The 112,982-nt window shown below is 55.1% G+C and carries 110 protein-coding genes and 1 pseudogene (1 of these 111 running past the window's edge); 56 read left to right on the top strand and 55 right to left on the bottom strand.

Features of this window, described 5'->3' with window-relative positions; all coding sequences use genetic code 11:
- From C8N36_RS13370 to C8N36_RS13355, 4 genes are all read left to right on the top strand, one after another.
- Nucleotides 1-366, top strand: partial view of a Hint domain-containing protein gene (locus tag C8N36_RS13370; protein ID WP_097805137.1) — the 3' portion only. Its footprint begins 111 nt before the window's first position; the window shows 366 of its 477 coding nt (coding positions 112-477); its start codon lies off the left edge, out of view; the stop codon is at nt 364-366.
- Nucleotides 367-440: 74 nt separating this feature from the next.
- Nucleotides 441-1,286 (top strand): methylated-DNA--[protein]-cysteine S-methyltransferase, encoded by an 846-nt coding sequence (locus C8N36_RS13365; RefSeq protein WP_245910812.1) that lies wholly within the window; start codon nt 441-443, stop codon nt 1,284-1,286.
- Between the two features lie 123 nt (nt 1,287-1,409).
- Nucleotides 1,410-2,081 carry a YiaD family glycine zipper/OmpA-like lipoprotein gene (locus tag C8N36_RS13360; protein ID WP_097805138.1) on the top strand — a complete coding sequence of 224 codons (672 nt, stop codon included), beginning with the start codon at nt 1,410-1,412 and terminating at the stop codon, nt 2,079-2,081.
- A gap of 113 nt (nt 2,082-2,194) precedes the next feature.
- On the top strand, nt 2,195-2,749 hold the full coding sequence (locus C8N36_RS13355; RefSeq protein WP_097805139.1) for an NADPH-dependent FMN reductase: 555 nt from the start codon (nt 2,195-2,197) through the stop codon (nt 2,747-2,749).
- Here C8N36_RS13355 and C8N36_RS13350 read toward each other — a convergent pair.
- Both C8N36_RS13350 and C8N36_RS13345 read right to left on the bottom strand, forming a co-directional pair.
- Nucleotides 2,746-3,144 carry a VOC family protein gene (locus tag C8N36_RS13350; RefSeq protein WP_097805243.1) on the bottom strand — a complete coding sequence of 133 codons (399 nt, stop codon included), beginning with the start codon at nt 3,142-3,144 and terminating at the stop codon, nt 2,746-2,748. The genes C8N36_RS13355 and C8N36_RS13350 overlap by 4 nt on opposite strands.
- Before the next feature lie 116 nt (nt 3,145-3,260).
- Entirely contained in the window at nt 3,261-3,950 is a 690-nt protein-coding gene (locus C8N36_RS13345) for a sugar transferase (protein WP_097805140.1), read from the bottom strand.
- Between the two features lie 955 nt (nt 3,951-4,905).
- On the opposite strand from C8N36_RS13345, the gene C8N36_RS13340 reads away from it, so the two are divergent.
- The 6 genes from C8N36_RS13340 (at nt 4,906) to ptsN (ending at nt 8,733) form a co-directional block, all read left to right on the top strand.
- Complete coding sequence (locus C8N36_RS13340; RefSeq protein WP_097805141.1) at nt 4,906-5,520, top strand: ribonuclease D; 615 nt, start codon at nt 4,906-4,908, stop codon at nt 5,518-5,520.
- Nucleotides 5,521-5,554: 34 nt separating this feature from the next.
- A complete protein-coding gene (lptC, locus tag C8N36_RS13335) occupies nt 5,555-6,160 on the top strand; it encodes an LPS export ABC transporter periplasmic protein LptC (protein ID WP_097805142.1) in 606 nt (201 codons plus the stop codon).
- A gap of 9 nt (nt 6,161-6,169) precedes the next feature.
- Nucleotides 6,170-6,655, top strand: coding sequence for a lipopolysaccharide transport periplasmic protein LptA (gene lptA, locus C8N36_RS13330; protein ID WP_097805143.1), 486 nt, complete (start codon nt 6,170-6,172; stop codon nt 6,653-6,655).
- Nucleotides 6,655-7,413, top strand: a complete 759-nt coding sequence (lptB, locus tag C8N36_RS13325; RefSeq protein WP_097805144.1) for an LPS export ABC transporter ATP-binding protein — start codon at nt 6,655-6,657, stop codon at nt 7,411-7,413. Before lptA ends, lptB begins: the two co-directional genes overlap by 1 nt.
- Nucleotides 7,414-7,664: 251 nt before the next feature.
- On the top strand, nt 7,665-8,228 hold the full coding sequence (gene hpf, locus C8N36_RS13320) for a ribosome hibernation-promoting factor, HPF/YfiA family (RefSeq protein ID WP_097805145.1): 564 nt from the start codon (nt 7,665-7,667) through the stop codon (nt 8,226-8,228).
- Nucleotides 8,229-8,268: 40 nt separating this feature from the next.
- Nucleotides 8,269-8,733, top strand: coding sequence for a PTS IIA-like nitrogen regulatory protein PtsN (gene ptsN, locus C8N36_RS13315; protein WP_097805146.1), 465 nt, complete (start codon nt 8,269-8,271; stop codon nt 8,731-8,733).
- 89 nt (nt 8,734-8,822) lie between these two features.
- Here the strand turns inward: ptsN and C8N36_RS13310 are convergent, their stop codons facing one another.
- The 8 genes from C8N36_RS13310 to cysQ form a co-directional block, all read right to left on the bottom strand.
- The gene (locus tag C8N36_RS13310) at nt 8,823-10,253 is read right to left on the bottom strand and encodes a sulfotransferase family 2 domain-containing protein (protein ID WP_097805147.1); all 1,431 of its coding nucleotides are present in this window, start codon (nt 10,251-10,253) and stop codon (nt 8,823-8,825) included.
- A gap of 9 nt (nt 10,254-10,262) precedes the next feature.
- The gene (locus C8N36_RS13305; protein ID WP_097805148.1) at nt 10,263-11,963 is read right to left on the bottom strand and encodes a DUF5927 domain-containing protein; all 1,701 of its coding nucleotides are present in this window, start codon (nt 11,961-11,963) and stop codon (nt 10,263-10,265) included.
- Nucleotides 11,960-12,970, bottom strand: coding sequence for a glycosyltransferase family 2 protein (locus tag C8N36_RS13300; RefSeq protein WP_097805149.1), 1,011 nt, complete (start codon nt 12,968-12,970; stop codon nt 11,960-11,962). The genes C8N36_RS13305 and C8N36_RS13300 overlap by 4 nt, the downstream gene beginning before the upstream one ends.
- Before the next feature lie 53 nt (nt 12,971-13,023).
- Nucleotides 13,024-14,133: a glycosyltransferase family 4 protein gene (locus C8N36_RS13295; protein WP_245910811.1), complete on the bottom strand. Its 1,110-nt coding sequence runs from the start codon at nt 14,131-14,133 to the stop codon at nt 13,024-13,026.
- A 55-nt stretch (nt 14,134-14,188) separates the two neighbouring features.
- The gene (gene galE, locus C8N36_RS13290; protein ID WP_097805151.1) at nt 14,189-15,172 is read right to left on the bottom strand and encodes a UDP-glucose 4-epimerase GalE; all 984 of its coding nucleotides are present in this window, start codon (nt 15,170-15,172) and stop codon (nt 14,189-14,191) included.
- A gap of 4 nt (nt 15,173-15,176) precedes the next feature.
- Nucleotides 15,177-16,070 carry a UTP--glucose-1-phosphate uridylyltransferase GalU gene (galU, locus tag C8N36_RS13285; RefSeq protein ID WP_097805152.1) on the bottom strand — a complete coding sequence of 298 codons (894 nt, stop codon included), beginning with the start codon at nt 16,068-16,070 and terminating at the stop codon, nt 15,177-15,179.
- A gap of 144 nt (nt 16,071-16,214) precedes the next feature.
- A complete protein-coding gene (locus C8N36_RS13280; protein ID WP_097805153.1) occupies nt 16,215-17,447 on the bottom strand; it encodes a glycosyltransferase family 2 protein in 1,233 nt (410 codons plus the stop codon).
- 3 nt (nt 17,448-17,450) lie between these two features.
- Nucleotides 17,451-18,248, bottom strand: a complete 798-nt coding sequence (gene cysQ / locus C8N36_RS13275) for a 3'(2'),5'-bisphosphate nucleotidase CysQ (RefSeq protein WP_097805154.1) — start codon at nt 18,246-18,248, stop codon at nt 17,451-17,453.
- 127 nt (nt 18,249-18,375) lie between these two features.
- Between cysQ and C8N36_RS13270 the strand changes: the two genes are divergently transcribed.
- The 3 genes from C8N36_RS13270 to C8N36_RS13260 all read left to right on the top strand — a co-directional run bounded on the left by C8N36_RS13270 (nt 18,376) and on the right by C8N36_RS13260 (nt 20,513).
- Nucleotides 18,376-19,206: an ABC transporter permease gene (locus C8N36_RS13270; RefSeq protein WP_097805155.1), complete on the top strand. Its 831-nt coding sequence runs from the start codon at nt 18,376-18,378 to the stop codon at nt 19,204-19,206.
- A gap of 80 nt (nt 19,207-19,286) precedes the next feature.
- Nucleotides 19,287-19,886, top strand: coding sequence for a COG3650 family protein (locus C8N36_RS13265; protein ID WP_097805156.1), 600 nt, complete (start codon nt 19,287-19,289; stop codon nt 19,884-19,886).
- 12 nt (nt 19,887-19,898) lie between these two features.
- Complete coding sequence (locus tag C8N36_RS13260; RefSeq protein ID WP_170125873.1) at nt 19,899-20,513, top strand: SH3 domain-containing protein; 615 nt, start codon at nt 19,899-19,901, stop codon at nt 20,511-20,513.
- Nucleotides 20,514-20,516: 3 nt separating this feature from the next.
- Here C8N36_RS13260 and C8N36_RS13255 read toward each other — a convergent pair whose 3' ends face one another.
- Nucleotides 20,517-21,146, bottom strand: a complete 630-nt coding sequence (locus C8N36_RS13255; RefSeq protein ID WP_097805158.1) for an alpha-ketoglutarate-dependent dioxygenase AlkB family protein — start codon at nt 21,144-21,146, stop codon at nt 20,517-20,519.
- A gap of 206 nt (nt 21,147-21,352) precedes the next feature.
- Here C8N36_RS13255 and dnaK point away from each other — a divergent pair, with 206 nt between their 5' ends.
- The 3 genes from dnaK (at nt 21,353) to radC (ending at nt 25,428) form a co-directional block, all read left to right on the top strand.
- Nucleotides 21,353-23,278, top strand: a complete 1,926-nt coding sequence (dnaK, locus tag C8N36_RS13250) for a molecular chaperone DnaK (RefSeq protein WP_097805159.1) — start codon at nt 21,353-21,355, stop codon at nt 23,276-23,278.
- Nucleotides 23,279-23,369: 91 nt separating this feature from the next.
- Nucleotides 23,370-24,524 carry a molecular chaperone DnaJ gene (gene dnaJ, locus C8N36_RS13245; protein WP_097805160.1) on the top strand — a complete coding sequence of 385 codons (1,155 nt, stop codon included), beginning with the start codon at nt 23,370-23,372 and terminating at the stop codon, nt 24,522-24,524.
- Nucleotides 24,525-24,663: 139 nt separating this feature from the next.
- Nucleotides 24,664-25,428 (top strand): RadC family protein, encoded by a 765-nt coding sequence (gene radC, locus C8N36_RS13240; RefSeq protein WP_097805244.1) that lies wholly within the window; start codon nt 24,664-24,666, stop codon nt 25,426-25,428.
- A 28-nt stretch (nt 25,429-25,456) separates the two neighbouring features.
- Here the strand turns inward: radC and C8N36_RS13235 are convergent, their stop codons facing one another.
- The 4 genes and pseudogenes from C8N36_RS13235 to secA form a co-directional block, all read right to left on the bottom strand.
- Complete coding sequence (locus C8N36_RS13235) at nt 25,457-27,016, bottom strand: phosphate ABC transporter substrate-binding/OmpA family protein (RefSeq protein ID WP_097805161.1); 1,560 nt, start codon at nt 27,014-27,016, stop codon at nt 25,457-25,459.
- Nucleotides 27,017-27,050: 34 nt separating this feature from the next.
- Nucleotides 27,051-28,022, bottom strand: a complete 972-nt coding sequence (locus tag C8N36_RS13230; protein ID WP_097805162.1) for a translocase — start codon at nt 28,020-28,022, stop codon at nt 27,051-27,053.
- 290 nt (nt 28,023-28,312) lie between these two features.
- A complete protein-coding gene (locus tag C8N36_RS24885; RefSeq protein ID WP_425451780.1) occupies nt 28,313-28,489 on the bottom strand; it encodes an SEC-C metal-binding domain-containing protein in 177 nt (58 codons plus the stop codon).
- A 50-nt stretch (nt 28,490-28,539) separates the two neighbouring features.
- Nucleotides 28,540-31,024: pseudogene (secA, locus tag C8N36_RS13220) on the bottom strand (preprotein translocase subunit SecA); the annotation flags it as partial.
- Between the two features lie 173 nt (nt 31,025-31,197).
- Between secA and C8N36_RS13215 the strand changes: the two are divergent.
- From C8N36_RS13215 to mutT, 3 genes are all read left to right on the top strand, one after another.
- Nucleotides 31,198-32,046 (top strand): peptidylprolyl isomerase, encoded by an 849-nt coding sequence (locus C8N36_RS13215; RefSeq protein WP_097805165.1) that lies wholly within the window; start codon nt 31,198-31,200, stop codon nt 32,044-32,046.
- A complete protein-coding gene (gene argJ / locus C8N36_RS13210) occupies nt 32,047-33,267 on the top strand; it encodes a bifunctional glutamate N-acetyltransferase/amino-acid acetyltransferase ArgJ (protein ID WP_097805166.1) in 1,221 nt (406 codons plus the stop codon).
- An 88-nt stretch (nt 33,268-33,355) separates the two neighbouring features.
- A complete protein-coding gene (gene mutT, locus C8N36_RS13205; protein ID WP_097805167.1) occupies nt 33,356-33,754 on the top strand; it encodes an 8-oxo-dGTP diphosphatase MutT in 399 nt (132 codons plus the stop codon).
- Between the two features lie 341 nt (nt 33,755-34,095).
- Here the strand turns inward: mutT and infB are convergent, their stop codons facing one another.
- The 5 genes from infB to C8N36_RS13180 all read right to left on the bottom strand — a co-directional run bounded on the left by infB (nt 34,096) and on the right by C8N36_RS13180 (nt 40,369).
- On the bottom strand, nt 34,096-36,585 hold the full coding sequence (infB, locus tag C8N36_RS13200; protein ID WP_097805169.1) for a translation initiation factor IF-2: 2,490 nt from the start codon (nt 36,583-36,585) through the stop codon (nt 34,096-34,098).
- A gap of 8 nt (nt 36,586-36,593) precedes the next feature.
- Nucleotides 36,594-37,244, bottom strand: coding sequence for an RNA-binding protein (locus C8N36_RS13195; protein WP_097805170.1), 651 nt, complete (start codon nt 37,242-37,244; stop codon nt 36,594-36,596).
- Nucleotides 37,245-37,249: 5 nt separating this feature from the next.
- Entirely contained in the window at nt 37,250-38,863 is a 1,614-nt protein-coding gene (gene nusA, locus C8N36_RS13190) for a transcription termination factor NusA (protein ID WP_097805171.1), read from the bottom strand.
- Between the two features lie 5 nt (nt 38,864-38,868).
- Complete coding sequence (gene rimP / locus C8N36_RS13185) at nt 38,869-39,450, bottom strand: ribosome maturation factor RimP (RefSeq protein ID WP_097805245.1); 582 nt, start codon at nt 39,448-39,450, stop codon at nt 38,869-38,871.
- A gap of 214 nt (nt 39,451-39,664) precedes the next feature.
- Complete coding sequence (locus C8N36_RS13180) at nt 39,665-40,369, bottom strand: hypothetical protein (protein ID WP_097805172.1); 705 nt, start codon at nt 40,367-40,369, stop codon at nt 39,665-39,667.
- Between the two features lie 145 nt (nt 40,370-40,514).
- Between C8N36_RS13180 and C8N36_RS24360 the strand changes: the two genes are divergently transcribed.
- From C8N36_RS24360 to C8N36_RS13145, 6 genes are all read left to right on the top strand, one after another.
- Entirely contained in the window at nt 40,515-41,270 is a 756-nt protein-coding gene (locus tag C8N36_RS24360) for a hypothetical protein (RefSeq protein WP_211318242.1), read from the top strand.
- Nucleotides 41,271-41,486: 216 nt separating this feature from the next.
- Nucleotides 41,487-41,669 (top strand): hypothetical protein, encoded by a 183-nt coding sequence (locus C8N36_RS13165; RefSeq protein WP_097805175.1) that lies wholly within the window; start codon nt 41,487-41,489, stop codon nt 41,667-41,669.
- 189 nt (nt 41,670-41,858) lie between these two features.
- A complete protein-coding gene (gene smpB / locus C8N36_RS13160; RefSeq protein ID WP_097805176.1) occupies nt 41,859-42,332 on the top strand; it encodes an SsrA-binding protein SmpB in 474 nt (157 codons plus the stop codon).
- Between the two features lie 100 nt (nt 42,333-42,432).
- Nucleotides 42,433-42,723, top strand: a complete 291-nt coding sequence (locus C8N36_RS13155; RefSeq protein ID WP_097805246.1) for a hypothetical protein — start codon at nt 42,433-42,435, stop codon at nt 42,721-42,723.
- A gap of 92 nt (nt 42,724-42,815) precedes the next feature.
- The gene (gene sseA / locus C8N36_RS13150; RefSeq protein WP_097805177.1) at nt 42,816-43,673 is read left to right on the top strand and encodes a 3-mercaptopyruvate sulfurtransferase; all 858 of its coding nucleotides are present in this window, start codon (nt 42,816-42,818) and stop codon (nt 43,671-43,673) included.
- On the top strand, nt 43,673-44,857 hold the full coding sequence (locus tag C8N36_RS13145) for an amino acid aminotransferase (protein ID WP_097805178.1): 1,185 nt from the start codon (nt 43,673-43,675) through the stop codon (nt 44,855-44,857). Before sseA ends, C8N36_RS13145 begins: the two co-directional genes overlap by 1 nt.
- A 195-nt stretch (nt 44,858-45,052) precedes the next feature.
- Here the strand turns inward: C8N36_RS13145 and C8N36_RS13140 are convergent, their stop codons facing one another.
- The 5 genes from C8N36_RS13140 to C8N36_RS13120 form a co-directional block, all read right to left on the bottom strand.
- Nucleotides 45,053-48,013 (bottom strand): error-prone DNA polymerase, encoded by a 2,961-nt coding sequence (locus C8N36_RS13140; protein ID WP_097805247.1) that lies wholly within the window; start codon nt 48,011-48,013, stop codon nt 45,053-45,055.
- Nucleotides 48,014-48,078: 65 nt separating this feature from the next.
- Nucleotides 48,079-48,984, bottom strand: coding sequence for a metal ABC transporter permease (locus tag C8N36_RS13135; protein ID WP_097805179.1), 906 nt, complete (start codon nt 48,982-48,984; stop codon nt 48,079-48,081).
- On the bottom strand, nt 48,984-50,180 hold the full coding sequence (locus C8N36_RS13130) for a metal ABC transporter permease (RefSeq protein WP_097805180.1): 1,197 nt from the start codon (nt 50,178-50,180) through the stop codon (nt 48,984-48,986). The genes C8N36_RS13135 and C8N36_RS13130 overlap by 1 nt, the downstream gene beginning before the upstream one ends.
- 5 nt (nt 50,181-50,185) lie before the next feature.
- On the bottom strand, nt 50,186-50,980 hold the full coding sequence (gene aztA / locus C8N36_RS13125; protein WP_097805181.1) for a zinc ABC transporter ATP-binding protein AztA: 795 nt from the start codon (nt 50,978-50,980) through the stop codon (nt 50,186-50,188).
- Between the two features lie 3 nt (nt 50,981-50,983).
- The gene (locus C8N36_RS13120) at nt 50,984-51,940 is read right to left on the bottom strand and encodes a metal ABC transporter solute-binding protein, Zn/Mn family (protein ID WP_097805248.1); all 957 of its coding nucleotides are present in this window, start codon (nt 51,938-51,940) and stop codon (nt 50,984-50,986) included.
- Nucleotides 51,941-52,103: 163 nt separating this feature from the next.
- On the opposite strand from C8N36_RS13120, the gene deoC reads away from it, so the two are divergent.
- From deoC to rlmH, 4 genes are all read left to right on the top strand, one after another.
- Nucleotides 52,104-53,108 (top strand): deoxyribose-phosphate aldolase, encoded by a 1,005-nt coding sequence (gene deoC, locus C8N36_RS13115; RefSeq protein WP_097805182.1) that lies wholly within the window; start codon nt 52,104-52,106, stop codon nt 53,106-53,108.
- A 21-nt stretch (nt 53,109-53,129) separates the two neighbouring features.
- The gene (locus tag C8N36_RS13110; RefSeq protein ID WP_097805183.1) at nt 53,130-55,472 is read left to right on the top strand and encodes an aldehyde dehydrogenase family protein; all 2,343 of its coding nucleotides are present in this window, start codon (nt 53,130-53,132) and stop codon (nt 55,470-55,472) included.
- A gap of 791 nt (nt 55,473-56,263) precedes the next feature.
- Nucleotides 56,264-56,638, top strand: a complete 375-nt coding sequence (gene rsfS, locus C8N36_RS13105) for a ribosome silencing factor (RefSeq protein WP_097805184.1) — start codon at nt 56,264-56,266, stop codon at nt 56,636-56,638.
- A 1-nt stretch (nt 56,639) separates the two neighbouring features.
- Nucleotides 56,640-57,110, top strand: a complete 471-nt coding sequence (rlmH, locus tag C8N36_RS13100; RefSeq protein WP_097805185.1) for a 23S rRNA (pseudouridine(1915)-N(3))-methyltransferase RlmH — start codon at nt 56,640-56,642, stop codon at nt 57,108-57,110.
- 38 nt (nt 57,111-57,148) lie between these two features.
- On the opposite strand, the gene C8N36_RS13095 is transcribed toward rlmH, so the two are convergent.
- On the bottom strand, nt 57,149-57,952 hold the full coding sequence (locus C8N36_RS13095) for an undecaprenyl-diphosphate phosphatase (protein WP_097805249.1): 804 nt from the start codon (nt 57,950-57,952) through the stop codon (nt 57,149-57,151).
- Between the two features lie 224 nt (nt 57,953-58,176).
- On the opposite strand from C8N36_RS13095, the gene C8N36_RS13090 reads away from it, so the two are divergent.
- The 10 genes from C8N36_RS13090 to C8N36_RS13045 all read left to right on the top strand — a co-directional run bounded on the left by C8N36_RS13090 (nt 58,177) and on the right by C8N36_RS13045 (nt 69,942).
- The gene (locus C8N36_RS13090; protein ID WP_097805186.1) at nt 58,177-59,613 is read left to right on the top strand and encodes an NAD(P)-dependent oxidoreductase; all 1,437 of its coding nucleotides are present in this window, start codon (nt 58,177-58,179) and stop codon (nt 59,611-59,613) included.
- Nucleotides 59,614-59,694: 81 nt separating this feature from the next.
- Nucleotides 59,695-60,135 (top strand): GFA family protein, encoded by a 441-nt coding sequence (locus C8N36_RS13085; protein WP_245910810.1) that lies wholly within the window; start codon nt 59,695-59,697, stop codon nt 60,133-60,135.
- 4 nt (nt 60,136-60,139) lie between these two features.
- A complete protein-coding gene (locus tag C8N36_RS13080; protein ID WP_170125872.1) occupies nt 60,140-60,583 on the top strand; it encodes a GFA family protein in 444 nt (147 codons plus the stop codon).
- Complete coding sequence (gene gltB, locus C8N36_RS13075) at nt 60,580-65,115, top strand: glutamate synthase large subunit (RefSeq protein ID WP_097805188.1); 4,536 nt, start codon at nt 60,580-60,582, stop codon at nt 65,113-65,115. Before C8N36_RS13080 ends, gltB begins: the two co-directional genes overlap by 4 nt.
- A 331-nt stretch (nt 65,116-65,446) precedes the next feature.
- Nucleotides 65,447-66,184 (top strand): monofunctional biosynthetic peptidoglycan transglycosylase, encoded by a 738-nt coding sequence (gene mtgA, locus C8N36_RS13070; protein ID WP_097805189.1) that lies wholly within the window; start codon nt 65,447-65,449, stop codon nt 66,182-66,184.
- Nucleotides 66,185-66,284: 100 nt separating this feature from the next.
- The gene (gene fzlA / locus C8N36_RS13065) at nt 66,285-66,950 is read left to right on the top strand and encodes an FtsZ-binding protein FzlA (protein WP_097805190.1); all 666 of its coding nucleotides are present in this window, start codon (nt 66,285-66,287) and stop codon (nt 66,948-66,950) included.
- 81 nt (nt 66,951-67,031) lie between these two features.
- Entirely contained in the window at nt 67,032-68,087 is a 1,056-nt protein-coding gene (queG, locus tag C8N36_RS13060) for a tRNA epoxyqueuosine(34) reductase QueG (RefSeq protein WP_176527098.1), read from the top strand.
- A 185-nt stretch (nt 68,088-68,272) separates the two neighbouring features.
- On the top strand, nt 68,273-68,722 hold the full coding sequence (gene msrB / locus C8N36_RS13055) for a peptide-methionine (R)-S-oxide reductase MsrB (RefSeq protein ID WP_097805191.1): 450 nt from the start codon (nt 68,273-68,275) through the stop codon (nt 68,720-68,722).
- Nucleotides 68,719-69,213 carry a peptide-methionine (S)-S-oxide reductase MsrA gene (gene msrA, locus C8N36_RS13050; protein WP_097805192.1) on the top strand — a complete coding sequence of 165 codons (495 nt, stop codon included), beginning with the start codon at nt 68,719-68,721 and terminating at the stop codon, nt 69,211-69,213. Before msrB ends, msrA begins: the two co-directional genes overlap by 4 nt.
- Nucleotides 69,214-69,321: 108 nt before the next feature.
- Nucleotides 69,322-69,942 carry a class I SAM-dependent methyltransferase gene (locus C8N36_RS13045; protein WP_097805193.1) on the top strand — a complete coding sequence of 207 codons (621 nt, stop codon included), beginning with the start codon at nt 69,322-69,324 and terminating at the stop codon, nt 69,940-69,942.
- A gap of 15 nt (nt 69,943-69,957) precedes the next feature.
- Here the strand turns inward: C8N36_RS13045 and C8N36_RS13040 are convergent, their stop codons facing one another.
- A complete protein-coding gene (locus tag C8N36_RS13040; RefSeq protein WP_097805194.1) occupies nt 69,958-70,374 on the bottom strand; it encodes a globin family protein in 417 nt (138 codons plus the stop codon).
- Nucleotides 70,375-70,587: 213 nt separating this feature from the next.
- On the opposite strand from C8N36_RS13040, the gene C8N36_RS13035 reads away from it, so the two are divergent.
- Entirely contained in the window at nt 70,588-72,621 is a 2,034-nt protein-coding gene (locus tag C8N36_RS13035; protein ID WP_097805195.1) for an NADPH-dependent 2,4-dienoyl-CoA reductase, read from the top strand.
- A 102-nt stretch (nt 72,622-72,723) separates the two neighbouring features.
- On the top strand, nt 72,724-74,169 hold the full coding sequence (gene creD / locus C8N36_RS13030) for a cell envelope integrity protein CreD (protein WP_097805196.1): 1,446 nt from the start codon (nt 72,724-72,726) through the stop codon (nt 74,167-74,169).
- A gap of 67 nt (nt 74,170-74,236) precedes the next feature.
- On the opposite strand, the gene C8N36_RS13025 is transcribed toward creD, so the two are convergent.
- On the bottom strand, nt 74,237-74,686 hold the full coding sequence (locus C8N36_RS13025; RefSeq protein WP_097805197.1) for a DUF4399 domain-containing protein: 450 nt from the start codon (nt 74,684-74,686) through the stop codon (nt 74,237-74,239).
- A 141-nt stretch (nt 74,687-74,827) separates the two neighbouring features.
- Here C8N36_RS13025 and C8N36_RS13020 point away from each other — a divergent pair, with 141 nt between their 5' ends.
- Together C8N36_RS13020 and C8N36_RS13015 are read left to right on the top strand one after the other, a co-directional pair.
- On the top strand, nt 74,828-75,739 hold the full coding sequence (locus C8N36_RS13020; RefSeq protein ID WP_097805252.1) for an AEC family transporter: 912 nt from the start codon (nt 74,828-74,830) through the stop codon (nt 75,737-75,739).
- Nucleotides 75,740-75,861: 122 nt separating this feature from the next.
- On the top strand, nt 75,862-76,767 hold the full coding sequence (locus tag C8N36_RS13015) for a LysR family transcriptional regulator (RefSeq protein WP_097805198.1): 906 nt from the start codon (nt 75,862-75,864) through the stop codon (nt 76,765-76,767).
- Between the two features lie 82 nt (nt 76,768-76,849).
- Here C8N36_RS13015 and C8N36_RS13010 read toward each other — a convergent pair whose 3' ends face one another.
- From C8N36_RS13010 to C8N36_RS12995, 4 genes are all read right to left on the bottom strand, one after another.
- Nucleotides 76,850-77,779, bottom strand: a complete 930-nt coding sequence (locus C8N36_RS13010) for an OmpA family protein (RefSeq protein ID WP_097805199.1) — start codon at nt 77,777-77,779, stop codon at nt 76,850-76,852.
- Nucleotides 77,751-78,320: a peroxidase-related enzyme gene (locus C8N36_RS13005; RefSeq protein WP_097805200.1), complete on the bottom strand. Its 570-nt coding sequence runs from the start codon at nt 78,318-78,320 to the stop codon at nt 77,751-77,753. The genes C8N36_RS13010 and C8N36_RS13005 overlap by 29 nt, the downstream gene beginning before the upstream one ends.
- Nucleotides 78,317-79,078, bottom strand: coding sequence for a GNAT family N-acetyltransferase (locus C8N36_RS13000; RefSeq protein ID WP_245910809.1), 762 nt, complete (start codon nt 79,076-79,078; stop codon nt 78,317-78,319). Before C8N36_RS13000 ends, C8N36_RS13005 begins: the two co-directional genes overlap by 4 nt.
- Nucleotides 79,079-79,159: 81 nt before the next feature.
- Entirely contained in the window at nt 79,160-79,882 is a 723-nt protein-coding gene (locus C8N36_RS12995; protein ID WP_097805201.1) for a competence/damage-inducible protein A, read from the bottom strand.
- Nucleotides 79,883-79,995: 113 nt separating this feature from the next.
- Between C8N36_RS12995 and sfsA the strand changes: the two genes are divergently transcribed.
- The gene (sfsA, locus tag C8N36_RS12990; RefSeq protein WP_097805254.1) at nt 79,996-80,706 is read left to right on the top strand and encodes a DNA/RNA nuclease SfsA; all 711 of its coding nucleotides are present in this window, start codon (nt 79,996-79,998) and stop codon (nt 80,704-80,706) included.
- 49 nt (nt 80,707-80,755) lie between these two features.
- Here sfsA and C8N36_RS12985 read toward each other — a convergent pair whose 3' ends face one another.
- The 3 genes from C8N36_RS12985 to C8N36_RS12975 all read right to left on the bottom strand — a co-directional run bounded on the left by C8N36_RS12985 (nt 80,756) and on the right by C8N36_RS12975 (nt 84,002).
- Nucleotides 80,756-81,676 (bottom strand): manganese-dependent inorganic pyrophosphatase, encoded by a 921-nt coding sequence (locus tag C8N36_RS12985; protein ID WP_097805255.1) that lies wholly within the window; start codon nt 81,674-81,676, stop codon nt 80,756-80,758.
- A 128-nt stretch (nt 81,677-81,804) separates the two neighbouring features.
- Entirely contained in the window at nt 81,805-82,938 is a 1,134-nt protein-coding gene (locus C8N36_RS12980) for an alkane 1-monooxygenase (protein ID WP_097805202.1), read from the bottom strand.
- A gap of 77 nt (nt 82,939-83,015) precedes the next feature.
- On the bottom strand, nt 83,016-84,002 hold the full coding sequence (locus C8N36_RS12975) for an A/G-specific adenine glycosylase (protein WP_245910808.1): 987 nt from the start codon (nt 84,000-84,002) through the stop codon (nt 83,016-83,018).
- 146 nt (nt 84,003-84,148) lie between these two features.
- Between C8N36_RS12975 and C8N36_RS12970 the strand changes: the two genes are divergently transcribed.
- The 3 genes from C8N36_RS12970 to C8N36_RS12960 are packed head-to-tail and all read left to right on the top strand — an operon-like array spanning nt 84,149 to nt 86,493.
- Nucleotides 84,149-84,661 carry a DUF721 domain-containing protein gene (locus C8N36_RS12970; RefSeq protein ID WP_097805204.1) on the top strand — a complete coding sequence of 171 codons (513 nt, stop codon included), beginning with the start codon at nt 84,149-84,151 and terminating at the stop codon, nt 84,659-84,661.
- Nucleotides 84,662-84,697: 36 nt separating this feature from the next.
- Nucleotides 84,698-85,363, top strand: a complete 666-nt coding sequence (locus C8N36_RS12965; RefSeq protein ID WP_097805205.1) for a DsbA family protein — start codon at nt 84,698-84,700, stop codon at nt 85,361-85,363.
- Nucleotides 85,360-86,493, top strand: coding sequence for a CaiB/BaiF CoA transferase family protein (locus C8N36_RS12960; RefSeq protein ID WP_097805206.1), 1,134 nt, complete (start codon nt 85,360-85,362; stop codon nt 86,491-86,493). Before C8N36_RS12965 ends, C8N36_RS12960 begins: the two co-directional genes overlap by 4 nt.
- Nucleotides 86,494-86,583: 90 nt before the next feature.
- Here C8N36_RS12960 and C8N36_RS12955 read toward each other — a convergent pair whose 3' ends face one another.
- From C8N36_RS12955 to C8N36_RS12945, 3 genes are all read right to left on the bottom strand, one after another.
- Entirely contained in the window at nt 86,584-87,711 is a 1,128-nt protein-coding gene (locus tag C8N36_RS12955; protein WP_097805207.1) for a saccharopine dehydrogenase family protein, read from the bottom strand.
- 3 nt (nt 87,712-87,714) lie between these two features.
- Nucleotides 87,715-88,770, bottom strand: coding sequence for a saccharopine dehydrogenase (locus tag C8N36_RS12950; protein ID WP_097805208.1), 1,056 nt, complete (start codon nt 88,768-88,770; stop codon nt 87,715-87,717).
- A 107-nt stretch (nt 88,771-88,877) separates the two neighbouring features.
- Complete coding sequence (locus tag C8N36_RS12945) at nt 88,878-89,537, bottom strand: histidine phosphatase family protein (RefSeq protein ID WP_097805209.1); 660 nt, start codon at nt 89,535-89,537, stop codon at nt 88,878-88,880.
- 117 nt (nt 89,538-89,654) lie between these two features.
- On the opposite strand from C8N36_RS12945, the gene map reads away from it, so the two are divergent.
- A complete protein-coding gene (gene map / locus C8N36_RS12940; RefSeq protein ID WP_370739158.1) occupies nt 89,655-90,470 on the top strand; it encodes a type I methionyl aminopeptidase in 816 nt (271 codons plus the stop codon).
- 66 nt (nt 90,471-90,536) lie between these two features.
- On the opposite strand, the gene C8N36_RS12935 is transcribed toward map, so the two are convergent.
- Entirely contained in the window at nt 90,537-91,502 is a 966-nt protein-coding gene (locus C8N36_RS12935; protein WP_097805256.1) for an MBL fold metallo-hydrolase, read from the bottom strand.
- Nucleotides 91,503-91,765: 263 nt separating this feature from the next.
- Between C8N36_RS12935 and C8N36_RS12930 the strand changes: the two genes are divergently transcribed.
- Complete coding sequence (locus tag C8N36_RS12930; protein ID WP_097805211.1) at nt 91,766-92,797, top strand: TRAP transporter substrate-binding protein; 1,032 nt, start codon at nt 91,766-91,768, stop codon at nt 92,795-92,797.
- A gap of 79 nt (nt 92,798-92,876) precedes the next feature.
- Here C8N36_RS12930 and rsmD read toward each other — a convergent pair whose 3' ends face one another.
- Together rsmD and C8N36_RS12920 are read right to left on the bottom strand one after the other, a co-directional pair.
- On the bottom strand, nt 92,877-93,434 hold the full coding sequence (rsmD, locus tag C8N36_RS12925; RefSeq protein WP_097805212.1) for a 16S rRNA (guanine(966)-N(2))-methyltransferase RsmD: 558 nt from the start codon (nt 93,432-93,434) through the stop codon (nt 92,877-92,879).
- A complete protein-coding gene (locus C8N36_RS12920; protein ID WP_097805213.1) occupies nt 93,431-94,639 on the bottom strand; it encodes an NAD(P)/FAD-dependent oxidoreductase in 1,209 nt (402 codons plus the stop codon). The genes rsmD and C8N36_RS12920 overlap by 4 nt, the downstream gene beginning before the upstream one ends.
- Before the next feature lie 78 nt (nt 94,640-94,717).
- On the opposite strand from C8N36_RS12920, the gene C8N36_RS12915 reads away from it, so the two are divergent.
- Nucleotides 94,718-95,206, top strand: a complete 489-nt coding sequence (locus C8N36_RS12915; protein WP_097805214.1) for a peroxiredoxin — start codon at nt 94,718-94,720, stop codon at nt 95,204-95,206.
- Between the two features lie 43 nt (nt 95,207-95,249).
- On the opposite strand, the gene C8N36_RS12910 is transcribed toward C8N36_RS12915, so the two are convergent.
- From C8N36_RS12910 to C8N36_RS12885, 6 genes are all read right to left on the bottom strand, one after another.
- Nucleotides 95,250-95,561, bottom strand: coding sequence for a 4a-hydroxytetrahydrobiopterin dehydratase (locus tag C8N36_RS12910; protein WP_097805215.1), 312 nt, complete (start codon nt 95,559-95,561; stop codon nt 95,250-95,252).
- Complete coding sequence (locus tag C8N36_RS12905) at nt 95,558-96,745, bottom strand: GNAT family N-acetyltransferase (RefSeq protein ID WP_097805257.1); 1,188 nt, start codon at nt 96,743-96,745, stop codon at nt 95,558-95,560. The genes C8N36_RS12910 and C8N36_RS12905 overlap by 4 nt, the downstream gene beginning before the upstream one ends.
- Before the next feature lie 31 nt (nt 96,746-96,776).
- Nucleotides 96,777-97,529: a glycerophosphodiester phosphodiesterase family protein gene (locus C8N36_RS12900; protein WP_097805216.1), complete on the bottom strand. Its 753-nt coding sequence runs from the start codon at nt 97,527-97,529 to the stop codon at nt 96,777-96,779.
- Entirely contained in the window at nt 97,526-97,990 is a 465-nt protein-coding gene (locus C8N36_RS12895) for a RidA family protein (protein WP_097805217.1), read from the bottom strand. Before C8N36_RS12895 ends, C8N36_RS12900 begins: the two co-directional genes overlap by 4 nt.
- A gap of 323 nt (nt 97,991-98,313) precedes the next feature.
- Entirely contained in the window at nt 98,314-99,612 is a 1,299-nt protein-coding gene (locus C8N36_RS12890; RefSeq protein WP_097805218.1) for an HlyD family type I secretion periplasmic adaptor subunit, read from the bottom strand.
- Entirely contained in the window at nt 99,609-101,342 is a 1,734-nt protein-coding gene (locus C8N36_RS12885; protein WP_097805219.1) for a type I secretion system permease/ATPase, read from the bottom strand. The genes C8N36_RS12890 and C8N36_RS12885 overlap by 4 nt, the downstream gene beginning before the upstream one ends.
- 209 nt (nt 101,343-101,551) lie before the next feature.
- On the opposite strand from C8N36_RS12885, the gene C8N36_RS12880 reads away from it, so the two are divergent.
- Entirely contained in the window at nt 101,552-102,292 is a 741-nt protein-coding gene (locus tag C8N36_RS12880; protein WP_245910807.1) for an MlaA family lipoprotein, read from the top strand.
- 1 nt (nt 102,293) lies between these two features.
- On the top strand, nt 102,294-102,887 hold the full coding sequence (locus tag C8N36_RS12875; RefSeq protein ID WP_176527099.1) for an MlaC/ttg2D family ABC transporter substrate-binding protein: 594 nt from the start codon (nt 102,294-102,296) through the stop codon (nt 102,885-102,887).
- A 69-nt stretch (nt 102,888-102,956) separates the two neighbouring features.
- On the opposite strand, the gene C8N36_RS12870 is transcribed toward C8N36_RS12875, so the two are convergent.
- Nucleotides 102,957-105,128, bottom strand: a complete 2,172-nt coding sequence (locus C8N36_RS12870) for a transglycosylase domain-containing protein (RefSeq protein ID WP_097805222.1) — start codon at nt 105,126-105,128, stop codon at nt 102,957-102,959.
- Nucleotides 105,129-105,410: 282 nt separating this feature from the next.
- On the opposite strand from C8N36_RS12870, the gene C8N36_RS12865 reads away from it, so the two are divergent.
- From C8N36_RS12865 to C8N36_RS12855, 3 genes are all read left to right on the top strand, one after another.
- Nucleotides 105,411-105,749: a P-II family nitrogen regulator gene (locus C8N36_RS12865; protein WP_097805223.1), complete on the top strand. Its 339-nt coding sequence runs from the start codon at nt 105,411-105,413 to the stop codon at nt 105,747-105,749.
- A gap of 44 nt (nt 105,750-105,793) precedes the next feature.
- A complete protein-coding gene (amt, locus tag C8N36_RS12860) occupies nt 105,794-107,116 on the top strand; it encodes an ammonium transporter (RefSeq protein ID WP_097805224.1) in 1,323 nt (440 codons plus the stop codon).
- A 304-nt stretch (nt 107,117-107,420) separates the two neighbouring features.
- Nucleotides 107,421-107,627: a cold-shock protein gene (locus C8N36_RS12855; protein ID WP_097805225.1), complete on the top strand. Its 207-nt coding sequence runs from the start codon at nt 107,421-107,423 to the stop codon at nt 107,625-107,627.
- A gap of 157 nt (nt 107,628-107,784) precedes the next feature.
- Here the strand turns inward: C8N36_RS12855 and C8N36_RS12850 are convergent, their stop codons facing one another.
- From C8N36_RS12850 to pgsA, 4 genes are all read right to left on the bottom strand, one after another.
- Nucleotides 107,785-108,552 carry a FadR/GntR family transcriptional regulator gene (locus C8N36_RS12850; protein WP_097805226.1) on the bottom strand — a complete coding sequence of 256 codons (768 nt, stop codon included), beginning with the start codon at nt 108,550-108,552 and terminating at the stop codon, nt 107,785-107,787.
- Nucleotides 108,553-108,614: 62 nt separating this feature from the next.
- Nucleotides 108,615-109,055: a molybdenum cofactor biosynthesis protein MoaE gene (locus C8N36_RS12845; protein WP_097805227.1), complete on the bottom strand. Its 441-nt coding sequence runs from the start codon at nt 109,053-109,055 to the stop codon at nt 108,615-108,617.
- Nucleotide 109,056: 1 nt separating this feature from the next.
- Entirely contained in the window at nt 109,057-109,302 is a 246-nt protein-coding gene (gene moaD / locus C8N36_RS12840) for a molybdopterin converting factor subunit 1 (RefSeq protein WP_097805228.1), read from the bottom strand.
- A 1-nt stretch (nt 109,303) separates the two neighbouring features.
- Entirely contained in the window at nt 109,304-109,969 is a 666-nt protein-coding gene (gene pgsA / locus C8N36_RS12835) for a CDP-diacylglycerol--glycerol-3-phosphate 3-phosphatidyltransferase (RefSeq protein WP_097805229.1), read from the bottom strand.
- Between the two features lie 103 nt (nt 109,970-110,072).
- Here pgsA and C8N36_RS12830 point away from each other — a divergent pair, with 103 nt between their 5' ends.
- Nucleotides 110,073-110,483 (top strand): META domain-containing protein, encoded by a 411-nt coding sequence (locus tag C8N36_RS12830; protein WP_097805230.1) that lies wholly within the window; start codon nt 110,073-110,075, stop codon nt 110,481-110,483.
- Here C8N36_RS12830 and recO read toward each other — a convergent pair.
- The 3 genes from recO to era form a co-directional block, all read right to left on the bottom strand.
- Nucleotides 110,449-111,180, bottom strand: a complete 732-nt coding sequence (recO, locus tag C8N36_RS12825; RefSeq protein WP_097805231.1) for a DNA repair protein RecO — start codon at nt 111,178-111,180, stop codon at nt 110,449-110,451. The genes C8N36_RS12830 and recO overlap by 35 nt on opposite strands.
- 103 nt (nt 111,181-111,283) lie before the next feature.
- Nucleotides 111,284-111,613 (bottom strand): DUF1491 family protein, encoded by a 330-nt coding sequence (locus C8N36_RS12820; RefSeq protein ID WP_097805232.1) that lies wholly within the window; start codon nt 111,611-111,613, stop codon nt 111,284-111,286.
- Nucleotides 111,613-112,521, bottom strand: a complete 909-nt coding sequence (gene era, locus C8N36_RS12815; RefSeq protein WP_097805258.1) for a GTPase Era — start codon at nt 112,519-112,521, stop codon at nt 111,613-111,615. Before era ends, C8N36_RS12820 begins: the two co-directional genes overlap by 1 nt.
- Nucleotides 112,522-112,982 lie beyond the last annotated feature (461 nt).

The following is a 112,982-nucleotide window of genomic DNA, read 5'->3' as shown; positions in this document are numbered from 1 at the left end:
GTATCGCCAGATTCCGGACTGCTGGTGCACGGCGCGGATGTGAAGAGGCTATTTGAAGAAGACGAGGTTCTTGTTCCGGCGAAATTTCTTGCGGATCAAAATCGGCCAGAGCTTCTTGATCGTAGTTGCACCATGCATCATCTCTTGTTTGCGTATCATCAGGTGGTGATGGTCAATGGCCTTTGGTCGGAAAGCTTGTTGGAGCCTCCGTCTGATCCTGGGTGGATTACGGACTTGGGTGTATTCCCACCGCGCGGTGTCTTTCACACTTGCGGGGCGCGCAGTTATCTATCGCAAGATCAAGCAGAATTGCTGCAAAGACAACGCGCGATACAGATGCAACCCGCCAACTGTATGCTTGCTTGACGATTTCGCATATTCCGGATCGCAGAAACACACCAGCGAAGTTAGGGTAAAGCCACTTTAAGAAGGAGGCCAGCATGCCCAATGATATGAGCGAAGACGGGTACCATTTTCACGTCATGCGCCGTGCGATCGAATTGATTGATGGTATGGGCGAGCAGGCGACCTTGGAGCAATTGGCCAATGCTATGGGGATGAGTCCAGCGCATTTTCAGCGTGTCTTCTCGCGGTGGGCTGGGGTGTCGCCAAAGCGCTATCAGCAATACCTGACACTTGGTCATGCAAAGGCACTTTTGACAGAGCGTTTTACGACTTTGGAGACAGCCCATGCCACGGGGCTGTCGGGCGGTGGCCGTTTGCATGATCTATTTTTGCGCTGGGAATCCATGAGTCCGGGCGATTACGCCAAGGGAGGCGCAGGGCTGACAATCTATTGGGGCTGGTTCGAAAGCCCCTTTGGTCCGGCTTTGGTGATGGGGACGCAAAAAGGATTGTGCGGGATCGCCTTTGCCTCTGAAAGCGGAACCGAAGCGGCGTTTGAAGACTTATTCGCCCGCTGGCCAAAGGCAGATTATGTTGAGGACCCGATGTTTTTGCGCCCATGGGTTTTAACGGCTTTCGGGGTGCAGCAAGAAGGCGAAGTCCCGCTGTATCTGATCGGATCGCCGCTACAGATCAAAGTCTGGGAGGCGTTGATGCGCATTCCATCCGGGCATGTCACGACTTATTCGGAACTGGCCGGTGTGGTGGGCAAACCCAAGGCTGTCCGTGCCGTGGGAACGGCAGTCGGCCGTAACCCCATTAGCTATCTCATTCCGTGCCATCGGGCCTTGCGAAAATCAGGCGGTTTGGGGGGGTATCATTGGGGGCTACCGGTTAAACGCGCTATTTTGGCTTGGGAAGCCGCGCGAGTGGAAGCTTGAACCGGAAAATTGGGCGGCAAATCGCCGATTTCCCCGTGACTGGCCTGCCCAAGACACCCATGTTATTGTATATCAGCAGCGAATGACCCCATTCAAAGGGGCGATAACATGATGAGGCATATTATGATCCGGGCAACTTCCCCGATTTTCCTGGCCGCAGTGGCTTCTTTGGGCCTAAGCGCCTGCACGACCGGTCCTATGATCAATGAGAATGATCCCAATCGGCAAACTAAAACCGGTGCGCTGGTAGGGGCCGGTCTTGGTGCAGTGGTTGGCGGACTTGCCGGTCAGGGTTCCAGCGTTAAAGACCGCAACAAAGCGATTGTTCTGGGTACCTTGGCGGGCGCTGCCGCTGGTGGTTTGATCGGCAACCAGCTGGACAAGCAAGAAGCTGAATTGCGCCAGCAGCTGGGCAACGACGTTGGTATCCGAAATACGGGCGACCGCCTGATTGTGACGATGCCGCAAGACATTTTGTTTGCGACCGATAGCGCCGAATTGCGCCCCGGTCTGGTAGGTGATCTGCGCAATGTGGCCCAAAGCCTATTGGCTTATCCTGACACCACCGCACAAGTTATCGGACACACCGATAGCGATGGCGATGCCGGGTATAACCTGAACTTGTCTCAGCGCCGTGCGCAGTCTGTTCTGAATGTGCTCAGCTCCTCGGGCGTACCCACAAGCCGCCTGCAGGCGATTGGTGCAGGTGAAGACCAGCCGATCGCGTCGAACCTGACACCTGAAGGCAAAGCGCAGAATCGCCGTGTTGAGATCGTGATCCTTCCGAACTCTTGATGCGATAATTCGCACCTTCGTGCGTATATGCACGTTACCTATGAAAACGCCGCGAATAGACGCGGCGTTTTTTTGTGCCTAGATCAATGCCAACAGAAGAACGGAGACAGAGCATGTCAAACCTCACCCTAGTTGGCCTAAGCGGCGCACTGCGTAGTGCATCGACCAACACCAAACTTATGAACCAAGCGGCTGCACGTTTTGATCCGGCGCAGTTCATTGTAGGTAACCTTCGGCTGCCCTTATATGATGGTGACCTTGAGGCCGAACAAGGCATTCCCGAAGAAGTGCAATTACTTGCCGATCAGATACAAGCCGCTGATGCTGTGATCGTTGTGACGCCGGAATACAACAAAGCCCTGTCTGGCGTGCTCAAGAACGCCCTCGATTGGGTCAGCCGCGTTGACGGAAACCCTTGGGCTGGCAAACCCGTAGCGGTGATGTCCGCCGCAGCTGGCCGTACCGGTGGCGAGCGGGCGCAAAGCACGCTCCGAGAAGCGCTGCAACCGTTTCAACCCCGTTTTGTGCTGGGGCCTGACGTGGCGTTGGCGCAGTCTTTTTCCCAGTTTGACGAACAAGGCGCGCTTACCAACGAACGAACAGCCGAAAGTCTCGACAGTTTGATGGTGAAATTGCGGGCCGAAGCCGAACGACTTAAGTCAGCCTAGATCTGGTTTGAGATTTCGATCAGGTTTTTATCCGGATCACGAATGTAGAGAGACAAGATAGGCCCTGTTGCACCGGTTCGTTGCACGGGGCCTTCTTCTATTGCGATGCCTTGGGCTGCGAAATGATCCTGCCAGTCGGTCATTGTCTGTTCGGATAGAAAACATAAGTCCGCGCTGCCCGGTGTCGGGCGGTTTGCCTTGGGGGCATATTCCTTTCCAGCCGGATGCAAGTTGATCTTTTGCGCGCCAAAACACAATGCCCAGCGGGTTGATCCATCTGCGGGGGTGAATTGCGTCGGCACCATTCCCAGTGCGTTTTGGTAGAACTGGCAGGTGGCCTCTATATCGGCGACCGTCAAAACAAGATGATCAAGAAATTGAACTCTGGGTTGCATAAGATGCCCTTTTTGGAGAAGCCGCCAAGATGGAGAGCGTGGCCATCCGGGGCAAGACCAAAGAAAAGCCCCGCCAAAAGCGGGGCCAAATGCTGCCAGCATTGCTGTTGCGTAGTTTAACTGCCTGTGCCGCGTAACACGACCTTAAAGGTCCGCAAGATGGTCTTTACATCAGTCGTAAAGGACAGCTTACGAAGATAGGCAGTGTCAAAACCTGCGCGCTCGGAAAAGCTGGATTCGTTGCGAACTGATGTTTGCCAGAGCCCGGTGATGCCGGGGCGTAAGGCATAGTAAGCGGTGCCAGGGTAGATCCCTTGTTGGCAGGGCATCATTGGGCGCGGGCCAACCAATGACATATCACCGCGAAGAACATTCCACAGTTGCGGCAGCTCATCAATCGAGGTCTTGCGGATCAAACGGCCGATCTTGGTGATGCGAGGGTCGTGAGACAGCTTTTGAAAGCGGTCCCATTCAACCCGTGCTGCGGGATCAGTTTCAAGATGATCGGCTAGCGCTTTGTCTGCGTTTAAGACCATGCTGCGCAGTTTCCACATCCGAAACACCCGGCCATTCCGACCAATACGTTTTTGCATGTAAAAGGGTGACTTTCCATCCAGCGCCACTAGCATGGCAAAGACCAAAGTAATGGTGAGAGCTGGTACGGCACCAATCAAAACCAGCGCAACATCCATAATACGCTTGAACGTATTGCGATAAGTTGCGGCAGTCGACTTTGCGAACAAAGCTTCGTCGATCAGGGCATCAATTTTCACCGTTGGCAGCGGCTGGCGAATATGCAGTGTCAAGTTGACCTCCTAAAGTCACTCGTGACGAAAGATGATAGGAAGGCAGCAAAACTGGCCAGATTTTCGACAAACGTATCGGCTGCCCCAAGCAACTGGGACATTGAAAGATTTCAGCGAAATCGCCTCAAGTTTTATCTAATTAGGCGCAGCAAGTGTGCTAGCAGACGACCCATTCTCTCCCGTGTAAAAGCACTAACCCCCAAGTGCCGGTGAATGCGAATGTGACGCTAGTTGGACACATCCGCTCGACTTCTTTGTTATGACAATGGGGTCTGTCGGCGTCAATACAAGGATCGCGCTGCACGTCTTGGTTGAAATACGCTGCGTCATTAAGGGGTTGGCGGATCTGTATTTCATATATCGGCAAGATTGAGCCGGTTTGAATATTTTTCCCCGTAGTTGAAATTTTGACGCTAATTGGCGTCACTCTGTCTAAGGCGGTAGCCAAAACCAGTCGAAATATCTGGGAAACAATAATCCCTCGAATAGGCCGTTATTGTTTACCTTACGTGAACAACGGGGAAATTTTTCGTTTCGCCCATCTTCAAAGCAGGCGGAATTGAGGCGGAGTTTTCCAATTTGATGGGCGTATCGGAAACAATAGTCGGCCACTGAAAGGTTAGTAGAGTCTTAATGAGGCATATTTGGACAAATGTGTTTCGCAAATATACCTATAGAGCGGTGTGCCTTGGTCGAAAAAGCTGGACGTTAGTTTGACAATCAGGAGGTGACTATAGAGCCTCACGGATTGTTACAATTTTCGAAAAACCGTGAAGAACCCGTCCTTCCATGGGTCTATTTGTGCCGCATTTGAGTTCATTTTTGCCCGAATCTGGTCGAATTTGGAAAGCGAGTCGGCGAAATGTGGCGCAGCGGCCCAGATTGCCAGAGTTGAAAGCCTTGGCCGTGGTGGGTATGTCCAACCTAGGTTGTAGCCACTGGGAAGGGGCCAGTTTTGACCAATTATCTGCATCAAGGTGATTTGCCTGACAATTTGGAATTGGGCCCTGCTGTGGCAATTGATTGCGAAACGATGGGCCTGAACCCACATCGGGATCGGCTCTGTGTTGTTCAGCTTTCTGCGGGAGATGGCGACGCACATCTGGTCCAAATCTCCAAGGGCCAAACGGCCGCACCAAATCTCGTGAAAATTTTGGTTGATCCTGATATTCTCAAGCTGTTTCACTATGGCCGCTTTGACATTGCCGCCATGTATAATGCCTTTGGCGGGTTGGCTGCCCCAGTGTATTGCACCAAAATTGCCAGCCGCATGGTTCGTACATATACAGACAGGCACGGGTTGAAGAACCTGACGCATGAGCTGATCGGTGTGGACATCTCGAAACAACAACAGTCTAGCGATTGGGGCGCAGCGATCCTGACCCAAGCGCAAATCGACTATGCGGCTTCGGATGTCTTGTACCTGCACAAACTGCGCAAGGTTTTGAATGCCCGGCTAGAGCGTGAGGGGCGCCGTGAGATTGCGCAAGCGTGCTTTGATTTTCTGCCCACGCGGGCCTTGCTGGATTTAGAGGGCTGGCCCGAAACGGATATTTTTGCGCATGCATAACCCAACCCGAACCGAGAACAGGCGTTACCTTTAGATGGCGCGCGCTCAGGGACTCTATTCGCATGTTGTTGCCTGGCTCAAAATCCTGTTGCCTTTGTTGGCTTTGGGGTTGTTGTCCACGATCTTCCTTTTGTCGCGCAGCAATGATCCGGTCAGCAAAGTTCCGTTCGCGAGTGCTTTGCAGCGCGCTGGTGATGCCGCGACAGAAATGGTCAGCTCGCCCCATTATGCGGGAAGCACGGCGCGGGGCGATCTCGTGACGATCACGGCCCAGTCCGCACGCCCCGGCTTTGAGGGTATTATAGAGGCCGAAGAGCTGGACGCCCGTATACAGATGAAAGACGGGTCAGAGCTCTTTTTGCATTCGGCTGCGGCGACAATGCGTGAAGATGAACAGAGAATCAATTTTCGGGGTGGTGTCGTCATTACCAGTTCAACCGGATATGTAGTGACCACTCAAAGCATGGTCTCAAGTATCGAATACATTGATGTCGAAAGCTTGGCACCGGTGAAGGGGGAGGGACCTCTCGGTACGCTTGAGGCTTCAAAAATGCAGATCAAAGCCATAGATGAGGGGGACGATGTGCAAATGCTGTTCACTGGCGGCGTAAAAATGGTATATCTGCCGCAAAATAAGTGAGTTCTTCGCATGCCACGACTGATTGCCTATGCCTTTGTCCTTTTGACCTTGCCATTCTCGGCTCTTGCACAGGGGGCTCAGGTGTCTTTTGGTGGAAACCAGGACACCACTGCTCCGGTTGAGGTGACAGCCGATGCCTTATCCGTAAATCAAAAAGACGGAACCGCCCTTTACACTGGCGACGTGCTGGTTGCGCAGGGTGAAATGCGTTTGGCTGCGCCGCGGGTTTTGGTGGTCTATTCTGAGACCGCGCAGAAAATTCAGCGCATGGAGGCGACCGGCGGCGTGACAATGGTCAGCGGCGATGAAGCTGCAGAAGCACAGCGCGCCGATTACACTTTGGACACTGGCGTTATTGTCATGACAGGAAACGTGCTGCTAACCCAAGGGGCCAGTGCGCTGACGTCAGAAAAAATGACAGTCAACCTCGAGACAGGTACGGCACAGATGACCGGGCGGGTCCGGACTGTTTTGAACCAAGAAGATAGCCAGTAATGTCAGGGGCAAAGCTAACAGTGACAGATGGTCAAGCCGGGCTTGTCATTGAGCATTTGCGCAAAAGCTATGCCAAACGCGTTGTGATCCGCGATGTTTCGTTGCGTTTGAATCGCGGCGAAGCAGTTGCTCTGTTGGGGCCGAACGGGTCAGGTAAGACAACATCGTTTTATGCGATTGCCGGATTGGTCAATCCTGAGGGCGGTCAGGTGATGATCGACGGTCATGATGCAACCTATTTGCCGATGTATCGCCGTGCCCGCCTTGGGATCGGATATTTGCCGCAGGAAATGTCTATTTTTCGGGGGCTTTCGGTCGAAGACAATATCGGCGCTGTCTTGGACATCGCTGAAAAGGACCGGCATCGCCGCCGCGAGCGGTTGGAAGAACTGCTTGGCGAATTTTCAATCGAGCATTTGCGCCGTGCGCCCGCGCTTGCTTTGTCTGGTGGGGAGCGACGGCGGGTGGAAATTGCCCGTTGTCTGGCGGCCGATCCGAAGTATCTATTGCTCGATGAACCCTTTGCCGGGGTTGATCCGATCAGTGTCGGAGACATCCGTCATTTGGTTGCGGATTTGAAAACCCGCGGGCTTGGCGTGCTGATCACAGACCACAACGTCCGCGAAACTCTTGAGATCGTAGATCGCGCTTACATCTTGCATGACGGCCAAGTTTTGATGTCCGGCACACCCGAAGAAGTGGTGCGCAATGAAAATGTACGTCGCGTCTATTTGGGCGATAACTTTCGCATTGGTTGATTGAAACCGAGGACCGATTTCTTAGGAGATCAGTCATTTTATTTTCTGGTTTCGATTGACTTCCCCCTCAATTCCGCCGTCAAATGAGACATGGCATTTTGGATTGCTGCACTTTTGTTCGAACCTTCCCCGCTTGCGGGGCCGTGTTCTGACAAGCCGCAACAAAGTGCCTTTCCTAAACTGCAGTCTGCTGCACCACGGGCCTTGGCCCGAGGTATGGTATTGATTGTCAAAAACAAAAAGGATGTATTATGCGCTATCAGATCACGGGAATGCACATCGACATTGGTGACGCACTGCAAACCCATGTGAAGGACGAGCTTGGGGCCGCTCTGCAGAAGTATTCGCAAAGGCCCACAGACGCCAATGTTGTATTCTCCAAAAGCGCGCATGAATTTGTTTGCGAAACCACTGTTCATCTATCAACGGGCCTGACGGCAGCAGCCAAAGCGCACGCGACTGAAATTTACGGCGCTTTTGATGCTTGTGCGGAAAAACTGGACAAACAGCTGCGTCGATACAAGCGTCGGTTGAAAGATCATCACCGTGACCGTGCGGTGCCCGTTGAACTTTCCGGGGCTTCCTCGTATATCCTCGCCAGTGATCTGGATTCGGGGGACGCCGAACCGGAAACGTTGCAGCCGATTATCGTGGCTGAGATGGAGACAAAGATTCCATCTCTGACTGTGGGGGAAGCTGTGATGCAAATGGAGCTGGCTGGAGCGCCGGTTCTTGTGTTCCGCAATGAAAAGAAGGATGGCGTGAACGTCGTTTATCGACGTGAAGACGGTAATATCGGATGGATCGATCCGTAAGATAACCGCCTGAGCAGAGCGCTTTTGATACAGGTAGACTATGAAATTCGCTGATCTCCTAAAGCCTGAAGCCGTGAAACTTGTTACGGCGGCTTCAAGCAAGAAACGGTTGATGCATGACGTGGCCGATCTGGCTGAGTCTGCCTACGATCTGCCGTCGCAAGAGATCGTCGAAGCCTTGATGGAGCGTGAAACGCTTGGACCAACTGGCGTGGGGCATGGCGTTGCCTTGCCGCACGCACGTATCCGAGGTCTGAAATCGGTTGTGGGCGCTTTTCTTGCATTGGAAAAGCCGGTTGATTTTGATTCCGTCGACCGTCAGCCGGTCGATCTGGTGTTTGCACTGTTCGCTCCGGAAGAAGCGGGCGTGGAACATCTCAAAGCGCTGGCATTGGTCTCGCGCAACTTACGAGAGGCCAGCCTGTGCGCCAAATTGCGGGCCAACCGTGACGCCGCAACGCTTTATACGATCCTGACAGAACAGGAATCGGTTCAGGCGGCTTAGCCCAACCGCTTGATCCACAAGGTCAACAGGTGCCCCGGGGGCGATCTAATCTTTGCCGGTGGTTATGTCTCTGTTCGATGAATGGGCGTTTACGCCCAGCTATCAAACCCGAACATAGTGTAATCTCGCAAATAAGCTTCCCGCGCCAATGCTTCGATTCTGTCGTCGTATATTTGAGCCAATGAAAAAGGGGCGGTGGTCGGCACGGCAACCGGTTCTGGCGGTGATGGATGACCAACTTGCATAGCAAGTGCGGGCAAATAGAGAGCCATTTCATCTTCTCGGACAATCATATCCGGCAACGTGAACTCTGACATGCCTTGGATACATTGCGCCTGAGTCGCCCAGTGGCCATCAACGCGAACCGCAGTTTGCCCGGCCAAGTTGGCTTTGACCCATGACAGATAGGTCGTAAACGCCTCTCGGTGGGATTCTACGGAATAGTCGTCATTGGGTTCGCCCTCGGGAATGGGAAGGTTGTGGGCGCGGCGCAGGGTTTTTCGGATGCCAGCGAAGCTACCTTTTTTGGTGCTTAGGATTTTGGAGCAAAAGGCTTCGTGCGCGCGGGCAAGCGGATGGCGAATGACAGTAAAACTGCGATGGCCGGGTCTTTGCCGCTTCCAAGTACGTAAGGTGTTTTGTTTGAAGTCTTGTTCAAGGGCTTCGCCTGACACGTCATCCAGGGCACAGAGCCATTGATGTACGGCGGTTTCAGGACCGGAGCGGATTGGCATATACAGCAGTGGCGTTTTGGCGGCCGCAACATAGGACGGAACAACAGGCCCGCGACGGGGCTCAAAATTTGGGGTGCGGGTTAGGTTAAACCCATCGAGCCGCGCCAAAGCGTGTTCCATCTCTCCGAAATTCGCAACTTTTTCAGCGATGGGTTGGGGATTTTGGCGTTTCAAAGCGGTGTTTAGGCTGGATAGTTGCCCAGAACCGCCAAGCCACCGCGCCAATCCGTTCATAATATCGACGTCTTGCAAGTCTTCATAGGAGACATAAAATGCGGTCTGCGCACTGCGTTGTAAGGTGTTCAATATCTGGATTTGGAAGGCTTGCAGATCCGCCAAATGTTGTTCGAACTCAGCCGCATCGAATTGCGCCTGCCCATCTTTGCGCCGTTTTACATTGGTCAGTTTCCACTGGCCTGTTGCCTGAGCAATCTTCCAGCTGACGTAACTGTCAACAGGGTTGCGGGTCAGAACGATTTTACCAATCTTTGGATCTTGCAGCAAGTCGTCCAAAAGGCGCGGGTCATGGTCGTGGAAATAGCGAAAACCGCCAATCCCACCGGGTGTTGTTTTGCGGATTTGTCCAAGCAAACGCATCGGATCGGCATCGCGTTCTTGCTGGGTGATGCCCAGAATATCTTCGGAATTTGGATAGCCGATGAAGTGCGGATTAAACGCTTCGCCGTGGCAGGTGATGCCATCAAATGCGTTCAGATTGGCCTCAAGGAAATTGGACCCGGTGCGCATTTCTGCAAATACGACAAAACAGTCGAAACGGTCAGACATTCATTGGACCTATTTTTTGATGAGATACGGTTTACGGTGGCTGTCGGGCAGATTACGCGGTGCAGGGTCAACAGGGAAGTCGCCCATCAGATAGGGGTGCATGCCTTGATTTTTCAGGTTTTGCAGAAACTGTCCAAAGCCGGCTAGATCTTCGAGGCGGGGGGCTTCGGCCAGCCGCCTTAGGCCTTTTTGACCAATTTCGTCGATAATGACTTGCAGCGGTTCCATGGGGGCTTCGATAAAGTCGGCCATGGACCAAATGCGCACTCGGGCTTTGACATCAGGGGCGCGTAGCACATCCAATATCTTGCTTTCGATTTTTTGCAGCCGAGCCGCTTGGGTGCGAATTTCGGCGAAATTGGCGTTGGATTTGAACAAGGGAACCGCCCAAGCACCTGAGATCACGCTAATTTGAGCGTTGGGATCAACGGCCATATGCCAATTGATCTTGGGAGTGTCATGCGGACCGTATTGAAAGCACTGACGTTCGCCGCGGGTATTCCATAGCAGGTTCGTCAAAAATCCTTTTGGGTTTGAATCCCGCAGCTTGGCATTGTCGGAAAGGGCACCGTTTAGAATGGATTGGCCGCCCGAAAACTCGGCCCGATCAGGGGCGAACAGATGACCATGGACTTGTGCACCTGTCGCACGGCCAAGCCAGCCTTCGAAATCTTGAAAGAGATCGGAAAACCCTTGGAAGACCGAATACTGGCCGGCAGTTACGCCATTTTCCCACCCGGCATTCGGGTATCGACTTTGCATATATAAACCGGATCGTCCGCGTGTCCGGCGATCAACAGCCTTGGCAAAAATACGATCAATTTTACCCGGATTTGGCTCCTGGTGTGACATTGCACCGTTCGCATCCGTCAAAAACGCACCATACAATCGTTCGGCGTGAGGCCAAATTTTGCGCGCCACAAAACAATCTGACCGGCGCAGCAGTTGCAGATGGTCGTCATAGAAAATATGCGGTTTGCCTTGGAAATCGAACTTGGAAAGGGTCAAAGACCGGCTTTCAATATTTGTGGAGTATTTACGTGCCAAGGTCTGAAAATAGCTTTCGTCCGGAATCCAGACGTTTTCAAAGTAGCGGTCATAGCGATCGCGTTCCGGATCTTGCAATATCGCGCTCAAGGTTTGGCGTGTAAGGCACCACCATTGGCTGCCCATATGGGGAACCAAACCGCGCGGCATGCGGCGTTTGAAACCTATGGCACGTTGCAATTCTACCAACCTATCAAATAGATAGCGCTGATTTCGCCAGCTGAACGGGAAATGCATAGTAAAGCGCTCTTGATCGAGCCCGCCGACCGTCCAAGGGACGTCAGCGGTGGTCGCGCTTTCGATGAAATCTGTGCGAGGTCGTTGGTTGAGGTAGTCTACCAATTCTTCGACAGGACGTAGCGGTAAGCATGATCCGGAAGATAGATAAACATGCCGCACCTGATCAAAATTGCGAAGCAGCAATTCCGAGGCATCCTGACTGGCGGCGACCAAACCCCATGTCCCCCATTCACAGCGATGGCGCTTGGAAAACATCACGTTGGGTGTGTCGGTCAGGCGCGCGACAAACGCATCATAGGTCTTACGAGGCACAACCTTGTCGACATGGATTACAACAGGACATCCGCCGCGTGACCAATGCCGTGCAACGTCTTCGGCGCGGTCCAATGCGGTATGCACCAGCATGACAATCCCGACACTCATGCCCAGTTCCCCTTAGACATCAGACCCAAAATCTCAAGCTGGCGCCAGTTAATGTATTTTTCCGACCACTTGCACCAGAGTTCCGGGTTGTCTTTGACCCCTTCGGCATAGGCGACGTATTCGCGGCTGGCCCCATAGTGTTGGTTGCGCTCCAGTTCCTCTGCGGCCTTGTCCGTAAAGGTGTTGAGGAATTTGGTGTGAAGCAAGATACCACTGGCCTTTTCACCGCCCCACTCATCGTAAACTTGGTTGAGGCCACGCGGCAGCAAATTGTGGGTGGAGCTGACATAGGCATATTGCCTGTTCCATTTGACCAGCGGAATTTTGTTCAAAGCGGGGGCTAACTTTGGTTCATCTTTAAAGAACACGCGCGCACGCGGTCCGCCTTGAATCCAGAGGTTTCCGTAGGTTTTATTCTTCTGAACGGTGTAATTTCCGGAATCGAACCAAGATGCAATTTCGAGTGGATTTTGTCCCGGACTGTAAGTCTGGGCGTCGATCCGCCCCTTAGGATACATATCCAACAACATCGCGCTAAAGCTTTTTATCGAAGAGGCATCCAGCCAATCGGTCAATGCACGTAGAGGCCGTGTGTCACAAAACGGGTACAAGAACAGCTCGTCCGGATCGACGGTCAACGCCCAGTGATCATGGGCGTATTTCATTGCCAACCAATTGAGCCAATCAACCCCGAAGCGTGATCTTTTGTAGCTGGATTGCGTCGCCCAAACGGATACATCAGGTTGTTTGGCAAGGTAATTCAGGGATCCATCTGTGCTGTCGTTATCGACAAAAAAGAAATGGTTCACGCCCATATCGCGGTAATGTTTCAAGAACCACGGCAGGCGGACACCTTCGTTGCGCTGGGTCGAAAACAACAAAATATCTGACGGTTTGATGTCGGCTGTTCTGTCCGCGACAGGGCGCAAATCCCGCCGCTTTCGGAATGCACGAATACGCCAGCGTTTCCGTTGAACCCGAAGCTGATATGACTGCCATGCGCCCAATTATGTGCCCTTTTACAAGCCGGTTACCCGACCTTTTTCTACCGTGGTAGCTATCAAATCAAAGTTAAAACAATCTTGAAATGGTCGTCCCATGTGGGAGCAGTGTAGTCCAGAGTATTGCCTGTGCCTGTTTGATGCGCTTGTGCCATCTGTTTTATCGTTGTTTCCCAAAGATAGCGGTCCCGAGCGTCTGCGTAAACGGGAATATCGCCAAGGACTTCACGGTAAATGGGCAGATCATTACACAAGACCGGAACCCCCAATGCGGCGGCTTCAAGCGGTGGCAACCCGTACCCTTCGGCAAAACTGGGAAACAGCAGCCCTGCCGCACCTTTGATCAGGGCAAAAAGCTGATCGTCTGGCAGCTCGCTGAGCTCATGAACCCGCGAAGGCGCTGCATCGAGCCGTTCAAAAACGGCGTGGTTTTCCCAGCCGCGATGACCACAAATCAACAAGTGAGCGTCAGGAATTTTGCCCCAAATATCCAACAGGAGAGCGTGGTTTTTGCGCGGTTCGATTGTCCCCAAAGTGACGAAATATGGCGGTGTCCAAGGGCCGTCAGGTGCAACCCCAAGCGTCGGTAAATTCACGCCCAAATGGGCAACTGCGCTTGGCGGCAAATCCGTTTTGGCATGTCTTTTCATATCCGCAAGCGTTTGATGCGAATTGCACAAGATCACATCGGCACGCGCCACAACGCGGTCAAGGAACAAGCGAAACGAGGCAAATGTTTCAGGCCTCTGATATTGAGGGAAATCCAGTGGAATTGTATCGTGAACAAAGACCGCGACATGGGCCTTGCAAAGGGTGAGCGCAGAGAGGACCCGATTTGTCAGGTTCGAATGGCCGGTGTTTATATAGTGTACGCCCATGGGCAGGTGCCGTCGCAACATAGAAGACAGTCGGATTGGCAAACAGCGGGCGCGGCAAATCCTGCGCAGGTCAGCTTCTGCACGTAGTCGAATCGGATGCCGACCTCTTTGAAGCCGTGCCAATCGATCAGTGGGCCCCCAGAGATTGTCTTGCAGGCGTGTGTGAACTGTTCTGCATCCTGCATGATCCAGAAGGACATACCCGATGGAGGTGCGGACCAAGCCCCAAAGCGAAGGGTGCTCAAGCAAATGTTCCAGATAAGCGAACTCAACGCGATCCACCCCGGTCATGGGGTGCCCCGCGCGGCTAATCAATCTGGTTAGATCCAGAAGCCGCGCTGGAGGGTTACCCGTCGTAATGACCATTTCGATGCCAACGCCATGCGTCAGCAATCATCTGCGGCATGGTGGATCTGTGAGGTTGCCAACCCAGTTCTTCGCCCGCGCGGGTAGAGCCGGAAACCAGCTTGGTTGCGTCGCCGGCACGGCGTGGTCCTTCAGAGCAGGGCACCTCGAGGTTGGTAACGGAGCCTGCGGAGTCAATGACTTCGCGGACCGAAAAGCCGCTGCCTGTGCCCAAGTTGAAGACATGGCTCCCCTTGTCATCGTGCAACCACTTCAATCCCAAGACATGCGCATCCACCAGATCGCAAACATGAACGTAGTCTCGAATGCAGGTGCCATCAGGGGTATCATAATCGGTGCCGTGAATGGTTAAAGCTGGCCTTGTGCCGTCAATCGCTTCAAGCATAACGGGAATGAGATGCGTTTCAGGGCGGTGGTGTTCCCCGACTTCGCCGTCAGGGTCTGCACCCGCGACGTTAAAGTAGCGAAAAATCACATGACGCAACCCATAGGCCGCTTCAAAATCACGCAAAATATTCTCGACAGCACGTTTTGACGCGCCATAGGCGTTCAACGGCTCTTGAGGGGTGTTTTCGTCCAAAACGACGTTGTCATGTTCACCATAAGTGGCACAGGTCGATGAAAAAACAAAGTTCAGGCAGCCCGCGGCAACAGCCGCTTCGATCAAGGTTAGTGAGCCTTCGACATTGTTGCGCCAATACATGCCGGGTTTCGCCATCGCTTCGCCAACTTGACTAAGCGCCGCGAAATGCATGACGGCCACCGGTTGCCACTTGGCGAAAACCGCATCCAGACGGGCACGATCTGTCAAATCACCTTGTTCAAACGGCCCGAATTTGACCGCGTCTTTCCAGCCAGTGCACAGGTTGTCCAAAGTGACGGGCGTATAACCCGCCGCTTTTAGAGCTTTACAAGCGTGGCTACCAATATAGCCAGCGCCGCCGGTTACCAATACATGAGGCATGCAGTTATTCCGCCGCTTTACGAGACGCCATGAGTTGGGTCAAATACCCCTCCAAGTCGTCGCGAAGATCCGGTCGCGACAGGCCAAAGGCCACGGTCGCCTGCAAGAAGCCGCTCTTGGATCCGCAGTCAAAACGTTGTCCGCGGAACCGGTAACCATAAACACCTTCGCCGTCGGAAATCTCACGCGCAATCGCGTCGGTTAGTTGAATTTCACCGCCAGCGCCGGACTTGATCCGGTTCAGATGGCCAAACACATTGGCTGACAGGATGTAGCGGCCAATAACAGCGAGGTTGGAAGGCGATTGACCGGCAGGCGGTTTTTCGACCATGCCCTTGATCTTGACCTTGCTTCCCATGTCTTCGGCAATATCGAGCATGCCGTAGCTGGAAGTCTGTTCATCAGGCACTTCCATGGCAGCAACCATATTGCCACCGGTTTCTTCGTAAGCTTCGACCATCTGTTGCAGGCACGGCTTTTCTGCTGCGATAACATCGTCCGGCAGGATCACGGCAAAAGGTTCGTTGTGAATCAAGCGGCGTGCGCACCAAACAGCATGACCCAGACCAAGGGCGCGGTGCTGGCGGATGTACGCAATATCCCCTGAATCCATATTTGTGGATTTCAAAGTGGCCAACAGTTCGTCTTTGCCTTTTTTGCGCAGCTCCTGTTCGAGCTGAGGGGCGTGGTCAAAATAGTCTTCAAGTGCCCCCTTGCCGCGGGACGTCACAAAGATAAACTCTTTGATCCCGGCTGCGCGCGCTTCGTCAATCGCGTATTGAACAAGCGGACGATCCACCAAAGTCATAATTTCTTTGGGAACCGACTTGGTTGCGGGCAAAAAGCGTGTTCCCATGCCTGCGACGGGAAAAATTGCCTTCGTGACCTTTTTAGGCATCGGTCTACTCCTACTACTAAATTCTTTGGGTCAGGTTATTGCACTGATGGCTAATAGGGGCCACCACATTGTGATGTGTGCGATTGCTTACCTTAAGATTGTTTCAATTTCGTTGTAGGAATGCTTCTTAATAAGCACATTCGACTATTGGGTGCCGCGAACCAAGGATGTCCTTGCTGTTTCCTCACGAACACGTTCCGAAAATTTCCTGTATCGCCAAAGGCTTTGGGTTCGATCGCTGCGCCCGAACCGCCCGCCTGTTTGTTCCCAAACACCGGCATGCGTGAACGTGACTTTGTGGTAGCGCAATGTCGGGCTGAAAATAAACATGCTAACAATGGCACCTGTACGCGCCAATTCGGTGGCTTCGCGCCGAAGGCGGCGGGCTTGCCAAAACCGCCCGGATAAGACCTTGCGAGGGGCTTTCGGGCGTCCTGGGTAGGGGCAAAATCCGGCGTCGCTGTGCGGAATCGGCGGCAAGTCACCAATATCACGGCATAGTCCTTCTTTGCCGCCATCTTGAAGCCCCCGCAATAGTTCGGAAATGCGCGCGGCCCCGAGTTTTCGCTGTTTGGCGAAGCGGAACAGGCGCAGTCTTTGATCTTCGCAAAACTTTGTCCAAGCCTGGTCTTGATCTTGCGCGGGGCAGTGTTTGCGCAAAAACAAACGCTGTGAGGCCCCTATCTGGGTCAAATCTTTTGGAACACGCGACGCTTCGCGGCGATCGCTTTCTGCAAAACCGTGGTGGACCTGTGCGAGAGGAACAATAGCTGTTTGGTATCCGGACCGGCCCAGACGCATGTTCAAGTCGGTTTCATCTAAGTAGAAATGAAACCCCGGATCGAAGCCACCAATTTGGCAAAGAATATCGCGTCGAAAAGCCATGTTGGTGCCTTCAGTCTTGATGGCTCTTCCTGGCGCGGGCGGCAACACAGCGGGGGCATCGGATATCGGTAACTCAAGTGGCTCAGATGCACCGTTTGGGTAAACCTCGCGGGCAGTCCATTGAAACGAAATGCCGTTTCTACCGATGACATAACCACCTGCCGCCGCAATCGCACTTTGATCAAATGGGCCGGTTAAATGCTGGAGCCAAAGCGGTTCTGGCACCGCATCGTCATCAATGAAGGCAACGATATCACCTGCCGCCTGAGCGACACCCAAGTTGCGCGCGACAGAGATATTTGGTTCGTCAAACGGCACCAATTTGATTTGGTCCACGTTGGGGTGTGCGCGCACGATGGCCTGCCCGTCAGGACAGGCCACTACGATTATTTCAAAGCATGGGTAATCAAGTTGCCCCAAACCGGTTAAACACTGCGCCAGTGCCATCGGGCGACCCCGGCTGACAACGACAATGCTAACCGGCTGGGCCATAGATCAGGCTTCTTTCAGATCAACACCCGGTGCATAGGCGATGAAAAACGGGTTGGCGAAATCGGCTTTGCCATAGACCAGCGGCGAATGATCGTCATAGCGAACAACTTTGCCACCAGCGCCATGCAACACGGCCTGACCTGCTGCTGTGTCCCACTCCATGGTGCGGCCAACGCGGGGGTACAAATCCGCTTCGCCTGTGGCAACCAAGCAAAACTTGAGAGACGAGCCGGCGCTTTTGGAATCCTTGGTGGCGTATTTGGCAATATAGTCTTCGGTTGCCTGATCGCGGTGCGATTTGGACGCAACCAGCATCAAAGCCGCGTTGTCCGGTGTGCTCACGCTAAGCGGTTTGGTTTCGCCAACGGTGTTTTTGTCAAACGGGCCCAATTCTTCGACGGTCGAACCGTCGGCTAGGGTAAAGAACATCCGGTTTTTGGCGGGGGCATAGACGACGCCGCGTGTTGGAGTGCCATCTTCAACCAAAGCGATGTTTACAGTGAAATCACCGCGGCGTTTGATGAATTCTTTGGTGCCGTCCAGCGGGTCAACAATTAAAAAGGTTTTTGCGTCGATACCGTGGCTATCCGACTGCTCTTCAGTCACCAGCGCTACGTCTGGAAATGCGGCCCGCAGACCGGCTGAGATAAGGGCGTCAGCGGCTTCATCCGCTTCGGTCACCGGGCTGTCATCGGACTTCACCTTCACATCAAAATCGTCCGCGTTGTAAATTTCCATGATCTTGTCGCCGGCTTCGAGTGCTAGCTTGCGGATCACTGTTGTGAGCTCTGAATAGTCCATAAAAATACTCCTCCGCGCGGGCCAGCGCGGTTTCATTGATTTGAAAGTCTTTGCGCCTTATGATGGCAAATAACAAAAACGGCAAGAATGCCGTAAATTTCAGGCCGCGTATCGGAGCAGCGTCCCTATGTTTCAGATTTCCGCCCCCCGATCTCGCTTTGGATCGGCAATTTATATAGCCGAGCTGATCTACCATAATTCGGTCCGGTCAGTGCGAAAATCGCATGGGAACGCCATGATTGCGATCTTGATGAATATGTTGCAAACTATTGTTTTTGTGATGGCATTTTACGTCATGTTCCAGATTTTGGGACTTCGGGGGACGGCGCTCCGCGGTGATTTCATGATCTACATCATGACCGGAATCTTTTTGTATATGACCCATTCCAAGACATTGGGCGCTGTGTCGTCTTCCGAAGGGCCGGCCAGCCCGATGATGCAACATGCGCCGATGAACACGGCGATCGCGATTGCGGCGGCGATGGTGAGCACGCTCTATATTCAGCTTATGTCGCTGGCTGCGGTTTTGTTTGTCTATGATGTGGCCTTTGCACCCGGCGTCTTGATGGAGATTTATGATCCGGTTGGCTGCATGGGTATGGTTTTGCTGGCCTGGTTTTCCGGAGCGGCGATTGGCATGGTAATTTTGGCCGCAAAGCCGTGGTTTCCAACACCGGTGGGGATTATCTCGACCGTCTATCAGCGGGCCAATATGATTGCGTCAGGCAAGATGTTTGTGGCCAACACCCTGCCGCCGTTCATGTTGAAGATGTTCGATTGGAACCCGCTGTTTCACTGTATCGACCAATCGCGCGGATTTGCGTTTTTGGATTACAATCCGCGAAATTCTAGCTGGGAGTACGCGCTGTATTTCTCGATTGTTTTTATCATGATCGGCTTGATGGGCGAATTTTATACACGAAAACACGCATCTGCATCGTGGGGGGCACGCCGTTAATCTGCAACTAACGGGATTCCTGACTTTGGGATACGGGCGGGGCTGGCTATTGTTCTTGGAATACGTTCAAGGAGAATCTCATGTTGATCCGCGCCTTTGCTTTGTTTTTGCTCACCGCCAGTTTCGTGGCCGCCGAAGAATTGCCTGCCCTGTATGATGTGGCTGGTGTCGCGTCGGACGATGTGTTGAATGTCAGAACGCGGCCGATGGCCGGCGCCAATATTATAGGAACGCTCGCCCATGATGCCCAAAGCGTCGAAGTGGTTGAGATCGAGGGGGATTGGGGCCGCGTCAATGTCGACGAGGGTTCTGGCTGGGCCTCCATGGCATATCTCCATCCGCTTCCGGAAAGCGCAATGCCGGATGCGCCGCGTCTGCGCTGCTTTGGCACCGAGCCCTTTTGGTCCTTGAATGTTACCCAAAGCGGTGCCGCGATTTTGTCGACCCCGGAAGGCTCTGACCGTGCATTTACCGTCGGGAACTGGCAGACCGCATCAGCACGGCCTGAACCCTTTGCGATGCTGGGCACAGGGCAGGGCGAAAACATCACTTTGGTGGTCGGGCAGGAAATCTGCTCTGACGGGATGTCCGACAATCTGTTCGGGTTGGACGGAACAATTGTGATCGGCGGGTACCTGAACGAGGTTCTGTCCGGGTGCTGTTCAGTTCAGGTCGAATAAAGGATGCCCACCATGATCAGATTAATCGCATTTCTCCTGTGTGTTTCGGGCCCAGCGTTTGCCGGGACTTTCCCCGCGCTTTACGACGTTGTTGATGTTGCTGCGGACGATAGTCTGAATATTCGAACGACCCCGTCGACCAAAGGCACCGTGATCGGGGCGTTGGAGCACAATGCATCCTTTGTACAAGTCGAAGCACTGGACCCATCGGGCCGCTGGGCACAGGTCAGTGCCGGTGAGGCGGGTATGGGCTGGGTCTTTGCCCGCTACCTTCAGGCTATTCCGGGGGCCACGTTTCCGGAGTGGCCGGAACTCCAATGCTCGGGCAGCGAAGCCCCTTGGTCTGTTGGCTATTCGGCCAAAGACGGGGTTTTGTACCGGTTTGGATATAACGGGGAATCGCGCCATCTACCAAGTGGGCCAATGATGTCGGCAGCTGAAAACACCACAACCAATGTGTTTATGGCGAGTGATGGAAAACTCCATGTATCAGCATCCCTGCAAAAGGCGCAGTGTTGGAGCACAATGGTCGAGACCTTCACCGGCATCGAAGCATTGGTGTTTGTCACTGGTGAGCAGCAGCAGGTGTATCACGGCTGTTGCCGGATGGTGTCCCCCGATCCCTAGGCGCTAGGTGACCATACGCAGCGTTAAATTGATGCGTCCGCCTTGCGGCAGCAAAGTGGACGACCTGAAACGCAGGCGGTCGACGCCGTGATAGGCCAGCCTTGCCGCGCCGCCCATTACAACCACATCGCCTGATTTTAACCAAAGTGATTCTGTTTTACCGCCGCGTTCGACATTCCCCATTCGAAACAAAGCTTCGTCCCCGAGGCTGATCGATACAACGGGATAGTCGAAGTTTGTTTCGTCGCGGTCTTGATGCATCCCCATCCGCGCGTCTGCACCATACCAGTTGATCAAACAGCACTCGGGGTCACGTTTTTCGGAATTCGGCATACCGCCAAACCCGTGCCATATTTCCAGAACAGCCGGTGGAATGTCGGGCCAGTTCGCCCCGTTGGGGTGTTGTTTTTCGTAGCGATAGCCGCGCCGGTCACTGATCCAGCCATAGTCCCCTGCGGCGCTCATCCGAACCGACATCGGCTTGCCGCTTGCGGTCACTGGCTGCACCAAAGGCGCGACCTTCAAAACCTCGCGCAGTGCGACAACCAGCGATTCTTGCGCCGTCCGATCCAGCAGTCCGGGATAGATGACAAAACCTTTTTGGCGAAATGAGGGGGTATTTAAGCTTTCCATGCCCCTTTCTTTCGCGTTTCCTAACGTTCGCCAAGCAATTCTGCGCATTTGCTGCCATGCGAGTGCTTGCAGGGACAAATGCGGCTCCTTATATACCCATCGAACGCGCCGGATCCGGCCGGACCGGCGTTCCTGTCATACGGGGCTCCGGATGCCGCTTAGGGTCCACGCCTCGTGATATCGCCTGTTAAGAAAGGGATCGAAACATGGCCAAAGTTATTGGTATCGACCTCGGCACCACAAACTCCTGTGTTGCCATTATGGATGGCTCTGCCGCCCGCGTCATTGAAAACGCAGAAGGCGCACGTACCACTCCGTCAATCGTCGCCTTCACGGATGACGAACGCCTCGTTGGCCAGCCCGCCAAACGTCAGGCTGTCACCAACCCGGAAGCAACCGTGTTCGCAGTCAAGCGCCTGATTGGCCGCCGCGTCACCGATGCTGAAGTGACCAAAGATAAAGACATCGTTCCATTCTCCATCGTTGATGGCGGCAATGGCGATGCATGGGTTGAGGCCCGCGGCGAGAAATATTCGCCTTCGCAAATCTCTGCCTTCATCCTCGGCAAGATGAAAGAAACCGCCGAGAGCTATCTTGGCGAAGAAGTGACACAGGCGGTTATCACCGTTCCTGCGTACTTTAACGACGCCCAGCGTCAGGCCACCAAAGATGCCGGCAAAATTGCTGGTCTCGAAGTGCTGCGGATCATCAACGAACCGACAGCGGCTGCTTTGGCCTACGGTCTGGACAAAAAAGAAAGCAAAACCATCGCGGTCTATGACCTTGGTGGTGGTACATTCGATGTAACCATCCTCGAAATCGACGATGGTCTATTCGAAGTTAAATCAACCAATGGCGACACGTTCCTTGGCGGTGAAGACTTTGACATGCGCATCGTGAACTACCTTGCGACGCAGTTCAAAAAGGATCACGGCGCTGATCTGACCAAAGACAAGATGGCCCTGCAGCGTTTGAAAGAAGCCGCTGAAAAAGCCAAAATCGAACTGTCTTCGGCCACTCAGACCGAAATCAACCAGCCGTTCATCACCATGGACCCAAACACTGGCGCACCTCTTCACCTTGTGATGAAGCTGACCCGTGCCAAATTGGAAAGCCTTGTTGGTGATCTGGTCAAAGCATCGATCAAGCCTTGCCAAGCTGCGTTGAAAGACGCTGGCCTGACCACAGCTGACATCGACGAAGTTGTTTTGGTTGGCGGTCAGACCCGTATGCCAAAAGTCTTCGAAGAAGTGACCAAATTCTTTGGCAAGGAGCCACACAAGGGTGTGAACCCTGACGAAGTTGTTGCGATGGGCGCGGCCATTCAAGCCGGTGTTCTTCAGGGCGACGTCAAAGACGTGGTTTTGTTGGACGTTACACCTTTGTCGCTCGGTATCGAAACTTTGGGCGGTGTTTTCACCCGTCTGATCGACCGCAACACCACCATCCCGACGAAAAAGTCTCAGGTCTTCTCGACCGCCGAAGACAACCAGTCGGCTGTGACCATCCGGGTCTTCCAGGGTGAGCGCGAGATGGCGGCAGACAACAAGATGCTCGGTCAGTTCAACCTCGAAGATATCCCGCCCTCGCCGCGCGGAATGCCGCAGATCGAAGTGACTTTTGACATCGACGCCAACGGCATCGTGTCCGTAGGGGCCAAAGACAAGGCAACCGGCAAAGAGCAGCAGATCACGATCCAGGCATCTGGCGGTCTGTCCGACATCGACATCGAAAAGATGGTGCAAGAGGCTGAAGACAACGCCGAGGCCGACAAAGAGCGCAAAGAGCTGGTCGAAGCGCGCAACCAAGCCGAAAGCCTTGTGCATTCCACTGAGAAGTCAGTCGAAGAGCATGGCGACAAGGTTGACCCGTCGACCGTCGAAGCGATTGAACTGGCCATCGCCGCCCTTAAGGATGACCTTGAGAAAGACGATATCAGCGCGGACAAACTGAAGGGCGGCATTCAGAACGTCACCGAAGTCGCGATGCGTCTGGGTGAAGCCATCTATAAAGCCTCGGCAGAAGAAGCTGGCGAAGAGCCCGCTGCTGCTGATGCAGGTGGCCCGGCTGGTGCCGACGATGATATCGTCGATGCTGACTTCGAAGATCTAGGTGATGAAAAACGCGGTTAATACCGGTTTGGAACACTGATCGGGGGCCGGTCCGGTTACACTCTGTGGGACTGGGCTGGCCCTTTTTCCTTTCCTGGAAAGGAGGACTTGGATGTCCAAAAGTGATTATTACGACCTGCTAGGGGCCTCTAAAGGGGCATCTGCGGACGAGCTAAAGAAAGCCTATCGTACCAAGGCTAAGGAACTGCATCCAGACCGCAATTCGGACAATCCGAATGCAGAGGCACAGTTCAAAGAGATCAATGAGGCCTATGAAGTCCTCAAAGATCCCGAGAAAAAAGCGGCCTACGACCGTTATGGCCATGCAGCCTTTGAAGGCGGCATGGGTGGCGGAGGCCGCCCCGGTGGCTTTGGTGGTGGCGGACAAGGCGATTTCGGCAGCGCATTTTCGGATGTGTTTGACGATTTGTTCGGCGATTTCATGGGCGGACAGCGTGGCGGCGGCGGACGTCCCCGTGCGTCGCGCGGATCGGATCTACGCTACAACCTGCGCTTGACCCTTGAAGAAGCCTTTGCCGGTTTGCAGAAAACGATCAATGTGCCAACTTCGATCCAGTGTGATGAATGTCACGGGTCCGGGGCTGAAGGTGGTGCAGAACCAACGACGTGCCCGACCTGCTCTGGCATGGGCAAGGTGCGTGCGACACAGGGGTTCTTCACCGTTGAACGGGCCTGCCCGACCTGTTCTGGCCTTGGTCAGATCATCAAAAACCCATGCAAATCATGCGCAGGCAATGGCCGCGTTCAAAAAGAGCGCTCTTTGTCAGTTAATATTCCTGCCGGGGTCGAAACTGGCACCCGTATTCGCCTTGCAGGCGAAGGCGAAGCAGGCATGCGCGGTGGTCCTCCGGGCGACTTGTATATCTTCATCGAGGTGAATGCGCACAAAATCTTTGAGCGTGAAGGCACTGAGTTGCATTGCCGTGTTCCGGTTTCGATGACATCGGCGGCTTTGGGCGGCGATATTGAAGTTCCGACCATCGATGGCGGCCGAAGCCGTGTGAAAATCCCGTCTGGCAGCCAGTCTGGCCGTCAAATGCGTCTACGCGGCAAAGGAATGCCAGCTTTGCGTGGTGGCGGTGTCGGAGACATGTTTATTGAACTGGCTGTCGAAACACCGGTAAACTTGTCATCAAGGCAAAAGGAATTGCTCAAGGAGTTTGAAGGCCTGAGCGAAGACAATAACCCTGAATCCTCAAGCTTCTTTTCGTCGGTCAAAAACTTCTGGGACTCGATGAAGGGTTGATTGCCTGCTGAACCAACACCTCAAATTTGTACAAGAGAACGGCACCCACTGGGTGCCGTTTTTGTAAATGGCTGCGAAGACAGTTAAACATTTTGGCTATGTTAACGGCTCATTTACCAAGTGCGCGCAACGTATCAGCATGACCAGAGGCCCACATTTTTCCGATTCTCAAGCTGCATTGTTCGATTTGGACGAAGCAGTTGGCCAGGTTTCGACCAAAGCCAAGGCCCTGCCATCCTACATCAAGGACCATCGGGCACGACTGCGAGAGCGATTCATGGTTGGCGGTGCGGCGGCGTTGCCGGATTACGAGCTTCTGGAACTGGTGCTGTTTCGTGCGATACCGCGCCGTGACGTGAAACCGCTTGCCCGCCACCTACTGGAAGAATTCGGTGACTTTAATCGGGTGATGTCAGCGCCCGCCGCGCGATTGCGGAACATTTCCGGTGTCGGTGAGGCTGTGGTTACAGAGTTAAAGATTGTGGAAGCGGCTGCGCATCGATTGGCTCAGGCCAAAGTCCTCAAGAAACATGTTGTGAGCAGTTGGGACGCCCTGCTGGACTATTGCCAAACAGCGATGGCCCATGGCGAAATCGAGCAGTTTCGGGTGCTCTATCTGGATCGAAAGAACGTTTTGATTGCGGACGAAGCACAGGCCAAAGGGACCGTTGACCATGTGCCGGTCTACCCCCGCGAGGTGGTCAAACGCGCGCTTGAATTAAACGCCACGGCAATGATCCTTGTTCACAATCATCCGTCCGGTGATCCTACGCCAAGCGACGCAGACATCGATATGACACAGCAAATTCAACTGGCGGCGGACACAATGGGTATCACACTGCACGACCATCTAATTATCGGAATGTCACAGGAACTAAGCTTTAAGGCTGAAGGTTTGCTTTAACGGGACCTTTGTTCTGTTGGCCAAGCCTTTAACGCAGCCAAACCTCAACCCGTCTGTTCACTTGTCGCCCCCACGAAGTGTCATCACAGGCCATGGGCATCGCTTCTCCAAAGGCATCGGTGGTGATTTCTATCCGGTTTAGATCAGCTGTTTCCGCGGCCTGTTCAACAGCGCGGCGAACCGCGTCGGCCCGTTTTTTGGCAATCTGGAGATTTCCATTGGCCGGCCCAACCCCATCTGAAAACCCGACAAAGACGAGCTTGCGTCCGTCGTAGATGCCCCCTTCGAGTGAGCGGGCCAACTGCTGCACATTTGAACGCGACTGTGCATCTAATCCGGTCGAGCCCGTCTCGAACCGAAAGGAAGTGGTCAGGCGGCGCATTTGAGACAGGGTTTCTGTCATACGCTTCAATTCGTCGAGTGAGTCTAAATCCGTCGTGACAGAAATCGCATTGGCAAAGCGGTTCCCCTGTAGGTCCAAGGGAACTTCTTCTGGTGCTTGGTCTACAAATCCCGCTCGGCGAATTACGATCTGGGCAGGCGGGGTGCGGGTGAAGGATAAAAATTCACGCGCCAAGGCAGGCAATCGGCGTGCAGGCAAATATAAAAACATTGGAGCTGTAAGCGGGTAGTCCTCTGTTTTGATGGACCGGCGAGCGGCCCGCACCTCGAAGCCGCAAACGCCATCTAGAACCAAGGGCTTCGCGTTTCCTATCTCCGAAAAGCTGGCAACCCCAAGGCCAAACGGATCGCGCGACACGGCGACAGCCAGAGCACTGTTGGTTGCATGACGGATGGAATCGACGCGCAGTTTTGTTCTTGCTGGTCTCAGCACCCGATCTTCCAACCCTTGCGCCAAGCCAGAACTTGCCCCGCGCAAGTGCACTGTGACCGGTGCATCCGGTCCGCCCAATTCACGCCAGTTGGTTAGCCTACCGGACAACACCCGCGCCAAGTCTGCCAAAGAGATTGAGTCAACGGGGTTGTTGGCGGCAACGATGGGAACCAAAGCGTCCAAGGCCAGAACACGGGCACGATTTTGTTCGTCCAGTTTGCCCAAACCCGCTTCGCGGGCAAGTGCCACTTCGGCAGGACGGATTTCGCGTAGCGCCATCACAATATCTGTTTCATCCGCAAGAAGATCGGCAAAGCCTTCGTCGGTGTTGGTAACGCGGAATAGGAATCTACCAACGACCTTTGCGCTGCGTAGATCCTTGAGGACATAGGTGAAATGGGTGTCGTCCACGACGTTTCGAGTGGTGCTAAGGCCATTGCGCAGGGCAAAAGATTCCAACAGGGCCGGCATCAGAACCGATCCAATTGTCGCCGACCCCGATATTGAGAGTTCAGCGACATAGTCGGTCAATGACGGGCAGCTAGGGCCCTCACAAAGAACTCCAGAGCTGTCCATGGTCAGGTCGCCAAACTTGGTCCCTATCCGATAGAACTCGCCATCAAACCCGAGCAGCGTCCCTGTGAGTTCTATTGAGCCATCCCGAGACCGCAAGGTTATGTCTTGTGCAATGGCCGAGGCCACAAAGCCGAATAAGAAAAGTGCGGCGATCGACGCCGCACGCCAAATGTGCATGTCTTGTCCTGACCCGGTCCAGCTACGCTGCGAATTACCTTGCAGCGATTGTCAGGTTTTGCACCAGATTATTCAACACAAGAAAGTCACCCGTGCTGTCACAGGTCGGAATTTCCAACGACATGTCGCGAACGCGCAACCCGAATTCGCCGGTCAGTTCAAAAGTTTGCGCTTCAACTTGGGTCGCGCAATTCAGAGTCGTCACTTCGGCCTCAACCGATAGCGTAATTTCCCCTGCTCGTTTCGCAGTTCCGCGCGGAAAGGAGTAAACTTCAGCAAGTAGGGCGTCCGGTGCATCCGTTTGTCCCAACCGCACTAAAAATCCACCCTCGCCGTTCGCTGCGGCTGCCAAGTCTCCACCTGCTGCGGCCCAGACATGACCTTCGGCAAAGTACGCGGCGTCAAATTCCAAAGCGTGCAATTGAAGCCCCGCGTTGCCTTTCCATTGCAGAACGACACGATCATAGAAGGGCAGGGATGTGACCGTGGTAACCGCCATAGCTCCGTCTCCATTGGCAAAGGATGCCATGAACACTGCGTTTTCATCTAGGGCAGGCACGCTTAGTTTTAATGTCCCGTCAGGCTGCATAACTTCGGTGAAGAGCATACCCTGATGATGTATGGTCACCCGTTCACTTGCGTTGCATGCCGATGTCAAAGCGAGATTGACCATCGCCCCCGCGGCCGGCGTCGCCTGCATGGATATCTGGCAGTCAAATCCGTTTTCAGCATTGTCCTGAGGAAGATCGGTTACGGCAAGGCCGCTGTCGGCTGCAGCCAATATAACTTTGGGGCTGGGCATGTTCAGGTCGAATTGCAAATCAGACGGCGGCATGGGAAGCACCGCTGTAGAGGAAACATCGGTGATATCCGAAACTTCCAAAACCGTTGACTGTGCAGTGTTGGACTGGCCTGGAAGACCAAAGCCAAACTGCATTACATAGCCGATTCCCAAGGCGCAAACCAAGGTCGTACCGGCCAATAGGTAGCTTTTGAGACGCGCCATGTTGGCCTCCCGTCTGTTAAGATCAAGGGGAATTTGGCAGGGAAACGTGGCAGGTCTGGGGCACCGCGGCGGAGTCATTGGGGCATTTATCGGCAACAATCTGTCGATTGTGTCCTTTGATGCATCAAGGAAAATGCTGCAGTCTGGCAGCGAAACCATTGGTTGTTTTCGCCAGCCGGGTGGCTTGTCTATGCGGCACCGTTACATTCAAGGAGCCGCGCGTGCGGGCATTTGCTGTTGCCTATAAGCATCAGCAAATGCCCGCACTGGTCGCTCAGAGCTGCGCAAGTCTAAATTTTCCCGTGGCAGTGTTTGAATTTGTCACCAGAGCCGCAGGGGCATGCATCATTCCGGCCGGGATTGCCCCACGTTGCCGGATCGGTTTCGTCAAAACCTGCAATCAATGGGACGCGTTCAGCGGAAGTGGCGTCAGGTGTTGCCGATTGCTGGGCCAACTGTTGTTGCATCATCTGCGCCATTTTTTGCCGCTGTTCTTCCTGGGCAATCATTGCGGCGCGCTCTTCTTCGTTCATCGGGCGCACTTGAGACAGCTGAGTCGTCACAGTTTCGCGCAAACCATCAAGAAGATTTTCAAACAATTGAAAGGCTTCGGTCTTGTATTCGTTCAGCGGGTCACGCTGGGCATAGCCACGGAACCCAACAACTGACCGCAAGTGCTCAAGAGTCAGGAGATGCTCACGCCATTTGCCGTCGATGGTATTCAGCAAGAACTGCTTTTCAATCTGGCGCATGATTGTCGGGCCAAAGGCCTCGGCTTTTTCGGCCATTGCCTTGTCGGTTGCTTCTTCCAAACGTTCGCGGATCACAGTTTGATCCACGCCGTCTTCGTCGGCCCATGCAATAATCGGCAGATCAACACCCAGTTTTTCAATACTCGCGGCATATAGCCCCGGCATGTCCCACTGTTCGGCATATGACTTTGCAGGTGCATAAATATCGACCAGTTCGTCGATCACATCGGTGCGCATATCTTGCACGATTTCCGAAAGATCCTCGGCTTCCATGATCTCGCGGCGCTGGGAAAAGATCACTTTACGCTGATCGTTCATCACATCGTCGAATTTCAACAGCTGCTTGCGGATGTCAAAATTGCGACCTTCGACCTTGGCCTGAGCGCGCTCCAGCGATTTGTTTACCCACGGGTGAACAATTGCTTCGCCTTCTTTCATGCCCAGAGTCGACAGCACTTTTTCCAAGCGTTCAGAACCAAAGATGCGCATTAGGTCATCTTCTAGGCTCAAGAAGAAAGAAGACCGGCCCGGGTCACCCTGACGGCCCGAGCGGCCGCGCAACTGGTTGTCGATGCGGCGGCTTTCGTGACGTTCTGTCGCCAAGACATAAAGGCCACCGGCCTCTTTGACGGCCGCTTCGTCGGTTTTGTGCTCTTCTTCAATTCGTGTACGGATAGCTTCGGGGTCACCTTCGGGGTCAGCCGCGATTGCTTCCATGACGGTAAAGTCAACGTTCCCGCCCAATTTGATGTCCGTGCCGCGGCCAGCCATGTTGGTCGCGATGGTCACCGCTCCGCGCTTGCCTGCATCGGCAACAATCTGGGCTTCTTGTTCGTGCTGGCGCGCGTTCAAGACATTGTGCGGCAAACCGGCGTCTTTGAGCAAATTGCTCAGCATTTCCGACTTCTCGATTGAGGTCGTGCCGACAAGAACCGGCTGGCCCTTCTCATGGGCGATTTTGACCTCTTCCACGATGGCTTCAAACTTCTCGCGCGCGGTGCGGTAGACTTTGTCGTCTTCATCGACACGGGCGATTGGGCGGTTGGTTGGCACTTCGACAACACCGAGGCCATAGATTTCAGCGAATTCTTCGGCTTCCGTTGCAGCCGTACCTGTCATACCGCCCAGCTTGTCATACAGGCGGAAGTAGTTTTGAAAGGTTACCGATGCCAGCGTGACGTTCTCGGCCTGAATGTCACAGTTTTCTTTGGCTTCGATCGCTTGATGCAAGCCCTCGGACAAGCGGCGGCCGGCCATCATGCGACCGGTGAATTCGTCGATCAGGACAACTTCGCGGTCACGGACAATGTAGTCTTTGTCCTTTGTGAATAGCACATGAGCGCGCAGGCCTTGATTCACGTGATGAACAATCGTCGTCGATTCCGGATCATAAAGCGATTGACCTTCGGGCAAAATGCCGCGGGCCTGAAGATGCTGTTCCAGAAATTCGTTGCCTTCATCCGTGAAGGTCACGTTTCGGGTCTTTTCATCGACGGTATAGTGGTCAGGGTCCAGATCCGGGATCAACTTGTCGATCTGGACATACATTTCTGATCGATCTTCGGCAGGGCCGGAAATAATCAGCGGTGTCCGCGCTTCGTCAACAAGGATTGAATCGACTTCGTCAACGATAGCGAAATAGTGGTCGCGCTGATAAATCTGATCGAGTTCAGATTTCATATTGTCGCGCAGATAGTCAAACCCCAGCTCATTGTTGGTGGCATAGGTGATGTCTGAGGCGTAGGCCTCTTTCTTCTCGCCATCTTCCTGACGTGGATAGACAACGCCAGTGGTCAGCCCTAAGGCACCGTAAACTTTGCTCATCCAATCCGCATCACGGCGGGCCAGATAGTCGTTTACCGTCACAACATGCACGCCGCGCCCGGTCAAAGCGTTCAAATAGGCGGCAAAGGTGGCCATGAGGGTCTTGCCCTCACCGGTTTTCATTTCCGAGATATTGCCTTGATGCAGGAAGATCCCGCCCATCAGCTGCACATCAAAAGCACGCAGTCCCAAGGCGCGCTTGGCGGCCTCGCGGCAGTTGGCAAAGGCTTCGGGTAAAAGAGAATCCAACGATTCGCCATCGGCGACACGTTTCCTGAATTCTTCTGTCTTTTCGATCAGGCCGGCATCACCCAGTTTTTCAAACTCGGCCTCCAGCGCGTTGATCTGCTGCACCAGCGGTCGGGTGGCCTTGATCTTACGGTCATTCGGAGTACCGAAGACCTTCCGCGCGATTTTTCCAAACATGCCTGATCTACCTGTTTCATCTAACGACTGTCGGCATCTGCTTGCCCGGCGCGCGTACAGCCCATATTACGGTGGAAACGACCGGCCTAAACAAAGCCCTAATGGCATGTAAGGGGCGGGCAATGCAGTGTCAACGCCGCGACAGCCGCGGCCAGTCTTGAAGGACAAAAACGATGTCGAAAACTCTTGGATTTTTGGGTGCAGCGGCGCTTGCGATCACATTTGCCCTGCCAGCACAATCAGAAGAACTGACGGTTGACAGTGTCATGGCGTCTGTAAATGGCACAGATATCACATTGGGACATATGTTGATGGTACGTGCGCTGCTGCCCGATCAGTATCAACAATTGCCCGATGATGTGTTGTGGGACGGCATTTTGGATCAACTGGTTCAACAAGAGGTTCTGGCCAAGGGTGATCTGGCCAATGAAACTGCACGTGTGCGGCTCGCTTTGGAAAACGAGCGCCGCACACAGATGGCGTCGGTTGCTTTGGCGGCCATGGCGGACCAAGCGGTGACAGAGGACGCCGTTCAAGCGGCCTACAAAGCCGAATACATGCAAGGCGAGGCGGGGTTGGAATTCAATGCCTCCCATATTCTGGTCGAAACCGAAGAAGAAGCGCAGGCGATTGTTGGCGAGCTGAGCACAGGTGTTGATTTTGCCGAACTGGCCCAGACCAAATCCACAGGCCCCTCTGGCCCGAATGGCGGCTCGCTTGGTTGGTTTTCCAAAGGTATGATGGTTGCTCCCTTCCAGGATGCGGTTGACACACTTGAAGCCGGCGGAATTGCAGGGCCGGTCAAAACCCAGTTCGGATGGCATGTCATCAAGTTGAACGAGACCCGTATCCAAGAAGCCCCGGCGCTTGAGACAGTGCGCGAAGCGATTGAAACGCAGGTGCGCCAGACTGTTGTGACCAAACAGATCGAAGAAATGGTCGGCACCGCAGATGTGACCCGGACGAAACCTGCCGACGTCGACACCTCGATCTTGTCCAAACTTGACATGTTGGAGGACTAAATGCCGTTGCCCCAATCGCCACTGGCCCCTCCAAGCTTTCCTGATCTGCCCGAAATCAAAGGCGCAAGCTTTGCAGCAGTTGCTGCCGGGGTGAAATATCAAGGTCGAACTGATGTTATGTTGGCGAAGCTTGATCCGGGGTCGGTGGTGGCTGGGGTTTTTACCCGTTCACTCACTCGCTCATCTAATGTTCTGGATTGTCAGGCAAAAATTAGTTTGCCCAGCGACGAAGGCGCAGCGATCATTGTGAACTCCGGAAACTCCAATGCCTTCACGGGCAAAGCCGGAGATGGCTCCGTATCTGCGATTTGCGCCGCTGTGGCTGCGGCAACTGGTTTGCCAGAAACTCGTGTATTCACCTCTTCCACCGGCGTGATCGGAGAGCGTTTGCCGCATGATCGCATTATCTCGAAAGTTGGCGATTTGGTGCAGGCTTTGGACGAGACCGGTATGGAAATGGCGGCGCAAGCGATCATGACCACGGATACCTTTGCAAAAGGGTCCTGCGCAGAGGTTGTCATAGGGGATCAATCCGTCCGGATTGCAGGATTTGCCAAAGGATCAGGCATGATCGCGCCGGATATGGCGACGATGCTGGTATATGTTTTTACAGATGCCAAGATCGCACAAGCGGACCTCCAGGCATTGGTAAGTACCGCGAACAACACGACCTTCAACTGCATCACGGTCGACAGCGATACTTCGACCTCAGACACGCTGCTCATGGCTGCCACTGGCGCGTCGGGTGTCGATGTCACGGGTAATGCAGCGTTCGCCGAAGCCCTGCATGGCGTCTTTCTTGATTTGGCGCATCAGGTTGTGCGTGATGGCGAAGGTGCTACCAAGTTCGTTGCCGTTCACGTTTCCGGTGCCGCTTCCGACGCTGATGCACGGACACACGCCATGGCGATTGCCAACTCTCCTTTGGTGAAAACCGCGATCGCCGGCGAGGATCCGAACTGGGGTCGGGTCGTTATGGCGATTGGCAAATCAGGCGCAGCAGCGGATCGCGATTTGCTTTCTATCCGGTTTGGCGACGTGTTGGTTGCTGAAAACGGTTGGGTTGCAGACAGCTACACCGAAGATTCTGGCGCAGCTTTGATGAAAAAGCCAGAGATAGACATTCGTGTGGATATCGGTCTTGGGCAAGGTTCGGCGACTGTGTGGACTTGCGATTTGACCCACCAATACATCGCAATCAACGCGGACTACCGATCCTGACCCCGTGTTTCTTCTGTCCAAAATATCCCGGGGTGTCTGAGGGGCCTGCCCCTCAGCCTCTGACCCAATCCAAACACAGGCTCATAAAATGAAAACCCTCCTCGTTTCCGCTGTTGCTCTTATTGATCGTGATGGTCGCATTCTTTTGGCAGAGCGTCCCGAAGGCAAATCAATGGCGGGACTGTGGGAGTTTCCAGGCGGCAAAGTGGAGCAGGGTGAAACACCGGAAATGGCTTTGATCCGTGAACTTCAAGAAGAGCTTGGCATTGATACCTGGTCAAGTTGCTTGGCACCCTTGACGTTTGCTTCGCACAGCTACGAAGATTTCCACCTGTTGATGCCTCTCTTTGCATGTCGAAAATGGGACGGCATTCCTCAAGCGCGGGAAGGGCAAACGCTCAAGTGGGTTCGTGCCTCCGAGTTGCGTGATTATCCTATGCCGCCTGCAGATATTCCATTGATCCCTATTCTGCGTGATTGGTTGTAAGATCGCCGCCAAACAGACTCGTATCTGTTTCCCTCTTTTCCAAGAGGGTTGCGCCACCAATCCAAGCACCGCTCGGTTTGTCCACATATTGTTAACTAATCTTAAATAGTTTTTTCCAACACAGTATTTGGGGAGAATTGCGATGCTGAGAACGATCACCCTTGGAAGTTGCGTTTCGGTACAGGGGCATTTCGAAAAAACACTGCCTGATGGCCGTATTTGCGTCCGGGTTGGAAACAGAATTTACTCTGGAAACCCTGTCAAATCGATCAAGTTTGCCGCCTGAATGCAAAAAGCCCCCCGACTGCTCGGGGGGCTTTTTCTAGTCGATGTAGATGTGATTAGTCCAGTGTACGTGTGATCTCTTCGCGTTCGAAGATTTCGATCACGTCGTTGGCACGGATATCGTCATAGTTCTCGAATGCCATACCGCACTCTTGACCAGACTGAACCTCGGACACTTCATCCTTGAAGCGCTTGAGAGTCTTAAGCGTACCTTCGTGGATAACCACGTTGTCGCGCAACAGGCGAACTCCGGCGCTGCGGCGTGCAACCCCTTCGGTCACCAGACAGCCTGCAACTTTGCCAACACCGGTTACTTTGAACACATCCTTGATGGTCGCGTAGCCGATAAAGTTCTCGCGGATTTCATTCGAAAGTAGGCCAGAGGCTGCCGCTTTGATGTCGTCCACAAGGTCGTAGATAACGCTATAGTAGCGCACTTCGACACCTTTTTGGTTGGCCGAGTTACGGGCCGATGCGTTTGCACGAACGTTAAAGCCGATGACCGGGCAACCCGATGCTTCAGCAAGGCTGACATCGGATTCGGTGATCGCACCAACGCCGGCATGCAAAACGCGCACCCGTACTTCGCCGTTGCCGACTTTTTCCAGCGCCTGAACGATGGCTTCGGACGACCCTTGAACGTCTGCTTTGACCAAAACGGGAAGTTCGGAAACATCCTCGTCTTCTTTGGCCTTTTGCATCAGCTGCTCCAAGGTGGTTGCGGCACCAGCTGCGGCGCGCTTTTCCTTGGCAAGGTTTGCACGGTATTCCGCGATTTCACGGGCTTGTGCGTCAGTTTCAACAACGTTCAACACGTCGCCTGCTTCTGGAGTGCCGTTAAGGCCAAGAACTTCACAAGGAACCGAAGGACCGGCTTCTTTGATGCGCTCGCCTTTATCGTTGATCAGCGCACGGACCTTACCGTACTGCTCACCGACAACAAAGATGTCACCCAGTTTCAGCGTACCGTTCTGAACCAGAACCGTGGCAACAGGGCCGCGGCCAACATCCAGCTTCGCCTCGATCACCGCGCCTTCGGCGTTGCGATCAGGGTTGGCCTTAAGCTCCAAGATCTCCGCCTGAAGCGCGATGGCTTCAAGAAGTTGATCAAGGCCTTGGCCGGTAATGGCCGAGACTTCTACGTCCTGAACGTCACCAGACATTTGTTCCACCACAACTTCATGCTGCAACAAGTCTGTGCGCACTTTGGTAGGGTTGGCGGCCGGGCGGTCGATTTTGTTGATCGCCACGATCATCGGTACGTTCGCTGCTTTGGCGTGATTGATCGCTTCAACAGTCTGAGGCATCACAGCGTCGTCCGCCGCAACAACCAGAACCACGATATCCGTTACCTGAGCACCGCGAGAGCGCATCGAAGTAAAGGCCGCGTGGCCGGGGGTGTCGAGGAAGCTGAGAACGCTGCCGTTGTCAGTGGTCACCTGATACGCACCAATGTGCTGGGTGATCCCGCCGGCTTCGCCTGCTGTCACCTTTGCGTCGCGAATCGCGTCCAAAAGCGAGGTTTTACCGTGGTCAACGTGGCCCATGATGGTGATGACCGGCGGACGAGACTTCAGGTCCGCGGCATCGTCTGTCACTTGCTGGATCACGTCTTCAACGTCAGCATCGGAAACACGTGTGATTTTGTGACCAAATTCTTCGATGATCAATTCCGCAGTGTCTGCGTCAATTGATTGGTTCTGAGTGACCATAATATCATTGGCCATCAGTGCTTTGATCACGTCACCGACTTTTTCGGTCATCCGGTTCGCCAGTTCGGCGACCGTAATTGCCTCTGGCAGCTGAACGTCACGCACAACCTTTTCACGCGCCTGCTGGCCGCCCATGGCTTTTTGACGCGCACGCTCTTGCTTACGTTTCATCGCAGCCATGGATTTGTGACGGTTGCCACCACCCCCAAGAGCCTGATTCAGCGTCAATTTGCCCGAGCGACGGTTGTCGTCGCGGCCACGTGTGTTGCGTGCGTTGCGATCGTTGCCACGATCGTCACGGCGCGGAGTCGCTTCTTTCGGCTTGTTGACGTTGCGATTCGGCGCATCGTCACCGCCACGCGCTGGCGTCGGAGCAGCAGGAGCAGCTGCACGTTTGGCGGCTGCTGCGGCTTCCTCAACTTTACGCTTTTCGTCGTCGGCTTTTTGCCGCGCGCGCTCTTCGGCGATGGCCGCTTCTTTGGCCTTCGCTTCGTTTTCAGCGCGCTTGCGATTACGCTCTTCTTCGCGTGCTTTTTCTTCTGCCGCGCGCGCCGCTGTCTCTTCAGCTTCGCGTGCCTTAGCAGCATGCAACGCCTTGAGACGACGTTCCATTTCGGCATCAGTGATGCCCGCAGGGCGTTTGCCGCCTGCGCTACCGGGACCTACGCCAGGGCCTCTGCCGCCAGCAGCACCCGGCTTGGGGACCACAACGCGCTTGCGCTTGGTTTCCACCACGACGTTCTTGGTGCGCCCGTGGCTGAAGCTCTGCTTCACGTTGCCCGAACGGGCCCCACCACGCAAACCCAATGTCTTTTTACCGTCGTTATCGCTCATGAAGTTTCTTATCCTTTCCGGCGGCCGCTGCCGCCGCGATCCGTGCTTTTCGTCCCAGTTTTGGACGTCACAACACGCATACCCTTCAATCTTTGGGCTTCCTCTACAACACGCGGGGCCAGACCACCAGTGCCTAGCGCAGCATGAATCACAGTATGACGCCCAAATGCCATTCCTAACTCGTCTGCCGTGAGCCACCCGATATAGGTGCCCCCATAAGGCGTGCTGAGTTTGGTCTTTCCACGTTCCGACCCATCAGTCGCTTGAATCAGGACGCTGGCTTCTTCTTTGCTCAGCCAATCCTTGACTTTTTCATAGCCCGAAGTCGCATCGCCTGACTTGCGCGCCATGCTGATCAAGTCAACAACACGCCGCGCGAGCATTTGTTCAAGCAATTCCACCAGACCCTCAGGGAGGGTTACAGGCTGTTTCATTGCCCGTTGGAACAGGCCCTTTGCAACAGCCTTATCCAATGCGGTGCGGTCAGAACTTACATATACGCCCCGACCGGGCAGTTTTCCAGCAAGATCGGGAACGATTCGTCCATCTGGCCCCAAAACAAAGCGAATGAGGCCGGTTTTCGGCTCTGCCTCGCCTGTGGCGATGCATTTGCGTTCCGGCCCGTCTTCACGGAGCTTCTTTTGGCCACCTCGGGACATCTGGTTTAGTCCTCTTCGCTTTCAAATTCGCCTTCGTCACCGTCGGCGTCGGGTTCCAGCTCGGTTGGGTCAACCCAACCCAGCAGAACGCGCGCGGTCATGACCATAGTCTGTGCGTCTTCCAAGCTTAGATCAAATTTCTCAAGCAGACCGTCGTCTTTGACGCGCTTGCCATCTTCGGTTGTCCAGCCACCGGCCAGTTCCCAATCCGCACAAGTGGCGAAATCTTCGAGAGACAAAACACCATCTTCAGCCAAAGCTTCGACCATTTGTGGCGTTAGACCTTCGAAACCGATCAGGTTGTCCTGAACGCCCAATTCTTGTGCCCGCTCCAGGGCTTTCTTTGCTTGTGCTTCCAAGAACTCACGTGCACGGGTCTGCAGCTCGTTTGCGGTGTCGTCGTCAACACCGTCAATCACCAGCAGTTCGTCTTTTTCAACGTAGGCAACTTCTTCGAGATTGGTGAAGCCTTCGGAAACCAGCAATTGAGCAAAGAATTCGTCGACATCCAGCGTTTCGATGAACAGCTTGGTGCGTGTTTCGAATTCTGCCTGACGGCGCTTGGATTCTTCTTCTTCGGTCATGATGTCGATATCAAGACCCGTCAGCTGAGAGGCCAGACGCACGTTTTGTCCACGGCGGCCGATGGCCAGCGACAGCTGTTCATCCGGAACCACGACTTCGATACGCTCGGCTTCTTCATCCAGAACCACTTTGGTGACTTCTGCGGGCTGCAGCGCGTTCACAAGGAAGGTCGGAACATCTTCATTCCATGGAATGATGTCGATTTTTTCGCCTTGCAGTTCGTTCACAACAGCCTGCACACGGCTGCCGCGCATACCAACGCAGGCCCCGACAGGATCAATGCCGCCATCATGAGAGATCACAGCGATCTTTGCACGCGAACCGGGGTCACGGGCTACAGCTTTGATTTCGATAATGCCATCATAGATTTCTGGCACTTCCATTTTGAACAACTCGGCCATGAATTCAGGCGCTGTGCGGCTCAGGAAGATCTGCGGGCCACGGGTCTCGCGGCGAACGTCCTTGATGAAGCAGCGGATACGATCACCGGGGCGATAGCTTTCGCGGCCGATTTTTTCGTTGCGGCGCAACATGCCTTCGCCGCGACCAACATCAACGATGACGTTGCCATATTCTTCGCGTTTGACAGAGCCATTGATAATGGTGCCGTTGCGATCCTGGAATTCTTCGAACTGACGATCACGTTCGGCTTCACGCACCTTTTGCAAGATAACCTGCTTTGCCGATTGCGCCGCGATACGGCCAAGTTCCACTGGGGGCACTTCTTCGACATAGGTGTCGCCGATTGTTGGTTCAGCCATGTATTGTTTGGCTTGCTCAACGGTGAATTCAGACTGGTAGTTTTCCAGATCTTCTTCCGCGACCACGGTACGGACACGGGTAAAGGTGGCTTTACCGTTCTTGCGGTCGATAGACACGCGAATGTCCATTTCTGCGCCGTAACGCGACTTTGCCGCCCGAGCGAGCGATTCTTCCATCGCTTCGATAACCAGACCGGGGTCGATCATCTTTTCGCGCGCAACCGCTTCGGCGGTCTGCAGTAGTTCCAGCTGGTTGGCAGATGTGATTGCCATCGCTCTTACTCCTCCTGCGGGCCGTCTTCGGCCTCGATCTCGTCAAACTTGGTTTCGTCTACGGCTTGGTCTTTGCGGGCGCGTAGCATTTCTTTGACCAACTCGTCCGTCATGACCAGCTTGGCTTCGACCAGCCAGTCATAGTTCAGACCAACCGTAATTGTTTCGCCGTCCTGATCGAGATTGACCAAGACGTCCTGACCTTCGACGCCGGCAACGATTCCGCGAAAGCGTTTGCGCCCGTCGATCAAATCAGCCGTTTCTAATTTGGCTTCGTAGCCTTCGTAGTTGGCAAAGTCCTTGAGGCGGGTCAAAGGACGGTCAACACCGGGGCTGGACACTTCGAGGGTGTAAGTCTCGGACACCGGATCTTCGACATCAAGGATAGCGCTGACCGCAATCGAGAGTTGGGCGCATTCGTCCACTTCGATTCCGCCCTCAGGGCGTTCGGCCATAATCTGTAGGGTTTTGGTGTTTCCGCCCATTAGACGAATACGCACCAGCTCCAACCCCATATCTTCGATAACGGGGGTGATGATTTCAGCCAGGCGCCGATCCATGGCGGATTTGGCGATCAAGTCACTCATGTTAGCTTGCCTTTCGGGCATTTCGATTTTGCAGGCTGCGTTGCCTGCGGACACAAAAAAACGGGCCAGCGGCCCGTTCCGAAATTTCGGTGGGCGCTGGGTTTGGACCCCAGCACGCCGCTGTTGAGGGGGATATAGGGGAGAACAGTCAATGTGGCAAGGGGATTCGCCGCGGGGGCGCGAACCTGCGCGAAATCAAGCCATGTCCTGCCTGTTAGCTGACCTCGATCACACTTTTGTCGATCGACAGAACATAGCCGCGCCGCGCAATGTTTTTGACCAGCAGTTCAGACACCAGTTGGTTGCCTAGCCCGTCGCGCAGGCGTTTTATACGTGTTGCACCGGCGGCCTCTTCGCAATCAACTTCGCTGCGGCCGGAAATCACGGCTTCAATCTGGGCACCCGTCATGATGTCGTCATCCATGCGCGCTTCGGCCAAGACGGCCATGGTTTCCATCATGGCATCGGTCAACTTAAATCCCATGGTGTTCAGGTAGACTTTGTTTTCTGTGCGCGACAATACCAATGAGCTGACTTCGATTCCGGATCTTTCGATCGTTGCCATGCGGCGGTTCAACGTGACCAGCATAACCAAGAACACCATCGCGGCGATCAACATGGCCGCTGCAAAAATCAGCAGAACAAAGATCACCATTCGGTAACTGGTCAAAGTGTCCCCGAAGGCAGTGCCGGATTGCGCAAGAATTTCGAGCAGCTGAACCACTGGCTGAGCCGTCAGGTTGTCGTTCTCGATAAAAATCTTTTCGACGCGGGTGTTGAATGCATTGGCGTCCGGCAGGGTCAGCAAAAGCATTACGCCCGCCAGAACGAGGATTGCGACAATCACACAAATTCCAATGGTGACGATTCGGTTGCCCGCGCGCAGGCTGTCAGTAACGGAGGTAGTAAGCACCAGCATTCGCTTTCTTAGCACCCGAGGGGGTGGTTTCAGATAGGCCGACAACATTCAGCAAGGTCCAGCCGCCAGAGGCGACGCGGCCGCTTGCGGATCGTGCAGCAGAGCTGGCGCTTGGGCAAGATCCTGAAATTGACAGGATTCCGTAGTGCAAGCGCAGCGGATTGTCCTTTTTGGCTTTGTATTCAACAAAGCAATCAGCCAGCGCCCCGGTTGGCAGGGCGAGCGCGAAGAGCAGGGGGATTATGAAATGTCTCATGCCTTCAGACTGCGCCGAGGGGCGGTGAAATTCAATAACATGCAATCATCTAGGGCTTTTTTCGGATGGACATTCGATAACCGGGCGCTGTTATTGCCCGATTTTGGTGGGCTCGGGCAGGTTTGTTTCATCGGCGCTGGATCGCAGCGCAAAAACAAAGATACCCGAGAGGAGAACACGATGTCTGCCAAGTTCATAACCGGTGTTATCACCGTCGCCGCCCTGATTGCCGCAATTGCCGCGGCCCCCGCACAGGCCCGTAATAATGACGACGCCTTTAAAAAGTTTGTGATCGGAGCAGGGACAATCTACCTGCTGCATGAGTTGGTCAACAATCAGCACTATGGCGGTAACAAAAAGAAAGTCGAGCGGCATGGCGGCGGCGGTGGGCATGGTAAATATGGCCGCCATGGTGGTCATGGTGCCAAAAAGGCCCCGATCCCACGTCGCTGCATCCGCAAGGTGGGCGGCAGAGACCACACCCGACGCGTCGCAAATCGACACTGCCTTAAGCAAAGTTACCGCAGCTTTAACCGCCTGCCTTCCGCATGTAAGACCCGCTACCGTCAGCATGGTGAAAAGCGGAAAGGTTACGGATTGCGCTGTTTGAGGAATCACGGTTTTCGTGTGTCTGGTCGCCACTGAACCAAAAGTGAGAGCCGTCTCGCGCATGCTAACGCGGGCCATTAAGGGGGGCGTTCCCGCCCCCACCCAGTTAAGGGGCTCCGGGGTTCGGGGCTCCTTTTTCGTGCATCGCCAGTTTTGATACTTCTGTGATCTGGCTATGTCGCACCTAATAGCTGTCGCCAAACCGATGCCAGCGGGTTAGCCTTAGAACAACGCTTCAATTGGAGAGATGCCGTGAAACATGTTCCCAAGGACACCACTGATGATGCCCTGATCCAAGAATTCCTGAACAAAGGTGGCACCGTTACCAAAGGCAAAACCAAGCCGCAAAAGCCTGAGTTGGGCCTGTCTAAGGGCGTGTGGGGGCAGACATTGACCAAGGAAGAGAAGGCAGCACGCGACAAGTTGAAAAAATGAATTGGCTCAAGGAAGGCAACAGCTTGAGTCTTGTCGTGATCGGGGGCTGGACGTTGTTTGTGTCGCAAGGCGTCTGCAGACTAGGAAAAAGCCCTACTTGACGAGCTGACGGGTTGCAGCGCTGATAACCGACCGCGTCTTCGTCGCTCACCCCTGTACACCGTCATCTGCAACCACTATCTACCCAGTATGGCTAAGAAACCCGTATCAGACCCGAATTATAAAGTGATCGCCGAAAACCGGCGTGCGCGCTATGACTATGCTATCGCTGATGACATCGAGTGCGGAATCATTCTGGCCGGGTCAGAGGTGAAGTCCCTGCGCGAAAACAGCGCAAATATTGCCGAAAGCTATGCGGCCGTAGAGGACGGCGAGTTGTGGCTCGTGAACTCTTACATTGCCCCCTACACACGTGCCATGTTCAGCCACGAAGAACGCAAACGACGCAAGCTGTTGGTATCGCGCAAAGAACTGTCGCGGCTGTGGAATGAAACCCAGCGCAAGGGCATGACGCTTGTTCCGTTGGTGATGTATTTCAATCATACCGGCAAAGTTAAGATCAAAATCGGCATCGCCAAAGGTAAGAAGAATCACGACAAACGTGAAACTGATGCCAAGCGTGATTGGGGCCGCCAAAAGGCGCGACTGCTAAAGCAAAGTTAAGGGGAACGAACGGGGCTTGTTCCCGTGATCCCGAAGCCGCCTTTTCCCTATGGTCAGCACTGTAACCCTGAAAAGTCGGGGATGTGTGGAGGGAACACAAATGGAAATGATTATTGGTCTGATTTCAGGCGCAATTGGCGGCAATGCGGCTGGCGGCTTGCTCAAAAACTTGAATCAAGGGATGCTCATCAACACGCTGGCGGGCATTGTCGGTGGCGGCTTGGGAAGTACGATTTTGTCGACGCTTGGCGCGGGCGATATGGCCGGTGCTGCGGGCGCGGTTGGCTCGCTTGATATCGGTTCGATTGTTGGCCAGGTTCTGGGCGGCGGTGTTGGCGGCGGGGCGATTTTGGCGATTGTCGGGGTCATCCGCAACAAAATGGCCGGCTAAACGCTATTTTGAGGGCTGTGCGGTTAGTCCTGCTTGCATGCACAGCCCCTCGGGCCTATTGACGGATTGATCCAATTATCCGGGGGTATGCCATGTCTTACGACGATCCCAAAACGCTGGTCTCAACCGACTGGTTGGCCAAGCATATCAAAGATCCAGATTTGCGCATCTTGGATGCAAGTTGGTACTTGCCGGCCATGGGCCGCGATGCCAAAGCCGAATATGAAGCCGGTCATATTCCGGGCGCGCGCTTCTTTGACATTGATGACGTCTCTGACCAACGATCGACGCTGCCGCATATGGTGCCGCCAATCGAAAAATTCATGTCGCGTTTGCGGGCCATGGGTGTGGGAGACGGCCATCAAGTTGTTGTTTATGATGGTGCGGGCGTGTTCTCCGCAGCCCGCGTGTGGTGGCTTTTCCGCTTGATGGGGCAGGACAATATTGCTGTGTTGGATGGCGGATTGCCGAAGTGGCAAGCCGAAGGCCGCGAGATCGAAGATCTTCCGCCGGTGATTCGCGACCGTCACATGACCGTGCGCCGTCAGGCCCATTTGGTGCGGGATGTCACGCAAGTGTCGTCGGCTTCAAAACTGCGCGACCATGAAATCATCGACGCCCGCGCACCGGGCCGGTTCCGGGGCGAAGAGCCCGAGCCGCGCGAAGGTATGCGAGCAGGCCACATACCGGGTGCCAAAAACGTGCACTATGCCTTTTTGCAAAATGGCGACGGCACGATGAAAGATCCGGCTGGTTTGAAGGCAGCCTTCGAGGCTGCGGGCGTTGATCTTGGTATGCCAGCCATCACTTCTTGTGGATCGGGCGTTACAGCATCGATCCTGAACTTGGCGCTTGAGGTGATCGGCAAGCGCGACCATTCCCTTTATGACGGGTCGTGGAGCGAGTGGGGGCAGTTCCCCACACTTCCCGTCGCCACCGGAGAAGACTGATGTTCGAGACTCTCAAAGAACAACCTGCAGATAAAATTTTGCAGTTGATGCAGCTGTACCGCGAAGACCCGCGCGAAGATAAAATTGATCTTGGCGTCGGCGTTTACAAAGATGCCACCGGCAAAACACCGATCATGCGCGCTGTAAAAGCGGCAGAAAAGAAGCTTTGGGAAGAGCAAGATACCAAAGCTTATACCGGCCTTGCCGGTGATCCTGCGTTTGCAGATGCTATGATCAATCTGGTGCTTTCGGATGCCGTTGCACGCGGTAATGTGGCTGCGGTTGCGACACCCGGTGGCACCGGCGCGGTGCGTCAGGCCTTTGAAATGGCACGATTGGCAAATCCTGATGTCCGGGTGTTTGTGTCTGATCCAACTTGGCCAAACCATGTTTCGATCCTGAACTATCTGGGCATCGAAGTGGTGAGCTATCGCTATTTCGATGGTGAAACCCGCGGCGTGAATTTTGATGCGATGATGGAGGATCTGGGCAAAGCTGGTCCGGGTGATCTTGTCTTGCTGCACGGCTGCTGCCACAACCCGACTGGTGCGAACCTGAACCTTGTCCAATGGCAAGCGGTCGTGGACCTGTTGAACAAAACCGGCGCGGTTCCAATGATCGATATCGCCTATCAGGGCTTTGGCGATGGATTAGAGCAAGACGCTGCGGCTGTGCGTTTGGTCGCGTCATCTGTTCCCGAATGCCTTATCGCGGCAAGCTGTTCCAAAAACTTCGGTGTGTACCGTGAGCGGACTGGCCTGTTGATGGCCGTATCTGCGGACCCCTCGAAGACATCGTTGAACCAAGGCACTTTGGCGTTTTTGAACCGCCAGAATTATTCTTTCCCGCCCGATCATGGGGCGCGTGTTGTGACCATGGTCTTGACTGATCCAGCACTGAGGGCTGATTGGGCTGCAGAGCTTGAAGAAGTCCGCAATTCTATGCTGGGGCTGCGCGAACTGCTGGCGTCTGAATTGCAGCGTGCGTCAGGGTCGGACAGATTTGGGTTTATCGCCCAACATCGCGGTATGTTCTCGCGACTGGGCGCGTCGGGTGAGCTGGTTCAAAAACTGCGCGACGAGCATGGGATTTACATGGTTGGCGATTCCCGGCTGAATATTGCGGGTTTGAACAAGCAGACGGTGCCGATCTTGGCCGATGCGATCATCAAAGTCGGCATGTAGGAACTACTACTAGGAAATGTGGGTGGGCCCGCCTGGATAAGTCAATCCCCGCTCTAAAGGCGGGGGTTTTACGTTGGTGCGCTTTTTGTGCGGCGTGCTTTGAGGTAGATGTTGCTTTGTCTTGTGAGGCTAGAAGCCTCCGGCGGGGATATTTAGAGACAGAAGAAGATTGAGGCATTTTGACTTCTTCTGTCCTTAAATATCCCGGGGTGAATGCGGGTTTCCCGCAGAGGGGCTGGCCCCTAACCTGCCCGCCGCAGGCGATGGCGTTAAAAAGTGCCGCAGCAAGCCCAATGGATGGCCGCGCAGGGATAGGCGTGTGGAGACGTAATCTTCAACAACCTCTTCTCCGGGGCGCATCCTTGGCAGTTGCGTAGTAGGTTCATGGATGGCCTCACCGTCCATATCCAATGCAAAAAGTGGCAGTTCGGGGCCTTTGGCTAAGGCCTTGGTATCCCAAAGTGCCTCGCGTCTGGTCAGACCAGTGGTTGCAAAGGCATCGGCTTCGGCCAGTCGCGTCAGAATATCGGGGCCAAGCCCTGCCTTGCGCCAGACATCCCGCACGGATTGATACCCGTTGCCGCGTGCCACTGTTAGCCAGCTTGCATCTTCTTCGCGCAGGCCTTTGACCTGACGAAAGCCAAGGCGCAGGGTCAATCGCCCTTGGTCGTCGGGTTCCATGACATTGTCCCAAAAACTGGCGTTGATGCAGACTGGGCGCACGCTGACGTGATGTTCGCGGGCGTCGCGGACGATCTGCGCGGGGGCATAAAACCCCATGGGCTGGGAATTTAGCAGCGCGCAAGCAAAGATGCCGGGGTAGTGGTGTTTGATCCAAGCTGAGGCATAGACCAGCAAGGCAAAGCTGGCGGCATGACTTTCGGGAAAACCGTACGATCCAAAACCTTCGATTTGGGAAAAGCAGCGGGCCGCGAAATCGTCTTCATAGCCGTTCTTGCGCATGCCGCGCATAAAGAGGTTGCGGAACTCGGATACGTTGCCGTGTTTCTTGAAGGTGGCGAGGGAGCGGCGGAGCCGGTCGGCTTCGGTCGGGGTAAAACCTGCGCCGATAATGGCAATTTGCATGGCTTGCTCTTGGAACAGCGGCACGCCCATGGTTTTGCCCAAGACAGCCCCAAGTTCATCAGAAGGGAAGCTGACGGCTTCTTCACCATTGCGGCGGCGGATGTAGGGGTGGACCATGTCGCCTTGGATCGGGCCGGGGCGGATGATGGCGACTTCGATAACCAGATCGTAAAAATTGCGCGGCTTCATCCGCGGCAGAAAATTCATCTGCGCACGGGATTCGACCTGAAACACGCCGATGCTGTCGGCCTTGCAGAGCATATCGTACACGCGTGGGTCTTCTGGAGGCAGGGTCGCCAGCGTGTGTGTTTGGCCGTGGTGGCGGGCGATCAGATCAAAGCCCTTGCGGATACACGTTAACATGCCGAGCGACAGCACATCGACCTTGAGGATGCCAAGCGCGTCGATGTCATCTTTGTCCCAGCAGATAACCGTGCGGTCCTCCATGCTGGCATTTTCAATCGGAACCAGTTCGTCAAGCCGCCCTTCGGTGACGATAAAGCCGCCCACATGTTGTGACAAGTGGCGCGGAAACCCGATGATTTCTGTGACCAGTTCCAAGGTCAGTTGCAGCTGGCGATCGTTTGGATCAAGGCCAATTTCACGCATGCGGCTTTCCTCGAGCCCTTTGGCCGAGAAGAACCCCCAGAGCTGTGAGCTGAGTGCGCCGATGGTGTCTTGGGTAAGGCCCATGGCGGTGCCGACTTCGCGGATGGCGCGTTTGCCGCGGTAATGGATGACGGTAGCACATAGGCCGGCACGGTGGCGACCGTAGCGTTCATAGATGTGCTGGATGACCTCTTCGCGGCGTTCATGTTCAAAATCAACGTCAATATCCGGTGGTTCGTCGCGGGCTTCCGAGACAAACCGTTCGAACACCATTGTGCCGATTTCGGGGCTGACAGAGGTAACGCCAAGGCAAAAGCAGACCACGGAATTGGCCGCAGAGCCGCGACCCTGACACAAGATATTGCGGGATCGGGCAAAGGTGACGATGTCGCGAACAGTTAAGAAGTATGGTTCGTATTTGAGTTTGCCGATAAGTGTCAGTTCATGTTCCAGCATGGACCGCACTTTGTCGGTGGCACCATCTGGATAACGCCAGCGTAGACCTTTGAGGGCAAGGCGGCGCAGGCGTTCCGGGGCGGTTTCATTTTGTGCGACCTCGGATGGATATTCGTAGCGCAGGGAGCCGAGATCGAATTGGCAGGCTTCGGCCAGTGTTGCAGCGCGTGCGGCGGCATCCGCGTGAGGGCCGAGGATGCGGCGCATTTCGAGTTCGGAGCGCAGGCGCTGTTCGCTATTGGCAAGGGTGCCGCGCCCGAGCTTTTCAACGCGGGTGCCGGTGCGGATGGCGGTCAGGACATCGGCGAGACGGCGGCGGCGCCCGTGATGCATACGCGGCGCGGCGCTGGCAACGGTTGGGATGTTCAAGGCCTGGGCAAGCTTGGCTTGAGTATCAAGTCGCGATGGGTCTTGGCCGTCGTAGCAGGGCGATAGCGCAAGATATGTGCCTTGGGGGAGGCGGCGCGTCAGTTGCTGCGCGTGGTTCAACCAGTCATCCGCGCCGCGCGGCTGGTGTTGTATGTGTGGAGGGGGATGCAGGATCAGGCGCAGGCCGGTCATGTCTGCTGGCAGGTCGGACAAGTATAGGGTGCAGTTGCCTTTTTCCGCCCGTAGGCGCCCTTTTGACAGCAGGCGGCACAGTTTGGCCCAGCCATCGCGGCTGGCGACGAGGGCGGTTGCCTCGATTCCTTCGGTAAATTGCAGGCGGGCGGCGGGGATCAAGCGCGGGACATTGTTGATATGGGCTGAGGCGGGTTTGGGCAGATGTATCGGAGCGGGCGGTCCGATGGGGCCATTTTGGGTTTCGGTCTGGGCGCGCTCGGCCACTTGCCGCGCGATGTCGCGCATTTTGGTATGGGCCCGTACGATGCCAGCAACGGAATTCACATCCGCAATGGCAATGGCGCTTAGCCCGATGAGGGCGGCACGATCCATATACTCCTCAGGATGAGAAGCCCCGGTGAGAAAGGTGAAGTTGGAGGTTATGCAAAGCTCGGCAAACATGACATGAAGTATATTCATGTTTTGTTCTTTTGTGGAGTCGAAGTTGTCAGTCTGGTTGTGATAGTCTATGCGCGGCGGTGCGGCGCGAAAAGAGCTGTGATTGCAAGGATTAAGCCGGACACTGTGGCAATCATACCCGCTGCCGAGACAGAGGCCGCTGCACCAATCCACATGGGGCCATAACCCGCCAGCACATATCCGATGATCGCCGACAGGCAGGCAAAGACCATCGACCAGCCTATTTGTGATTCGAGACGGTTGGTCATCAGACGCGCTGCCGCAGGTGGACAGATGAACATCGCGATCACGATGATGGACCCCACAGCATCAAAGGCGGCGACAGCGGCCAAAGCAGCCATAACAACGATTCCAAGACCGATAAGGCCCGTGGGCAGGCCTACCGAACGGGCAAAGCCTTCGTCGAAGGTGGACAGTTTCAAGGGACGCCAAAACAGCCAGGTCAGACCTGCAACAACAAGCAGCGCCAAGGCCATTCGCAGCAGTTCGGGTGGTAGGCCAGACAAGGCCGCAGGATCGGCCAGCGAGGACCAGCCAACCGCATCGAGCCAGATCAGGCTTTCGAGGTTTCCATAAAGCGCGTGTTCCACATCTAGGTGAACGCCTGAGGTGTCTGATTGTTCCAATAGCAGCACACCGCCAGCAAACATGGCGGTAAACACCACGCCCATCGCCGCACCGGGTTCGACTTTTCCAAGGCGGCGAATGGCTTCGATCAACACAACGGCCACGAGGGCTGCGGCTGCGGCCCCGAACATCATGGGGATGGTGGAAATCACGCCGGTGATCAAAAAGGCTACAACAATGCCGGGCAGAACGACATGCGAAATCGCGTCACCAATCAAGGATTGGCGGCGCAGCAATAAAAAGTTTCCGGGCAGGGCGCAGGCCATAGCGGCCAACATGCCGATCACGATTGGCGGCAGCGACAGGGCGACAAATTCATAACCCATCAGGCAGCTCCTTGCGGGCTGAGGCGTGCATCCAGCAACTTGACTTGATCGGGGGTCAGAACATCACCAATCCGGGTCAGCCCGTCGTCACGAACGGCAAGGCTGGACAGCGTTTCAATGCGGCGCAACGCTTGCCAGCGGTTTTCATCCAGCAAGGCCTGCGCTGCTGCGTTGCGGCCTTTGTCGGTGGGGACGCCGTCGGCGCGCATCAATCCGCGTGACCGCAGCATACGTTGGGTCAGGCTTTCATACACAGGTTGCCCATGGGCAAGGGCCAGCAGGCCTTGGCGCAGGTGGACCTCGTGCTGCAATTGGCGATGACGCAGGGCCGAGGCGAGGACGCCGCGCGACGGGGCCAGCAGCAAGGACAAAGCAAAGAGCGTAAAAGAGACCAGAACGATGATCGGACCAGTGGGCAGATCCGGTGCAGTGGCCGATAATGCAGCCCCGATATAACCGGACATTCCACCAAACAAGGCTGCCAATTGTGCAACGCGGCTGGCGTTTTCCGTCCAGAACCGCGCGGCTACAGCGGGGATGATCAGCATCGCGACAATCAAAATCAAGCCGACGATTTTTAGCCCCACAACCGTGACGGCCAGAACCAGAACCATCAACGCCATATCTATGCGCGCCGTGTTCAGGCCCTGCACTTGGGCATAGCCTTCGTCGAAGGCGGTCATCAGCATTGGGCGGCGCAGCAGGATCGTTGCCCCCAGTACAATGGCCCCGCCCGCGGCGATCACCAGTGCGTCGCTGCGCAGCATGCCTGCGGTCGATCCGAGCAAGAAGCCTTCGAGGCCGGCTTGGCGGCCTGATTGCATGGTTTGGATGACTGTAAGTAGCACAATGCCAAAGCCGAAAAAGACCGACAGAACAGCGCCAATGGCGGCGTCTTCGGGCAAACGGGTTTTGCGGGTGATCCAGCTCACGGCATAAAGGCCTGCCCATGCGGACAAAGCCGACCCGAGCATCAATCCGGGCAAAAAACGCCCGTCGCCGCCAAAACCAACCATAACCAGAAACGCCAACGCCAAACCGGGCAAGGTTGCGTGGCTGATGGCATCAGATACCAAGGCCCGCTTGCGCAAGTACAAAAACGCCCCGACCGCGCCAGCAGCCACGCCCAAAGCGGTACTGCCAAGCGTCACCAATACGGCGTTGTAACCGAGCTGAAGAGTTAGCGCTTCGAACATTGGGATTATCCCGCGCGGGCGATCAGCCCATCCCCCAAACGGCCGCCATAGGTGGCGTGCAGGGCGTCTTGGGTAAAGGCCGCTTCGACAGAGCCTTCGCCCATACGGCGCCGGTTGATCAGGAACACCCGGTCAAAATAATCTTCAACCGTCGATAGATCGTGATGCACGGCCACAACGGTTTTACCCTCGTTGCGCAATTCCTTGAGAACGGTGATAATCGCGGCTTCGGTTGCGGCATCGACCCCTGCAAAAGGTTCATCCAGCAAATATAGATCCGCCTCTTGTGCCAAAGCGCGAGCAAGGAACACACGCTGCTGTTGGCCACCGGACAGCTGACCAATCTGGCGATCCGCGAAATCTTGCATGCCGACGCGGGTGAGGCATTCCATGACCTTTGCATGATGTTTGGCACGAACACGGCGCAACAGGCCCAATTCACGGAACAGGCCCATCATTACCACATCGCGCACCTGCGTCGGGAAATCCCAATCTATGCTGGCCCGCTGCGGAACATAGGCAATGCGTGCACGTTGGCTGTCGAGTGAGCCGCCCCAAGTGGTCACACGGCCCGCAAGAGGTTTGATAATACCCAAAGCGGCCTTGAGCAAAGTGGACTTGCCAGCCCCATTTGGCCCGATGATGGCGGTCATCGTTCCAGCTTCGATCGTCATGTCGACCGAAAACACCACAGGTTCACTGCCATAGGAAACCGTCACACCGCGCAAGGCCAAAGGGCTACCTGTCAGGTTTTCGGAAACCATCTGGCCGTTGTCTGTGGCAAGCTCAACTGCTGTCATGACTTAAACCTTTGCATTCAATTTGCCGTCCATACCGCCTTCGGGGACATCAGCCCCCAACGCGCCTGCAATAACGGTGACGTTGTGATCAATCATCCCGACATAGGTGCCTTCATAGGTCCCCGGTTCGCCCATTGCGTCGGAAAACAGCTCTCCGCCGATTTTGACGGTGTGGCCTTGGGCTGCCGCCCCTTCGATCAAGGCGCGAATGTTGCGATCGGAAACCGAAGTTTCGACAAACACCGCGCTGATTTTGCGCTGCACGATCTCGTCAACAAGTGTGCGGATGCGTTGTAGCCCTGCCTCGGAATCGGTTGAGATCCCTTGGATACCCATGACCTCAAACCCGAACTGGCGGCCAAAATAGCCAAAGGCATCATGGGCGGTGACCAAAACACGGGCCTCTTGAGGGATTTGAGCTGTGGATGTGGCGGCATAGTCGCCAACGCGATCAACCTGCACCAAATACGCAGCGGCATTGGCAGTAAAGGCCTCGGTCGCATCGGGGCGCTGGGCGATCAGCGCATCGCGGGTGGCGACAACCGCATGGCGCCACAATTGCGGTGCCATCCAGATATGGGGATCGGGGCGATTTTCGTAATCTGCATGGTGCAGCAATTGATCTTTTGGGGTCGCTTCGCCAACAGCGGCCACAGGTACACGTGCCGCCAGCGTTTCGATGAAATGTTCTAACTGCGCCTCAAGGAACAGACCGTTCCACAGTAACAAGTCAGCGCGTGTCATCGCGACAATGTCGGACCGGGTCTGGCGATACCCGTGCGGATCAACACCGGGGCCCATCAAGGCCCGAACGTTGACCAGATCGCCGCCGATTGCCCGAGCAGCGTCGGCAATCATTCCGGTTGTCGCAACCACTGTCAAAGGCCCCGCGGCGAAGGCCCGGGTTCCTAGTAACGGTGTGGTGGCCAATCCAGCCAGAATCGAGCGGCGTGAAAGCATAAAATTCTCCATGTTCAATGTGAATATGATAATCATTCGCAAGAAGTCAATGCTCTTGCGACTTATTCGCAATAAGAAATTGACTGCTCGGTCAAAATCGCTTGAAATTTGATCACGCCTTTGGCTAGGGTGCAGTTTGCCTTTTGGTCTAACGGAGGACACTATGGCGCAACTTGGATCGCAGACAGGGACCACATTGGACACTCCGCAATTGCCTCAGACAATCGAACCCCGCAATCCGGGGATGGATTTGGATATGGACCGCGTGATGCATGCGCGCGCCAACCGTTCAGCGATTGAACGGCGGGCGAAAACGCTGCCGGGTCGGCGGTCGGTCAAAAAGGACTTTCAGGCCGCATGGTTGGCGCGGGCTATTTCCTGCATCGACCTTACAACGCTGGCAGGTGACGACACTGCTGGACGCGTGCTGCGGCTTTGCGCAAAAGCAAAACAGCCCGTGCGGGCCGATCTGCTTGAGGCGCTGGGGATGCAAGGTCTGACCACGGGTGCGGTCTGCGTTTATCACGACATGATCCCGCATGCCCTAAAAGCGCTAGAAGGCACAGGCATTCCTGTTGCAGCGGTTTCGACCGGATTTCCGGCGGGTCTGTCACCGTTTCACCTGCGCATCGCCGAGATCGAAGAAAGCGTCAAAGCAGGCGCAGAAGAGATCGACATCGTGATTTCGCGCCGTCTGGTTCTGAACGGCGATTGGCAAGGGCTCTATGACGAGATGCGGGCCTTTCGAGCGGCGTGTGGTGATGCCCATGTCAAAGCAATCCTCGCCACGGGCGAGCTTGAGACATTGCAAAACGTCGCGCGCGCCAGTCAGGTTTGCATGATGGCAGGCGCTGATTTCATCAAAACCTCAACAGGCAAAGAACCTGTTAACGCGACGCTTCCGGTGTCACTGGTGATGATGCGGGCGATCCGCGAATACTATGAAGAAACCGGTTATCGCGTTGGCTACAAACCAGCGGGCGGAATTTCCAAAGCCAAGGATTCGATCAACTATCTGGCGCTGGTCAAAGAGGAACTCGGGGATCGCTGGTTGCGGCCCGATCTGTTCCGCTTTGGGGCGTCATCATTGCTGGGCGATATTGAACGCCAGTTGGAACATCACGTGACGGGTGCCTATTCGGCCTCTTGGCGCCACGCCGCCGGTTGATCGGCGCAGAAGGATACGGATATGACCGTTAAAGACATTTTTGAGAGCATGGACTACGGTCCGGCACCAGAATCCGCAGGCGATGCACTGGCCTGGATTGTTGATCAAGGCAGCAAGTTTGGCCATTTCATCGATGGCAGTTTCACCGCGCCGGGTGAAGGATTTGAAAGCCGCAATCCCGCAACGGGTGAAGTGCTGGCAACCTTGACACAAGCCAGCCAGTCCGACGTCGACACTGCCGTCGAAGCGGCGCGCAAAGCGCAACCGGCTTGGGCCAAACTCGGCGGGGCCGGCCGTGCGCGTTATTTGTATGCCCTTGCGCGCCTGCTTCAAAAACATTCACGCCTTTTTGCGGTTCTCGAAAGCCTTGATAATGGCAAACCGATCCGCGAAGCGCGCGACATTGATATTCCCCAAGCTCAGCGGCATTTCTATTACCATGCGGGCATGGCGCAACTGATGGAGAGCGAACTACCGGATGCACAGGCGCTGGGTGTCTGCGGTCAAATCATCCCGTGGAACTTTCCGCTTTTGATGTTGTCGTGGAAAATCGCGCCGGCGCTGGCAATGGGCAACACCGTGGTCCTCAAACCTGCGGAATGGACATCGCTAACAGCTTTGTGTTTCGCGGACATCTGCCGTCAGGCGGGCCTCCCCAAAGGGGTTGTGAACATTGTCACCGGCGACGGCGACGTCGGGGAAATGATCGTCAAGGCAGAGGTCGACAAAGTGGCCTTTACCGGGTCAACCGCAGTTGGCCGCCGTATCCGCGAAGCAACCGCAGGCACTGGCAAAGCGCTGACACTCGAATTGGGCGGAAAATCCCCTTACATCGTCTTTGAAGATGCCGATATCGACAGCGCTGTCGAAGGCTTGGTGGATGCGATTTGGTTCAATCAGGGGCAAGTCTGCTGCGCCGGGTCGCGTCTGTTGGTGCAAGAAGGTATTTCCGAACGCTTTCACGCCAAACTGCGCGCCCGTATGGACAAGCTGCGTATTGGCGACCCATTGGACAAATGTATTGATGTTGGGGCGATTGTTGATCCGGTTCAGCGTGACCGGATTGCAGCATTGGTCGATGCGCATGGTGGCGAGGGTGAGGTCTATCAACCGGCCTGCGATCTGCCCGACGGCTGTTATTACCCGCCAACATTGGTTTCCAACCTCTCTCAGGCTTCGGCGCTGATGCAAGACGAAATCTTTGGGCCGGTGCTGGTTTCGAGCACCTTTCGAACCCCCTCCGAAGCAATCATGCTGGCCAACAACACCCGCTATGGTTTGGCGGCGTCGGTATGGTCCGAAAACATCAATGTTGCGCTGGATATCGCGCCCAAATTGGTTGCCGGAATTGTCTGGATCAATGGTACGAACATGATGGATGCAGCCGCTGGCTTTGGCGGTGTACGCGAAAGCGGCTTTGGCCGGGAAGGTGGCTGGGAAGGTCTTGCCGCCTACACCAAGCCTAAAAACACAGGCAAAGCGTTGAAACCTGTTGCCGCGTTTGAAGGTGACACGGCGGAGCCACAGCCGGTGGACCGGACCGCAAAGCTTTATATCGGCGGCAAACAAGCGCGGCCTGACGGGGGCTATGCACGCGATGTCTATGACAAATCGGGCAAGCTGATTGGTCAGGCCCCGATTTCGAGCCGCAAGGATGTGCGCAACGCCGTTGAGGCGGCGCGCGCAGCATCAGGTTGGACGGGGGCCACCGCGCATAATCGGGCGCAGGTTCTATATTTCCTCGCGGAAAACCTGGCGACACGAAAAGACGAATTTGCAGCCCAGATCAACCGGATGACGGGCGGAAAATCCGGTGCGGCAGAAGTGGACGCTTCGGTGGATCGTCTGTTCACCTATGCGGCTTGGGCGGACAAATTTGACGGGCAAGTGCGCCAAGTGCCCATGCGAGGTGTTGCTTTGGCAATGCGCGAAGCCTGCGGCGTTATCGGTGTGTTTTGTCCGGATGACCTTCCGCTTTTGGGCCTCGTTTCGGCCATGGCCCCGGCGATCGCGATGGGTAACCGCGTGGTTCTGGTTGCATCAGAACCTTTCCCCTTGGCGGCGACGGATTTTTACCAAGTGCTCGAAACATCGGATGTGCCGGGCGGGGTGGTCAACATTTTAACCGGTAGCCATGAAGAACTTGCACCTTCTTTGGCGACGCATATGGACGTTGAGGCCGTTTGGTCTTTCTCTGGCGCTGACATTTCTGCGGCCGTTGAAAAGGGCGGGGCGGGCAATCTCAAACGTACTTGGGTTAATAACGGTTTCGCCCGCGATTGGATGGGGGCCGCAGGCGCTGGCCGGGAGTTTTTGGAAGCAGCGACAGAAGTCAAAACGGTTTGGGTGCCTTACGGAGCCTAGAGGGATTGGGTGGGGGCAATCTCGCCCACCTCGTTTTGTTTGAAATGCATCGGTGATTCTCTAATCAGAAGGCTTTGACCTGAGCGCGTTGGTGGGCAATCGGCAACAACCTGCAACCTTTCGCCGGTAGGCGCGGGAGGAAACGGTTTCATTTGATTGCGCACTTTGGTGTGCCACAAGGGCTGGCTGAGACCGCCTTCGGACAGTTGAAACGATCCCGGATTTTTACGATCTACGGGCCTGTGTTGTTTTCGCAAAAATGCCTCAAGTTGGGATAGAGAGTCTGGGTGACGACGCTGGTGTTCGGGTGCCTATGGTAAAGAATTTTTCCGGTAACGTGTTTGTATAAACACTTAATTTTCGGAAGTGTTGCGGTTTTTGGGTTTGATGGGCTGCTGGTTTTAATGCCGCTCGTGCAAGGTCTTTTAAACTTAAGGCGGGCCCAAGCCGCAATTTGGACTGTGCAGCGGCCTTTGGCGAAAGGTGCAGATGGGCCTCGAGTGGGCATGTTTTGCCAAGCAGGCTAGCGTTCGAAGGAGCCCTCGGATGTGCAAAAGTTCCGGGCGCGCACTGGCCAATTGGGCACCCTGATACAGGTTAGCGCTTGTAAAGACGGGGGTCTCCTCTGTAAAAGCCCGCGTTTGCTAGGCTGAACATTGAGATTTAACTGACTCGGTGCTATCTTGGCTGTGTGCCCGGCGTCGGGGCTGTGTCGGCGTGCAACCAATTAGGAGGACAATGTCCTGTCATCTTTGGCAAATGCGGGTGATTCCGCTGAGCAGGGGAACCCCATGAGCGGCGAACCCCAAGTAACTGCGACAAGCGAAAATATCCTTGCCGCTACTCTCGAAATTCTTGACGATAACAAAGCCGAAGACGTGGTGGTGGTAAACCTTCGCGGCAAGTCTTCTGTGTGCGATAGCATGGTTATTTGTTCGGGTCGGTCGACCCGTCAGGTGGCGGCTGTTTCGGACAAGCTGGTCGAAGAGCTGAAGCATCGTCTTGGTGTGCTGTCCTCTGTTGAGGGCAAGGAAACCGGCGATTGGGTTCTAATCGACGCGGGCGATGTGGTGGTCCATGTGTTCCGCCCCGAAGTGCGCGAATTCTATCAGCTTGAAAAGATGTGGGTGCCGATTTCCAAGGGCGCCGCACCAGCCGCGCAGTAACATGCGGGTTCATCTGTGTGTTGTGGGGCGGCTGCGGGCCGGCCCGGAACGCGATTTGATCGATGACTACCTCAAGCGATTTGATAAAACCGGGCGGGCGCACAGCCTCGGCCCGGTTTCTGTTCATGAAGTTGAAGACAAAAAAGGTGGTGGCATGGCGGCAGAGGCCAAGCTGCTGCGTAAAGCCTTGCCAACTGGCGCGGTGATCTGCGCACTGGATGAACGCGGCGAAGTGATGACGTCACCAGCCTTTGCACATCGTATGGAACGTTGGCGCGACACAGGTGCCCAAGATCTGGCATTTGTTATCGGCGGCGCAGATGGGATTGATCCATCGCTGCGCTCCGAGGCGAACCAACTTCTGTCGTTTGGCAAAATGGTTTGGCCGCATATGCTTGTGCGGGTCATGCTGTCGGAACAACTTTACCGCGCGGCCAGCATATTGGGGAACAGCCCGTATCACAGGGTGTGATTGCGGTCGCCGCCCCAAGCTTCTTCTGATCTTGGACTTCAGCTGTACGCAATGCCGAGCAGGATCACGCCCAAGATTACTCTGTAAATGACGTAGGGAGTAAAATTGACTGATTTTAGCAGGCGCATCATGAGCGTCAGAGCTGCGAGGGCTGAAACAAAGGCCATGGCGGCGGCGATAGCGCCGTCACGGGCAGCTTGGGCGTCTGCTGTTGTGGCAACCTCAAGTCCGAGCAACGTGCCCGAGGCAATAATTGTCGGGATTGACATCAGCATCGACAATTTGGCGGCGTCTTGTCGGGAGTAGCCCAGTTTTCGGGCACCGGTGATTGTGATGCCGGAACGGGATGTGCCGGGGATCAGGGCGACAGCTTGCCATAGGCCCATTATCATCGCGTCTTTCAGCGTCCAGTCGGTATCGGTCTTGGTTTCTGTGCCGGTCCGGTCAGCCCAATAGAGCACAAGCCCAAAGCCAAGCATGGTCCATCCAATCACAGCGGTTGAGCGGAGCATATCGCTCAGGCCGGTTACCTTTAGGATCAAGCCAAAGAAAATGACGGGAATCGTTGCCAGAATCAGCAAGAAAGCGAGGTGACTGCCGGGGGTGTCTACACGTCCCTTTGCTAGCCGGGGCAACCCAAGTGCAGCCAGTTTGACATCAGGCCAAAAGTACAAAATGACTGCAAATAGTGTGCCGACATGGACCGCCACATCGATAATTTGACCCTGATCCTCTGTTCCGAGTAGATTCGGCAGAAGAATCAGATGACCGGATGAGGAAACCGGAAGGAATTCTGTAATCCCTTGGATCAACGCGAGAATAAGCAAATAAGTATAGGTCATCAAAAACGTCCAAACTGACTGTTGGCCGTTTGTATAACTTGTTGTATTTTTGTGAAAAGCTTTAAGTTGGATCCGCATCGGACCTTAAATTTCCACTTTTGTCGGATTTGGAAGTGTCGTCGGGCAAATAAAACGAATTTACGTCAGCAATGCTGACTTTTATTCTATTTCGCCTTTGTATATGCAGTGCCGACCCAAGTTCTTTCGAGAAAGAGGCAATGCCAATGGCCAAGCAGCCGATGCTCAAATTTATATCCGTAGATCGCGACATGCCCCAAAAGCGTGATGCAGACACGCGCAATCAGGATTTTGACGAAATCTACGCCGAGTTTGCCGCTGCGAAAGCAGAAGAGCAATCGAGCCGTTGTAGCCAATGCGGTGTTCCGTATTGCCAAAATCACTGCCCATTGCACAACAACATTCCCGACTGGTTGCACCTGACCGCAACGGGCCGTTTGGAAGAGGCGTATCAAGTCAGCCAAGCGACAAATACGTTTCCGGAAATTTGTGGACGTATCTGCCCGCAGGACCGCCTGTGTGAAGGCAATTGTGTGATTGAACAATCCGGTCATGGAACAGTGACGATCGGATCGGTCGAGAAATACATCACCGACACGGCTTGGGAAAAAGGCTGGGTCAAACCAGTGAAGCCGGCACACGAACGTACAGAAAGCGTTGGCATTATCGGGGCTGGTCCCGGCGGTCTGGCTGCGGCGGACATGCTGCGCCGCGCCGGTGTTCAGGTCACGGTTTACGACCGTTATGACCGCGCAGGCGGCCTGCTGACTTACGGCATCCCCGGCTTCAAGCTGGAAAAAGACATCGTTATGCGGCGCAACAAGCAGCTCGAAGACAGCGGCGTCACCTTTGTGATGAACTGCGAAATCGGCAAGGACGTATCCTTTGCCGAGCTGCAAGCAAAACATGATGCGCTGATCGTGGCGACAGGCGTATACAAAAGCCGTGACTTGGGCGGGCCCGGTGCCGGTGCCAAAGGGATTGTCAAAGCGATTGACTATTTGACAGCGTCGAACCGCGCGGCAAATTTTGGTGACACTGTTGCCGAATTCGAAAGCGGCGAGTTGAACGCAAGCGGCAAAAAAGTTGTTGTCATCGGCGGCGGCGATACGGCGATGGATTGTGTGCGTACAGCCGTCCGCCAAGGCGCAACCAGTGTGAAATGCCTGTACCGACGGGACAGGGCCAACATGCCGGGGTCGCAGCGTGAAACTCAGAATGCCGAAGAAGAAGGCGTGCAGTTCGAGTGGCTGACAGCGCCTAAGGGCTTCAAGGGGGATGCGGTCGAAGCCGTAATCGTTGAGAAGATGCGCCTTGGTGCACCAGATGCTTCTGGCCGTCAAAGCCCCGAAGTGATCGAAGGGTCCGACTATGACGAACCCGCCGATCTGGTAATTAAAGCGCTTGGTTTCTCACCCGAGGATCTGCCGACGCTTTGGGACCAGCCTGAATTGGAAGTCACCCGTTGGGGCACCATCAAGTCGGAATTCACAACCGGCCGCACAGCGATGCCCGGCGTCTACGCCATTGGCGACATCGTGCGCGGTGCCAGCCTTGTGGTTTGGGCGATCCGCGATGGCCGCGATTGCGTAGAGGCGATCTTGCAAGACATGAACGCCAAAGCGGCAGTGGCCGCCGAGTAAGCCCCGGCAACCGGGCGCGTTCGAAAGGGCAATCAGGCTGGCCGCATGTTGTGGCCAGCTTTCAGGCAAGGAACATGTAACATGACAGAGAAAACCGGAGGATGCATGTGCGGAGCAGTACGCTTTGTCGCGTATGATGTTCCGACCAGTTTTGGGGCCTGTCATTGTGAAATGTGCCGCCGCTGGACGGGGTCTGCCTTGCTGGGCGTCACGGTGCCCGAAGATCGGGTGGTGTGGGAAGATGAACGCCACCTAAACCGCATTGCTTCGTCCGACTGGGCCGAACGCGGTTTTTGCAGTCAATGCGGAACCGGGTTGTTTTTTCGGGTCACACAAGCCGGGGAATGGTCTGGTGGCATTGAACTGCCAATCGGAATTTTCGACGATCCAACCGGGTTCGAGATGAACAACGAGATCTATATCGACCACAAACCAGATAGTTTTGCCTACGCTGGAAGCGGGCGAAAACTGATGACCCGTGCAGATTGTGTTGAAAAATTCAGCGTTTTGGATGAGGCGTAACCCGATGGCGACCAAAACCGGACAGTGTCTTTGCGGGGCGGTGAAACTGACTGCCAACAACGTGCCGAGCACCTTTAACATCTGCTATTGCGACATGTGCAAACGCTGGGCCGGTGGCCGTTGGATGGGCATCTATATCGCGAACCAAGATCTTGAGCTGACGGGCAAAGATGCCGTGACTGCGCTCGCGACCTCGGACTGGGCCGAGCGCGCGTTTTGCAACAAATGCGGGTCCTCGCTTTGGTACAAGGTGACGGACGGACCCTATTCCGATGGGTACAGCATCGGGGTTGGCCTGTTGAATGACACCAGCGATCTAACGCTGGACACTGAATATTATACTGATCGAAAAACACATGCTTACGATTTCCCTGACGGGCGCAAGCAGATGACCGAGGCAGAGGTGCTAGCATTCTTTGTTCCGGCCGAAGAAGGAGAGCCAGAATGACCAAATATGATGAAAATTGGGTCGCAGCCGAAGAAGCCAAGCGCGCATGGATGGCCGAAAACGGCCTGTATAGCGATGCCGAGGAGCATTCTTCCTGTGGTGTTGGCCTAGCGGTTTCGCTGGATGGCAAACCTAGCCGTAAAGTTGTTGAGGCGGGCATCACTGCCCTCAAAGCGATCTGGCACCGCGGCGCGGTAGACGCTGACGGCAAAACCGGCGACGGCGCAGGCATTCATGTGCAGATCCCGACGGATTTTTTCTATGATCAGGTTGAACGCACAGGCCATCGCCCTCGCAAGGATGAACTGATTGCCGTTGGGCAGGTCTTCCTGCCACGGACCGATTTTGGCGCTCAGGAAACCTGCCGGACCATCGTGGAAACCGAAGTGCTGCGCATGGGCTACTACATCTACGGCTGGCGCCATGTGCCGGTCACCGTTGGGTGTCTGGGCGAAAAAGCCAATTCAACCCGGCCCGAGATTGAGCAAATCCTGATCTCGAACTCCAAGGGCGTGGACGAAGAACAGTTCGAGCGTGAGCTTTACGTCATTCGCCGCCGGATCGAAAAAGCTGCGGCTGCTGCTGCAGTTGGCCAGCTGTATGTTGCGTCGTTGTCATGCCGGTCAATCATCTACAAAGGCATGATGCTGGCCGAACAGGTTGCCGAGTTCTATCCGGACCTTCAGGACGACCGCTTTGAAAGCTCATTTGCGATCTATCACCAGCGCTATTCGACCAACACTTTCCCGCAGTGGTGGTTGGCCCAGCCGTTCCGCATGTTGGCGCATAACGGCGAGATCAACACGCTGAAGGGCAACGTCAACTGGATGAAAAGCCACGAAATCCGCATGGCTTCGGCCTCGTTCGGGGATTTCGCAGAAGACATCAAGCCGATCATTTCCAATGGCGCGTCGGATTCGGCTGCGTTGGACGGCGTATTCGAAGTGCTTGTCCGCGCGGGCCGCAGCGCCCCGATGGCAAAAACGATGTTGGTTCCGGAAAGCTGGTCCAAACAGGCGGTGGAACTGCCGCAGGCATGGCGTGACATGTACAGCTATTGCAATGGCGTGATGGAGCCATGGGATGGCCCAGCTGCACTGGCAATGACTGATGGACGTTGGGTTTGTGGCGGCTTGGACCGCAATGGACTACGTCCGATGCGTTATGTTGTGACAGGTGATGGACTGCTGATTGCCGGTTCGGAAACAGGCATGGTGCCCACCGACGAAGGCACCGTCCGCGAAAAAGGCGCGCTTGGCCCCGGCCAGATGATTGCCGTCGATATGCAAGAGGGCAAACTGTACCGCGACACCGAGCTGAAAGATAAGCTGGCGGCTGCACGTCCCTTTGGCGAATGGGTCGAAAAAATCACCGAGCTGGACGGCCCTCTGGGTGCCATGACTGAAAAACCGTTGTTTGAAGGGGCGGAATTGCGCACCCGTCAAATTTCGGCTGGCTATACCGTCGAAGTGCTTGAGCAAATTTTGGCCCCAATGGCCGAGGACGGCAAGGAAACGCTGGCCTCGATGGGTGATGACACGCCGTCTGCGGTTTTGTCGAAAAAATATCGCCCCCTGAGCCATTATTTCCGCCAGAACTTTAGTCAGGTGACGAACCCGCCAATCGACAGCTTGCGCGAATACCGCGTGATGTCGTTGAAAACACGGTTCGGAAACCTGAAAAACGTGCTCGACGAAAGCAGCGCCCAGACCGAAATTTTGGTTCTGGATACGCCGTTTGTTGGTAACGCCCAGTTTGATGAGCTGCAAAAGCAGTTCAATTCACCTTGTGTGACCATCGACTGTACCTTTGCAGCCGGTAAAGGCGCGCTCAGCGAAGGTCTGGAGCGTATCCGGTCCGAAGCAGAAGATGCCGTGCGCAGCGGGTCTGGTCACATTATCCTGACCGATCAGCATTCGGATGCGTCAAAAATTGCAATGCCGATGATCTTGGCGACCAGCGCGGTACATAGCCATCTGACACGCAAAGGTTTGCGGACATTCTGTAGCCTGAACGTGCGCAGTGCTGAATGTATCGACCCACATTACTTTGCCGTTCTGGTAGGTGCCGGTGCGACGGTTGTGAATGCTTATCTGGCCGAAGACAGCCTTGCGGATCGTATTGGCCGTGGTTTGCTGGATATGACCCTAACCGAAGCGGTTGCAAAGTATCGCGAAGCTATTGATCAGGGTTTGCTGAAAATCATGTCCAAAATGGGCATTTCGGTGATTTCGTCCTATCGCGGCGGTCTGAACTTTGAGGCTGTTGGACTGAGCCGCGCGATGTGCGCCGAGTTCTTCCCAGGAATGGTCAGCCGCATTTCCGGCATCGGTTTGAACGGTTTGCAGAAAAAGGCCGAAGAGATCCACGCGCTTGGCTTTGGCCATGGGCAGGATGTTCTACCGATTGGCGGTTTCTACAAGGCCCGTAAATCTGGCGAAACCCACGCGTGGGGCGCACAGACCATGCATTTGCTGCAATCGGCCTGTGACCGTGCCAGCTTTGAAATGTGGAAAAGCTACTCCAAAGCCATGCAGGCCAATCCTCCGATCCATTTGCGGGATCTATTGGCGATCAAACCGCTGGGCGACGCGATCAAAATTGAAGAAGTGGAAAGCATCACTTCGATCCGCAAGCGTTTCGTGACGCCGGGGATGTCGCTTGGGGCCTTGTCGCCCGAGGCGCACAAAACCCTGAACGTTGCGATGAACCGGATTGGGGCCAAGTCTGACAGTGGTGAGGGTGGCGAAGATCCGGCACACTTTGTGCCAGAGCCAAATGGCGACAACCCATCTGCGAAAATCAAGCAGGTCGCCTCGGGCCGGTTTGGTGTCACTGCAGAGTATCTGAACCATTGCGAAGAACTGGAAATCAAGGTCGCACAGGGTGCCAAGCCCGGTGAAGGGGGGCAACTGCCCGGTATGAAGGTCACAGACCTGATTGCCCGTTTGCGCCACTCGACCAAAGGTGTGACGCTGATTTCACCGCCGCCGCACCATGACATCTATTCGATCGAAGACCTTGCGCAGCTGATTTACGATCTCAAGCAAATCAACCCGCGCTGTAAAGTGACGGTAAAGTTGGTGGCGTCGTCCGGTGTTGGCACGATTGCTGCGGGTGTGGCCAAGGCCGAAGCCGATGTGATCTTGATTTCGGGCCACAATGGCGGCACCGGTGCATCGCCTGCAACGTCGATCAAGCACGCCGGTTTGCCTTGGGAAATGGGGCTGACAGAAGCGCATCAGGTTCTGGCGATGAACAAGCTGCGCGACCGTGTGACATTGCGGACCGATGGTGGTTTGCGCACGGGCCGCGACATCGTGATCGCTGCAATGCTGGGTGCCGAAGAATACGGCATCGGCACCGCAGCCTTGATTGCGATGGGCTGCATTATGGTTCGCCAGTGTCAGTCGAATACATGTCCGGTTGGCGTTTGTACCCAGGATCAGGCGTTGCGCGACAAGTTCACTGGATCGGCCGACAAGGTGGTGAATCTGATCACCTTCTACGCCCAAGAAGTGCGCGAAATCCTGGCTTCGATCGGTGCCAAGACTTTGGACGAAGTGATTGGCCGAGCCGATCTGTTGTCGCAAGTCAGCCGTGGGTCCGAGCATCTGGATGATCTCGACCTGAACCCACTGCTGATCCGTGTCGATGAATCCGACTCGATTGTTTACAACCGCGATCGTAGCCGCAACGAGGTGCCTGACACGTTGGACGCCGAGATCGTGCGCGACGCTGCACGATTCTTGGAGGATGGGGAGAAAATGCAGCTGTCTTATGCAGTAATGAACACGCATCGAACTGTTGGCACGCGCACCTCAAGCCACATTGTGCAGAAGTTCGGGATGCGCAATGCGCTTCAGCCTGATCACCTGCACGTCAAACTGACCGGTTCTGCGGGTCAGTCACTGGGGGCATTTGCGGCACCCGGGCTCAAGCTGGAAGTTTCAGGCGATGCCAATGACTATGTTGGCAAAGGCCTGTCAGGCGGCACGATTGTAGTGCGTCCACCATTGGTGTCGCCGCTTGTGGCATCGGAAAACACTATCATCGGCAACACTGTTCTATACGGTGCGACCGACGGGCATCTGTTTGCGGCTGGCCGCGCGGGTGAACGTTTTGCGGTTCGGAACTCGGGCGCGAAGGTGGTGATCGAGGGCTGCGGCAGCAACGGCTGTGAATATATGACCGGCGGTGTTGCGGTTATCCTTGGATCCATCGGGGCCAACTTTGGTGCCGGGATGACGGGCGGAATGGCCTATCTCTATGACCCTGACGGGGTGGCAGGCGATCTGATGAACAAAGAAGGTATCGTGACCTGCCCTGTGGTGACACCGGAATGGGAAGCGCAACTGAAGGGGCTGATTGGCCGCCATGTTGCGGAGACGGGTTCGCTGAAAGCAAAAGAGATCTTGCTGAATTGGGATCTGGAATGTGCCAACTTTGTACAGGTTTGCCCCATTGAAATGCTGGACAAAATCGAATTCCCTTTGGGGATCGAAGATAATCTGGCCGTTCCTGCGGAGTGATGGAGGTCGGGGCCGGCGCTTGTGCAAGCACGTCGCCCCGCCCACCGTCCCATCGCGTGACCCATTTGCCCCGCTGGTTTTACTGGCGGGGCTTTTATGTGGGCTCTGCAAATTTCCACAATTTTGACGAAAATTAACCCAATCTACGGCCGGTTTCCCTGCCAATTCTCGATCATTCCAAAACTGGGATTTCGATGTGACACAGGTTTGTTTCGGTATTATTGGTTATGTGCCTCCGTGCTGGTTTCTGAGGCAGGGCCCCCTTCTTGTTCAAAGGGGCTACAACGTTTCAGGCTATCCATCTGACGATGAAAACGGATAGGACGGATCCATGGCCGCAAAGAAAACATCCCGAAGACCCGTTAAGTCACGCAAAACAAAAGCCGCTTCCAAGAAGGTTCGGCCATTGCGCTGGTTGTTGCGCAAGATGATCTGGGTAGGAGTGATTGCGATGGGTATAATGGCCTTGGCGGTGGTAATTTATGCGGGGCTTAACCCGCCCACCACGCATACGATCTGGTCTGAAGGCAAAAGGTTGGGCACAGTTGATCATCATTGGGTAGATGTTGACGACATCGCGCCAGTGATGCTGCGGTCAGTCGTAGCGGCAGAGGATGCGAATTTTTGCAACCATTGGGGCTTTGATATGTCCGCCATTCGGGCTGCAATCGCAGAAGGCGGAAAACGCGGCGGCAGCACGATTTCGCAGCAAGTGGTCAAAAATGTCTATTTTTGGCAAGAACGCAGCTATATCCGCAAAGCCATGGAAGGGGCGATGACCCCGATGGTGGAAGCGGTTTGGTCCAAGCGGCGCATCTTGGAAGTGTATCTAAACATCGCGGAGTTCGACACAGGGATATTTGGCGTCGAGGCCGCTGCCCAGCACTATTTCGGCGTGTCTCCGGAGGAGTTAAGTCCTAGGCAGGCATCGCTTCTGGCAGCGGTACTTCCTAGTCCGAAAACGCGCAGTGCATCGAAGCCATCGAGTTATGTGTCAAAGCGTGCGCGGGCGATAGAAGGTGGAGCTGCAACAATTCTACGCGATGGTCGGGCGGATTGTTTTGAATAATCGCGAGATCAGCCTGCCAGTGTGCGAGGGGGAGTTGAATCCCGACCGGTTTCGCGGATAGTAGAACAGGTGTTTCCCCGTATTAGGACCGCGCTGTCACATGGCCAAACTCTACCACGTTCCCCTTTCCCCATTTTGCCGAAAAGTTCGGCTTAGTCTTGCCGAGAAAAAGATCGAATGCGAGCTTGTCGAGGAACGCTATTGGGAACACGACGCAGATTTTTTGCGCCGCAACCCGGCTGCCAAAGTGCCTGTTCTCAAGATTGATGGCAAGACTATGTCTGAAAGCGCCGCGATTTGCGAATGGATCGAAGAGAAGTACCCAGAGCCATCCTTGATGCCGAAATCCACCGATGCCCGTTACGAGGTGCGCCGGATTGTCAGTTGGTTTGACGACAAGTTCCACCACGAGGTGACAGCCAAGCTGTTGTACGAGCGGGTGAATAAAAAGATTATGAAGGCAGGGTTTCCCGACAGCGGAAATGTGAAATCCGGCGCAAAGGCTGTGAAATATCATCTCGATTATATGGCTTGGTTGCTAGATCATCGGCGTTGGTTGGCGGGCGATTCTATGACATTGGCCGATTTTGCAGCTGCGGCGCATTTGTCTTCGTTGGACTATATTTCAGACGTGGATTGGAACCGCTCTGAGGTGGTCAAAGACTGGTATGCCAAGATCAAATCACGACCGGCGTTCCGGGCGATTCTGCAAGACCAAGTGCCAGGCTTTCCGCCGCCTGCGCATTATGCCGATCTCGATTTTTGATCCGATCGGTGGGAGGGGGCCAGCCCCCTCTTGGCTCGTGGGGCCAATTCACCCCTGGGATATTTGGGGACAGAAGAAATAATGACTGATTCCGATTTGAAAACACGGCTTGTCGCTGAGGCTCTTGATGTCGGGTTTTCGGCGGCACGAATTTGTAGGCCGGATGCTGTGCCACAAGTCATGGACCGCTTGCAGGCGTTTTTGGATGCTGGATATCACGGTCAGATGGGGTGGATGGCGGACCGGGTACATTGGCGTGGCGCACCGGACGTTTTGTGGCCGCAGGCGCAATCCGTTGTTATGTTGGCCGAGAATTATGGCCCTGATTTTGATCCGCGGGCGGTGTTGGGGCAGCGTGATCGGGGCGCGATTAGTGTCTATGCGCAGAACAAAGACTATCATGATGTTGCTAAGAAGCGATTGAAAAGGCTTGGGCGTTGGCTGATTGAAGCAGCGCGCCGCGGCGGCGAAGAAATTGAAATCAAAGTGTTTGTTGATACAGCCCCAGTGCCGGAAAAGGCGCTGGGTATGGCGGCTGGCTTGGGGTGGCAAGGCAAGCACTCCAATTTGGTGAGCCGCGAGTTGGGATCTTGGTTCTTTTTGGGGGCTCTTTTTACCACGCTCAAAATGGAGCCGGACGCGGCTGGCCGCGACAATTGCGGTAACTGCCATGCCTGTTTGGACGTTTGTCCGACGGATGCCTTTCCGGCCCCCTATCAGGTGGATGCGCGGCGGTGCATTTCCTACCTGACGATTGAACATAAAGGGCCGGTTGCCGAAGATCTACGCAACAAAATGGGCAATCATATTTACGGATGTGATGATTGTCTGGCTGCCTGCCCGTGGAATAAGTTCGCTCAAAAAGCGGCAGAGGTGAAGTATCACGCCCGCGAAGACTTGCTTGCACCTAAGTTGGCGGATTTAGCGGTGTTGGATGACACCGGGTTTCGCGCGTTGTTTTCCGGGTCTCCGATCAAACGGATTGGGCGCGATAGATTTGTGCGCAATGTGTTGTATGCAATCGGGAATTCAGGAGATGCAGCGCTTGGTTCAGTGGCGCACAGTTTGCTAGATGATCCAGATGAGGCCGTTGCAGATGCGGCCGCTTGGGCGATTGCACAGCTTGAGGGGCGCTAGGCTGCCATCCCAGCGCCCCAGGTAATAGCCTAGTTCTTGGGAGAAATAGGTCTGCTACCAAGCGGGTTACATAAGTTAGCTCCGGCGATAATGCGAGTCTTCTCAAGCTGTCGTGAGCGGTGTTACGCTGCCATTTGAATTTGAGCCGCAAGCCCCATCTAATACCTGTGAATAGGAGAACGCGCATGACGACATACGAAAAGCGGGCTGAAGTGATCGACACACTGACGCCGGAGCAATACCGGATTACGCAGGAAAATGGCACGGAACGTCCGGGGACCGGAGCGTATCTCGACAACAAAGCGACCGGCATTTACGTCGATGTCGTGTCCGGTGAGCCGTTGTTTGCGTCAGCTGCGAAATATGAGTCGGGGTGTGGATGGCCGAGCTTTGTTAAAGCAATCGAGCCGGATAACGTGGTGGAACTGCGCGACACAAGTGCCGGGATGATCCGAACCGAGGTCCGGTCGCGCCATGGTGACAGCCATCTTGGGCATGTCTTTCCCGATGGTCCGATGGACCAAGGCGGCCTGCGGTATTGCATCAACTCGGCGGCGCTGCGGTTCATTGCAAAGGATGACATGGAGGCTGAAGGCTATGGCGCATACCTAGGCCAAGTGGAGGATCTGGTATGAGCGAACGTGCAGTGCTGGCTGGCGGTTGTTTTTGGGGCATGCAGGACTTAATCCGCCGTATGCCCGGTGTCAGTGCGACCCGCGTCGGCTATACCGGCGGTGATGTTCCCAATGCCACCTACCGCGACCACGGGACCCATGCGGAAGGGATCGAAATTATCTTTGATCCCGCCAAAACCAGTTTTCGAAAAATACTTGAACTGTTTTTTCAGATTCATGACCCGACAACGACGAACCGTCAGGGCAATGACGTTGGACTAAGCTATCGATCCGCAATCTATTTCACCAATGATACGCAACGCCAAGAAGCGCTGGATACCATTGCGGATGTAGAAGCCAGCGGTCTATGGCCTGGGAAAGTCGTGACCGAGGTAGAACCCGTTGGCGATTTTTGGGAGGCTGAGGCCGAGCATCAAGATTACCTCCAGCGCCTTCCGCATGGCTACACCTGCCATTTTGCGCGGCCAGATTGGGTGCTGCCAAAACGGTAGTTATATTACAGAATCCATGCGAAATTGCATGGGTTCTGTGTGATATCAGGCAATTCAAATCAAAGCGGCTTGGGTCTACATCCAGTCAACAGATGCGGGAGATTTGAAATGAAGCAAGCGGATTTTTGGGACAAAATTGCAGAGAAATACTCAGCCAGCAAAATTGGCAATCAAGCGGCCTATGAGGCTACTTTGGACCGGGTGCGGGAATTCTTGAACGCCGACACGTCGGTTCTTGAGGTGGGTTGCGGTACCGGGTCAACTGCGTTGTTGCTTGCGGATAGCGCAGGGCAAATCACCGGCACCGATATCTCTGGTGAAATGATCCGTATCGCCAAAGGCAAAGCCGCTGCTCAGGGGGTGGCAAATGTCAGGTTCGAGCAAGAGACGGCAAGTGATGCCGGGGCCGGACTTTATGATGTTGTGACAGCGTTCAATTTGCTGCATTTGGTCGATGATCCAGCCGTGGCTTTGGCCAATATTCGCAATAGACTGCCCGAAGGTGGATTGTTTATTTCCAAAACCCCATGCTTGGGAAGCAAGCCGTGGTTCATGCCGCTGATTGCAGTGATGCAATGGATCGGCAAAGCCCCCAAACCTGTGCATTCCTTCAAGCCTGATCGTTTGCGCGATGATATCGAGGCCGCGGGTTTCAGGATCGAAGAGATGATGTTCTTCCCCAAGCAGAACATCAGCCGCTTTATTGTGGCACGTAAAGTTGGGGCCTAAAGCCCTTCGGGGCGGTCAGCCTGGCCGCCCCGCTTTACGCAATTCGTGAAAAACGATTTCCAAGAACATATGAAAATTCAATTCGGCGTCCGAGGGCAAGTTGGTTTGGCCTTGTGCGACGTCTTGAAATGCAAAAATCAGCGCTTCGTGGCAGGCGACATAGTGGCGTTCTTTTAGATCGAACTTGGCATGTGAGGCTGCAAAGGCTTGCGCCAGATCAGAAATCGGTTTGCCGCCAGCCGTGCTGCGCATCAAGTTGAACAAAAACCGCTCTAGCATGTCTGTCTTGGCAATTGGATAGCGTTCAAAATGAACGGCCAGTTCTGGTGTGCGTTCCAAAAGTTTTCCGTAAAACGCGTCCCGGAACTTGCCTTTAGTCGAGAAGATCTTTGGCAGGTGGTCCAGCATATAGCTTGGGTCAAAAGTTGGCATAATGGCTTACTCGCAATAGAAAAAGACAATGAAATTCGCGCGTAAAAAATCGTATCGTGCTGGCTTGGTTCCGGCTGCGATTATGCGTGCAGATATTTCTGACGCCACGTTGCCGGTGACAAGGTAAATTGGATCGTGTGATCTGCGCCTAAGGGTGTCGCTGCTCAATGTCCATTGAGGCAAGGCGTCGCGCGTATCGGAGGAGGAGCCATCATGAGCCACTACCCAAAAATGTTAAGCCCGCTGGATTTGGGTTTCACCACGCTGAAAAACCGCGTGTTGATGGGATCCATGCACACCAATCTGGAAGAGCGCGGCGACTGGAACGCAGTCGCAGAATTCTATGCAGAGCGGGCGCGGGGTGGGGTGGGCCTGATCGTGACGGGCGGCATGTCCCCAAACGAAGAAGGCGGTGTTTTTCCGGGCGCTGCCGGTTTGTTCACCGACACCGACATCGCCAACCACAAAGTGATTACGGACCGTGTGCATGATGGCGGTGGCAAGATCGCCATGCAGATCTTGCACGCGGGGCGCTATGCCTATGGTCCCAAATGCGTTTCGGCCAGTCCGGTCAAATCTCCAATCTCGCCATTCCCTCCGGTCGAGCTGGATGAAGACGGCATTGAAAAACAAATCGCCGACATTGCGCATGCTGCCGCCCAAGCCAAGCGCGCGGGATATGACGGGGTCGAAGTGATGGGCTCGGAAGGGTACTTCCTCAACCAGTTCTTGGTCACGCATGTCAATAAACGGACCGACCGCTGGGGCGGCTCCTATGAAAACCGCATGCGCCTGCCAATCGAAGTGGTCAAACGGGTGCGTGCGGCTGTTGGCCCTGAATTCATCGTGATTTACCGCCTGTCGATGATTGATCTTGTGCCAAATGGGTCCACCCACGCAGAAGTGGTGCAATTGGCGCAAGAGATCGAAAAAGCCGGTGCGACCATCCTCAATACCGGAATCGGATGGCACGAAGCCCGCATTCCCACCATTGCCACAAGTGTTCCACGCCGTGCCTTTGCTTGGGTGACCAAAAAACTGATGGGTAAGGTGGGTATTCCGGTTATCACCTCGAATCGCATCAATTCCCCTGAGGTGGCCGAAGATGTGCTGGCCGGAGGCTGCGCCGACATGGTGTCATTGGCGCGCCCCTTTTTGGCGGATTCGCAGTTTGTGGCAAAGGCGGCGGAAGGTAGGGCAGATACGATCGCACCGTGTATTGCCTGCAATCAGGCCTGTCTGGACCACACATTTGCAGGCAAGGTTTCGACCTGTCTGGTCAATCCACGAGCGGCCTTTGAGACGCAGATTGAATTGTCGATGACAACCAACCCCAAAAAGGTTGCTGTTGTCGGTGCCGGTCCGGCCGGACTGGCCGTGGCGACAACCGCGGCGCAGGTCGGTCATGACGTCACTTTGTTTGATCGGGCACCCGACGTGGGCGGTCAGCTAAACATGGCCAAACAAGTTCCCGGAAAAGAGGAATTCTGGGGGCTGGTCGATTGGTTCCGAACCATGGTTGCCGAAACCGGAGTGAAAACCGAATTGGGCAAAGAGGTCACGGCGGATGATCTGGCCGGTTTTGACGAAGTTGTTGTGGCCACGGGTGTTACCCCGCGTGATCCTGGCATCGACGGGCAGGATCATGCCAAGGTGCTGACCTATATAGATGTCCTTCGCAACAAAGTGGAAGTCGGCAAAAAGGTTGCGGTTATTGGGGCAGGCGGCATCGGCTATGATGTGGCGGAATTCCTTGTGACCGGCGTTAGCCCCACCGAAAACCTGCCCGAATGGATGCGCGAATGGGGGGTCACCGACCCCGAAGAGGCACGCGGCGGTTTGGCCCCCGAAGGTCCGCAGCCAGAACCCGCGATTCGCGAAGTGACGGTGTTGCAGCGCAAGGCTGAGAAACCGGGCAAGCGTTTGGGCAAAACCACCGGCTGGATTCACCGCGCGGCATTGCAGATGAAAAACGTGCAGATGAAGGCGGGCGTGAACTATGAACGCATCGATGACGCGGGTCTGCATATCTCCTTTGGCGAGGCCCGTGAAAATCCCGAAATCATTGCTTGCGATAACGTCATCCTATGCGCGGGCCAGCTGAGTGAGCGCAGCCTTGCTGACGCTCTGGCGACCAAAGGTATCACGGCACATGTGATTGGCGGCGCAGACGTAGCGGCTGAATTGGACGCAAAACGTGCAATCGATCAGGGGGTACGTTTGGCTGTCAGCTTTGGCGCCTCGTAATTTTTCGAAAACTCTGCTCAACTTCTGATCAAGTTCTGAATCGCCCCGGTGCCAAGACTGGGGCGGTTTTCATTTCAGAGGAAGATCCATGCTGGGAACCCCATGTTAAAATCGCCGGGCAGACGCTTTATCGTTGTTGGCATCCTTGTTTTGCTGATGTTCATCCCGCTGTTTTTTGCGGGCGAAGTTATCAATTCGCGCAAACATTACTCTCAGGACACCATTCGAAATGTCGGAATGGAATGGGGCGGGCAACAGACGCTGTCCGGCCCGTTTCTGGTCATCCCGGTCGAACGCGAAGTCAGGACTATCACAGCGCGGCCCAAGGTTGACCCTGTCACCGGATTGGTCATGACGCACCCTGAAACCGGAGAAGACCTGAAAGAGCGTTTTGAAGAGACTGTGATCAAAGCCTCAGACCCGGTCTATTTGTTGCCCAAAGGCTTTGACGCGCAGCTTTCGACGCAAACCCAAATGCGGGCGCGGGGGATCTTTCAGGTGCCTGTCTACCAAGCCAGCGTCGAGATGGGTTTTGACTTTGATCTGTCCGGTGCGCAGACGCAATTGGCGGACAATGAAACCCTGCTTTGGGATGATGCGCGGATCGAGGTGGAGGTGTCCAACAACAAGGCGTTGCGCGGCAAGGCCGAGATTGTTGCCGATGGGGCTGCGTTGCCGTTGGCACCGATGTCTGGCCGGCACGGGTTCACCGCCCGAACAGGGGATCCACGCGGACACCAAGCCTATGCGTTGGCCCTTGGCTTGAACGGTGCGCAAAGCCTGATGGTGACGCCCGTTGGTCTTGACAGCCATGTCACGATGACCGGCGATTGGCCGCATCCGTCCTTTAGCGGCGCGTTCTTGCCGGATGGCCACGAGGTGACAGAAACAGGTTTTAGCGCCAATTGGTCCATCCCGCATTTGGCAAGGCCGCTGCCGCAAGCAGGGCGGGAACCGATGGCAGATGCCGCGCGCACTGTTTCGGGCTTTGGCGTGCGCTACATAGAGCCGAATGATTTCTACCAAAAAGCATACCGCGCCGCCAACTATGGCATCTTGTTCATCGCACTGACCTTTCTGACAATCTTGTTGATTGAACGTGGCAGCGGCAGGCCGGTCCATGCTGTCCAGTATATTCTGGTCGGGCTCACGCAGTCAGTGTTTGTGTTGTTGATGGTGGCCTATGCCGAACAAATCGGTTTTGCGGCGGCCTATGCCGTGTCTGCGGGGGCAACGATAGCCTTGCTGACCGGTTTTGGTGCGGTGGCGATGAAGCTGGGGCGAAGGGCGTTGGTCTTGGGCGCAGTTTTGGTCGTTGTTTATGCTGTGCTGTATCTGATCCTTGATAGTGCTGACTATGCGCTTTTGGCGGGATCAACCTTGGCCTTCTTTGCGATTGCCCTGACGATGTTTGCCACACGCAACGAAGACTGGTTTGGGCCTGAACAGGAAAAGGGCCCAGGGATTTTGGCACGGATGGCAGGGGCGGCCAGTCGGCCTGCGCCGCCTGCCAAGTCGCCAGAGACGCGGCAGAATCCGGCCCCATAAGACGTAAAAAAAACGCGGCCTGCTGATCCGGGCCGCGTTTTCATTTCTTAAGTCGGTGAGGCCCGACTTATTCGACCATGATTGTGATGACCTCAGATGTCACCGGCGAACTGTGTGGAACATGGCCTGCATCCCCCATCACCAGTTGGAGTGTATGCTTGCCCGGGGCCAGATCCAGCGTGACTTGCGTTTGCCCACCACCAAAATGCTTGTGGTTCTCATCTGAGGGCAATCCCATCATCATCTCTTCTTTGCCGTCCTCGCCCATGCCAAGCGGCGGGCGATCAATAAACAAGTGGTGATGGCCAGTGCCGTCCTTTTCGACGCCCGCAGGGGCGACGCCCATACCGCTAAGCCCAAACACAACGGTTACCGGGCTTTTGACTGTGTCACCATCAGCGATATTGGCGAAATAGACGGCTGCGCCTTCAGGGGCCGGGGTTTCGCCGCCTTGTTCTGCGACAAGCGGGTTGGCAAGAGTAAGGGCTAGGACCGTAAGGGCAGTACGAAAAATCATGTTCGGCTCCAGTTCAAAATGTGTTCAATAAGATGAGCGTAACATGAATCATTGAGTCGTCCTAACGGCGAGAACTGCGTGCTTGCGCCGCTTCTCCATTTGGTGTTTGCCAACGAAGGAGTAGCATCGGGAACCTTTGGGATGATTTTTGTCACAATTTTGCAAGGCCTTTTGCCCTCCTTCCTGATGGTTATCTTGGGCGGGCTTCTGCGCAATCGCCTCAGTGAAAATGCGTGGCAGGGGCTGGATCGTCTGAATTTTGAGATCCTCTTTCCGGCTCTGATCTTTGTAGCAGCCTCTGGCCGGCCGATTGCCTTGGTCGATGTCGCGCGCATCGGGCCGGCTGTGTGGATCATTTTGGGGGCAGGGATGGTGCTTGGCTATAGCGCACGGCGCTATGGGCCCGAGAGGTTCTTAGACTTTGCCGGTGGCTGGCAGGTTGCCTGGCGGTTCAATACCGCAATGGGGTTCATTGCGGTGGCGATATTGCCGGATGCCGATTTGGGGATTTTGGCAGTTGCTATCGGTATGGGGATCCCGATGGCCAATTTGCTTGCCGTATCGGCGCTGTCCCGCGGCGGTAGTTTGGGGTTCGGAGCGACGGTCAAACGGATCGCGCTGAACCCGTTTCTACTGGCCTCGGTTTCAGGGGTTCTGGTTGGTCTGTCGGGCTGGACAATCCCTGCACCGGTGCTGGCCCCCATTGAAATGCTGTCTCAGGCGGCCATTCCTGTTGCTTTGATCTCTATAGGGGCCACGATGGATTGGCGTGCCTTGGCCCGGCTTGACCGGTTCAGTGCCATTTTGTGCGGTGTCAGACTGGTGGCGTTGCCGGCGCTGACATTTTCGGCTTGTCTGGCCTTGGATGTGGACCCCTCACTGGCAGGTGTATTGGTCGTGTTTTCTGCGCTCCCCACGGCGTCTGCGGCGCATGTCTTGGCCTCAAGCTTCGGGGCGGATCGTAAACTGGTTGCGACCTTGATTGCGCAGTCAACGCTTCTGGCAGCTGTGACCTTGCCGCTTTGGATTGCTGCGGTGATTATCTGGGTCTGAGCTTGTTTCCCATCCAAGAACACTGACCAATAAAACCCCGATATTGTCGCGCCGCTGCCCCAGTCCTGCCCGATTGTCCCAGCAAAACTCATCCTAAGAAATAGATGAGAAGGGACTCTCGCATGGACCGCCTGACGGAAATGGAAGCGTTCGCCACAGTGGTGGATCAAGGTGGCTTTACGGACGCTGCCAAGAAGATGGGGATTTCAAAATCCGCTGTCTCAAAGCACGTGTCATCGCTGGAGGCCCGCCTTGGAGCGCGTCTGCTGAACCGCACCACCCGGCGGGTAAGCCCGACCGAGATCGGTCTGGCTTATTATGACCGGGCGCGCAGGGTTCTCAATGATGCAGGCGAAGCCGACGCTTTGGTCACCTCAATGCAAAGCGCGCCGTCTGGCCTGCTGCGGATCAGCGTGGCAACTGATTTCGGCGTGAATCACCTAAGCCCTGAGCTGGGTGAATTCCTTGCTGAATTCCCTGACATCACCGTCAATATGGTTCTCAACAACCGCTATGTTGAACTGATTTCCGAAGGGTTCGATATGGCGATCCGCATCGGAGAGCTGGAAGACAGCACTTTGCGAGCCCGTAAGTTGACCGAGACCACCAAACGCATGATCGCCTCGCCTGCCTATTTCGAGAAATATGGCCGTCCGCAGCGGATCGATGACCTGAACGAGCACAAGTTGCTGCATTATTCGAACCAATCTTCGGGCAATGTTTGGAAACTGACGGCCCCTTCCGGTGAAAAGCGCCAAGTGCGCACCGCTGGTTGGTTGACGGTCAACGATGGTCAATCGCTTTTGAATGCCTGTGTTGCCGGCCTCGGCATCGCGTACCTGCCGTCCTACCTCTATCACGAAGCCATGGAAGCCGGTCTGGTCGAGGATGCGATCCCCGAGCTGCCGCAAGAAACCCAAGGTATCTATGCAGTCTATCCACCAGGCCGCTTTACCCAGCCCAAAGTGCGCGCCTTTATCGATTTTCTCGTGCATGCCTTTGCTGAAAAAGGCCCACAGGTCTGGTAATTTCCGAACGTCCCTCGCCCGTGTTGTTGGGCCACCTATCACCCGGGCCATTTGGTCCGGGTTTTTCCGTTCTACCTGCTCGCTACTGAGTGGAAATTAAAATTGCCTCGACCCGCCGATTGGTTTCCCGTCCTTCGGCCGTCAAATTGCTGGCTATGGGGGCAAGGTAGCCAACACCATCCGCACCAATTTGCGACGCCGGAATCGTGCGGCGGGTGCTAAGATAGGTAACAGCCGCCTCTGCCCTTTGGCGCGACAGGGCCTGATTGCCTTCAAGCGACCCGACGGCATCTGTATGTCCGACGAACAAGATACGCCGTGATGGATTGTCTTCCAAATAATCCGCAAGTGCCTCAAGCGAGGCCACTTCACCATCTCCAAGCGATGCAGAGCCTGTTTGAAACTCAAGGTCCCCCAAGACGGCGCGCCCCTGACTTTCCAACTGGGCCGCAATGCCAACGGCAGCGGTTCCAGCGGGACGCAGAGGCGGTGCGGTCGCCTGAACAATGCCGCCCGTTTCACCGGCGCGAATGATCTGAACAAAGCCCGCGTTTTTGTCCTTGCTGGTCAGAATAGACACGGCTTGCCCAGAAGGCCCAGTGGCGGACAGGAAATGAAAGTCCGTTAGATCAACAAACATATCGGGCGCGGGCAGCACAAAGGTTTGAAACCGGAAATCAAACCCGCCGCAATCGGCAGCTATGCAATCCAGAGCAATATCAAAGCTGGCGTCGCGCAACTGTTCGCGAAGCGGCATCATCAATTGCAAGGGAGTCAATCCAGCGGCATCAATCCGCCATGATTGCGCCTGAACCGATCCTTCGATCCGTTGGGTTTCTATGCCCGTTTCCTCTTCCCACGGCCCGACTGGCAGCGGGTAGGCCCCTTGCTTTTGAACAACCTCGCGGGTGAGTTCGGTGCCCAGAGGCAAGGACAGATCCTGCGCGAATGCAGGGGCTGCCCAAACCATAAGCAAGCCAAGCTTAGCGAGACTGAGCGTGATATTCATCATTTGGCCGCATATCGGTGGCACTGGCAACGCGATTGGTCATGTTGAAAAAGCCCGCCACATTTGCGATGTCCCAAATGTCGCGATCAGTAAATCCGGCCTCGCGCAGTTTTTCGCGATCCGCCTCGACGATTTCAGCGCTGGCCTTTGTCATCTTTTCTGAAAATTCCAGCATCGCGTGATGTCGGGGGCTTAGATCTGCCGCGCGCCAGTTCATCACCATCATTTCACCCAGCATGGGGTCACCGGACAATTCGCGTACGGCGGCACCATGTGCGGTCAGACAATAGAAACACTTGTTGATCGAAGAGACTGCAACCGCGATCATTTCGCGTTCCAGTTTGCTCAGTCCGCTGTTGGCCAGCATCAGTTCGTTATAGAGGGCAGTGAAGCTGTTCAGCTTTTCCACGTCAAACGCATAGGCCTGCAAAACATTCGGGATCATGCCCAGTTTGTCTTGGCAAATGTCGAAGTATTTTTGTGTGTCAGCGGGCAGCGGATCAACCATCGGCAGGTTGAGAGCGGTTGGCAGGTCCTTGGTCATATGTCCTCGTTTTCGGCATCTTTCAGGGTGCGATAGTGATAGCGGCCCACGGTTTCCAGATTTAACGCAGCGTACAAACCGTTTGCTGGCTCATTCGCCACGGTGACCAAGGCCCCGATCCATTGCGCGCCCTGACGTTCTGCCCAAATGGCAGCACAGCGCATCATCCAGACCCCAAGACCCTTGCCGCGATGTTCTTCGCGGATTTCAAGCGCATGAACCAAGGCAATTCCATCATGAATGGCGCAAAAGCCGGATCCGGCGGGGCGGTCGCTGACACGCCCGAACAACCCTGTTTTCGGACCCTTGCAGCGGTCCATCACGCGCAGGCGCGGCGCGTCAATCCCGCCTTCATCCCAGATTTCCAGCATGACGGCCAATGGCTCCCACACCGAAAAAGCAGTGACCGGAGGCAGGGCAAGGTCGGTCAGTGTGCTGACCGGAGCGAGGCGGATATTGGTCGAATCTACCGTATCATAGCCGCGTTCGGCCAAGGCACTGTCCAGCGGTTCTTGGTCATTTTGAATCATGAACAAAGGCTGTTGGCCCATAAACCTCATGGCAGTTTCGGCTGCGCTTAGATCATCAGGGTGCCATTCGGCGCGTACAGTTGCCGCTGACACGCGTTTACCGCCACCGCGCCCCTCGCGCAGCATCCAAGGTCCGGCAGCAACTTTGGCAGCGGCCGGCCAAGTACCATCAACCGCGTCGAACAAGCGTTCGGGGGTGGGTAAATCAGGGGAGTTATATGTCGTCACAACCCGTTTATGGCCCTCAATCTTCGCCCTGTCTATGCGGGGCTTTGCAGCAGGTGTTTTTTGCCTGAAGCAGCGGTTTTTCTACGTTGGGAAAAGCGTCGCCAGTTTGGCCATCGCCCGATCGACCATGGCTCCGTCGGCCCCGCGAATGACGATATTTGCCCCGTAAATACCGTCTTTTTGAAAGGGATAGGACCCAATGGACAGCTCTGAAAACTCTTGCGCCAGTTTGCCCAGCGGTTCCGCGATTTCCCCCTCGCCGCGAAAAATTCGCAGCGATTGGCTGAGCAGCGGCGCGCCTCCGGTCAAGTTGGGCAGCAGGCTGGCGACCATTGCCTGAAACACCGCGGGCACTCCGGCCATAACATGCACGTTCTCAAGACTGAAACCGGGCGCAATAGAGACTGGATTGTCGATCAGCGTTGCGCCGTCGGGAATGCGGGCCATGCGCAAACGGGCTGTGTTCAGTTCGGCCCCCTGACGATCATAGTGGGCTTGCAACAGGGCGCGTGCGTCGTCGCGTACATCCACCGGAACACCAAAGGCTAGCGCCACGCAATCGGCAGTGATGTCGTCATGGGTCGGGCCAATCCCGCCGGATGTAACCACCACGTCATAAGACTGACGCAGGGCGTTTAATGCATCAACAATTGCTGTTTGATCATCGCTGACAATGCGCACTTCGGTCAGATCGATCCCCTGTTTGGTCAGCTCACCAGCCAGATAAAACATATTGGCATCACGGGTGCGCCCTGACAGGATTTCATCGCCGATAACAAGCATGGCGGCGCGGGGATTGGTCATGGTCGGCTTCCTTTATTCTCTGCATCTACGATAGACTTATGACCGCGCCGGACAAGGGGGCGCAGCCCCACAACACGGTTTCTTTGCGCTTTATGAACCGGTACACCGGTGCCATGCAATTTGACGCCCCCCTGATCCCCGCTACTCTGGTCCGCCGCTACAAACGTTTTTTGGCGGATTGCCAGCTGGCAGATGGACAAGAGATCACTGCCCATGTTGCCAATCCCGGCAGCATGCTGGGGATGAAGGAACCGGGCACGAAGGTCTGGCTGGAGCCAAATGACAATCCCAAACGCAAACTGAAATTCGCGTGGCGGCTCAGTGAAACGGCAAGCGGTGACTTTATCGGGGTCGACACGGGCGTGCCCAACAAAATGCTCAAAGCAGCCCTGATGGCAGGCAGTGTTCCGGGCTTGACCGGATATGATGCGGTGCGGCCCGAGATGAAATATGGAGAGAACAGCCGGATTGATTTTCTGCTAACAGGTCAGGGGAGGCGCGATGCTTGGGTCGAAGTCAAGTCTGTGACGTTGTCGCGTCAAAACGGGCTGGCCGAATTTCCGGACAGCGTGACGGCGCGCGGAACCAAACATCTGGGAGAGCTTTCGAAACTTGCACAAGATGGGCAGCGGGCTGTCATGCTCTATCTTGTCCAGCGCACAGATTGCCGTGAAATGACATTGGCGTCAGATATTGACCAAGCCTACGCGCAAGCGTTTTCTATTGCGACCGGTAATGGGGTCGAAGTGCTATGCTTTGATTGCAAGCTATCACCTGAGGGTGTTGAACTGGGCCGCGCGATACCGTTCAAAGCACCGAATTGAACGCCCTTCGGGCGAAGGTTGCGGGGGGATGTCCCCCCGCAAAGAACACTCAGACTTTGAGGTTTGGGATGATCTGTTTTTTGCGGCTCATGATGCCGGGCAGAACAACAGTGTCGCCATCGACAGTCGCGCCAAAGCTTTTCTCGGCAACGCCTTTGATCACGTCGTTGGGGATCAGCAAGGTTGCTTCTTCCTTGAGGATGTCGACAACGAATAGCAGAACTTGATCAACACCGTCTTCGGATTGAACCGTAGCGAAGGTTTCCATGATGGATGCTTTGCGGTCCAGTGGGATGTTGGGCGCTGTTGTTTCCAGAACAGATACGCGGAACTTCACACCGTCAACGGCGTATTCCTTGCTGTCCATGCGGATCAGGTCGGCGTCAGAAAAGGCAGACACGTCAGATTTCGCAGCAAACATTTCTGCGGCATACTCAGTAACATTCACACCGAGATCGGCAGCCAATGCTGCCACAACTTCGCGGTCACGGCCTGTTGTTGTGGGCGAACGGAATTCCAGTGTGTCGGACAGGATGCAGGTCAGTGCAGCGCCTTTGACCCAATCGGGCATTTTGGCAACGTCATCACTCATCAGGTCATACATGATGGTCGCTGTGCAAGCCAACGGACGGATTGTGATGTCGATTGGGCCTTTGGTTTCCAGACCGCCGACAAGCTTGTGGTGGTCGATGATCGCCTGAACGTCGGCACCATTGATATTGGCGGGCAATTCGGCGGGGTTGTTGGTGTCAACGATGACACAGGCCTGTCCGTCTTCAACGTCAGTGATAATGCGCGGCTTGGGCAGATCCCAGCGCTGCAGCAACCATGCGGCTTCTGTGTTGGGCTCTCCGAGCAACACAGCTTCGGCATCGCCGCCTTTGATTTCGTTGAGATACCAAGCCCAGATGATTGGGCTGCCGGTGCTGTCTGTGTCGGGGGATTTATGGCCAAATACCAGAGTCGTCATGATGTATTCCTTGAGCAAAAAGGGACGTGTTTGCGGGCCTTCTAGCGTTACATACACGGCTTGTCACCCCAGCCAAGGCTTGGTGCGACCATTGAGGCAGGCATCGAATTTTCGGCGAAAATTCGCTTCTAGCGCGGGGGCTGGGTGCTCAGCTTGTTATAGTCGGACCAATCGGAGATTTCCGGATAATAGGTCTGCCTCCAATGTTTGACTTTGGGGTTCATCACCCGCTTCCAAAGTGGCGGCATCATCGCGCAAACAGACATAAAGGGATACCCGTGCGGCAATTGGGGCGCTTCGGCGTCTGAATAGTTCTGTAGCAAGGGAAAACGCCGGTCTGGCTTGTAGTGGTGGTCCGAATGGCGCTGCAAATTGATCATCAGCCAGTTGGTGGCTTTGTGCGCTGAATTCCAGCTGTGATGCGGTTTGACGTGTTCATATTTGCCGTCGCCCAAGTACTTGCGAGTCAGGCCATAGTGTTCGACGTAATTAACCACCTCTAGCTGCCACACCGCGACAACGGCCTGGAGCGCAAAAAGCAGAACGCCAAGCCAGCCGCCCACGATGAAGGCACACAGAAGCATCGCAAGTTGCAGGCCCCAATACTTCCAAAACGGGTTGGATTTATGGTGCCACGGCAGGCTTTTCCGCGCCAGCATATCCTTTTCAGCCTTGAAAGCCGACACCAGACATTCACGCAGCACCCGTGGGTAAAAGCGGTGGAATCCCTCGTTGTATCGTGCCGTGACCGGATCGCGCGGGGTGCCAACATAGCGGTGATGCACCAGCAAATGTTCGGATCTGAAGTGTGAATAAAGCACCATAGCCATCAGCAGGTCACCCAGCAGGCGCTCATACCTGTTTCGTTGGTGCATGAGTTCGTGCGCATAGACGATGCCAACAGTGCCGCTCATAACGCCGACGCCGAACATGACGCCAAATACTTCCCAACCGTTCAGATGGTCAGCCCGCACGGTGTAGGCGATCAAGCCCATCATGGTGATGAACTGCAACGGTACCCAGATTTGCGTCAGTGATTTGTACCAAAACAACTGACCGTCCGAAGTTTCAAGGTCGGCGTTTTCGGTGTTCAGACCCACCAGAAGGTCGATGGCAGAAAACAAGTACCATGTGACCAGCGGAGTGATGAGTAGCCACCATCCGCCCATCACGGCCCCGATCCAAACCAATGGAATTAGGACGAAGGACAAGAAAAACGGCAAAGCCGAGCTGAATTGCGCGACCTGTTTGGCGGGCGTCATGGCGAGTCTCCGGTCAATACGCGGCCACCCTGACGGCAACAACCGCTCAAGGCAAGCTTTTGCGTCGCGTCAAAGTGTTAGCTGCCCTTGCCAAGATCATAGGCTTTGCGCATCACAGTTGGCAGGTCATCGCGTTCAAATACATTCGGTTCGACAAATTCGCCGCGATCGGGTGCGCGGTCCATGGGCACCAAGGCGGTTTTTACCGTCAATCGCAGATGGAAATGCGTAAAAGTGTGGCGCGCTTCAGCGGTGGTTTCCTTCCATTGAGCCCGGATCGGCGGAGCCTCGGTTGGGGCATCCCCCCAGTCGGAACCGGGCCACCCCAGCATGCCGCCAAGCAACCCCTTGTCTGGGCGGCGTTCCAACAGCCATGCGCCATCCACCCGTTTGGCCAGATAGGCGATGCCAAGCCGGGTCGGTTTGCGTTTCTTCGGCATTTTCTTCGGCAGTTCGGCTGCGGTTCCCTCAGCCCATGCGGCGCAATTGGATCGCCATGGGCACAGCCCGCATGCTGGATTTTTGGGGGTGCAGATTGTGGCCCCCAAATCCATCACGGCCTGTGCATAGTCGCCCGGACGGAGGGGCGGGGTTAGGCTGGATGCATAGTTATGAAACACGGGTTTGGCCTGCGGCAAGGGCGTGTGGTCGTTAAAAATACGCGCCATCACACGTTCGACATTGCCATCCAGCACAGTTTCCGGCGCATCGTAGGCGATCGAGGAAACGGCCGCAGCCGTGTAGGGGCCGACCCCCGGAAGCAACAGTAAATCAGCATGTTCGCGCGGAAAGCTGCCGCCATAGTCTTCAGCAATGACCCGCGCGCATTTCAGCAGGTTGCGGGCGCGGGCGTAGTAGCCAAGTCCGGCCCAAGCGGCCATCACGTCTTCGTCTGCGGCACCGGCAAGATCCGTGACAGTTGGCCAACGCTCGGTAAAGGTCTCGAAATAGCTTTTTACTGCGGCGACAGTGGTTTGTTGCAACATGATTTCGGACATCCAGACCCGATAGGGATCGGGTGTGACACCGGCTTGACGTGCGGCAGGCGGGACGCGCCAGGGCATTGCTCGCGCATGGCGGTCGTACCAGACCAACAAATCATCTGCTCTCGGCAATTCACGCAATGGTGAGTTTCCTTTATTTCATCATATGAGGGCTGGCACCCATTGTTGTGACAGATACAATAGCGCCTGCGAAAGGGATTCACACCATGTCGAAGCGCAAGACAACCACATATGGCTTTGCCCGCACGTCGAACCTGCTGCAAAAGCAAGTCCGCGCCGCGTCCGAAAGCCGTGGATTTGCGCAAAGCCGTGTTCTGACCCATTGGGAAGAGATCGTGGGCAGTGATATTGCTGCAATGTCGCGCCCCGTGGAAATCAGTTACGGGCGCGGTGGATTCGGGGCAACACTGTCTGTTTTGACCAACGGTGCCAACGCCCCCCTGCTGCAAATGAAACGCGAAGAGCTGCGGGATCGAATCAACGGGGTCTATGGCTATAACGCCATTGCCCGAATTCGCATCACCCAAACCGCTGCCACCGGTTTTGCTGAAGGGCAGGTGGATTTTGTCCATCGTCGCAAAGCGGCCGAAAAAGCGAAACCAACCCCTGAAACCGTTGCCGAAGCACAGGCCGTCACCCACGATATTGCTGACGATGGCCTGCGGGCAGCGCTTGAACAGCTCGCTACAAATGTCATATCGAAAGGCAACCGGGCCTGAGCCCCGGAGCCACATAGTTAGGAAGAGGCAAGAATGATGAACAAGATCCTTCCAGTTGGTGCTGCGGTGCTGGCTTTGGTCGCTGGTGGTGCGTGGTACATGACACAGGGCGCAGGCGCGGGTTCAACTGCGCTGCCGGGCGCAGCTTCGGCGCAGACGGCTGATGTGGATACCTCTGCTGTTATTGACATGATTCAGGGCAACGCTGATGCGTCTGTCCAGATCATTGAATATGCGTCCTTCACCTGCCCGCATTGCGCGACATTCCATGACGGGGCCTATAAGCAAATTAAGGCGGACTATATCGATACAGGCAAGATCGGGTTTACCTTCCGCGAAGTCTACTTCGACAAATACGGCATGTGGGCATCGCTGATTGCACGGTGCGACGGGCCGGATAAATTCTTTGGCGTGACTGATCTGATGATGAAGGGGCAAAGCACTTGGGCCCGTGCAGGATCAGAAGCCGGCATTGCAGATGAATTGCGCAAAGTTGGCCGTCTGGCCGGCATGGAAAGCGCGCAAATCGACGCCTGCTTGACCGACGGTGAAAAGCTCAAAACATTGGTGGGCTGGTATCAGCAAAACGTAACCGAGCATGAAATCGAATCGACACCGTCGTTCATCATCAATGGCGAAAAATATTCGAACATGAGCTACGCCGACTTCAAAGTGGTTCTGGACGAAAAACTGGCAGAATGACGACCAAATCTGTTTCGGCCCCTCGCGGCCCGCTAGAGGGTGTGAAAGTCATTGAGCTTGCGCGCATTCTGGCAGGCCCTTGGGCCGGCCAGACCTTGGCTGATCTTGGTGCCGAAGTCATTAAAATCGAATCTCCTGCTGGCGATGATACCCGCCAGTGGGGGCCTCCGTTCATTGAGCGCGATGGTGAAACCTCGGCGGCCTATTTTCATTCGTGCAATCGCGGCAAAGCCTCTGAGATTGTCGATTTGACCAGTCCTGACGGCCAAATCCGGATGCGCGAACTTGTGGCCGAAGCAGACATCTTGATCGAAAACTTCAAGCTGGACGGCCTGAAGAAATATGGCATGGATTATGAAAGCCTGTCTGACATCAATCCTCGCCTGATTTATTGCTCGATCACAGGTTTCGGCCAAGACGGGCCCTATGCCCATCGCGCGGGATACGACTACATCATTCAGGGGATGAGCGGCTTCATGTCGATCACTGGCGACCCTGACGGACAACCGCAGCGCGCAGGTGTTGCGATTACGGATTTGTTCACGGGGCTGTATTCCGTCACCGGTATCTTGTCGGCGCTGCATCAACGCGAACGCACTGGCCGCGGCCAACACGTGGATATGTCGTTGCTTGATTGCGCCGTGGGGGCAATGGCCAACCAAGCCATGAACTACCTGAGCACCGGAACCCCTCCGGGCCGGACAGGAAACTACCATCCGAACCTGACCCCTTATCAGGTCTTCGATTGCGCGGATGGCCATATCATCATTGCGACAGGCAATGACGGTCAGTATCAGCGGCTTTGCGGGCTTTTGGGCTTAGGGGATATGGCGGATGATCCGGCCTATTTTAAAAACTCTGATCGGGTTGCCAATCGAGATGCGATGACCGTACGCCTGTCGGGGGCAACTGTGCAAATGACCAAAGCGGATTTGCTTGCAGCCTGCGAAGCCCAAGGGGTTCCAGCAGGTCCGATCAACGATATGGCGGATGTGTTTGCCGACCCGCAGATACAGGCGCGCGGTATGCAAATTGAACCACAAGGCATTCCCGGTATCCGCACCCCGATAAAGTTTTCGGATGCGGATCTGGTTTTGGACAAACCTGCCCCCAAACTTGGCCAAGGCTAGGTGTTTTTGAACCACGGCTAACCTCTTTTACCCTTCATCTTGCCAAATAAACTCCGGGGAGCGCGAGGGGCTGGCCCCTCGCATCCGAGATCAAAGATGATCCACAATCATCAGGTCTTGGGCCAAAACTTGCACTTCGTCCATCCAGCGGCTGACCAGTTTTGGATCTGACGGTGCTGCCATCACACCTACAGGCACTTCGCGGTTCAACACCGCTTCAACGGCCAAAGAGACGGGTACCGACACCAGTCGGGCCATGGCGGTTCCGCGCACATCGCCCCAAGCATCCATGACATAGGTTTTGTGCCACACTGGTACACCGTCTTTTTCGGCGCTAAGCGATACACACATAATCACGCGGTCCGGCTCGCCCTCATTATAGGCGTTATCGGCCAGCAATTGATCCGCAATTTCGGCAAGGCGTTCGTCGGTGGCCGTACCGGCCTCTGCGAAGATGTCTTTCCATGCGTCAGCCCAGCCGTTCAGCCGCAACGTCCCGCGGACGAAATCCTTGACCGGCCATTTCGGGTCAAAGCCATATTCCTCCATAAACGGCAAGGAATCGCGGTTTGGATAGACCTCAAAGCTTTCGGGCGCGGCAAGTGGGGCATCATAGCGGCTGATCGCATCCCATGGCTTGGAGACGTTCAACTCCGAAAAATGCCGAATTGAGCGTGAAGGCGAACGCAGGGCCTTGAGAACCCCAACGGGTGCCCAGCTGAATTTGTAGCGAAAGGCATTGGCGATTTTGGGAACGCCACCGCAATAGGATGTGAAGCTGATCGCATTGCTCACGTTATACGCGGCAGAGGCTTTGTAATCGGCGATCAAGGCATGGGCCATTAGGTGATCAATGCCCGGATCAAGGCCAACTTCGTTGATCACCCGGACCCCTGCGGCGCGGGCTTTGCTGTCCAGATCACGCATTTCCGGCGCGATGTAGCTGGAGGACACAAAATGCGCCCCTTTGGCGATGGCCAATTCGGCCAGTGGCACATGCCAGTCGCCGGGCAACATGGACACGACGATGTCTTCTGGCTTCAGCTCTGAACCAAGCGCGGTGATGTCAAAGGCACGAATGTCTTGGGTCAGATCGCCCACGGCCTCGGCGGCCTTGGCGGTTGTCCGGTTCCAGACGGTGACGGGATGGCCCGCCTCGATCAGCCTGCGCAGGCCGGGAATGGCCGACAGGCCGGTGCCACACCAATGGATTGTCATGATTTAAACCTCAGGCTTGTGCTGCGAATATGTTTCAAAGGCCCGTCCCCAAACGCCGCTGTCTAGATCGTCCAGCGTTTCAAGGTGGGGCAACAACTGACCGGCAAAATCAATGCTTGATTCCAACGGTAGAAGCGAAGGCAGGTTGTCGATGGCCATTACGTCCAAAGGCGGCGCATCATAGGCCCGCGTGACTGGATTTTCCCACGTCGTTTCTAGGCCATAGACCTTGATCGGGGAAAATTCGCTTTGCGGGTCACAGGCGACATCGCCAATGACTGACAGCCGCCGTGGATCAGTTTTGGCGCTTGCTGGTACAAATACCGGACAGCCGGGCGCTGCCAGGATACAGTTAAAGAACAGATCGTGTTCCAGAATTTGCGGGAAAGGGCCGCCGCTGGCGGTTTCGGCTAAATCCCAATCCGTTGTTACAACACCCATCTGTTTGCACAGATCGCGCGCTCCGGTTCCAACCCGCCCCAATGCACCGATAACAATCGCATTCGGACGGTCCAGTTTTGTCCGGTCCAGCGCGGTCGAAAGCTCGGCCTGCAGGCTGTCCGAGTTCGGCCATGTCGAAACCGGAGGACATGTGCCACCCTGTTTTTGTGCTGCCCAAGCCAACAGAGAAACTGCGGCACCTGCGTAGCCTGCCCAATATCCAAAGGCAGCAACCCGGCGGCCGTTTGCCTCAACCAGATACTCCAGATCATACAGGGTGCCACCACCGGCAGCGAACCGTTTCAGCAACCGCGCTCCGGCCTCTTGGCCTTTGTAAGCGTGGCCGAACATGATGTGGCGATGGATCAACGGGGTATCGGCTTCGGGCAACTCCTTGAGCCCAAAGACAATGGCATCGCGCGGGGCCTCAGGCCAGCTGCCTTCGGCTGCAATCTCGGCACCGGCTTCGGCAAAAGGTGCGCTGGGCATGATCCGCGTAGCGCTGTCCTCAAAGGTGACTTGAAAGCCGCGAGCGATCAATTTGGCCACGCCTTCGGGGGTAATCCCGACGCGTTCTTCATTTTGGCGACTTTCAGCGCGAATCCATAGATGTGTCATGGGGGCTTCCTTAAGGCAGTCTGGACGCTTCCGGCATTTCATATCCCGATAGGCAGGCGCAAGAATTTTTCAAAATTCTTACAAATTTCGTGGACGAAATTGGTGCGCTACAGATGGGTTCTGGCAAATGCGCGTTCAGGGGTGTCAAGATGCGGGATTGCGTTAAACTGGGTCATCGCCAGCCCTGTTGTCAGCGGTTGCACCCTGTGAAGCGAACTGTTTTCGATTGAGAGGCACATGTGCGAAAGCGCTTCTATATCCAGACGCAGGATGATCCGCATTGCCATGCCAATCAATCCACCTGATGTGACCACCAATGCACGGCCCTCGCCTGCTGCGATTTCTGTCATGGCCTCGCCGACACGAGCCTCGAAATCGGAGAACTTTTCCGGGATATTCTCGATCCGGTCTTCTTGCCAATAGCGAAACAGAACCGGCAGATGTTCAATAAAGCCTTCCCGTTCCTTCGGAATCGGCAAGCCGTGCTGTTTTTCCAACTGCTGCGCCACGTCGAAATATTGCATTTCATTCAGCCGCGCATCGCGTACCACGGCAGCAGCGCAATCAGCGGCGATCCCGTCCGCGGTCTGGATGTGCCGTTTCAAGGTTCCGGTATAAACGCGGGCAAAAACTTCGCCGGTTTGGCGAAAATGGTCGCCCAGCCAGCGGGCCTGTTGCATTCCCAGATCGCTCAACTGATCGTAACTTAGCTCATCGCGGGCTTCGGTATTGGCCTGACCGTGACGGACAAGGGTGATGTGGGACATAGGCGGGCTCCTTTATCCCACGGGTGTAGGGCCAATATGGTGCGGCGAAAAGGGCTTTGCTCTGGTCTTGGGGCGGCAAAACCCTTAAGTAACCCGCAAGAATTGATGGAGCGTATCTTGACTGACCACAAAGGCCGCGTCACCCGCGATGGTATCCGTATTTATCAGCCCGGAGATTTTGCCGGAATGCATAAGGCTGGGCAGGTTACGGCTCAAATTTTGGACGAAGTGGCCGAGCATGTTTTTGTCGGCCAGACCACCAGTGCAATTGACGATTTTATCCGAAATCGGGTTGAGGAACTGGGGACGACCTCGGCGACGATTGGCTACAAAGGCTATCAGCACGCCAGCTGTATCAGCGTCAACCACGTGGTCTGCCACGGCATCCCCGGTGACAAAAAGATCAAGGACGGCGATATTCTGAACATCGACGTGACCGTGATTGCTGACGGATGGTTTGGCGACAGTTCGCGGATGTATGTGGCTGGAAAACTGTCTCGCAAGGCAGAGCGTCTGATCCAAGTCACGCATGACGCGCTGATGATGGGGATTGATGCGGTTAAGCCGGGCAATACCTTTGGCGATATCGGCCATGCCATTCAAACATATGCTGAATCGCAGCGTATGTCGGTGGTGCGTGACTTTTGTGGCCATGGTTTGGGGCAGGTGTTCCATTCGCCGCCCAATGTGTTGCATTATGGCAAGGCAGGCACGCGCGAAGTTCTCGAAGAGGGCATGTTCTTTACCATTGAACCGATGATCAATCTGGGTCGCCCTGAAACCAAAGTGTTGCAAGATGACTGGACAGCCGTGACACGGGATAAATCCCTGTCTGCGCAGTTTGAACATTCGATTGGTGTGACCGCAGATGGCTGCGAGATTTTCACACTGTCGCCTAAGAAAATGTTCCATCCGACGTATAGCAAAGACTAAGCTATTCCCAAAAGGGCCCTCGGCTGCGGTTTTCCGGATGCCAAGGGCCTTTCAAGCCTTACTGGATCACCATTTCCAAAGTGCAGGGACGAAGCGATACGCATCGCCGTCCTTCATGACATGCCCGACACCGGGAAATGGAAAATGGTAACCGAGCACCGCCATCTTGTCTGCGGCAGCCATATCCAGCAAGCGCTTGCGTGTTGCTGCGGTCATATCGCCGTCCATGTCAAAGCCGTTGACCCAATCGGGGTGGGCAAAGTTCATCCATGCGTGGTTCATGGAATCCCCGAGAGCGATCAATTGCTGCCCATCGGATTCCACGACAATGGACATGTGCCCTGGTGTATGGCCCGGTGTGTCAATGACACGTACGCCCGGTGCGATTTCATTGTCATTGGACACAAGCTGCCATTCGACTCCGTCGACATTGATGGAGTTTTGCGCGCCAACAATGAACTGCTGGGCCTCGGCGGGGGCAGAGGTCAGCAATCCGTCTTGCATCCAGTAATCCCGTTCGGTGCCACCAATGAAATACTGTGCGTCCGGAATGATTGCTTCGTCGAAGTCATCGCGTACCCCCCAGATGTGATCGGGGTGGGCATGTGTGATGACGACATGGGTGATTGTGCTGGCATCAATACCAGCCGTTTCCAAGTTCGCCATTAGGCGTCCGGCAGTGTCCAAAAACCGGTCACCAGAGCCGACATCAACCAAGACTTTGGCATCCCCAAGCTCAATCACCAAATGGTTGGTGTGGCTATAGTTGGTGGTTGGCGACAAAAAATGCGCTTCAAGAAAGGCTTGGACTTCGGCTGGATCTGTATTGATGCCAAGGCCGCTGGCAGGTGTCGCCAAATGACCGTCAGACACGACCGTCAACTTTGCCTCTCCCAGTGTGAAATTGAAGTGGGACGGGTTGGCGGCAGATGGTGCGCCAAGCCCGGCCATTGCGCGCGCGGGCAGGGTTAGCGCGGGCATTGCCGCAGCCATTGTCAAAAGATCGCGGCGGTTGGGGCGAAAAATACTCATGGCGGCCTCCTCATGCATGAATTCGAATGTGATGATACAGAAACCATAGGGGGAATCCAGTTCAGAATTCCCCCGCATTGCGGAATGCTCAACAGTTCAGGGAGATTAGGCCGGAACACCGTCCTTTCCTTGTTGCGAGTGACTTGCAGCTTGGACGTCGGTCCAATATGTGAACCGTAGCTGCAGTGCAGCAATGACTATGACGTGAAGACCGGGCCCAGTTTTCTGGAGAAATAATCCGGTTCAGGGAAGGGAGAATCCCTATGTTGAAATCCATCCGTACTATCGCCGTTGCCACCGTTTTTGGTGCGCTCGCCAGTTCCGCTCTGGCACAAGAAGTCACCTTACGGTTTCAGCATTTTGTGTCGCCAAATTCGGCCAACCCGAAATACTTTATCGAACCTTGGGCTGAAAAGGTTGAGGCAGATTCCAACGGGCGTATCAAAGTTGAAATCTACCCCTTTATGCAGCTTGGAGGCGCGGCACCTGAACAGTTCGACCTGATTTTGGACGGTGTTGTTGATGGCGGCTGGGTTATCCCAGGCTATCAAGCAGGTCGTTTCCCCGAAGCCGAAGCCATGGAGTTGCCCTTTATGGTGACGAAATCGGCCGAGGAAGCTTCGCGCGCGGCTTGGGCGTTTACGCAAAAGCATCTCATGGATGATTTTGCCGATGTTCATGTGATTGCCGCTCATATGCATGGCCCCGGTATTGTTCACAAAAAGGGCGCTGCGGTTGCCGAGGTTGCCGATTTCGAAGGTCTGAAACTGCGCGGCCCCTCGCGTCCAGCCACTTTGTTGCTAGACAAACTTGGCGCAACCCCAATCGGCATGCCGGTGCCGCAATTCCCTGAATCGCTGTCCAAAGGAGTCGTTGATGGGGGTGTCATCACTTGGGAAATGTCCCCGTCGCTGAAACTGGACGAACTGACGGACAGTCATACAGACGTTGCCGGCGATAAGTCGTTGTATAATCTCTATTTCATCTGGGCAATGAACAAGGATGTCTACGAAAGCATGCCGGATGATTTGCGTGCTGTGATCGATGCGAACTCTGGTTTGGAAACTTCGGCTTGGGCCGGACGCGCGCATGACACGGGTGACAAGGTTGGTCTGGAAGCGATGACCGCATCGGGCAATGAAATCGCTGTTCTGTCGGAAGACGCGACCGCCAAAATTGAAGCGCTGGGGGCGGATGTGACCGCTGAATGGATCGCAGAAGTGACCAAGCGCGGCATGGATGGGGCGCAGTTGGTTAAAGATGCTCAAGACGCAGTTGCCGAAGCCAGAAACTAATACCCTGCTTGGATCTGGTGAGGATCTTGCGAAACAATTAAGGCGCGCCATTTTTATGGCGCGCTTTTTCGTTACTGGGCTACTGCACTTGCAAAAAGCTTATCCAAGTGTCGCCATACCGTTTGTGATCGAGCAGATTGAATCCTGCCGGGGCTTCTTGAGCAGCTTCTTCTTCCCAGACGATCAGCGCTTCGGGGGCTATCCAACCTCCGGCTTGGGCAACTGCCAGTGCCTGCCCGCCGAGGTCTTTTCCATAAGGTGGATCAAGGAAGATCAATCCGCAGGCCGTGTCCGCTTGTGGCAACCGCGTGGCGTCGCGAGCGATCACCTTGCACGCCGCTTTGCAACCCAATGTCTGAATATTCTCGCGGATCAGTTTTCCTGCGGCGCGGCCGTCGTCCACCAATGTGACGTGCTCGGCACCTCGCGACAACGCCTCGAGCCCCAATGCGCCAGTGCCTGCAAACAGATCCAGAACCCGCGCGCCCGAAATAGGGTCGCCAAAGCGTCCGCCAGCCAACGTGTTAAAGAGGCTTTCGCGCACCCGGTCGGTTGTGGGTCGCAAATGTGCCCCCGGATCGCCCTTGCCGACCGACGCCAGTCTTCGTCCGCGGTATTCCCCTGCGATGATCCTCATGCTTTTAACAAGGCTTTCAGATCTGTCTTGCTGTCTGCCACCAGTTCCGCTGCCGGTGATTTTCCCGCTTCTATCAGGCGCTTTCCGACCATGTACCCGCGTGGATCATTCATCGCATCCACCGCAAGAAGCGTTGTACCAGCGTAATACCAATGTGATCGAACCCCGTCGCCGCTGTCGCGCACCACAACGCGATCATAGCCTGTGTTCAGACCAGCGATTTGCAATTTTACGTCATATTGATCAGACCAAAACCAAGGTTTGGCGGTGTAGTTTCGGTCCGCCCCCATAATGTTATCGGCCACCAATTCTCCCATGTCCACGGCATTGCCGACGCTTTCCAATCGCATCTGCACGCCGTTATTGGGGAAAGAAGCGCAATCGCCCGCCGCCCAAATCGAATGGTCAGAGGTCTGTCCCTGAGCATTCACTTTGATGCCATTTTCAGTTTTGATACCGGCAGTTTCGGCCAATGCGTCACCGGGGGTTATTCCGACGCCAACAATGACAAAATCCACGTCCAGGCAGGTGCCATCGGTCAGCTCTGCGCCGCTGACTTGACCGTCGCCGGTGAGCTTTTCCAAACCGCAACCTTCGCGTAGATCGACGCCATGCGCGGTATGTAAATCTCTGAAAAATGAGGATGTTTCGGGGGCGGCTACACGCTGCAATATACGATCGGCTGCTTCAACCAAAGTCACTTTTAATCCCAGTTTTGAGGCAACAGCGGCCGCTTCCAGCCCGATATAGCCACCACCCACGATCAAAACGCGCGCACCGTCTTTGCAGTGCGGTGCCATGTCGTCGACATCGGCTAGGCTACGAACAACGAATACCCCCTTCAGATCCCCGCCAATGGCCGAAGGTAGGCGGCGCGGCGCAGATCCGGTGCAAAACACCAGATGGTCATAGTTTATGTTTTCGCCAGATACGCTGATCGTCTTGGCTGCGCGATCAACAGAATCCACTGCCGCACCGGTGCGCATTTCGACGGCGTTTTGCTCATAAAAGGTTTCGGGCCGCAGGAACAAACGTTCTAGCGCCATATCGCCCAGCAAATAGGCTTTGGACAGGGGCGGGCGCTGATAGGGCGGCTGGGGTTCATCGCCAAAAACGCTGATATCGCCGTCAAATCCTTTGCTGCGCAACCGCGCAACCAACGATGCTGCCGCTTGCCCAGCTCCGATCACAACAACTTTTGTCATCTATTATCCCTTGCCTTTTATTGCCTTCAACCTACCGTCGCTAATACAAGAAACGCAATCGCAAGGATCAAGACGAATATGACGATTTCAGTTGGTGACACACTGCCGGACACGCATTTGGGACGTATGGGTAAAGATGGACCCGAACAAGTGGCATTGAGCGCACTGACCAAAGGCCGAAAAGTGGTGATTTTTGCGTTGCCGGGCGCATATACAGGGACATGTAGCACGGCCCATGTGCCCAGCTTCATACGCACCCGTGATGATTTCACAGCTAAAGGCGTGGATGAAGTCATCTGTTTGTCAGTCAACGATCCGTTTGTGATGCATGCATGGGGCGAATCGACCGGGGCCACTGCGGCGGGTATCACTATGCTGGGCGATGCAGAAGCGGAGTTCACCAAAACCGCGGGCATGGATTTTAGCGCCCCACCTGCTGGTTTGATTGACCGCTCCAAACGCTACGCGTTGATGGCCGAAGACGGTGTGGTTAAGGTTCTTCATGCCGAAGAAAATCCGGGCGTTTGCGATATTTCCGGCGGCGAAGCGTTGCTGGCTTCGTTGTAAACGAAGTGGGGGCAGAGTTTTCACCTGCCCCCTTTTCTTGAATTTAGCTATTTCCGGTTAACCCGGCCAACCCGTCCATTTTTCGGGCAAGTTTCGCGTCCAATGTCGATAATCCACCAACATCATGGGTGGTTAGAACGACATCTACACGGTTGTAAACATTAAACCATTCCGGGTGGTGGTCCCATTTTTCTGCAAACATGGCCACGCGGGTCATCCAGCCGAAGGCTGCGTTGAAATGCTTGAAATTAAAGCTTTTTTTAAGCGCATCACGCCCTTCTACCATTTCCCAGCCGGTTGCGAACAAAGGTTCTAACATGGTTTTGCGCGCAGTATCTGATAGTTTCTCGGTCATTGCTGTTCCTCCCGAGTCTCGCGTTTAAACGGTCCGTATGACGTCAGTATTTCAATGTCTTCATCTATGGCAGCCCGTTCCGCCTGAAGATAGCGGGCAACCGCATCTGAAAAGCCAGCATCGGCCAGCCAGTGCAGCGAATGTGTTGCCACGGGTAGATAGCCTCGCGCCAGTTTGTGTTCACCTTGCGCGCCGGCTTCGACTCGTTTTAACCCCTGTGCAATCGCAAAATCGATGGCTTGATAATAGCATGCTTCGAAATGCAAACAGGGATGATCTTCGATACAGCCCCAATAGCGGCCATAAAGTGCGTCGCGACCAATGAAATTAAGCGCTCCTGCAACCTGTTGCCCATCGCGGGTGCAAACGACCAAAGCGATATCATCGCGCAAGGTTTCCTGAGCGATGTCAAAGAAGGCTCGGGTCAGGTAGGGGGTTCCCCATTTACGTGATCCGGTGTCTTGGTAAAATTGCCAGAATGCATCCCAATGATGCGGCTCAATCTGGTCTCCTGTAAGTGTTTCGATGGACCCACCGAAACAGTGCGCTTTTGCGCGTTCCTTGCGAATGTTTTTGCGCTTGCGTGAACTCAGGCTGGCCAGAAACGCGTCAAAACTTTCGTAGCCATTGTTGAGCCAATGAAATTGCTGGCTGATGCGCCGGAGCAGGCCCATCTCGCCGCCTGCGATCGCCTCTGCTTCTGTGCAAAAGGTGATGTGCAGGGAGGATAATTCATTGTTCGCGCCGAATTGAATGGCTCCTTGGATCAAGGCCGACATGCCAGCGGCCTCATATCCCGGCCGCGTCAAAAACCGCCGTCCGGTTGCGGGGGTAAAGGGTACCGCTATCTGCAATTTGGGGTAGTAGCTTCCGCCAGCTTGTTCCAGAGCGTGCGCCCAGTTGTGATCGAAAATATACTCGCCCTGACTATGCCCCTTGGCATAGAGCGGAGTGACGGCGATCGGCAACCCGTCCAGTTCAGCCACCAAATAGCGGGGCTCCCAGCCGGTTCCACGCCCGACTGATCCACTGTCCTCCAAGGCCTTCAAAAACCGGTAGGTCGTGAAGGGATCATGGGGCCTGCCGTCCGCATCCTCGGGACAGGCGCAGGCATCCCAGTCTGGTGCCGGAATTTGATCCAGCGCCGTTAAAACGTTGATGGTGATCGTGCCGCTTTGTTCCATGCCTTTTAACTTGGCATGTTTGCGAAGGTGTTCAAGCGGTGTAGCCTTCAAAGGTGACATTATCGGCCACCAATCTGGCCTGTGCCTCTTGCTTGGCAGAATAGACGGTCCAGCACAGCACCGGAGCCCCCTGTGCTTTAAGCTCGGTAATGCGCGGGTTGTCCAAATCCAAACAATTATGGCTGACAAAACTGGCTCCGACGCGGGCATAATCAGGAATGGCGCGCAATTCTTCCAGTCGGGTGGCTTTGATCGTTTGCCATTCCTCGTCTTGAAAACTGCAGGTGGTCAGACCGCGCGGCAAATCAGGGGCAAGCCGCGCGAGTTCGGCGACCGTATGTGGGTTGAATGACATCAGCGCGACGTCGCCCCTATAGCCCTTCAATGCCTCGATCGCGGCGTGTTCCAATGTACCGATAGCAGGGCCCATCCCGCCATCTTGATCCTTTAGTTCGATCAATAGCGGAACCTGTCCGGCCACAATGCGCAAGACTTCGATGAAAGTCGGAACGCCTTCTTCACCATTGAGCAGTTGGGTATCGGCCAATTCCGGAGCTGACCGCAGTTGGATTGGCCCGGATACGCCAGTCAATCGGGACATGTCGTAATCATGAAAAACCATTGCCTGCCTGTCACGCGACAATTGCAGATCGATCTCAATCCCATAGCCCGCAGCAATCGCGGCGCGGATGGCCGCACGCGAGTTTTCAGGACGGCCTTGGGTGACATCGTGAAACGCCCGATGCGCAATCGGGCGTTGGAACAAGCTTGACGGAAGCATCATGCGATCTCGAAAATACCTTCGATTTCAACAGAGACGTTGAAAGGAAGCGCTGCGGCAGACACAGCAGAGCGGGAATGACGGCCTGCCTCGCCAAAGATTTCAACCATTGTGTCAGACGCACCGTTGATCACTTTGGGTTGGTCCGTAAAATCGGGGCCGGAGTTCACAAAACCGGTCAACTTCACAACGCGTTTGAGGCGGGTCAAATCACCGTCACATGCAGCGCGCACCTGAGAGATCAGGCTCAAAGCGCAGGCCTTGGCGGCGGCCGCGCCTTGTTCAACATCTAGATCGCTGCCGACCTTGCCGGTGATAAAGCCGTCAGGGCCCATGCTGATCTGACCGGACACATAGAGTGTGCTGCCGCTGCGCACAAAGGGTACATAGTTGGCCGCTGCAGCGGGTGCGTCGGGCAAGGTTAGGCCCAGCTCTGACAGGCGGGCTTCGATGGCGTTGCTCATTGTGTTCATCCCTGAATGCGTCGTGTTGTCGGCGTGACGCTAGAGGGGCGACGCCGAAAAGAAAAGGGTCTGCGTGCATGTTGGCAGAGTTAGAAAAAGCCAGTATTCATTGACCAAAAGCAACAATATTTCGCAGTTTTGATATTTTAAAATGGTTGATCTTGTGAATTGAAATCCACCGCGCAGCAGTCTCTATCAACTGATCGGGGGGCCATGCCTGCCGGCGATAGAATGCAATGACGGACTGGGCAACTGCATCCCCGTTGTGGCGATTTGCTCCCCGCAGGCCGCGGTGCTTTGGTGCATGGATTGCCGCGTATGGGTTAGCTTTCCCGGAATGCCTTGGCGAAATAGTCGGTGAACGGTTTGACAAGATAGGCCAAGGGGGTGCGATCTTCGGTCCGGATAAACGCCTCAACCGGCATGCCCGGAATCAAAGTCGACCCTTCGGGGATACGCGCAACTTCACCGTCGTTCAGAACAATTTCAGCTCGGTAGTACCGGATGCGGGAGCTTTGGTCTTCGAAGGCGTCGGCTGAAATTTGAATTACTTTGCCAAAGAGTTCGGGCGTTTCTTTCTGATCCAAAGATGAAAAGCGCAAAGATACTTCTTGGTTCACAAACAGTTGGTCGATGTGGATCGGTTCAACCTGTGCTGCGATCACCAAAGGGCGATCTTGCGGCACCAAATAAAGCACAGGGTCCGCGGGCCGGATCACCGATCGCGGTGTGAAAACTGTCAAACCGTAAACAACACCAGATGCGGGGGCGGTGATTTCCAACCTGCTGAGACGTTCACGCAAGGCGCGGCGTTGCTCAGCCAGCTCACGTTCGCGAAACTGTAAATCGCGCAGAGTTGTAATGGCCTCTTCGCGCTTTTGCGTCTCCAAACCCAGAACTTGGATGTTGATCTCGGTGATGCGGCCCTCGGCTTGCGCCTTTTGCGCTGTAAGCTCGCCGACCTGACCTGCCATACGTGCCTGTTCACGCTGTAATGACAGGACGCGGCTGGCCTGTGCCAAGCCTTTGTCGAGCAAGGACTGCTGGTCTCTCAACTCTTGCTCAATCAAAGCAAGCTGAGCGCTGATTGCGTTTTGTTGTGCGTCAATGCCAACAATCTGGTCGTTGATTTGATCCGCGCGCTTGGCCAGCTGTTCAATTTCACGAGCCGAAGAATCGAGGCGGGCAAGAAACAAATTGCGTTGGCCGGTGATCAATTCAATAACTTCCGGATTGGTTTGCGCCAACAGTTCTTCGTCAAAGGTAATGTCACCCAATCTGTCGCGTTCTGCTACCAGCCGCGACCTACGTGCACTCAGTTCAAAGAACTGTCCGTCCGCGATCGCCAGCTCCGAGATTATTGTCGTTGGATCCAGCCGCAAAAGCACATCGCCTTTTGCCACACTGTCGCCTTCGTCGACCAGAATTTCCTCGACCACGCCACCGTCGATATGTTGGACGACTTGCCGGTTCTGATCTACTTCGATCGATCCTGATGCGACGATGGCGCCTGAAATATTGGTGGTCGCGGCCCATGTGCCAAAGCCACCAACCAAAATTGCTAGAGCAATAATCCCCAAAGTCATCGGAAAGCGCATGGAATACTGGGATTGGACGGTCATTGCACGCCTCCGGGGGTCGAACTTTGTTGGATTTGTTTGTGGTTTTGAACCATCTTGCGCAACACTTCTTCTTTAGGGCCAAAGGCGGCGCGGGTGCCGTTTTCAAGCATCAACAACAAGTCACATTCTTTGATTGCAGCCGGGCGATGGGCCATAATGAGAACCGACCCGCCGCTTTCTTTAAAGCCACGAATCGTGCGGTTCACCGCTTCCGACCCTTCGTTATCAAGGTTGGAGTTCGGTTCATCGAGCACCAAAAGGACCGGGTCTCCATAGACGGCGCGGGCCAAACCGATGCGTTGCATTTGACCACCGGACAATCGACCGCCCGCAGCAGTGACGCGGGTGTCGTACCCATCGGGGAGTTTCAAAATCATCTCATGTGCATCAGCCTTTTGCGCGGCAGCGACAACCTTTTCTGCGTCAGGTTGCGCCGACAGACGGGCGATGTTTTCTGCGATGGTTCCGTCAAAAAGAGTTACGCGCTGCGGCAAATACCCGATGTGTTGGCCCAAGACGTCAGCCCCGAATTGATCAAGGGACGCGCCGTCGAGGCGGATTTTGCCGCCTGCTGGTCGCCAAATACCGGTAAGGGCGCGGGCAAGTGTCGATTTTCCGGACCCCGAAGGACCAATTACTCCAACCGCCTGACCAGGGTCCAGATTGAACGACACGAGACGCAATGCTGCCTGTTGCTCGCCGGGGGCAACGACGGTCAATTGCTGAACGTCCAATTTGGCCCTCGGACGCGGCAAAGCAGTGCGTTCTTTTTCTTCTGGGACTTCGGTCAAAAGCTGCGACAGGTTTTCCCAGCCTTTACGCGCGCGTTCCACGGCGACCCATTGGCCAATCACCATCTCGATCGGAGCCAAAGCGCGGCCCATCAAGATCGAACCTGCAATCATCGCACCGGGCGACAATTCCCCCAGAAGAACCAAGTAAGCCCCAAGGCCAAGCATCGCGGATTGAAGCAATAGGCGAAAGGATTTGGTCAAAGTGGTAAAGGAGCCAGTCAAATCCGAGCTTTTAATTTGCCCCGAAAGCGCCTGCCCGCGCGCGCCCATCCAGCGCGTAAAAGCATTGCCGCGCATCCCTAGCGCCTGAACCATTTCCGCCTCGGACTGGATCTGCTGGGCTGCGTTTTCGGCCTGCATGACAGCGATATTGGATTTTAGAGTCGGAGCCCGCGTTACCAACTGATTGACGACGGTCACGACAATCAAGAAAGCCCCGCCAACAAGGGCGAGATATCCAAGCCAGGGATGGAAGATCATAATCCCGATGATGAATACCGGTGTCCATGGAATATCAAACAAAGCCAGTAAAATCGGTGACGACATCAATCGCTGTATAGATTCCAAATCACGCAAACCGGTTTGCGCCAACGCATCGGGTTTCACGGCGGACCGCCTTAAAACGGCGTCAAACACCCGTAGATCGAGCGTTGTTTGAAACCGTGCTGCGACGCGGCCCATCACCCGGCCACGTACGAAATCCAAAATCCCCATCATGGAATAAAGAAAAATAACCAAAACAGACAAGGCAATCAGCGTAGCCTCTGACCGAGAACCCAAGACGCGGTCATAGACCTGCATCATGTACATTGGACCCGTCAGCATCAGCAGATTTACAAAAGCACTGAAAATAGCGACGAACCAGTAATAAGAGCGGCTTTGACGTCGTGCTGCGCGCAGTTCATTGCGGCCTGATTCATAATTTGTTGCGTTCATGAAGGGAATTCTGCTTTTCTCAGGATGGATGACTGGTAGATTTGACTGCTATACATTCTAGGCGGCATGTCGCCAATGTGCCACAAAACAATTGAAATAGGGTGTTTGGCTTGGGTCTTCTGGTCTATCACACTACATAGATTTTTTTAAGCTATGGGAGCGTCCGGCTAACCCAAAATTTTAGGAGAGGTTTGCGGGATATGGGTTTGATGCGCGGGTCCATACTGATTTTGGCCCTTGGAATGGTCAGCTCTTGCGGTTGGCTTCAGCCTGATAGCACTCCGGGTGATGGTATTCACGACCCAAGTGAGGCGATGAACCGGCAAGTCCACCAATTCAATCTTATGGTTGACGACAAGATGTTTCGTGGTGATGGCCCGAGCATCGCCGAAGCTGTTCCGAGGCCTGTGTACGAAGTGACGGGAAATGTTGCCGAAACGCTTTCACTGCCGGGGGTCGTTGTCAACGATGTGTTGCAGGGCAAGTTGAACGAAGCGACCCGGAATTCTGTCCGGCTCATCGTGAATGCAACCATGGGTCTTGGCGGCCTGATGGATGTCGCCGCTGACATGGGGCTGCCCGAAGACGAAACAGATTTCGGGGAAACTCTGGCTGTTTGGGGCGTATCCGAAGGGGGCTATGTGGTTTTGCCAATTTACGGTCCTTCGAATGATCGCGATGTGGTGGGGCAAGTTGTGGATCTGCTCATCAACCCGATTGCCTATGTTGTCAGTGTCCCTGCCAGTTTTGTTGGACCTGTGCTTGAGCTGGTTGATGATGTCGGTGATCGGCAGATTTATGGCGATACGTATGATTCAGTGCTGCACGAAAGTGCGGATTCCTATAAACAAATGCGCCTCATTTATTTGCAAAACCGCCGTTATGAATTGGGCGAAGAAGCGGTCGGGGAAGATATCGACCCCTTGGAGCTGGATACGAAAGGATTTTAAGATGCAGTATGTAAACCGTCGGATGTTTGTTGCGGGCGCGGCAGCCGTTTCCGTTATGCCAGCTCAGGCTTTTGCTTTGAACGAAAAACAAGCCGGTGCTTTGGTTAACAGTTTGGTCGGTGACATCAACAAGGTCATCGATTCCGGTAAATCCGAAGCAGCGATGATCAAAGAGTTCGAGAAAATTTTCAAGCGTTACGCCGATTTGCCCTATGTCGCTGCCTATGCGATGGGCGTGGATGCCCGCCGGGCAACTGCCGCTCAAAAGAAGGCGTTCACCACGGTGTTCACCGGATATATTTCGCGTAAATATGGTCGCCGTTTCCGAGAGTTTATCGGCGGTCGTCTGGAAATGTCCAAGGTCCGCAAGGTTAAGAACTATTATGAGGTAACCACCATCGCGCATCTGCGCGGTGAGGCCCCGTTTGATGTGTCCTTCCATGTCTCGGACCGGTCCGGCAAGGATCTTTTCTTTAATATGTTCATTGAAGGCGTGAACATGTTGCTGACTGAGCGGTCTGAAATCGGTTCGATGCTGGACAAGCGGCGCGGCGATATTGACGCCATGATATCTGATCTCAAAAAAGCCGGTTAATTCGCTGTGGTGATTGAATAGAAGGGCCGGGAATTTCCGGCCCTTCTTTAGTTGGCACCTTTGGGCGGATCAGTTGCCGCCGAGCAGGCCGCGCAGGACATCGTTCAACGACTCTTTGACGGTTTTAGGTTGCTGTCCAACCTTCGGTTGCGCGGGGGCAGGCTGCGGTGCTGGAGCTTGAACTACGGGCACCGGGGCCTGCGAGGGCAGGGGGCGGACAGGCAGTCCTTCATGGATCTGCGTCATCACCGCTTGCCAGATTTCTGCAGGTAGCCCGCCACCCGTCACACCTGTCAAAGGGGTGTTATCGTCGTATCCCATCCAGACTCCGGCAACATAGTCTGCGGTAAACCCGACAAACCATGCGTCACGGGATTCTTGGCTGGTTCCCGTCTTGCCTGCGGCTGGCCGCCCATCAAGGGCCGCGCGGCGGCCTGTTCCTTCGGATACCACCTTTTCCATCATCCAGATCAGTTCGGCTGCGGCTTGAGGCTGGATCACCCGCTCGCCAATGCCGCCTCCCGTGCCCATCAAAGGCGAGTCGTCACCGCGCAATCGCAAATCGGTCAGCCCGTAGGGGGTGACGGAGGAGCCGCCATTCAAAATGCCTGCATAAGCGCCGGTCATTTCAACCAAGGTCGCTTCGGACGTGCCGAGCGCCATGGCGGGAGTGTCTTGCAAATCGCGGTGAATGCCAAAGTCGCGGGCAACGCGCATGACCAAATCGCGTCCGACAGATTCTGAGATCTTGATGGCCGGAATGTTCAACGATTGCTTGAGCGCATCGGCCAGCGTGACGCGGCCCTTGAATTTCTTGGTGTAGTTTTGCGGGCACCATTTGCCCGATCCGGGGATCGTCATGCAAAACGGTTCGTCCACGACGATATCCAGCGGGCTATACCCCAATTCCAGCGCTGTGGCGTAGATGAAGGGTTTGAAGGCTGATCCGGTCTGGCGCACCGCTTGGCTGGCCCTGTTAAACAAGCCGGATGCATCGGTATCGCGCCCGCCAATCATTGCGCGCACCGAACCGTCAGCGGACATAACAACCACAGCAACTTCGGCCTTGGACCCTTTGCGCACCTTTTCGGCAAAAACCTGGTTCACTGCTGCCGCCGTTGCGGCTTGCAGGCGTTGATCAAGCGTTGTGCGGATTAAAACGTCTTCGGTGGTGTCGCGGGTGAAAAACTCTGGCCCTGACTGAATGACCCAATCGGCGAAATAGCCACCTGTGGACATGGTGGCCTCGGCGGCCAAAGTGGCAGGGTTGTCTTGAAAATGTCGGGTCTCTTCGTCAGTCAGCATCCCTTGTTCGTTCATCAAGCGCAATACTGTGGCAGCGCGATCTTGGCTGCGTTTCAGATTTGAGGTCGGGGCCAAACGGGTCGGCGCGGTGAGCAATCCTGCGATCATCGCAGATTCAGCAGGCGTCAGGATTGCGGCAGTTTTGTTGAAATACCGCTTTGCTGCGGCTTCGGCTCCATAGGCTCCGCCGCCCATATAGGCGCGGTTCATATAGATGGAGAGAATCTCGTTCTTTGTGTACTTGCTCTCCATCGCCATGGAGTAGATTGCCTCCTTGATTTTTCGACTCATCGATCCTTGTCGGCAGTCGTTGACGTATTCGGCTTCGTTTTTCCATTCGGTTGGATCGTAAACGGAGCCCAAGCACAGGAGTTTGGCGGTTTGCTGGGTGAGCGTTGAGCCGCCGTGCCCTGTTAGCGGGCCGCGTCCTTCGCTCAGGTTAATCCGCACAGCGCTGGCGACGCCGCGCGGGCTGATGCCGAAATGGCTGTAGAACCGTCTGTCTTCGGTTGCCACAATCGCGTTCCGCAGGTGCGGAGATACGGTTTCCGCGTTTACCGCACCGCCGAATTGATCGCCGCGCCGCGCAAATACGACACCGCCACGGTCTAATAGGGTAACAGATCCGCGGGCGCGCCCATCCACCAACTCAGAGACTTCGGGCAGACTGCTGCGGACATAAAAGACAGCCGTGCCAATCACCATCGCCAGCACAAGCGACGCAAAAACAGTTGTGCGCCAGATCAAGCGCCAAACCCAAGCGAAGATGCCGGTGAAAAACCGGACGATAAAGTTTTGTTTGCGTGCCGGTTTGCGCCGCGTGGGTTTGCGGCGGCTAGGGCTTGGCTTTTTCGGGGCGGCTTTTTTCTTGGGCGCAGAGCGTGCATATCGCTTGTCCGCAACCAACTTACCGGGTTTTCGTCCTGAACTGCTCATCAATCGTACCTGCTTGGTATCTGTTCGCGTTTTAGCGTTTGCCCGATTCTATCTGTTAATTTGGGGAATGTTGACCACCCCCATGTGGCACATACACTTTTTGTTTAGCTTAATTTTTGTGCGACAATCGATGTGTGCGCATTTTTTGTGCGCTCTTTCCGGAAAAGTGCCCGTTTTTGCGGCTTCGCACTTCTAAATAGGCCTCCAAGGGGTTCTTTCTGCAAGTGCGAAATACACGAGGGGCGCTGAGGCGCTACCCCGCTGAGACGAAAGGGACACACGGTGAAACTGATCATTGCAACGATCAAGCCATTCAAACTCGAAGAGGTGCGCGAAGCACTGACAGACATCGGGGTGCGCGGCATGATGGTAACGGAAATCAAGGGCTTTGGCTCTCAGTCCGGCCATACCGAAATCTATCGCGGCGCAGAATACGCTGTGAACTTTGTACCCAAGATCAAGCTGGAGATCGTTGTTGCGGCCTCCATGGCGGATCAAGTGGTCGAAACTGTCAAATCAACCGCTCAGACGGGCAAGATCGGCGACGGCAAGATCTTTGTTCTGGACGTGGCGCAGGCCGTGCGTGTGCGTACCGGCGAAATGGATGGGGACGCGCTGTAACGCGCTCCTTCAAACTATCTCCTGACATTCAAGGGAAGAAACGAATGACAAACTACAAGACAATCGCCGCGGCGGCTGTTCTGCTGGCACTGCCCTCGCTGGGTATGGCACAAGAGGCAGACGTGACGCCCCCCAACTCCGAAGTTGGGTTCATCTTTACAACCTTCATGTTCCTTGTCGCCGGTTTCCTGGTGTTCTGGATGGCCGCCGGTTTCGCAATGCTCGAAGCTGGTCTGGTGCGCTCCAAGAACGTCACGATGCAGCTGACAAAAAACATCGCGCTTTTCGCCATTGCGGCGATTGCCTACTACGTTGTCGGCTACAATCTGATGTACCCTGGCGACGGTTGGTCGGTTGACGGCATCCTGGGTGCCTTTGCCATGGCCGAGCTTGAGCCAGTCGGTCTTGAGGGTATGGAACCTGACCTGACATACGCGTCGGTTGGTTCGGACTTCTTCTTTCAGCTGATGTTCTGCGCGACAACCGCGTCGATCGTTTCAGGCACCTTGGCCGAGCGTATCAAGCTGTGGCCCTTCCTTGCCTTTGTTGTTGTTCTGACAGCATTTATCTACCCAATCCAGGCTTCTTGGAAATGGGGCGGCGGTTTCCTTGATGCCGGTGGGTTCCAGGATTTCGCGGGTTCGACTGTTGTGCATTCGGTTGGCGGCTGGGCTGCTTTGGCTGGCGCGCTTCTGCTTGGTCCACGGATCGGCAAATACAAAGGTGGCCGTACGATCCCGTTCATGGGCTCTAACCTGCCGCTGGCAACTTTGGGTACATTCATCTTGTGGCTGGGTTGGTTTGGTTTCAATGGCGGCTCGCAGCTGTACATGGACACAGCTGGCAACGTTGCAGACATTAGCCGTATCTTCTCGAACACCAACACAGCGGCTGCTGGTGGTGCGATCGCAGCCCTGCTTCTGACACAGCTTCTGTACAAAAAGGTCGACCTGACCATGGTACTGAACGGTGCGTTGGCTGGTCTGGTTTCGATCACTGCCGAACCTCTGACCCCAACACTGGGCGAAGCGACATTGATCGGTGCCGTTGGCGGTGTGATCGTGGTCTTCGCGGTTCCGATGCTGGATAAGCTGAAGATCGACGACGTAGTTGGTGCTATTCCAGTTCACCTGCTGGCAGGTATCTGGGGCACAATCGCGGTTGTCCTGACCAATGATGCAGCCTCGCTGGGTCAGCAGCTCTATTCCATCGTTGTTGTCGGTATCTTCACCTTCGTAGTCAGCTTTGTGATCTGGTTCTTGCTGAAGATGACAGTCGGCATCCGAGTTGGCGAAGAAGAAGAGATCACCGGTCTCGATATGGCGGAGCTGGGCATGGAAGCCTACCCAGAGTTCTCCAAGAGCTAGGCTGAGAATCACATGACTTTAGAGGCCTGGATGGAAACATCCGGGCCTTTTTCCGTTTCTAGGGCAGGCCATGCGCTCCTTGATTGTGGTTTTGTATGTTGCTGGAATGCTTTATCCGGCCAAATTGCGCCTATTCCGCTGGATGAGGTGAAAAAAGACTTTCCTTTTGCCTTGGCAGATTCTAGATTGCGCTTGCTACATTATCACTATCGGCCACACTGCTCCTTTCGGCTCAGTCATTCGATCTTGCACTGATAAAGCCGCTCTGTCGCATTCCGCGGACAGGATTACTAGGAGACTTACAATGGCTAATGGCACTGTAAAATGGTTCAACACAACTAAAGGCTTCGGCTTTATCGCACCAGACGGTGGTGGCAAGGACGTGTTTGTACACATTTCTGCCGTTGAACGCGCTGGTCTGACCGGCCTGTCCGACAACCAGAAAGTGACTTTCGACATCGAGCCCGGCCGTGACGGTCGTGAGAGCGCGTCGAACATCGCACTGGCCTAAATTGTCCCGACGGACGTTTAGCTAAGAATTTTAAAGGGCTCATCAGAAATGATGAGCCCTTTTGCTATTGATCCATTTTGCTGTTGCTCCATCCATCGGGTGCCAGAGGGCGTCGCGACTAGGCGAGCAATCTTTTTGCAAGGTCTGCGCAGCTTGCTTAGCGGTGATGTTCGCGTTCCAACCGTTGCTTGGCGATGACTTCGTTCTGTTCTGTCTTGCGGTTGGAATAGAGCGAGGTTTCCACAAACGTCAGGTGATCTTCTACGGCTTTTCGGGCTGCTACAGGATCGCGGGCTTGTAGGGCGTCATTTATCAGCTTGTGCTGATCTAGCAGGTTGTCGCGGGTCGTACGTTGCCGGAACATGATGGTTCGGTTGTAGAACACGCCTTCGCGCAACAGCTGATACATGGACCGCATCATATGCAGCATGATCACATTGTGGCTGGCCTCAATAATGGCCAGATGGAAATCCGCATCTAAACGGGCTTCATCTGCCGGGTTCCGTTTGGAATGCACGGCGCACATCTTGTCATAGATCTTTTGGATCACTTCGAGATCTGTGTCGCTGCCAAAGCGGGCGGCCCGTTCGGCGGCCAGACCTTCCATATCCCGCCGGAACGACAGGTAGTCAAACACGGCTTCGTCGTGATTTGCGAAGAGCCGGGTCAGAGCTTCGGAAAAAGCCGAACCCAAAAGCTCTGTTACAAAAATTCCGGCTCCGGCGCGTGTCTCTAGCAGTCCACGGTCCTGAAGGGTTGCGACGGCCTCGCGCAGGCTGGGGCGTGAGACACCCATTCGGTCCGACAGTTCCCGCTCTGATGGGAGCCGTTCACCCGGTCGCAAGATGCCGCGCAAAATCAGCAGCTCGATTTGATCGACCACAGCAGAAGAAAGTTTTTCGGGTTTGACCGGAGTAAAGGGCATTGGAAACCTGCAATGAATTGGTCAGGTCAGTTTACCAACAGTGCGACCGTCTTGCCAAGTGTTTACCAGCGTTTCAGCGCAGCTTCATCTTCGTCTTTGGCGGCAACCCAACCTGCATCGCTTTGGGTGTGTTCTTTTTTCCAGAACGGCGCGCGGGACTTGAGGTAGTCCATCAGGTATTCCGCCGCTTCAAAGGCGTCTTTACGGTGGCGTGCGGCGGTTGCGACCATCATGATCTTTTCGCCTGCCCCCATGCGGCCATAGCGATGAATGACCAGCGCGTCCCCAAGCGACCAGCGTTCAACAGCCTCCGCTGCGATTTTCTCGAGCGCTTTCTCGGTCATGCCGGGGTAGTGTTCGATTTCCATGACATCCAAGCCACCAGCGATGTCGCGGACGATGCCTGCAAAAGTGACAATCGCACCCATATCGTGGCGACCGTCAGCAAAGGCTTCGGCTTCGATGCCATAGTCAAAGGGTGATTCTTGGACGATGACGCGCATATCAGCCCCCGGTCATGGGGGGGAAAAACGCCACTTCGCGCACACCCTCCAGCGGTGAATCAAATTCCGATAGCTCTTGATCCAAAGCGACTCGCAGGGCGGACAAATCAGCAAATGCCGCCTCATAGCGGTCTTCGCGGGCGCGCAGTTCAGCAATCAGATCGTTGACCGTCGCTGCGGATGTTTCAATTTTTTCCTTCGGCAGGCCGATACGTTCGCGCACCCAAGCAAAATACAAAACGTCCATCTTAGCTATCCTCTTTGAGCAACGGCTGCGCTTTTCGGAAGTAATCCCAGCCGGTGATCAGGGTTAATGCCGCAGCAATCCAAAGCAGCCCAAGGCCAAGGTATCCGGTCCATATGCTGCCAAGATATTTCCAACGCAGGCCAAGCACGTCTTCTTCGCGGCCTTCCATGATGTCGGCTACTAGCGCGTTGTCCATCCCAAAGGCAGACATACCAAAGTAGTGCTCAAACACCCCTTGAGAAAACAGAACCGCAATCGCAACCATTTGCGCAGTGGTTTTCCATTTCGCCAATGTCGTGACTTTGAGCGTGCCGGCGACGTCCCCAAGATACTCACGCAGCCCCGATACAAAGACTTCGCGGAACAATATGACCGTGGCAGGGAGAACCAGCCAAGGCGACATTGACGAAAATCCGACGATGACCATCAGGGCAATGGCCACCATCGCTTTGTCAGCGATTGGGTCCAGCATTGCGCCTAGTTTGGTCTCTTGCTTCCAAGTGCGCGCCAGATGCCCGTCAATCCAATCGGTCAACGCGGCCGACACAAACAGCAATAGCGCGGCCCAATCTGCGAAGGGGCGAGAGAAATACAAAAACATCACTGCCAAAGCGGGGGCAGCGACGAGGCGCATGGCGGTCAATATATTCGGTATGTTCCAAGTCATTAAGGTCTTACTATCGTGTAATGGGCAGCTGCGAAAGGTGCCTGTTGGGTAGTGCGCAAAGCGTCGCGGCCTTACGTTTGGTATCCGTCCAAGGGAGAGTGTGATGATGAGACTGGCAATTGCAACCAGCTCGCTGTTGGCATCAGGCTGTGTGAGCCTTGAAAACGTCAACTTCTATGGAGGTGTTGGGAAAGTTTGGACCTTGTCCAGCATTGATGGAGCGCCGGCACCCGCTGGTACAGATCTGCGGATTGGTCATTTGGGTGCGCTGAGTGGCCATTCTGGCTGCAATACGTGGCAGGCCAAAGACACATCCGTTTACCCTTGGTTCGAAGTCGAGACAATTTCAACGACACTGACGGCATGTCCGGAACAGGCGGCCGAGCAAGAGTTCTATGAAGCCCTCAAGGCCATGACAATCGCCGAGGTTGTGGGTGAGACTTTGATCTTGTCTACGATCGAAGGCCGGGAAATGCTGTTCAAGTCTGTTTCGGGCGAGACAAGCGCTCGATAAACCGCGCTCGGGCAGGGGGCAGGGGGCGGTCCCGCAAGGCCTTGGCCATATGATGCTCTACGAAGTGGCCAGTTGTTTGCAGCGCAGTTATGATTTCAGTGTCATCCATAGGGCTTTGACCATGTAGAACCGGTGGCAAAGGCAGCAGGTGGTCTACCCATTCGCCTGCACCAGATGCGGTGACAGCCCTACCTGTGCGAGGCGATACATATATTAGGTTATCGTTTGATCCGGTGACGGCGCAACGCCCCAGATCCAATCCGAACCCCATGTCGTCCAGCAGCCGGACTTCCCAACGCAGGTAAGCCAAAGGCCAGACGTCGGGCTGTCCAAGCAAATCCAGAAGTGTTTCGGTTTTTTGATACAAATCGGGATGTGGTTCCCGGTCGGGCAGGCAGAAAGACAAAAGCGAGGTGACCGCGTTCAACCCTGCAAGGGACAATCGATCACCCATAGCTGCGGCTGCGCGCGACCGGATCGGCTCGATTGTGAATGTACCCAATTGGCTTTCAAGCCGGGCGCGCCAGCTCAGGTCCAATTGCGCGCCGGGTTGGAGGTGTGGGGTGTGTTTGCGCGAAATGCCCCCGCGCAGCACACCACTTTGGCGCCCGTATGACGGGGTGAAGGTCTCCAGAATCACCGAGGTTTCACCGTGTTTTCGGGTGCTTAATAATATGCCTGTGTCGCGCCAATCCATAGCTTCAAATTGACGTCAGTGTTCACAGGTTACAAGGGGGGCGCTGATTGGCATTGGCCCATTGCCCAACGAGAAGCCGGCTTTCGGTGCAAGCATTGGATGCCTAAGCCAGCCCTTCGTCTTGTAAAAGATGGCGGCCAAGCCGGTCTTCGACCTCGATTACCCACAAATCAGAATCAAATCCGCGTTGCTTTGCAATGCTTTGGTCAACATCAGTTTCGGCCCCCGACGAAAGCTCAGTCCACACGCGCTGACCTGACATCAAATCGAAGCTGCGTGTATACGCACAGGCCTGCCCGTCCAATGTGTTGAGTTTGACCAAAACGGCCCCCGCCGTGTCGTCGCCATGGCTGACGACAAAGCCGGGGATGTCCTGAAACCGCAAGCGGGCAAGATAGGCATCCACCCAAAAACGGGCGGTCAATCGGGCCATTACTTGTTTCCGTCGCGGAAATTTAGCCCCATTTCCGAATAGCGCTCTGCTTCTTCCAGCCATTTTTCGCGCACTTTGACTTGCAGGAACAAATGAATCCGGCGTCCAAGGAATTCTTCGAGCTCTTCGCGGGCTGCTTTTGAGATGGCCTTGATTGATTCTCCCTTGTTGCCAAGGATGATGCCCTTGTGGCCGTCGCGGGCGACATAAACGACTTGGTCGATACGTGCAGAGCCGTCTTTTCGCTCCTCCCAGTTTTCGGTTTCGACCGTCAATTGGTAAGGCAATTCTTGATGCAAGCGCAGGGTCAACTTCTCGCGGGTCATTTCGGCGGCAATCATCCGCATGGGCAGATCGGCGATCTGGTCTTCGGGATACAGCCATGGACCCTCAGGCAATTCCGCTGCCAACCAAGTGCGCAGAGCGTCGACTCCATGACCTTTTTCAGCGGAAATCATAAACGTCTCAACGAAATCATACCGTTCATTCAGATCCTGGGACAGCGCTAGCAAGACTTCAGCCTTAACGCGGTCAATCTTGTTGATTGCCAGTGCGATACGGCGTCCTTTGCCAAGTTCCCCGAGACCCTCAAGGATGCGTTTGACGCCATCCGTTACACCCCGGTGGGCCTCAATCAACAAGACGGTGATGTCTGCATCGGCAGCTCCGCCCCAGGCCGCGGCAACCATCGCTCGATCCAAGCGCCGCTTGGGTTGGAACAGGCCGGGTGTGTCCACAAAGACAATCTGGCTTTCACCTTGTATGGCCACGCCGCGAATGCGCGCTCGCGTAGTTTGAACCTTATGAGTAACGATCGAGACCTTGGCCCCCACCATTCGATTGGTCAGTGTGGATTTGCCCGCATTGGGCTCTCCGATCAGGGCGACGAATCCGGCGCGAGTGGTCATAGCTTGGGGCTTCTCCATTAAAGCAGACGCTGTGGGATAGCGCATGGCGCGGCGGTTGCCAATGAGGCTAGACACTAGGTCAAACATATCGGAGCTATTGAGGGCCGGAGCGTCCGAATGAACAGCGAGCATATATAGTGTCTACCGCCCGTACGATGTGACAAGGGTTTAATATGTGCGGGTCTGGGCGGGAACCCGACATAAACAAGGCAAGGGGCCGAGACGAATCGTCGGCGAGATTCCAAAATTCTGATTGTGATAGTAGTTGGCAAGTGCAGGTGCGCTAAATGTGGTGTTGGGCGAATCTCTTTGTGGACCACACCAGACGTCCTTGAGGGTTGGGATCGATTCAAATGAGACTTGATCTTCCATTAACTAATTGATTTCAATTGATTTTCGTGAAAGTTTCAAAAAAGGGAGTAGTTATTGCGAAAAGGGGTTGCGGGCGTATTGAGTTGGAA

Origin of the sequence: Pelagimonas varians, from assembly GCF_003208435.1 — a bacterium.
GTDB lineage: Bacteria > Pseudomonadota > Alphaproteobacteria > Rhodobacterales > Rhodobacteraceae > Pelagimonas > Pelagimonas varians.
Note: the sequence above shows the minus strand (reverse complement) of the source record. Positions and strands in the feature narration are given on the sequence as shown.

Excerpts from the sequence above, each read along its gene's own strand:
- C8N36_RS13365 (WP_245910812.1), top strand. The coding sequence starts at position 441 with ATGCCCAATGATATGAGCGAAGACGGGTACCATTTTCACGTCATGCGC.
- C8N36_RS13360 (WP_097805138.1), top strand. The coding sequence starts at position 1,410 with ATGATCCGGGCAACTTCCCCGATTTTCCTGGCCGCAGTGGCTTCTTTG.
- C8N36_RS13355 (WP_097805139.1), top strand. The coding sequence starts at position 2,195 with ATGTCAAACCTCACCCTAGTTGGCCTAAGCGGCGCACTGCGTAGTGCA.
- C8N36_RS13350 (WP_097805243.1), bottom strand. The coding sequence starts at position 3,144 with ATGCAACCCAGAGTTCAATTTCTTGATCATCTTGTTTTGACGGTCGCC.
- lptC (WP_097805142.1), top strand. The coding sequence starts at position 5,555 with ATGGCGCGCGCTCAGGGACTCTATTCGCATGTTGTTGCCTGGCTCAAA.
- lptA (WP_097805143.1), top strand. The coding sequence starts at position 6,170 with ATGCCACGACTGATTGCCTATGCCTTTGTCCTTTTGACCTTGCCATTC.
- lptB (WP_097805144.1), top strand. The coding sequence starts at position 6,655 with ATGTCAGGGGCAAAGCTAACAGTGACAGATGGTCAAGCCGGGCTTGTC.
- hpf (WP_097805145.1), top strand. The coding sequence starts at position 7,665 with ATGCGCTATCAGATCACGGGAATGCACATCGACATTGGTGACGCACTG.
- ptsN (WP_097805146.1), top strand. The coding sequence starts at position 8,269 with ATGAAATTCGCTGATCTCCTAAAGCCTGAAGCCGTGAAACTTGTTACG.
- C8N36_RS13310 (WP_097805147.1), bottom strand. The coding sequence starts at position 10,253 with ATGTCTGACCGTTTCGACTGTTTTGTCGTATTTGCAGAAATGCGCACC.
- C8N36_RS13305 (WP_097805148.1), bottom strand. The coding sequence starts at position 11,963 with ATGAGTGTCGGGATTGTCATGCTGGTGCATACCGCATTGGACCGCGCC.
- C8N36_RS13295 (WP_245910811.1), bottom strand. The coding sequence starts at position 14,133 with ATGACCGGGGTGGATCGCGTTGAGTTCGCTTATCTGGAACATTTGCTT.
- galE (WP_097805151.1), bottom strand. The coding sequence starts at position 15,172 with ATGCCTCATGTATTGGTAACCGGCGGCGCTGGCTATATTGGTAGCCAC.
- galU (WP_097805152.1), bottom strand. The coding sequence starts at position 16,070 with ATGCCTAAAAAGGTCACGAAGGCAATTTTTCCCGTCGCAGGCATGGGA.
- C8N36_RS13280 (WP_097805153.1), bottom strand. The coding sequence starts at position 17,447 with ATGGCCCAGCCGGTTAGCATTGTCGTTGTCAGCCGGGGTCGCCCGATG.
- cysQ (WP_097805154.1), bottom strand. The coding sequence starts at position 18,248 with ATGGACTATTCAGAGCTCACAACAGTGATCCGCAAGCTAGCACTCGAA.
- C8N36_RS13270 (WP_097805155.1), top strand. The coding sequence starts at position 18,376 with ATGTTTCAGATTTCCGCCCCCCGATCTCGCTTTGGATCGGCAATTTAT.
- C8N36_RS13265 (WP_097805156.1), top strand. The coding sequence starts at position 19,287 with ATGTTGATCCGCGCCTTTGCTTTGTTTTTGCTCACCGCCAGTTTCGTG.
- C8N36_RS13260 (WP_170125873.1), top strand. The coding sequence starts at position 19,899 with ATGATCAGATTAATCGCATTTCTCCTGTGTGTTTCGGGCCCAGCGTTT.
- C8N36_RS13255 (WP_097805158.1), bottom strand. The coding sequence starts at position 21,146 with ATGGAAAGCTTAAATACCCCCTCATTTCGCCAAAAAGGTTTTGTCATC.
- dnaK (WP_097805159.1), top strand. The coding sequence starts at position 21,353 with ATGGCCAAAGTTATTGGTATCGACCTCGGCACCACAAACTCCTGTGTT.
- dnaJ (WP_097805160.1), top strand. The coding sequence starts at position 23,370 with ATGTCCAAAAGTGATTATTACGACCTGCTAGGGGCCTCTAAAGGGGCA.
- radC (WP_097805244.1), top strand. The coding sequence starts at position 24,664 with ATGACCAGAGGCCCACATTTTTCCGATTCTCAAGCTGCATTGTTCGAT.
- C8N36_RS13235 (WP_097805161.1), bottom strand. The coding sequence starts at position 27,016 with ATGCACATTTGGCGTGCGGCGTCGATCGCCGCACTTTTCTTATTCGGC.
- C8N36_RS13230 (WP_097805162.1), bottom strand. The coding sequence starts at position 28,022 with ATGGCGCGTCTCAAAAGCTACCTATTGGCCGGTACGACCTTGGTTTGC.
- C8N36_RS24885 (WP_425451780.1), bottom strand. The coding sequence starts at position 28,489 with ATGCAACAACAGTTGGCCCAGCAATCGGCAACACCTGACGCCACTTCC.
- C8N36_RS13215 (WP_097805165.1), top strand. The coding sequence starts at position 31,198 with ATGTCGAAAACTCTTGGATTTTTGGGTGCAGCGGCGCTTGCGATCACA.
- argJ (WP_097805166.1), top strand. The coding sequence starts at position 32,047 with ATGCCGTTGCCCCAATCGCCACTGGCCCCTCCAAGCTTTCCTGATCTG.
- mutT (WP_097805167.1), top strand. The coding sequence starts at position 33,356 with ATGAAAACCCTCCTCGTTTCCGCTGTTGCTCTTATTGATCGTGATGGT.
- infB (WP_097805169.1), bottom strand. The coding sequence starts at position 36,585 with ATGAGCGATAACGACGGTAAAAAGACATTGGGTTTGCGTGGTGGGGCC.
- C8N36_RS13195 (WP_097805170.1), bottom strand. The coding sequence starts at position 37,244 with ATGTCCCGAGGTGGCCAAAAGAAGCTCCGTGAAGACGGGCCGGAACGC.
- nusA (WP_097805171.1), bottom strand. The coding sequence starts at position 38,863 with ATGGCAATCACATCTGCCAACCAGCTGGAACTACTGCAGACCGCCGAA.
- rimP (WP_097805245.1), bottom strand. The coding sequence starts at position 39,450 with ATGAGTGACTTGATCGCCAAATCCGCCATGGATCGGCGCCTGGCTGAA.
- C8N36_RS13180 (WP_097805172.1), bottom strand. The coding sequence starts at position 40,369 with ATGCTGGTGCTTACTACCTCCGTTACTGACAGCCTGCGCGCGGGCAAC.
- smpB (WP_097805176.1), top strand. The coding sequence starts at position 41,859 with ATGGCTAAGAAACCCGTATCAGACCCGAATTATAAAGTGATCGCCGAA.
- C8N36_RS13155 (WP_097805246.1), top strand. The coding sequence starts at position 42,433 with ATGGAAATGATTATTGGTCTGATTTCAGGCGCAATTGGCGGCAATGCG.
- sseA (WP_097805177.1), top strand. The coding sequence starts at position 42,816 with ATGTCTTACGACGATCCCAAAACGCTGGTCTCAACCGACTGGTTGGCC.
- C8N36_RS13145 (WP_097805178.1), top strand. The coding sequence starts at position 43,673 with ATGTTCGAGACTCTCAAAGAACAACCTGCAGATAAAATTTTGCAGTTG.
- C8N36_RS13140 (WP_097805247.1), bottom strand. The coding sequence starts at position 48,013 with ATGTTTGCCGAGCTTTGCATAACCTCCAACTTCACCTTTCTCACCGGG.
- C8N36_RS13135 (WP_097805179.1), bottom strand. The coding sequence starts at position 48,984 with ATGGGTTATGAATTTGTCGCCCTGTCGCTGCCGCCAATCGTGATCGGC.
- C8N36_RS13130 (WP_097805180.1), bottom strand. The coding sequence starts at position 50,180 with ATGTTCGAAGCGCTAACTCTTCAGCTCGGTTACAACGCCGTATTGGTG.
- aztA (WP_097805181.1), bottom strand. The coding sequence starts at position 50,980 with ATGACAGCAGTTGAGCTTGCCACAGACAACGGCCAGATGGTTTCCGAA.
- C8N36_RS13120 (WP_097805248.1), bottom strand. The coding sequence starts at position 51,940 with ATGCTTTCACGCCGCTCGATTCTGGCTGGATTGGCCACCACACCGTTA.
- deoC (WP_097805182.1), top strand. The coding sequence starts at position 52,104 with ATGGCGCAACTTGGATCGCAGACAGGGACCACATTGGACACTCCGCAA.
- C8N36_RS13110 (WP_097805183.1), top strand. The coding sequence starts at position 53,130 with ATGACCGTTAAAGACATTTTTGAGAGCATGGACTACGGTCCGGCACCA.
- rsfS (WP_097805184.1), top strand. The coding sequence starts at position 56,264 with ATGAGCGGCGAACCCCAAGTAACTGCGACAAGCGAAAATATCCTTGCC.
- rlmH (WP_097805185.1), top strand. The coding sequence starts at position 56,640 with ATGCGGGTTCATCTGTGTGTTGTGGGGCGGCTGCGGGCCGGCCCGGAA.
- C8N36_RS13095 (WP_097805249.1), bottom strand. The coding sequence starts at position 57,952 with ATGACCTATACTTATTTGCTTATTCTCGCGTTGATCCAAGGGATTACA.
- C8N36_RS13090 (WP_097805186.1), top strand. The coding sequence starts at position 58,177 with ATGGCCAAGCAGCCGATGCTCAAATTTATATCCGTAGATCGCGACATG.
- C8N36_RS13085 (WP_245910810.1), top strand. The coding sequence starts at position 59,695 with ATGACAGAGAAAACCGGAGGATGCATGTGCGGAGCAGTACGCTTTGTC.
- C8N36_RS13080 (WP_170125872.1), top strand. The coding sequence starts at position 60,140 with ATGGCGACCAAAACCGGACAGTGTCTTTGCGGGGCGGTGAAACTGACT.
- gltB (WP_097805188.1), top strand. The coding sequence starts at position 60,580 with ATGACCAAATATGATGAAAATTGGGTCGCAGCCGAAGAAGCCAAGCGC.
- mtgA (WP_097805189.1), top strand. The coding sequence starts at position 65,447 with ATGGCCGCAAAGAAAACATCCCGAAGACCCGTTAAGTCACGCAAAACA.
- fzlA (WP_097805190.1), top strand. The coding sequence starts at position 66,285 with ATGGCCAAACTCTACCACGTTCCCCTTTCCCCATTTTGCCGAAAAGTT.
- queG (WP_176527098.1), top strand. The coding sequence starts at position 67,032 with ATGACTGATTCCGATTTGAAAACACGGCTTGTCGCTGAGGCTCTTGAT.
- msrB (WP_097805191.1), top strand. The coding sequence starts at position 68,273 with ATGACGACATACGAAAAGCGGGCTGAAGTGATCGACACACTGACGCCG.
- msrA (WP_097805192.1), top strand. The coding sequence starts at position 68,719 with ATGAGCGAACGTGCAGTGCTGGCTGGCGGTTGTTTTTGGGGCATGCAG.
- C8N36_RS13045 (WP_097805193.1), top strand. The coding sequence starts at position 69,322 with ATGAAGCAAGCGGATTTTTGGGACAAAATTGCAGAGAAATACTCAGCC.
- C8N36_RS13040 (WP_097805194.1), bottom strand. The coding sequence starts at position 70,374 with ATGCCAACTTTTGACCCAAGCTATATGCTGGACCACCTGCCAAAGATC.
- C8N36_RS13035 (WP_097805195.1), top strand. The coding sequence starts at position 70,588 with ATGAGCCACTACCCAAAAATGTTAAGCCCGCTGGATTTGGGTTTCACC.
- creD (WP_097805196.1), top strand. The coding sequence starts at position 72,724 with ATGTTAAAATCGCCGGGCAGACGCTTTATCGTTGTTGGCATCCTTGTT.
- C8N36_RS13025 (WP_097805197.1), bottom strand. The coding sequence starts at position 74,686 with ATGATTTTTCGTACTGCCCTTACGGTCCTAGCCCTTACTCTTGCCAAC.
- C8N36_RS13020 (WP_097805252.1), top strand. The coding sequence starts at position 74,828 with ATGATTTTTGTCACAATTTTGCAAGGCCTTTTGCCCTCCTTCCTGATG.
- C8N36_RS13015 (WP_097805198.1), top strand. The coding sequence starts at position 75,862 with ATGGACCGCCTGACGGAAATGGAAGCGTTCGCCACAGTGGTGGATCAA.
- C8N36_RS13010 (WP_097805199.1), bottom strand. The coding sequence starts at position 77,779 with ATGATGAATATCACGCTCAGTCTCGCTAAGCTTGGCTTGCTTATGGTT.
- C8N36_RS13005 (WP_097805200.1), bottom strand. The coding sequence starts at position 78,320 with ATGACCAAGGACCTGCCAACCGCTCTCAACCTGCCGATGGTTGATCCG.
- C8N36_RS12995 (WP_097805201.1), bottom strand. The coding sequence starts at position 79,882 with ATGACCAATCCCCGCGCCGCCATGCTTGTTATCGGCGATGAAATCCTG.
- sfsA (WP_097805254.1), top strand. The coding sequence starts at position 79,996 with ATGCAATTTGACGCCCCCCTGATCCCCGCTACTCTGGTCCGCCGCTAC.
- C8N36_RS12985 (WP_097805255.1), bottom strand. The coding sequence starts at position 81,676 with ATGACGACTCTGGTATTTGGCCATAAATCCCCCGACACAGACAGCACC.
- C8N36_RS12980 (WP_097805202.1), bottom strand. The coding sequence starts at position 82,938 with ATGACGCCCGCCAAACAGGTCGCGCAATTCAGCTCGGCTTTGCCGTTT.
- C8N36_RS12975 (WP_245910808.1), bottom strand. The coding sequence starts at position 84,002 with ATGCCCTGGCGCGTCCCGCCTGCCGCACGTCAAGCCGGTGTCACACCC.
- C8N36_RS12970 (WP_097805204.1), top strand. The coding sequence starts at position 84,149 with ATGTCGAAGCGCAAGACAACCACATATGGCTTTGCCCGCACGTCGAAC.
- C8N36_RS12965 (WP_097805205.1), top strand. The coding sequence starts at position 84,698 with ATGAACAAGATCCTTCCAGTTGGTGCTGCGGTGCTGGCTTTGGTCGCT.
- C8N36_RS12960 (WP_097805206.1), top strand. The coding sequence starts at position 85,360 with ATGACGACCAAATCTGTTTCGGCCCCTCGCGGCCCGCTAGAGGGTGTG.
- C8N36_RS12955 (WP_097805207.1), bottom strand. The coding sequence starts at position 87,711 with ATGACAATCCATTGGTGTGGCACCGGCCTGTCGGCCATTCCCGGCCTG.
- C8N36_RS12950 (WP_097805208.1), bottom strand. The coding sequence starts at position 88,770 with ATGACACATCTATGGATTCGCGCTGAAAGTCGCCAAAATGAAGAACGC.
- C8N36_RS12945 (WP_097805209.1), bottom strand. The coding sequence starts at position 89,537 with ATGTCCCACATCACCCTTGTCCGTCACGGTCAGGCCAATACCGAAGCC.
- C8N36_RS12935 (WP_097805256.1), bottom strand. The coding sequence starts at position 91,502 with ATGAGTATTTTTCGCCCCAACCGCCGCGATCTTTTGACAATGGCTGCG.
- C8N36_RS12930 (WP_097805211.1), top strand. The coding sequence starts at position 91,766 with ATGTTGAAATCCATCCGTACTATCGCCGTTGCCACCGTTTTTGGTGCG.
- rsmD (WP_097805212.1), bottom strand. The coding sequence starts at position 93,434 with ATGAGGATCATCGCAGGGGAATACCGCGGACGAAGACTGGCGTCGGTC.
- C8N36_RS12920 (WP_097805213.1), bottom strand. The coding sequence starts at position 94,639 with ATGACAAAAGTTGTTGTGATCGGAGCTGGGCAAGCGGCAGCATCGTTG.
- C8N36_RS12915 (WP_097805214.1), top strand. The coding sequence starts at position 94,718 with ATGACGATTTCAGTTGGTGACACACTGCCGGACACGCATTTGGGACGT.
- C8N36_RS12910 (WP_097805215.1), bottom strand. The coding sequence starts at position 95,561 with ATGACCGAGAAACTATCAGATACTGCGCGCAAAACCATGTTAGAACCT.
- C8N36_RS12905 (WP_097805257.1), bottom strand. The coding sequence starts at position 96,745 with ATGGAACAAAGCGGCACGATCACCATCAACGTTTTAACGGCGCTGGAT.
- C8N36_RS12900 (WP_097805216.1), bottom strand. The coding sequence starts at position 97,529 with ATGATGCTTCCGTCAAGCTTGTTCCAACGCCCGATTGCGCATCGGGCG.
- C8N36_RS12895 (WP_097805217.1), bottom strand. The coding sequence starts at position 97,990 with ATGAGCAACGCCATCGAAGCCCGCCTGTCAGAGCTGGGCCTAACCTTG.
- C8N36_RS12890 (WP_097805218.1), bottom strand. The coding sequence starts at position 99,612 with ATGACCGTCCAATCCCAGTATTCCATGCGCTTTCCGATGACTTTGGGG.
- C8N36_RS12885 (WP_097805219.1), bottom strand. The coding sequence starts at position 101,342 with ATGAACGCAACAAATTATGAATCAGGCCGCAATGAACTGCGCGCAGCA.
- C8N36_RS12880 (WP_245910807.1), top strand. The coding sequence starts at position 101,552 with ATGCGCGGGTCCATACTGATTTTGGCCCTTGGAATGGTCAGCTCTTGC.
- C8N36_RS12875 (WP_176527099.1), top strand. The coding sequence starts at position 102,294 with ATGCAGTATGTAAACCGTCGGATGTTTGTTGCGGGCGCGGCAGCCGTT.
- C8N36_RS12870 (WP_097805222.1), bottom strand. The coding sequence starts at position 105,128 with ATGAGCAGTTCAGGACGAAAACCCGGTAAGTTGGTTGCGGACAAGCGA.
- amt (WP_097805224.1), top strand. The coding sequence starts at position 105,794 with ATGACAAACTACAAGACAATCGCCGCGGCGGCTGTTCTGCTGGCACTG.
- C8N36_RS12855 (WP_097805225.1), top strand. The coding sequence starts at position 107,421 with ATGGCTAATGGCACTGTAAAATGGTTCAACACAACTAAAGGCTTCGGC.
- C8N36_RS12850 (WP_097805226.1), bottom strand. The coding sequence starts at position 108,552 with ATGCCCTTTACTCCGGTCAAACCCGAAAAACTTTCTTCTGCTGTGGTC.
- C8N36_RS12845 (WP_097805227.1), bottom strand. The coding sequence starts at position 109,055 with ATGCGCGTCATCGTCCAAGAATCACCCTTTGACTATGGCATCGAAGCC.
- moaD (WP_097805228.1), bottom strand. The coding sequence starts at position 109,302 with ATGGACGTTTTGTATTTTGCTTGGGTGCGCGAACGTATCGGCCTGCCG.
- pgsA (WP_097805229.1), bottom strand. The coding sequence starts at position 109,969 with ATGACTTGGAACATACCGAATATATTGACCGCCATGCGCCTCGTCGCT.
- C8N36_RS12830 (WP_097805230.1), top strand. The coding sequence starts at position 110,073 with ATGATGAGACTGGCAATTGCAACCAGCTCGCTGTTGGCATCAGGCTGT.
- recO (WP_097805231.1), bottom strand. The coding sequence starts at position 111,180 with ATGGATTGGCGCGACACAGGCATATTATTAAGCACCCGAAAACACGGT.
- C8N36_RS12820 (WP_097805232.1), bottom strand. The coding sequence starts at position 111,613 with ATGGCCCGATTGACCGCCCGTTTTTGGGTGGATGCCTATCTTGCCCGC.
- era (WP_097805258.1), bottom strand. The coding sequence starts at position 112,521 with ATGACCACTCGCGCCGGATTCGTCGCCCTGATCGGAGAGCCCAATGCG.